Source organism: Cellulomonas sp. PhB143, assembly GCF_003752595.1.
Taxonomy (GTDB): domain Bacteria; phylum Actinomycetota; class Actinomycetes; order Actinomycetales; family Cellulomonadaceae; genus Paraoerskovia.
This window is the reverse complement of the sequence record NZ_RKIJ01000010.1, coordinates 341184-455415: the sequence shown is the minus strand read 5'-3', so window position 1 is coordinate 455415 and position 114232 is coordinate 341184. Positions and strand designations below refer to the sequence as shown.

The following is a 114232-nucleotide window of genomic DNA, read 5'->3' as shown; positions in this document are numbered from 1 at the left end:
CCCGGGCGACGTCGTCGGCGTCCATGCCGGCGTGCTCGGCGAGCCAGCGCACGTGCAGGTCCTGCTCCGCGTCCACCGCACCGAGCGCCGAGCGTGCGAAGAAGGCGCGCGCGCCCGGGTCGGGCGCCGCCGCCGACGCGCGCGAGAGGACCCGCGAGTACTGCTCGAGGTATGCGGCGTCCTGCGCGAGGTAGGACGCGAACGCGGCGGGCGCCAGGCTCCCGTCCCCCAGCGCCCGGACGAACGCGTTCTCCTCGATCGCGCTGCGCCACGGCGCGACGCGCTCCCACGCCTCCTCGCTGAAGGGTCGCGCCGGCACGAGCTCGTGCAGGTGGTCGACCGGGCCGCGCCCGGTCCCCACGGCGAGAGCGCCCCCCGCGCGCAGCGCGCCCGTGAGCCACTCCTTGGCCTCGCGCGCGGCGGGCTCCCACCCGTCGCGCTGGGGGCGCAGGGCCGCGAGCGCCGCGGACAGGGAGCACCCGGTGCCGTGCGTGTGCGGCGTCTCCACACGCTCCGCCTCGAGGAGCACGCACCCTCCTGCGGAGACGAGGGCGTCGGGGCTGGTCGTGCCCGCCAGGTGGCCGCCCTTCGCGAGCACCAGCGTGCCGGTCGTCGCCGCGAGCCGCGCCGCCTGGTCGAGCACCGCCTCCCAGGATCCGGCCTCGGTCTCGCCGAGCAGCACCGCGAGCTCGGGGACGTTCGGGGTGACCACCTCGGCCCGCCCCACGAGCGCGCGCACCGCGTCCTCCGCGCCGGCGTCCAGGAGCCGGTGCCCGCTCGTCGCCACCATCACCGGGTCGAGGACGACGAACGGCGGCCGGACCCGGTCGAGCCACCGCGCGATCGTGCGCGCCCCGGCAGCGTCGGCGACCATCCCGATCTTCACGGCGTCGACCGCCACGTCGTCCGACACCGCGTCGAGCTGCGCCGCGAGGACCTCCGGTCCCGGGACGTGCACGAGCCGGACGCCGTGCGTGTTCTGGGCGACCACCGCCGTCGTCACCGCCATCCCGTACGCGCCGTGGGCCGCGAACGACTTGAGGTCGGCCTGGATCCCGGCGCCCCCCGTCGGGTCGGTCCCCGCGACGGACAGCACGCGGGGGCGCGAGCCGGTCGCCCGGCGGACGCTCCGCGCCCCGTCCGCCGGGGAGGGGGCCATGACGGCAGGGACCGTCGGGGCAGGGGCAGCAGACGTCATGGCGACATCCCTTCGCTAGTACGAGCTAGATCAGGTTCGACGGGTCTCTTCTCAGCCCTCGCCGTGCGGCGGGGGCACCCCGTGTCGTTCCCGAGCATGCTAGTGCGCGGAGGTCGGCCGTACCCGTCAGGCCTGGTGGATCGCCTCGCCGGCGATCTCCAGGGACACCTTCTTGCCGACGAGGAACCCCCCGGTCTCCAGGAGCACGTTCCACACCAGGCCGTAGTCCTCGCGGTCGAACTGCCCGGTCGCGTGGAAGCCGAAGATGTCGCGGCCGTAGGGGTCGCGGCTCGCTCCCCCGAACTGCATCGTCAGGTCGATCGGGCGGGTCACGTCACGGATCGTCAGGAGGCCCGCGACCAGGAAGCGGCCCGACGGCGCCGCCGCGGCCTGCACCCGCTCCGCCGGGACCGTGGCCCGCTCGGGCGAGCGGTTGCGCAGCCGCGCCCACGCGAGGATCGAGTCCTGCTCGCCGCCCTGCCACGTGACGGACGTGCTGCGGAAGTCGAGCGTCGGGTACGTCTCGACGTCCAGGAAGTCGGCGCTGCGCAGGTGCACGTCGCGGTCGCCGTTCTGCGTCATGATGCTCGCCGCGTCGATGGACGCGGTGACCCGGGAGGCGAGCGGGTCCTCGGCGACCTCGATCGTCGCGCTCGCGCTCGTGAACTCGCCCCGGATCGGCGAGACCATCATGTGCTGGCCCACGAACCCCACGCGCCTGTGCGCCTCGTCGAGGGTGTAGGTGCCCGCGTCAGGAACGGTCAGGCCGTTCCACTGCCGGACCGGCCGTGTCGTCATGCGTCGCCCTCCGGCGTCTCTCGTCGACCCCCGCCGGCCTCGGGCCGACGATGGTCAGGTGTCCTGACGAGCATCTCGGACGTGCCGGTGAAGATTCAACTTCGTGGACGTGACGTTGGGTACAGCGCCCGCCCGCGCCGCGGTCAGCGCACGCGCGCGCTCCCCGGGAGGTCGGCCGGCATCGGGTCGTCCGGACCCCACCGGGTGACCCGCAGGCGGCGCACGTGGGGCCCCGCCGCGCCGGCGTCGGCCGCCGCGCGGAGCGCCGCGGGCGTGTCGTGCGTGACGCGCAGGAACGCGCCCGACCACGCGTCCAGCCGCCCCGAGGCGATCTCCCGGACCATCTCCACCACGGCGTCCACGGGGGTCCAGTCGGTACGGCCCGCGTGCAGCGGCATCGTGAGCGTCATGTCGGTCCGTACGCTGCCCGGCGAGACCTCGAAGGTGCGCAGGCCGCGGGCGAACCCGCTCCCGTGCAGGTTCGCGCCCAGGCGGGTCAGCGCGGTCTTGCTCGCGTTGTAGGCGCTCGACCCGCGCATCTCGTGCGAGCTCGCCCCGCTCGCGAGGTCGACGACCCGCCCCCCGCCCTGCGCGAGCATCCCGGGGACGACGGCGCGCAGCACCGTGAACGGACCGCGCAGGTTGGTCTCGACGACGGACCACCACTCGTCCGGGTCCGCCTCCCAGAGCGGGACCTCCGCGTCGATCCGCCCGGCGTTGTTCACGACCAGGTCGATCCCGCCGAGCGCGGCCCGTGCCTCGTCGAGCGCCGCGTCGACCTCCTCGGCACGGGTGACGTCGGCGACGACACCGACGACGCGTTCCCCCGGGCGCTCGGAGCGCAGCGCGCGCACGGCGGCGTCGACCCGGTCGCGGTCACGGCCGAGCGCCGCGACCGCGACACCGGAGGCGAGCAGCCCGGACGCCAGCGCTCGACCGATGCCGCGGGTCGCGCCGGTGACCAGCGCCACGCGCGAGGCCGGCACGGCGGCCCCGGCCGGTACAGCGGACCCGGCCGGCTCCGGCGGGACGTCCCGCGCCATCATGCGCGCAGCGTGGCGCCCGTGCGCTCGGCGGCTGCCGCGACCGCGGCGTCGCGCACCCGCACGACGTCCTCGGCCGTCAGGGTCCGGTCCGCACCACGCAGACGCAGCGCGAACGCGAGCGACTTCTTCCCCTCGCCCACCTGCTCGCCGGTGAACACGTCGAAGAGCCGCACGTCCTCGAGCAGGTCGCCGGCACCCGCGACGAGCGCGTCGCGCACGGACTGCGCCGGCACGTCCGCGTCGACCACGAGCGCGAGGTCCTCCTTGGCGTGCGGGAACGTGGAGACCTCGGAGGCCATGAACGCCTCGTCGGGCACCGCACCGAGCAGCACGTCGAGGTCGACCTCGAACGCGACCGACCGCGCAGGCAGGCCGAGGGTCTCGAGCACCTTGGGGTGCAGCTCTCCCGCGTGGCCGACGAGGGTCCCGTCGGCGAGGGACAGCCGGGCGCAGCGTCCGGGGTGCCACGGGGCGTGCTGCGCGTCCGCACGGACCACGACCTCGACGCCGACGCGGTCCGCGACGAGCCGGGCCGCGGCCAGCGCGTCACTCCAGTCGGCGCCCCTCCCGGGGCCCCACCAGCCGCGGGGCTCGCGCCGCCCGGTGGCCACGCCGGCGACGCGCCGGGGCTGGTCCGGGACCGCGGCGGCCAGCCGGGCGAGGTCGTCGTCCGACGGACGCTGCGCGCCCGGGAGCTGCGGCGCCGCGGGCGCCCCGGGGGCCGGGAGCGTGACCAGCCCGATCTCGAAGACCGCGACGTCCTCGGTGCCGCGGCCCACGTTGCGGCGCACGGTGTCGAGCACGGTCGTGAGCAGGTCGGTGCGCATCTCGGGGCGGTCGGCCGCGAGCGGGTTCGCGAGCCGCAGGGCGTGCCGCCGCACGTCGTCCGCGGGCAGCCCCAGCGCGTCGTGCTGGGCCGGGTCGACGAACGGGTAGGACAGCGTCTGGACGAACCCGGCCTCGGCGAGGCCGCGCGCCACCGAGCGGCGCAGCCGCTGCGCGCGCGTCAGACCGCGCCCGGCGGGGGCGGGCGGCAGGGTGGAGGGGATCGCGTCGTACCCGTCGAGGCGGGCGATCTCCTCGACGAGCTCGGCCGGCCCGGTCAGGTCGGGGCGCCACGACGGCGGCAGGACGCTGACCACGCCGATCGCCGGCGTGTCCGCCACCGTGCACCCGACGGTCTCGAGGAGCTCGCGCACGCGCGCCTCCGGGTACGCGACGCCGACGAGGCGCTCGGCCTCCCCGACGCGCAGGAGGATCGGCTCGGGCGCCGGCACGCGGTCCAGGTCGGAGACCGCATCGTCCGCCGTGCCCCCGCCCAGCTCCACGAGCAGGTCCACGACCCGCTGCGCGGCGACGCCGGGCAGGCGCGGGTCGACACCCCGCTCGAAGCGCTTCGCGGCCTCGCTGGGCAGCTTGTGCCGCCGCGCGGTGCGCGCGACGGTCACCGGGTCGAAGTGGGCGGCCTCCACGAGGACGTCCGTCGTGGTGGCCGTGACCTCGCTCGACGCGCCACCCATCACCCCGGCGAGGCCGAGGATCCGTGAGCCGTCCGCGGCGTCGGGCGCGTCGGGCGTGTCCGGCGAGTCGGTGATCAGCAGGTCCTCGGCGTCCAGGGTGCGGTCCACCCCGTCGAGCGTCGTCAGTCGCTCCCCCGGCCGGGCGCGGCGCACGACCACGGGCTCGGCCACGCGCGCCAGGTCGTAGGCGTGCAGGGGCTGGCCGAGGTCGAGCATCACGTAGTTGGTGACGTCGACGGTCAGCGACAGCGGCCGCATCCCGGCCTGCGTCAGCCGGCGCTGCATCCACGCCGGCGACGCAGCGGCCGGGTCGATCCCGCGCACCACGCGCGTGACGAAGCGGTCGCACCCGACGACGCCGCGCACCGGCGCGTCGTCGTGCACCGTCACCGGGAACCCGTCGGGCGTCGCGCCGGGGACGCGCACGCCGTCGGCAGGCTCGGCTCCCTCGGCCGCCGCCAGCCCGCGGTCGCTGAAGCGCGCGCCGGTCGAGTGCGCGTACTCGCGAGCGACCCCGCGGTAGGAGAAGCAGTACCCGCGGTCGGGGGTCACGTTGATCTCGAGCGTCTCGTCGCCGAGCCCCAGGAGCGCGACGGCGTCCTGGCCCGGGACGACGTCGTCCGCCTCGCCGGCAAGCAGGTCGCGGCCGAGCACGACGATGCCGTCGGACTCCTCGCCCAGGCCCAGCTCCGTCGTCGAGCAGATCATGCCGTCGGAGACGTGCCCGTACGTCTTGCGGGCCGCGATCGCGAAGGGCCCGGGCAGGACGGTCCCGGGCAGGGCGACGACGACGAGGTCACCGACGCCGAAGTTGTGTGCGCCGCAGACGATCCCCCGCGGGGTGCCGGGCGCCCCCGAGCCGTCGTCGGAGGGCAGGTTGTGCGCCCCGACGTCGACCTGGCACCAGTTGATCGTCTTTCCGTTCTTCTGCGGCTCGGCGACCAGCTCGAGCACGCGGCCCACCACGAGGGGGCCGGTGACCGCCGCGGCGTGCACCTGCTCCTCCTCGAGGCCCACGCGCACCAGGTCGGCCGCGAGCTGCTCGGCCGTCAGGCCCGCGGGCAGCTCGACGTGCTCGGCGAGCCAGTCCAGGACGACGTGCGGCATCAGATCCCCATTCCGAACTGGGTCGAGAAGCGGACGTCGCCCTCCACCATGTCGTGCATGTCGGCGATCCCGTGGCGCAGCATCAGCGTGCGCTCGATCCCCATGCCGAACGCGAAACCGGAATACTCGTCAGGGTCGATCCCCGCCGCCCGGAGCACGTTCGGGTTGACCATCCCGCAGCCGCCCCACTCGATCCAGCCCGCGCCGCCCTTCTTCTGCGGGAACCAGAGGTCCATCTCGGCGCTGGGCTCGGTGAACGGGAAGAAGCTCGGCCGCAGGCGCGTACGCGCCTGGTCGCCGAACATCGCCCGGGCGAAGTGGTCGAGCGTGCCCTTGAGGTGGGCCATCGTCAGTCCCTTGTCGACGGCGAGGCCCTCGACCTGGTGGAAGACCGGCGTGTGCGTCGCGTCGAGCTCGTCGGTGCGGAACACCTTCCCCGGGCACGCGACGTACACGGGCAGGTCTCGCTCCAGGAGCGTGCGCGCCTGCACGGGCGACGTGTGGGTGCGCAGGACCAGGCCCGCGAGCGCCTCCGCCTGTCCCGCACGGTCGCCCTCGACGAAGAACGTGTCCTGCATCTGCCGCGCCGGGTGGTCGGGCCCGAAGTTCAGGGCGTCGAAGTTGAACCACTCGGCCTCGACCTCGGGTCCCTCGGCGATCTCCCAGCCCATAGCGACGAAGAAGTCGCTGACCTGCTCCTGGAGCGTCTCGAGCGGGTGTCGCGCGCCCGCCGGCCGACGGTCGGTCGGCAGCGTCACGTCGACGGACTCCTCGACGAGCACCCGCTCGTCGCGGTCCGCCTCCAGCTCGACCTGCCGCGCGGCGACCGCCTTCGCCACCCGGCCCCGGCGCGGCCCGACGAGCCTCCCGGCGACCGCCTTGTCCGCGGGCTCGAGGCCGCCGATCTGCCGGTTGGCCAGTGCCAGCGGGCTCTTGTCGCCGGTGTGGGCGACCTTCGCGGCCCGGAGGTCGTCGAGGGTGGCTGCCGCGGCGAGCGCGGTGAGCGCCTGCTGGACCGCCGCGTCGAGCGCCGGCTCGTCGAGGGGCGACGGCGCCCCGGGCGTGGTGTCGGTGGACATGACTGCCTTCCAGACGGTTCGTGGGACGGCTCCGCCACGCGGTGCGTGCGGAGCCAGCGCCCAGTCTAGGGCGAAGGCCGCGGACTACGGTCGGCGCTGGGCGCGGCTCGAGGCGTACAGGCACACGGTCGCGGCGGTCGCCAGGTTCAGAGACTCTGCCAGACCCCGCACGGGGACGCGCACGACGGCGTCGGCCAGCGCGACGTCCTCCTCGCGCAGCCCCCACGCCTCGTTCCCGAACAGCCACGCGGTGGGCCGCGCCAGGTCCGGCAGCCCTCCCCGCCCGGCGCTGTGCTCGCGTGCGTCGGGGCCGGCGACGTCGAGCAGGTCGTCCAGGTCGTGCTCGCCGCGGCCGTCGGCGGCCAGCACGAGGAGCCCCGCGGCGCGCAGCCCGGCCACGGCCTCGGCGACCGCGACGCCCGTCACCACCGGGAGGTGGTAGAGCGACCCGGCGGTGGACCGGACGACCTTCGGGTTGTGCAGGTCGACGCTCTCGCCCGCGAGCACGACGCCGTCGGCGCCGGCCGCGTCCGAGGCGCGGACCACGGTGCCGGCGTTGCCGGGGTCGCGCACGGTCGCGAGCACGGCGACCAGCCGCGGCCCGGCGGCGAGCAGCGACGCGAGCCGGGCGCCGCCGGGCACCGCGACGGCGAGCACGCCCTGCGCGTCCGCGCTCATCGCGGCCAGGACGTCGTCGGACGCGACGTGGACGCGCAGGCGGGCCGCCCGCGCGGCGGTCACGATCTCGTCGTACCGCGCGTGCGTCCCGGGGGTCAGGTAGAGGTCGCGGACGTCACCGGGCGCGTGGCGCACCAGCTCCCGGACCGCCTGCGGACCCTCGACCAGGTACTGCCCGTGGCGCCGGCGCGCCGAACGCCCGGACAGTGCCCGGACCGCCCTCACCCGCTCGCTGCGCTCGTTGGTCAGCGTGGGTTCGGCAGGTCCGCCCGCCCGAGGGTCGGGCGTGGGGGGCACGGTCCGGGCGTCCGGTGTCGTCCGTGGTGCGGTCAGGCCGCGGCCCGGGGCGCGTTGACGTCCTCGGGCAGCGCCTTCTTCGCGACCGCGACGAGCGCGTTGAACGCGACGACGTCGTTGACGGCGAGGTCGGCGAGGACGCGGCGGTCGACCGTCACCTCGGCGGCCTTGAGGCCCTGGATCAGACGGTTGTACGTCAGGCCCTGGGCGCGCGACGCCGCGTTGATCCGCTGGATCCACAGCTTGCGGAAGTCTCCCTTGCGGGCCTTGCGGTCGCGGTAGGAGTAGACGAGGGAGTGGGTGACCTGCTCCTTCGCCTTCCGGTAGAGGCGCGAGCGCTGGCCGCGGTAGCCCGCCGCGCGCTCGAGGGTCGTACGACGCTTCTTCTGGGCGTTGACCGCCCGCTTCACGCGTGCCACGTGATGCTCCTTGCAGTAGTTCGGGTCAGGAAGTGGAGGCGACGGCGCTCACGACAGGGCGTGAGGCGCCGGACGGTCACTTGCCGAGAAGCTTCTTGATCTTCTTGGTGTCCGCGGGGGCGACGACGAGGTCCGCCGACAGGCGCCGCGTCTTCGAGCTCGGCTTGTGCTCGAGCAGGTGGCGCTTGCCGGCCTGCTCGCGCATGATCTTGCCGCTGCCGGTGACGCGGAAGCGCTTCTTGGCGCCCGAGTGGGTCTTGTTCTTCGGCATGGCTGCCGTCTCTCCTTGTGTCTGGCCGGTCCCGCGAGCGGGACCGGCGGTTCGGGCCGGGGCCGGTGGGCTCGGCCCGGTCGTCAGGTGGTCAGTTCGTCGTGCCCTTGGGGGCCGGACGGGGTGCCGGCCGCGCCGACGGCCGGGGGGCCGGGACGGGCTTGGGCCTCGCCGCGGGCCGGGGCGCCGCGGCAGGGGTGGGGGTCGACGTCGCAGGCGCGCCCGACGGTGCGGCGGCCTGCTCCGTGGCGCCGGGCGCCGCCGGACGGGACTCCGCCGGACGAGACGCTGCCGGCCGGGTCTCCGCCGGGCGCGACGACGCCGGGCGCGGAGCCGACGAGCGGGGCGCGGACGAGCGGGGCGCGGACGACCGTGCCGGTGCCGGACGCTCCGGCGCGGGGGCGGCGGCGCGCGGGGCGGGCCTCGGGACCGAGGTCTGCGCGGCCTCGACCTGGTCGGCGAACGACGGGGCCTCCACGGCCGGCTCCTCGACCTCGGGTGCCTCGTCCTCGACCTGCGCGGCACGCTCGGCGGCCTGGGCGGCACGGGCGGCCGCCTCCTTGTCGCGACGGGACCCGCGCACGACGCTGCTCGGGGCCTCCGGCTCCTCGGCGTCCTGCTTCTTGCGCTGCTCGCCCTTGGCCTCGGCCTTCTTCTTGACCGGGCCGAGCACCATGGTCATGTTGCGCCCGTCCTGCTTCGGCATGCTCTCGACGAACGCGAGCTCCTGGACGTCCTCGGCGAGGCGCTGCAGGAGACGCACGCCCATCTCCGGGCGCGACTGCTCGCGGCCACGGAACATGATCATGACCTTGACCTTGTCACCGGCCGTGAGGAAGCGGACGACGTGACCCTTCTTGGTCTCGTAGTCGTGCGGGTCGATCTTCAGCCGGAAACGGATCTCCTTGAGGATCGTGTTCGACTGGTTGCGCCGCGCCTCGCGCGCCTTCATGTCCGACTCGTACTTGAACTTGCCGTAGTCCATGAGCTTGCAGACGGGCGGGCGTGCGTCCGGGGCGACCTCGACGAGGTCGAGGTCGGCGTCCTGGGCAAGGCTCAGGGCCACCTCGGTGCGGACGACGCCGACCTGCTCCCCGCCGGGACCGATGAGTCGGACCTCGGGGACACGGATCCGATCGTTGATACGAGGCTCGCTGATGTGATGCTCCTAGGAAGTCGTCGGTGGACCACCAGGAACGAGAGAAGGCCCCCATCCCTGAGTGCAGATGGAGGCCCGACGACGTCGCGTCGTCGTGCATCGACGCGATGCACGACGCGGCGCGACCACCCGTGACGGGTGTCGCGCCGGTGACGGAACCCGGCCTCTGTCGCGGACGAACCGGCGGTCGAGACCTAGGTGGGACGGATCCACTTGCACACCCGAGCACATGCTCCTCGGGTTGGTCAGCATCAATTCTAGCACGGCCCGCCCGCGGGCCGGAGCGAGTGCCAGACCGGGGCGGGCCACGCCGTGCGGATGGAGTCGATCCGACGTTGGAACGATTCCAGAAACTGTGCTTGGGTGTCGGCATGGACACGACGACGCGGGCCGGGCAGGAGAGCGGGGCGGACGCGCTGCGCGCCCGGGGCCTGCGCGTCACGGCCGCCCGCCTCGCCGTCCTCGACGCCCTCGGCGCCGCCCCGCACGCCGACACCGACACCGTGGTCCGCGCCGTGCGCGCAGCCATCGGCAGCGTCTCGGTCCAGGCGGTGTACGACGTGCTGCGCGTGCTCGCCGACCACGGGCTCGTCCACCGCATCGAGCCGGCGGGCCACCCCGCCCGCTACGAGCTCCGCGTCGGCGACAACCACCACCACCTCGTGTGCCGCTCCTGCGGCGTCGTCCAGGACGTGGACTGCGCCGTCGGCGCCGCACCGTGCCTGGTCCCCCGGCTCGTCCCCGGCGACACCGACGGCTTCGTCGTCGACGAGGCGGAGGTCCTCTACTGGGGCCACTGCCGCGCGTGCGCGGCCCGCTGACGTCCGCCGCCGCCCCGACCCTCCCGACAGCCACACCGTCCGACAGCCCCGAACCGAAGGAGCACCATGACCACCCCTTTCACCACGACCAACGCCGGTGCGCCGGTCGCCTCCGACGCGCACGCGCAGAGCGTCGGCGCCGACGGCCCGATCGTCCTGCACGACCACTACCTCGTCGAGAAGCTCGCGCAGTTCAACCGTGAGCGCGTGCCGGAGCGGGTGGTGCACGCCAAGGGCGGCGGCGCCTTCGGCACCTTCACCGTCACCGGCGACGTGTCCGCGTACACGCGCGCCGCCGTCTTCCAGCCGGGGGCCGAGACCGAGATGCTCGCCCGCTTCTCCTCCGTCGCCGGCGAGCACGGCTCCCCCGACACGTGGCGCGACCCCCGCGGCTTCGCGCTGAAGTTCTACACGTCCGAGGGCAACTACGACCTCGTCGGGAACAACACGCCCGTCTTCTTCATCCGGGACGGCATCAAGTTCCCGGACTTCATCCGCTCCCAGAAGCGTCTGCCCGGCTCCAACCTGCGCGACAACGACATGCAGTGGGACTTCTGGACCCTCTCGCCCGAGTCGGCGCACCAGGTCACGTGGCTGATGGGCGACCGCGGGCTGCCCCGCTCGTGGCGGGAGATGAACGGGTACGGATCGCACACCTACCAGTGGATCAACGCCGCCGGGGAGCGGTTCTGGGTCAAGTACCACTTCCACTCCGAGCAGGGCGTGCACCACCTGACCGGCGACGAGGCGTCGCAGCTGGCCGGCTCGGACGCCGACCACCACATCCGCGACCTGCACGAGCACATCGAGGCCGGGAACCACCCGCGCTGGAAGCTGTCCGTCCAGGTCATGCCGTACGAGGACGCGAAGGGCTACCGGTTCAACCCGTTCGACCTGACGAAGGTCTGGCCGCACGCGGACTACCCGCTCGTCGAGGTCGGCACGATGGAGCTGAACCGCAATCCCGAGAACTACTTCGCCGAGATCGAGCAGGCGACGTTCGCGCCGTCGAACTTCGTCCCCGGGATCGCCACGAGCCCCGACAAGATGCTGCTGGCGCGCATCTTCTCGTACGCCGACGCGCACCGGTACCGGGTGGGCACGAACCACGCCCAGCTGCCCGTGAACGCGCCGCGGACGCAGGACGCCGGGCACTCGTACGCCAAGGACGGGAACATGCGCCTCGGGTTCGCCGCCGCGAGCACGCCCGTGTACGCACCGAACTCGCTCGGCGGCGCGCACGCCGACCCGGCGCGGGCGGCCGAGTCGGCCGGCTGGGAGGCGGACGGCGCGCTCGTCCGGGCAGCGGCGACGCTGCACGCGCAGGACGACGACTTCGGCCAGGCCGGGACGCTGTACCGCGACGTGTACGACGACGGCGAGAAGGCTCGCCTCCTCGAGCAGATCACGGGCCACGTCGGCGCGGTGCGCAGCGACGAGATCCGCGAGCGCGCGATCGCGTACTGGACGAACGTCGACGCCGACCTGGGCGCCAAGCTCCGCGCCGAGCTGGCCGGCGACGCGCCGCAGGAGGCCGGCGAGCCCGGCACCTCCGCCGAGCCGGCGCGCGTCTGACCCGAGCGGTACCGACGGCGGCGGCCCGCACCCTCGTGGTGCGGGCCGCCGCCGTCGTCCTCGGGGCGCTCGGCCACGCGCGGCTCTGGGATGATGGACGCATGACCGACGTGAACCAGAGCCAGGACACCCCGAGCAGCCACGGCGGCGGGGGCAGCGAGGGCGCTGCCGCCCGGGACATCGCCGACGTCGCCGCCGTCGAGGTGATCACCGCCGCCGCCGTCCACCTGATGAGCGCCGCGGCCGTCAAGTGCGGCCTCGCGGAGGACTCCGAGGCCGCCGGGCACCTGGACCTCGACGAGGCCCGCAAGCTCATCACCGCGCTCGCGGCCCTGGTCACGGCCAGCGCGCCCGACATCGGCAACCAGCACGCCCGCTCGCTGCGCGACGGTCTGCGCTCGCTGCAGCTGGCGTTCCGCGAGGCCTCGGCCGTCCCCGACGCGCCCGGCGAGGGCCCCGGCGAGAAGTTCACGGGCGCCGTCAGTTGACCGAGGCGCCGCTCCCCGACGGACCGCCGCCCGCGCCGCGGCCCGTCGAGGCTGCGGCGGGCGCCGGCGCGGTGCCCACCACCGTTCCTGCCTCCGCTCCCGAGCCCCCCGCCACGGCGGAGGGCGCCCGGACCGCCGGGCGGCCGCGGCGCGGTCGCCGCGCCGCCGTCGTCCTCGCCGCGCTGCTCGTGCTGACCGTCGCCGCCGGGACGTACCTGTACGTCGCGACCACCCGGTGGCAGGCGTCCAGCGAGGGCTGGGAGACGGACGCGCGCAGCCTGGGCCAGGACGTCTCCGGGCTGCGTGCCGACCTCGACGGCGCGACCGCCGAGCTCACGGCGACGCGGGAACAGCTCACGAAGGCCGAGGACCGGATCGACGAGCTCGCCGACGAGAAGGCCCAGCTCGGCGACGACAACGCCGCGTCCGCACAGGGCCTCGGCTACCAGCAGCGGGTCTCCGCAGCGGCCGGCAAGGTGGCGCTCGCGCTCGACCGCTGCGTCGACGGCCAGTCCCGCCTGATCGGCTACCTGGACGACCGCGCCTCCTACGACGCGAAGGACCTGGCGCGCTACTCGGACGACGTCGACGCGCTGTGCGACTCGGCCAAGAAGGCGAACGACCAGCTCCAGGACGCGCTGGACGGATGAGCACCGGACCGCACGCGCGCCGGGCACGTCCGGGCCGCCGCCCGCGTCGCCGCGCGGGCCTCGCGGGGCTGGCGACCGCCGTCGTGCTCGCCCTCGTCGCCGGCTGCGGGCCGGCGCCCGCCCTCCCGGACGCCGTCCCCTCCCCCGGGGACCTCGTCCCGTCGTTCGCGTCGCAGCGGCCGCCGGACGGGGCCCAGCACCTGGGCACCGGCGCGACCGAGACGGTGCGCCGCATGGCGGTGCGCATCCGCAACGTGCAGTGCGACGGCCTGTCGACCGGCTCGGGCTTCGCGCTCGACGCGCACACGCTGGTCACCAACAAGCACGTCGTGGAGGACTCCCGCAGCCTGCAGGTCGCGACCTCCGACGGGCGCGACGTCGCGGTCGCCTCGGCCTCGGTCGCCAAGGTCGCCGACCTGGCGGTGGTCCGCACGAGCGAGGCGCTCCCCTCGTCACCGACGCTGGCCGACGCCGACCCCGCCGAGGGCGACGACGTGACGGTCGTCGGCTACCCGGAGGGCGGCAAGCTCACCGTGACCCGCGGGACCGTCGTCGGGACCACGGACGACCCGCTGTACTCGACGCTCGGCAAGGTGCTCGTCACGGACGCGTCCGTCGAGCCCGGCTCCTCCGGGTCCGCGGCGCTCGACGACGACGGGCGAGTCATCGGGGTCGTCTACGCCAAGACGGACGACGGACGCAGCCTCCTCGTCCCGGTCTCGACGCTGCGCTCGCTGCTGGACGACACGGCGGCGTTCACGGCCGCCCCGTCCTGCGCGGGCTGACGGGCCGACCACCGGCCGACCACCAGCCGACCACTAGCGCTGCGTCCGGTGTGCTCGTAGCGTGTGCGACATGACGGAAGAGACGCGCACCTACACACCCGACCTCACGCGGCTCACGCAGGCCGCCGACGAATCGTTCTCGGTGCGTCGCGCGTTCGGCGACGCGTACGAGCACAACGGGACGGTGGTCGTCCCGGTCGCGAAGGTCTGGGGCGCGACCGGCACCGGCGCGGGCGGCGGCACCGGCAACGGCAACGGGGCCACGAGCGCCACCGGGACGGGCAACGGCCAGGGCCGCACCCCCCTGTCGTTCTCCCGCTCCGGCTCGGTGCGGGTCTCCGGCGGTGACGCGGCCGGCGGCGAGGGCGGCGATCCCTCGACCGGCACGGCGGGCTCCGACGGCGACACCCGTGGCGAGGCCTCCGGCGAGGCGCGCGGCGAGGCCTCCGGCGAGGCACGCGGCGAGGGCGGCGCCGGCGGCGGCGGGTTCGGCGTGCGCGTCAAGGCGCTCGGCGTCTACTCGATCGGTCCTTCCGGCGACGTGCGCTGGCAGCCGGCGCTCGACCTCAACCGTGTGGTCCTCGGCGGCCAGGCCGTCGCGGCCGTCGCCGCGCTCGCCCTGGGGTGGGCGGTCGGGCGGCGCCGGCGCTCCGCGCACTGACGGTGCGGGCTGCGGGTCAGTCCGCGCGACCGATCCGCAGCTCGAGCGAGTCCACCCGGGCGCCGACGACCGCGCTCTTGGCGAGCGCCGCGTTCACCTGGCTCAGCACCAGGTCGAGCCCGGCGCGGTCGAGGCCCGAGTGGATCGCGAGCACCACGGCCACCTCGGCCCGCCGCCCCGGCTCGGCGCGCACGGAGCCGACGTGGATGAGGCCGCCGACCGCCGCCTCGATCGCCGCGGAGACCTCCGGGTCGACGAGTCCGCCCTCGACCGCGGGCGACCAGGGCCGTCCCTGCCCGATCGCCCACACGGCCGGCCGCGGGACCAGGGCGGTGTGCGGCCCCGCGGGGTCCACCACGAGCAGCGCCCAGCTCTCGCTGACCGCGGACTGCGCGGCCCGCGCCGCCTCGACGGGCACGGGTCGCGCGTCCGCGCGCCACGCCGCCATCGAGGCCACCGACGTGAAGACCGGCAGCGCACGGCGACCGTCGGGCGACTCGAGGGCCACCACGCCGGAGGACGCCTCGCGGTCGACGGTCCCGTGCTCCCCCTCCTCGGTCACCTCGGCCTCCGCGAGGACCGGCACCAGCACGCGCGCGGGGGCCAGGGCTGCCACGACGTCCCGCATCGGGACCGAGCCCGCCGCGTACCCCTCGAGGGCCGCCGCCAGGGCCGGGTCGGCGGAGCCGTCGTCGCCCGCGAAGGAGGACGACGGGGGCAGCGCGCGGCCGCTCACGCGCGGCCCGCGACGTCGAGCGCCTGCGGCAGCGTGAACGCGCCGGCGTAGAGGGCCTTGCCGACGATCGCGCCCTCGATGCCCTCCGTGACCACGGCACGCAGCGCCGCGAGGTCCTCGAGGCTCGAGATGCCGCCGGAGGCGACGACGGGGGCGTCCGTCCGCGACGCGACGTCGCGCAGCAGCTCGACGTTCGGGCCGCGCAGCGTCCCGTCCTTGGTCACGTCCGTCACCACGTACCGCGGGCAGCCCGCCGCCTCGAGCCGGTCCAGCACCTCCCACAGGTCCCCGCCGTCCTGCGTCCAGCCGCGCGCCGCGAGGGTCGTCCCGCGCACGTCCAGGCCGACGGCGATCCGGTCACCGTGCTCGGCGATCGCCCGGGCCGTCCATGCCGGGTCCTCCAGGGCGGCGGTGCCGAGGTTCACCCGGCGGCACCCGGTCGCGAGCGCCCGCGCGAGGGACGCGTCGTCGCGGATCCCGCCGGACAGCTCGACGGCGACGTCCAGGCGCCCGACGACGTCCGCCAGCAGCTCGGCGTTCGACCCGCGCCCGAACGCCGCGTCGAGGTCGACGAGGTGGACCCACTCCGCCCCGCCGCTCTGCCAGTCGAGCGCCGCCTGCAGAGGGTCGCCGTAGGAGGTCTCGGAGCCGGCCTCGCCCTGGACGAGGCGCACGGCCTGCCCGTCGGCGACGTCGACGGCGGGCAGGAGGACGAGTCGATCGGTCATGGTGAGCCTTTCGTTCGGGAGGATCGGGGCCGCCGGCACGGGCGGGCACGGGCGGGCACGGGCGGGCACGGGCGGGCACGGACCAGGGGCTGCGCGCGACGGGCCGCGGTCTGCGGGATCAGAGGGTGCGGAGCCAGTTCTCGAGCAGGTGCGCGCCGGCGTCGCCCGACTTCTCGGGATGGAACTGCGTCGCGGAGAGCGGCCCGTTCTCCACGGCGGCGACGAAGCGCCCCCCGTGGTCGGACCACGTGATCTGCGGGGGGCGCAGCCGGGGGTCGGCGGGCGCCTGCTCGGCGAGCGGGAAGGACCGCGCGGCGTAGGAGTGCACGAAGTAGAAGCGCTCGTCCGGCACGCCGGCGAAGAGCGCGGAGCCGGCCGGCGGCTCCACCGTGTCCCAGCCCATGTGCGGCACCACCGGCGCCTCGAGACGGTCGACGACCCCCGACCACTGACCGAGCCCCTCGGTCTCGACCCCGTGCTCGACGCCCGAGCCGAACATCACCTGGAGGCCGACGCAGATCCCGAGGACCGGTCGGCCGCCGGCGAGCCGGCGCTCGACGACCTGGTCCCCGCGCACCGCGCGGAGCCCGGCCATGACCGCCGCGTACGCGCCGACCCCCGGGACGACGAGGCCGTCCGCGCGCTCGGCGGCCGCCCGGTCCGCGGTGAGCTCGACGCGCGCGCCGACCCGCTCGAGCGCACGCACCGCGGAACGCACGTTCCCGAAGCCGTAGTCGAGCACGACGACCGAGGCCGCGGTGGGTACCGTCACTTCTTGCGGGCCTTGCGCGCCGCGGCGGACAGCATCCGTGCCGCCTTGAAGCGCGAGATCGACGACGTCGCCACGGCGCCCTCGAGCGCGGAGGCCTGCGCCTCGCCGACGACGACGTCCTCGAGCGCCTCGGGGGCGCCCCCGAGGACCAGGCCGGGAGCGAGCTCGTCCTCCGGGAGGCCGTCCTGCCAGCGGCGCGCCGAGATCTGCTCGGCCCGCTTCTCGACGAGCACGAAGGGCACCCCCGCGACGAGGCGCGACAGCGCGGACACCGCCTCCTGCGGCGCGCCGCCGGCACGCACCTCCAGCACGACGAACGCTCCCACCTTCGTCGGCACGACGACGCCCGCGACCTTCGCCACCGCGCACACGGCCGCCAGCGGCTCCGCGCCGGCGATCTGTGTCATCACGACCGCCAGCTCCGGGTCGGCGTCCGGGCTGCCCGCCAGCTGCGACAGGTCGTCGGGCACCTGCAGGTCGTCCCCGTCCGCCTCGGCGTCCGGGTCCTCGGCGGCGGGCGCCGGTGACCCGGCTCCGGCCGAGGTCGTGGCCTCGCCGGCCTCTGCCGCCCCGGCGTTCTCCGCCGGCTGGGCGGCCTCGGCCGGTTCGGCCACCTCTGCCGGCTCTGTCCGCTCGCCGCCCTGTGCCGCGGGCTGGTCCAGCAGGCTCGACAGGTCGTCCGGTACGTCGAAGTCGACGCCGTCGAACGGGTCGTCGGGGCCGGGTCGGTCGGTGCTCACAGTGCTCCCTTGGTCGAGGGGACGCCGTCGACGCGCGGGTCCAGGGCGACGGCCGCGCGCAGCGCGCGGGCGAGCGCCTTGAACTGCGCCTCGACGACGTGGTGGGGGTCGCGCCCGGACAGCACCCGGACGTGCAGGCAGATCGCGGCGTGGTGCGCCACGGACTCGAGGACGTGCCGGGTCAGCGACCCCGTGAAGTGGCCGCCGATCAGGTGCAGCTCCTGGCCCGCCGGCTCGCCCGTGTGCACGAGGTAGGGCCGGCCGGAGATGTCGACCACGGCGTGCGCGAGGGCCTCGTCCAGCGGCACGAACGCGTCGCCGAACCGCGCGATCCCGGACTTGTCGCCCAGGGCCTCGCGCAGAGCCTGGCCGAGCACGATGGCCGTGTCCTCGACGGTGTGGTGCACGTCGATGTGCGTGTCCCCGCTCGCGCGGACGGTGAGGTCGATGAGCGAGTGCTTGCCGAGGGCGGTGAGCATGTGGTCGAAGAACGGCACGGTGGTCGAGACGTCCGTGCGTCCGGTCCCGTCGAGGTCGAGCTCGACCAGGACGCTCGACTCGGAGGTCGAGCGCTCGATCCGGGCCGTGCGCCGACCGGGCGTGGGCGTGCTGGTCACAGTCCTGCCACCTCCACGAGGGCGTCCTTGAACGCCACCATCTCCTGCGGCGTGCCGATCGACACCCGCAGCCATCCCTCCGGCCCGACGACGCGGATCAGCACGCCACGGTCCAGGAGCCCCTGCCACACCGCGCGGCGGTCCTCGAACCGGCCGAAGAGCACGAAGTTCGCGTCCGAGGGGGCCACCTCGAGCGGCGCCCCGCGATGGCGGCGCGCGCGCAGCCACGCGACCGTGGCGTCGCGCTCCGCCCGCAGCGCGTCGACCTGGGCGAGCAGCTCGCCCGAGTGCGCGAGCGCGGCGCGGGCGACGGCCTGGGTCACGGCCGACAGGTGGTACGGGAGGCGGACGACGCGCAGCGCGTCGACGAGCGCCGGGGCCGCCGCGAGATAGCCCACCCGGGCCCCCGCGAGCGCGAACGCCTTGGACATGGTCCGGCTCACCGCGAGGTTCGGGTAGCTCTCGAGCAGCTCGAGGGCCGACGGCGTCCCGGCCCGGCGGAACTCGCCGTAGGCCTCGTCCACCACGACCACGGCGGACGCGGTCCGGCCGTCCTCGAGCGGTACCGGCACCTCGAGCGCCGCCTCGCACACGGCCGCGACGGTCTCGGGGGTCAGCGCCGTCCCCGTCGGGTTGTTGGGGCTGGCGAGCAGCACGACCGACGGCGCCTGCTCGCGGACCGTCGCGGCGGCCGCCTCCGGGGAGAGCGTGAAGTCGTCGGCGCGCCGGCCGGTGACCCAGCGCGTCGAGGTGTCGCGGGCGTACTCGGGATACATCGAGTACGTGGGCGCGAAGGACAGCGCGGTGCGGCCGGGGCCGCCGAAGGCCTGCAGCAGGTGCAGCATGACCTCGTTGGACCCGTTCGCCGCCCAGAGCTGCTGCGGCGCCACGCGCACGCCGGACTCGGTCGCGAGGTAGTCCGCGAGGTCCTCGCGCAGCGCGAGGAAGTCGCGGTCGGGATACCGGTTGAGGCCCCGCGCCGCCGCGGCGACGTCCCGGGCGAGCGTCGCGACGACGGCCTCGCCGGGCGGATACGGGTTCTCGTTGACGTTGAGCAGCACCGGGACGTCGATCTGCGGGGCGCCGTACGGTTCGATGCCCGCGTGCTCGGGACGGACCGGGAGCACGCCTGGCCGCCGGAGCTGCGGACTGCTGGCGGAGGTCACGGCGCCAGTCTACGGAACGCGCAGGACCGGACCCCCGCCCGTCCGCGCAGCGGGCAGGAGGGGGACGGACCGACGGCGCTCAGGACAGGAGCACCTGTCCGTCCGAGACGGTCACCGGGACCTCCGGCAGCGGCTCGGGCGCCGGGCCGCTGACCACCGAGGCGTCGTCCAGCGCGTACACGGAGCTGTGGCAGGGGCACTTGAGGCGGTCGTCGTCCGGGAGGACGGTGCAGCCCTGGTGGGTGCACACCGCGCTGAAGGCGTGCACCTCGCCCGCCGTGGGCTGCGTCACCAGCATGGGCGCCCCGCCCGCCGCCTCGACCGACACGGCGCCGCCGACGGGGACGTCCGCCAGCGCCACGAGCGGCGCGGTCTCGCTCGCCTGCTTCAGCGCCCCGCCGCCCTCGCCGCCCCCGCTGCCGGAGCACGCCGCGAGCAGCAGCGCGCCCGCCCCCGCCCCCGTACCGACGAACAGCCCACGGCGCGTCGTCGCCAGGACCCGCGGGGCGGGGGCCGGGCACGTCGCGGGGGCGTGCGGCGGGCGGGCGGTGAGGTCGTCGGTCGTCATGCACCCATGAAACCCCGGCGGCCCGGCGTGGTCGAGCCCGCCGCACCGGACCCCGGGCGGGTCTGTCGGTGACGGACCCTACGATCGGGACATGGAGCCGACGTCCGACCGCCCGACCGCCACGCACTCCCCGGACGCACCGCACGCCCCGGACGCCCCGAACGCCCCGGACGCCCCGGACGCCCCGGACGCCCGAAGGAGCGACGCGCCCGCACCCGAGGCGCCGACCGAGGACGCACCGCTCGAGGAGCCCTGGCCCGAGGAGGACTGGCCCCAGGAGCCGCCGCCGGAGGACGGCCCGCCCGAGGACCTGCACCGCGCCGCCGCCCCGCCCGGCGCCGCGCGCCGCGGGACGCCCGCGCCGCTGCCCGACCTCCCTGCCCCGGCCCTGGTCGGCGCGGCGATCTCGACGGACGACCTGCGCGAGGACGCGGAGACCGCGCTGCGCGCGCTCGTCGGGCGCGAGGGCGTCTCGCTCCGCGAGGACCAGTGGACCGCGATCGAGGCGCTCGTCGCACGCCACCAGCGGGCGCTCGTGGTCGAGCGGACGGGCTGGGGCAAGTCGGCCGTGTACTTCGTGGCGACCGCGCTCCTCCGGGCGCGGGGCGCGGGACCGACCGTCATCGTCTCGCCGCTGCTCGCCCTCATGCGTGACCAGGTGGCCGCCGCGGCGCGTGCCGGGATCCGCGCGGTGACGATCAACTCGTCCAACACCACCGAGTGGGAGTCCGTGCACGCGGCGATCGCGGCGGGCGAGGTCGACGTCCTGCTCTGCTCCCCCGAGCGCCTGAACAACCCCGCCTTCCGGGACGAGGTCCTGCCCCGTCTCGCCGCGGACGCGGGTCTCGTCGTCGTCGACGAGGCGCACTGCATCTCGGACTGGGGGCACGACTTCCGGCCGGACTACCGCCGCATCCGCACGCTGCTCGCCGACCTTCCCGCAGGCATCCCGGTGCTCGCGACGACCGCGACCGCCAACGAGCGGGTGACCGCCGACGTGGCCGAGCAGCTCGGGGTCTCGGGCGGCGCGGCGACCGACGTCCTGGTGCTGCGGGGCGCGCTCGACCGCGCGTCCCTGCACCTGGCGGTGCTCGCCCTGCCGGACCAGCCCACCCGGATCGCATGGCTCTCCGAGACGCTGCAGGACGTGGACGGCTCGGGGATCGTCTACTGCCTGACCGTCTCGGCCGCCGAGCAGGTCGCCTCGCAGCTGCGCGGCGCGGGCCTCGCCGTCCAGGCGTACACGGGCCAGACCGACCCGGCCGAGCGCGAGCAGCTCGAGGCGGACCTGAAGGACAACCGGGTCAAGGCGCTCGTCGCGACCTCCGCCCTCGGCATGGGGTTCGACAAGCCGGACCTCGCGTTCGTCGTGCACCTGGGCGCGCCGTCGTCACCGATCGCGTACTACCAGCAGGTCGGGCGCGCGGGGCGCGGCGTCGACCAGGCCGTCGTCGTCCTCCTGCCGGGGCAGGAGGACCAGGCGATCTGGGACTGGTTCGGCTCGCAGGCCTTCCCCGCCGAGCAGCAGGTGCGCACGACCCTCGAGGCGATGGCCGACGGGCGCACGTGGTCGACGGCGGCGCTCGAGACCCAGGTCGACCTGCGTCGTTCCCGGCTCGAGTCGATGCTCAAGGTGCTCGACGTCGACGGCGCGGTACGGCGCGTCAAGGGCGGGTGGGTGTCCACGGGCGAGCCCTGGGTCTACGACGCCGACCGCTACGCGCGCGTGGCCGCGACCAGGGAGGCCGAGCAGCGCTCGATGCTCGACTACGTGGGGACGCAGGGCTGCCGCATGGCGTACCTGCGCGGGGTCCTCGACGACCCGGAGCTCGAGCCCGGCTGGCGGTGCGGCCGGTGCGACCGCTGCGGCGGCGTCGGGCTGCCCGGCGCGCCCGACCCGGAGGCCGTCGCCGCCGCGCGCGCGGACCTCGACCGCGTCGGGGTGGAGCTGGTCGCCCGCCGGCAGTGGCCCAGCGGGCTCGACTCGCTCGGGCTCGACCTGCGGGGCCGCATCCCGGCGGGCGAGCAGGCCGATCCGGGGCGCGCCGTCGCGCGGCTCGACGGGCTCGGCTGGTCGTCGGCGCTGCGCGCGCTTTTCGACGCGCGCGACGCCGACGGACGCCCCGTGGACGGTCAGACGCCGCTCCCCCTGCGCTCCGCGGCCGCCCGGACGCTCGACGAGTGGCCGGACCTGCGCGAGCCCTCCGCGGGCTCGGACGCCGGGGCGGCCGGCGGCGACGAGCCTGCCCAGGACCACGCCCAGGACCAGGGCACCGGCTCCCCGGTCGACGCCGACGACGCCGCCGCCGGGCCGCTGCGGGTCGCCGGGCTCGTCGCGGTGCGCTCCACCACGCGCCCGCAGCTCGTCGAGCACCTCGCGACGGGCCTCGCCCGCTACCTCGGCATCCCCGTCGTCGGCACGATCGGCCCGATCGCCGGCCGCGACGAGCCGGGCCGGCACGACGTCAACTCCGCGACCCGGCTCGCCGGCGTGGTGGGACGCCTCGGCCTGGAGCTCTCGGACGCCGCCGCCGCGGGGCTGCCCGGCCGGGCCGTGCTGCTCGTCGACGACTTCACCGACTCCGGGTGGACCCTCGCGGTCGCGTCGCGCCTGCTCCGGCAGGCGGGCGCGAGCGCCGTCCACCCGTTCGTGCTCGGCGTGCGCTGACCACCGCCCCGCGCGGCGCCCGCGCGCGGGGCGGCCCCTGCCGGTCAGATGAAGCGTGCCCGCACGGCTTCCCCGTGGGCGGGCAGGTCCTCGTCGTCGGCGACCGCGACGATGCGGTCGGCGACCTCCGCGAGCGCCTCGCGGTCGTACTCGATCACCTGGACCGCCTTGACGAACGCGTGCACGCCGAGGCCGCTGGCGAAGTGCGCGCAGCCCCCGGTGGGCAGGACGTGGTTGGAGCCCGCCATGTAGTCGCCGAGGGCGACCGGCGAGTACGGCCCCACGAAGATCGCGCCCGCGCTGCGGACCCGCTCGGCGAGCGCCGCGGCGTCGGCCGTCTGGATCTCCAGGTGCTCGGCACCGTAGGCGTCGACGACGGCCAGGCCCTGCTCGAGGTCGTCGACGAGGACGACGGCGGACTGCGCGCCGGCGAGCGACTGCTCGATCCGCGCGGTGTGGCGGGTCGCCGAGGCGAGGTCGTGCACGCGCGCCTCGACCGCGTTCGCCAGCTCCACCGACGGCGTGACGAGGACCGCGGCGGCGAGCGGGTCGTGCTCGGCCTGGCTGATCAGGTCGGAGGCGACGTGACCGGCGTCGGCGCCGCCGTCGGCGAGCACGGCGATCTCCGTCGGGCCCGCCTCGGCGTCGATGCCGACGACGCCGCGCACGAGGCGCTTCGCCGCCGCGACGTAGACGTTGCCCGGTCCCGTGACGACGTCGACGGGCTCGCACAGCACGTCACCGTCCTGGGGTTCCGTCCCGTCGGCGCCGTAGGCGAACATCGCGACCGCCTGCGCACCACCGACGGCGTACACCTCGTCGACGCCCAGCAGGGCGCACGCGGCGAGGATCGTCGGGTGCGGGAGCCCGTCGTGGTCCTTCTGCGGCGGCGACGCCACCGCGAGGCTCGGCACGCCGGCCTCCTGCGCGGCGACCACGTTCATGATCACCGAGGACGGGTAGACGGCCAGCCCGCCCGGCGCGTACAGCCCCACCCGCTCGACCGGGACCCACCGCTGGCGCACCTGGGCGCCCGGGGCGATCTGCACGGTGAAGTCCCGGGGACGCTGTGCGGCGTGTCCGAGGCGGACCCGGCGGATCGACTCCTCCAGGCCCGCGCGCACCGCGGGCGCGAGCGCGTCGAGCGCGTCGGCCAGCGACCGGGCCGGCACCCGCAGGTGCTCCGGGCGGACCCCGTCGAACCGCTCGGCGAGGTCCCGCAGCGCCGCGGCCCCGCGGCGGCGCACGTCGCCGAGGACCGGCGCCACCTGCGCGGCGGCGTGCTCGACGTCCAGCGCGGCCCGGGGCAGCTCGGCCACGAGCTCGCGGCGGGTCAGGGTACGGCCACGGAGATCGATGCGGGAGATCACGCCGCCATCCTAGGTCGCACCCCGGCCTGCGGCCCGGCTGGCCGGATGGCGAGAACGCGGTGGGAGGATGCGGTGTGGCTGCGCACGCGTACGACGTCGAGGTCCTCCACCTGGTCGTCTCCCCCGAGCACGCGTACTTCGGTCGACCGCGCGACGGCGCCGCCGACGTCCGGACCACCGACGCCGACGAGGCCCGCGTCGTGGCGGGCCGCGGCATCGTCGGCGACCGCTTCTACGGGAAGGCGGCCCACATGGACGCCGCGGTCACGCTCTTCGCCGCCGAGGCGCTCGAGGCCGTCGCCGCCGAGCTCGGTACCGGCGCCCTCGACCCGCTGCTGACCCGGCGCAACGTCGTCCTGCGCGGCGCGCAGCTCGCCCCGCTCCTCGGCCACGAGCTCACGCTCGTCGCGGGCGACGACCGGGTGGTGCTGCGCGCCGGGCGCCAGGCCGCGCCCTGCGCCTGGATGGACCGGGTGCTGGCCCCGGGCGCGCACGCCGCGATGCGCGGGCGCGGCGGTCTGCGGTGCATGCCGCTGAGCGACGGGGTCCTGCGGCGCGGACCTGCGGTGCTCCTCAGCCCCGTGGCGCTCGACCCGCGTCTCGCCGGCGTCCCGGCCCCGCGGCCGTTCCTCCCGTAGCGGGCACAATGGACCCATGAGCGAACCCGTCACGGTGGAGATCACCGACGTCATCCGCCTCGGCCAGCTGCTCAAGCTCGCGGACCTCGCGGAGTCCGGCGCCGAGGCGCGCGTGCTCGTCGCCGAGGGCGAGGTGAGCGTCAACGGCGAGGTCGAGACGCGACGCGGTCGTCAGCTCGTGCGCGGCGACGTCGTGACCGTCGCGACCCCGCAGGGCGAGCGGTCCGCCGTCATCGGCTGACGGCCGCTCCGCGGCTACTCCTTCATGTACGTCGAGCACATCACCCGGTCAGGGGTCAGGCGCAGCACGATCCGCTCCGGGTTGTCGGCGAGCGGCCGGTACCGCCGCCCGTAGCGCACGACGGCGTCGTCCACCTCGTCCTGGTCCGTCACGACCTCGACGGTCCCCTCGAGCGTGATCCAGCGCCCGCCGTCGACCTGGCACAGCGCGGCGCGGGGCCGCGGGCCGCCGGCGGGCGCGAGCCCCGCGTGGCGGGCCTTCGCCGACGCCCGGTTGGTGGTGACCCGGGCGACGCCCGCGTCGGGGTCCCAGGTGAACGCCACGGGCACCACGTGCGGCGACCCGTCGCCCCGCAGCGTGGTCAGCGTCGCGAGGTGCCGCTCGGTGACGAAGACCCGCTGCTCCGGGTTGAGGCGGATCACAGCCCGGCGCTCACCGGCTGACCCGCGCTCTGCAGGCAGGACGGACCGAGCAGCGCCTTCAGGTCGCCGTAGAGCGCCGGCGACTTCTCGACGCGCAGCCCGGCGTCGAGCCGGACCAGCGTGGAACGTCCGGGGCTCGACAGCTTGAGGTTGACCTCCGTGACGCCGGGGTGCGTCGCGAGGATCTCGCGCAGGCGCTCGACCAGCGGCGGCGTGCACCGCGCGGACGGGAGAGTGACGAGCACGGGCGACTCCGCGACGTCCGAGACGTCCGGCAGCGAGACCTCCATGGCCTGCAGCTGCATCGTGTCGTCGCGCCGGCGCACCCGGCCCCGCAGGACCACGACCTGGTCCTCCGCCAGCACCGTCGAGTAGGCGAGGTAGGTCTCGCCGAAGAACATGACCTCGACCGCGCCCTCGAGGTCCTCGATCGTCACCGCGGCCCAGGGGTTGCCGTTCTTGCTCATCTTGCGCTGCAGCGACGTGATCAGCCCGGCGACCGTGACCGTCGACCCGTCCGAACGCCCCTCGTCGACCATCAGCGCCGCGATGCCGGTGTCGGCGGCGCGGGTCAGCACGTGCTCGAGGCCCGACAGCGGATGGTCGGAGACGTACAGGCCGAGCATCTCGCGCTCGAACGCCAGGCGCTGCTTCTTGTCCCAGTCCGGGATCTGCGGGACCTCGACGCTGAAGCCCATCGCGTCCTCGCCGTCGCCGCCGAGGTCCGCGAACAGGTCGAACTGGCCCTCCGCCTCCTTGCGCTTGACCCCGATCACCGAGTCGACGGCCTGCTCGTGGACCACGAGCAGCGCGCGCCGGGTGTGCCCGAGCGAGTCGAACGCGCCGGCCTTGACCAGCGACTCGATCGTCCGCTTGTTGCACACCACGGCGGGAACCTTCTCGAGGAAGTCGGTGAACGACGTGAACTCCCCCTTGGCCTCGCGGGTCGCGACGATGGCGTCGACCACGTTGCGCCCGACGTTGCGCACCGCCGTCAGCCCGAAGCGGATGTCGGCGCCCACGGCCGTGAAGTTCGCGGCCGAGGAGTTCACGTCGGGCGGCAGGACGGTGATGTGCATCCGCCGGCACTCGTTGAGGTAGAGCGCCGACTTGTCCTTGTCGTCGCGCACGCTCGTCAGCAGCCCGGCCATGTACTCGGTCGGGTAGTTCGCCTTGAGGTAGGCCGTCCAGTAGGACACCAGCCCGTACCCCGCGGAGTGCGCCTTGTTGAAGGCGTACCCGGCGAACGGCACGAGCACGTCCCAGACCGCCTGGACCGCCTGGTCGGAGTAGCCGCGCTCGCGCATTCCCGCGCGGAACGGCACGAACTCCTTGTCCAGGACCTCCTTCTTCTTCTTGCCCATCGCGCGGCGCAGCAGGTCTGCCTGGCCGAGCGAGTAGCCCGCGAGGATCTGCGCGGCGCGCTGCACCTGCTCCTGGTAGACGATCAGGCCGTGGGTCTCGTCGAGGATCTCCGACAGCGGCTCGGCGAGCTCGGGGTGGATCGGCGAGACCTGCTGCAGGCCGTTCTTGCGCAGCGCGTAGTTCGTGTGCGAGTTCATGCCCATCGGGCCGGGGCGGTAGAGCGCGATGACGGCCGACACGTCGTCGAAGTTGTCCGGCCGCAGCTGGCGCAGCAGCGCCCGCATCGGTCCCCCGTCGAGCTGGAAGACGCCGAGGGTGTCGCCGCGCGACAGGAGCGCGTACGCCGCCGGGTCGTCCAGCGCGACGTGCTCGATCTCGACCGGCTCCTTGCCGTTCATGACGATGTTCTCGAGCGCGTCGTCCAGGATCGTGAGGTTGCGCAGCCCGAGGAAGTCCATCTTGATCAGCCCGAGACCCTCGCACGTGGGGTAGTCGAACTGGGTGATGATCGCGCCGTCCTGCGGGCGGCGCATGATCGGGATGACATCCATGAGCGGGGCGCTGGACATGATGAGCGCGCAGGCGTGCACGCCCCACTGCCGCTTGAGCCCCTCGATGCCCTGGGCGAGCTCGACCACGCGCTGCGCGTCCGGGTCCGCGGAGTGCATGGTGCGGAACTCCTCGGCCTCCGCGTACCGGGGGTCCTTCGGGTCGAAGATGCCCGAGAGCGTGATGTCCTTGCCCATCACCGCGGGCGGCATCGCCTTGGTGAGCTTCTCGCCCATCGCGAAGGGGAAGCCCAGCAGGCGTGAGGAGTCCTTGAGCGCCTGCTTCGCCTTGATCGTCCCGTAGGTCACGACCTGGGCGACCCGGTCGTCGCCGTACTTGTCGGTCACGTAGCGGATCACCTCACCGCGCCGGCGCTCGTCGAAGTCGACGTCGACGTCGGGCATCGAGACGCGCTCGGGGTTGAGGAACCGCTCGAAGATCAGGCCGTGCTCGAGCGGGTCGAGCTCGGTGATGCCCATGAGGTAGGAGGCCATCGACCCGGCCGCCGAGCCACGCCCGGGCCCGACGCGGATGCCCTGCTCCTTGGCCCAGTTGATGAAGTCCGCGACCACCAGGAAGTACCCGGGGAAACCCATCTGGACGATGATCTCCGTCTCGTACCGCGCCTGCTCGCGCGACGCCTCGGGCACGCCGTCCGGGTAGCGCCGGTGCAGGCCGGACTCGACCTCCTTGACGAACCAGCTCACCTCGTCCTCGCCGTCGGGCACCGGGAAGTTCGGCATGTAGTTCGCCGACGTGTCGAACGAGACCTCGCACTGCTCGGCGATGCGCAGCGTGCTGTCGCAGGCCTCGGGCAGCTCGGCGAAGAGGCGGCGCATCTCGGCGCCCGACTTCACGTAGTAGCCGTCGCCGTCGAACCGGAAGCGGTCGGGATCCGTGAGGGTCGACCCGGAGTTGATGCACAGCAGCGCCTCCTGGGAGGAGGCGTCCTCACGGGTGACGTAGTGCAGGTCGTTCGTCGCGACGAGGGGCGCGCCGATGGTCTGCGCGAGGCGGAGCAGGTCCTTCGTGACCCGGGTCTCGATGTCGAGGCCGTGGTCCATCAGCTCGACGTAGAAGTACTCCTTGCCGAAGATGTCCTGCAGCTCGCCCGCGACGCGCACCGCCTCGTCCCACTGGCCGAGGCGCAGCCGGGTCTGGATCTCGCCCGACGGGCAGCCGCTCGAGGCGATGAGCCCCTCCGCATAGGTGGACAGCAGCTCGCGGTCCATGCGGGGCCACTTGCCCATCTGGCCCTCGAGCGAGGCGAGCGAGCTGGCCCGGAAGAGGTTGTGCATCCCGGTGTCGTTGCGGGCCCACATCGTCATGTGCGTGTACGCGCCGCGGGCCGAGACGTCGTCGGACTCCTGGCCCTTCTCGCCGAACCTCACCCGGGTCTGGTCGAACCGGCTCGTTCCCGGCGTGATGTACGCCTCGACGCCGATGATCGGCTTGATCCCCGCGGCCTGCGCCTTCGACCAGAACTCGAAGGCACCGAAGACGTACCCGTGGTCCGTCGTGCCGATCGCCGTCTGGCCGAGCCGCGCGGTCTCCGCGAACAGGTCGTCCAGGCGGGCGGCGCCGTCGAGCATCGAGTACTCGGTGTGCACGTGCAGGTGGACGAAGTCGTCCGTGCCGGAGCTGGTGGAGGGCATGCGACGATCCTAAGCGCGGCCGCCGACACCCCCGGGGTCGCCACGGCCGTCAGGGACGCAGCGGCTCCTCGAGGTACCGGACCGCGTCCCGGTGCTCGATCCCCGCGTCGAGGTAGACCGGGCCGCCGACGGCGTAGCCCAGCCGCTCGTAGAAGCCCGCCGCGCCCACCTGGGCGCTGAGCTCGACCCGCACGACGCGCCGGTCGTCGGACGCCACCGCGTGCTCGGCCAGCGCGAGCGCCTCGAGCGCGCGCATCACGACGGACCCCGCGCCCGTGCCGCGCGCAGCGCGGGCCACCGCCACGCGGCCGATGTGCACGTCGCCCGGCGCGGCCGGGTCGGTCAGCAGCCGGCCCGTGCCGACGACGTCACCGCCGGCCTCGCGCACGAGCACGTGGGTCGTGGACGGCGCCGTGTCGAGCGCGTCGGTCTCCTCCTCGACCGGCACGCCCTGCTCGTGGACGAAGACCTCGATCCGCAGCGCGTAGGCCGCCGCCAGGCCCGCGTCGTCCGTGACCCGCTCGACGGTGAACCCGCCGGCGCCGCTCACGCGTAGGCCCCGCGGACCACGTCGAGCGCGTGCTCCAGGTCCTGGGGGTACGCGCTGGACACGTCCACCCGTCCGCCCGTCACCGGATGGTCGAACGCGAGGCGCACCGCGTGCAGCCACTGGCGCGTCAGCCCCACCCGTCGCGCGAGGGCCGGGTCGGCGCCGTAGGTCGCGTCCCCCACCAGCGGGTGGCGCAGGGCGGAGAAGTGGACCCGGATCTGGTGCGTGCGACCGGTCTCGAGGTGCACCTCGACGAGCGAGGCGGCCGGCAGCATCTCCAGCACCTCGTAGTGGGTGACCGACGGCTTGCCGTCCGCCGTGACCGCGAACCGCCAGTCGGAGCTCGGGTGCCGGCCGATGGGCGCGTCGATCGTGCCCGTCGTCGGTTCCGGGTGGCCCTGGACGAGCGCGTGGTACACCTTCTCGACCGTGCGTTCCTTGAAGGCGCGCTTGAGACCGGTGTACGCGAGCTCGCTCTTGGCGACGACCATCAGTCCGGAGGTCCCCGCGTCGAGCCGGTGCACGATGCCCTGCCGCTCGGCGGCGCCCGACGTCGAGATCCGGTATCCCGCGGCGGCCAGCGCGCCCACGACCGTGGGGCCGCTCCAGCCCGGCGACGGGTGCGCGGCGACGCCCACGGGCTTCATCACGACGACGAGGTCGTCGTCCTCGTGCTCGATCGTCATCCCGGGCACCGGCTCCGGCGCGGGGGCCGGCTCGGCGGCCGGGTCCGGCAGGTCCACCTCGAGCCAGCCGCCCGCCACGACGCGTTCGGACTTGCCCGCCGGGCGGCCGTCGACGACGACCCGCCCGTCCGCGGCGAGCTCCGCGGCGCGGGTCCGGGACAGCCCGAGCATCTTGGCCAGGGCCGCGTCGACCCGCTCCCCCGCGAGCCCGTCGGGCACGGGGAACGTGCGCGACGCCATCAGGCCGGACCGCCCGCCGCCGGGGCCTTCGGGCCCGCCGCCTCGTCCTCGTCGGCCGGCCGGCCGGCCGCGCGCGAGCCGTCCATCGACACCCCGCGCAGCGCGAGCCACACGACCAGCACCGCAGCGACCACGATCGCGATGTCCGCGACGTTCCCGACGAAGACGCCGTAGTCGATGAAGTCCACGACCTCGCCCCGCCCGACGCCGGGGTCGTTGGTGAGGCGGTCGATCAGGTTGCCGACGGCGCCGCCCAGCAGCAGCCCGAGGGCCACCGCCCACGTCGTGGAACCGATCCGTCGGAGCATCCGCACGAGGACGACGACGACCACGAGCACGACGACCGTGAGGATCCAGGTCATCCCGGTGCCGAAGGACAGAGCGGCGCCGGGGTTGTACACGAGGTACAGCCCGAGCAGGTCGCCGACCAGCGCGACGCGCGGCTCGCCCGTCAGGGCCGACTCGGCCCAGGCCTTCGTGAGCTGGTCGACCACGACAACGACGACGGCGAGCGCCACGGTCCAGACGAGCAGGGACGGGCGGCCGGCGCGGGACGTGCTCGGCGGGCGCCGTGCGGGCGCGGGATCGGTGGCAGGCATCGCGGCCAAGTCTGCCACGCGGGGGGCGAGGCCCCGGTCAGCGGCGCTCCTCGCGCTGCTTGGCCTCGACGGACAGCGTCGCTCGCGGGAACGCCTGCAGGCGCGCCTTGCCGATCGGCGCGCCGCTCGCCTCGCACGTGGCATAGGTGCCGTCCGCGATCCGCTCCAGCGCATGGTTCGTCTGGGCCAGGAGGTCGCGCACGTTGTTGACGAGCGTCAGCTCGTGCTCGCGCTCGAGAGCGCTCGACCCGGAGTCCGCCTGGTCGTCGCCGGAACCCTCGCCGGAGTCGCGCAGCAGCGCGGACAGCTCGCGGTCCGCGGTCTCCAGCTCCCGCTGCAGGCGGTCGCGCTCCTCCAGCAGGCCCCACGCCAGCTCGTCGATCTCACCGAGCGTCCACCGTTCCTCCGACTCGCGGACGGGGAACGAGCGCACGTCGCGCGAGAGGTTCGGGAACTCCTCTCGGACCCTTGCGCGTGCCGTGCTGCTGAGCCTGGCCATGCCGCCTCCTCGGTCGAGTGACGCGACAGTAGGTGCAACGGCCGGTGCGCACAACACACCACGCCGGAAGTCCGGCTGCGTGTCGCGCGCACCGGCCGTGGGTGCGTGCGCGAGGCTCGGTGACGAGCGGTCAGATCCCGGGCGGCAGGTCCCCGGACCGGTTCCCGGCGGGAACGTTGCCGCGGGGCGGCAGAGCGCTGCCCCGGTTGTCCAGGTCGCCGAGCAGGTTCTGCAGGTAGCTCTTGAGCCGCGTGCGGTAGTCGCGCTCGAACAGGCGCAGCTCGTCGATCTTGCGCTCGAGCAGCGAACGCTCCTGCTCCAGCTGGGACAGCGTCCGGTGCGAGGTCTCCTCGGCCTCGGACACGATCCGCGAGCCCTCCTCCTTGGCCTCGGAGATGAGCCGGTCGCTCTCCTCCTGACCGGAGCGCACGTAGTCGTCGTGCAGCTTCTGCGCCATCTGCAGCATGCCGGTCGCGGAGGCGGGCTCCTGGACGGCGGGCGCGGGAGCCGGTGCCGGCGCGGGGGCCGGGGTCGCCGGTGCGGCGGCCGGCTCGGGCTCGGGCTCCTTCTCCGCGGCGGGCGCGGGGGCGGAGGACGAGGCGGCGTCGGCCCGGCTCAGCTCGGCGACGCGGGACTCCGCGGCCGCCAGCTTGGACTTGAGGTCCTCGTTCTCCTCCTGCACCGCGCTGATCGTGTGGACGACCTCGTCGAGGAAGTCGTCGACCTCCTCGATGTCGTACCCTTCGCGGAACTTCGTCGCGGAGAACTTCTTCTTCAGAATGTCCTCGGCAGTCAGCAGTGCCATCGTCTCACCTCAATGCGTTGCGCTGTGGTCGGAAGATCTTGGGATCACCAGGGTCCAAACTAGCGGAGTTTCCGCGGCGCTCCCCCTCACGCCGCCCCGCCGGACGCCCCGTCGCCCGATAGGCCCGGGAGGTCGGATTTGCACCACCGCCGGTCCCTCGCCGTCGCGCCGCGTCCGCTGCCACCGTCAGGAGGCAAGGCCCCCGACGATCCGCTGCGCCACGATCACCAGGACGAACAGGACGATGAACGCCAGGTCCAGGCGGACCTGGCCGATGCTGAGCGGCGGGAGGACCTTGCGGATCGCGCGCAACGGCGGGTCCGTGACCGTGTAGACGCCCTCCGCGAGGACGAGCATCACACCGCGCGGCCGCCAGTCCCGGGCGAACACCTGGACCCAGTCGAAGATCAGACGGCCGATGAGGACGAGCCAGTACAGGAAGAGCAGGAAGCCGAGGACGGTCCAGACGATGTTCACGGGACAACTGTGCCAGACGCCGGAGCAGGGCCAGCCGTCAGCTCTGGTTGTAGAAGCCTGCCGGCGTGACCTTCTTCGGCGTGGCCTCCTCGCCTGTGACCTCGACGTTCTCGGGCGAGAGCAGGAACACCTTGTTCGTGACCCGCTCGATGGCCCCGTGCAGACCGAAGATCAGCCCTGCGGAGAAGTCCACCAGGCGCTTGGCGTCGGCGTCGTCCATGTCGGAGAGGTTCATGATCACCGGCGTGCCGCCGCGGAACGCCTCGCCGATGACCCGCGCGTCGTTGTAGGACCGCGGGTGCACCGTCGTGATGCGCCGCAGGTCGCTGCCTGCGCCCTGCGCCGAGCGCGAGTGCTCCACGGGCCGGTGCAGGGGCGTGACCTCTGCCGGGTAGTCCTGCGCCACGTCCGTCTCCGTCTCCTCGTACTCCTCGACGTACTCCTCCTGGTTCACCCGCTGGTCATCAGCGAGGCCCAGGTACAGCATGGCCTTTCGTACCGATCCCGCCATCGCCCGACTCCGTCCTTCGTCGTCCACCGTCCATCCGGTGCCACGACGCTAGCCCAGGCCGCGATCGGCCCGACCGTGCGACACGCCCGTGCCGTGGAACCCGGTCCGGCGCTCGGGCCCCTACCTGAGGGCGACGACGCCGGCGAACCGCCCCGTCGCCGACCCGGCGGCGCTCGCCCGGCGGTGCGAGAACCACGTCGGGTCCGTCCTGGTGCACGCCTCGACGCGCGTGACGCCGTGCACGCCGAGCGCGCCGAGACCGGCGACGACGCCGGCGGGCAGGTCGAGCGACGGCGTGCCCCACGAGGTCGTCGCCCAGGTGGCGGGAACGTCGGCCGCGACCTCGTCCCGCAGGGCCGCCGGCACCTCGTAGCACCGCCCGCACACCGCCGGGCCGACCGCCGCGCGCAGGTGCTGCCTGCGCGCGCCCGCCGCGAGCATGCCCTCCACCGCCGCGCCGAGGACGCCTGCCACGAGACCGGCGCGGCCGGCGTGCGCCGTCGCGACGACGCGGGCGACCGGGTCCGCCAGCAGCACCGGGACGCAGTCGGCGACCAGGACCCCGAGCGCGACCGACGGCGTCGCCGAGACCAGGGCGTCGCACGCGGGCTCGGGCGCTGCGGCCCCGCCGCCCGCCCACGGCTCCGCGTCCGCGCGGACCGCCACGGCCCCGTGCACCTGCCGACCGAACCGGGGCACGGCGCCCAGCCAGGCGGCGACCCGCGCCCGGTTCTCCGTGACGTCTGCCGGCGCGTCCCCGACGCCGCGGCCGAGGTTCAGCGCGTCCCACGGCGCCGCGGAGACCCCGCCGTCGCGCGTCGTGAAGCCCGCGCGGACGCCGGGTCCGAGATCGACGACGCGGACGGGCGGGGCGACCGCCCCGCCCGTCCGCGTCTCTGGCTCGTCGAGCACGTCTACTTGAGGAAGTCCGGGACGTCGAGCTCCTCGAGGCGACGAGCAGGCTGCTCGTCGAACATCCGGGGCACCTCGATCGACTCGGTGCCCGCCTCGGGGTGCGCCGCCCGCGGCTGGTCGGTCCCCTGGCCGGCGCCCACGGGGACGGCACGCGGGGGCGCGGCCGGAGACAGGCTCTCCGGGACGTCGTCGGGCTCGGACGCGACCGGGACGAGCGGGCGTGGCAGGGCGTGCGCGCCCGTCGCGGTCGAGACCTGCGGGACCGACTCGGTGCGCGGCGCGGCGACCTGCCCCAGCGCTCGGCCGTCCCTGCGCACCTGCGGCGTGCCGCCGTCGAACCCGGCCGCGATGACGGTGACCCGCACCTCGTCGCCGAGCGCGTCGTCGATCACCGCACCGAAGATGATGTTGGCCTCGGGGTGCGCGGCCTCGTGGACGAGGCGGGCGGCCTCGTTGATCTCGAACAGCCCGAGGTCCGACCCGCCCTGGATGCTCAGCAGCACGCCGTGCGCGCCGTCGATGCTGGCCTCCAGCAGCGGCGACGAGATCGCTCCCTCGGCGGCCTGGACGGAACGGTCCTCGCCCCGCGCGGAGCCGATACCCATGAGCGCGCTGCCTGCGCCCTGCATCACCGACTTGACGTCCGCGAAGTCGAGGTTGATCAGGCCGGGCGTGGTGATCAGGTCCGTGATGCCCTGCACGCCGGAGAGCAGGACCTGGTCGGCCGAGTGGAACGCGTCGAGCGCCGAGACGCTCTGGTCCGACATCGACAGCAGCCGGTCGTTCGGGATGACGATGAGCGTGTCGACCTCGTTGCGCAGGGCCTCGATGCCCGAGTCGGCCTGGTTCGAGCGGCGGCGCCCCTCGAAGGTGAACGGCCGGGTCACGACGCCGACCGTCAGCGCGCCGAGCGAGCGGGCGATGCGCGCGACGACCGGCGCGCCACCGGTGCCGGTGCCGCCACCCTCGCCCGCGGTGACGAAGACCATGTCGGCGCCCCGCAGGACGTCCTGGATCTCCTCCTCGTGGTCCTCGGCAGCCTTCTTGCCGACCTCGGGGTCGGCTCCGGCGCCGAGCCCTCGCGTGAGCTCGCGCCCGACGTCGAGCTTGACGTCGGCGTCCGACATCAGCAACGCCTGGGCGTCGGTGTTGATCGCGATGAACTCGACGCCCTTCAGGCCGACCTCGATCATGCGGTTGACGGCGTTCACGCCGCCGCCGCCGATGCCCACCACCTTGATGACTGCCAGGTAGTTCTGCGGAGTAGCCACGTCCATGCCTCTCGATCTCGTCGCCCTGAACCTTCACCCTCAACTAGAGGGTTATAGTTATGTCAGGTTCTGCCGTGAACGACGGTAGGTCCCGGGCTGCGCACGTTCAACGACCGCGCCCGCGTGTCGGGCCGCGAGTCCGATCACCGGGTGATGGGTGCGGCCGGCGCCGACACGTCGAACACCCGCACGCCGTCCGTGGACGGGTCCGCGCGGAGCACGTCGAGCACCCGCACCTTGAGGTCCACGTCCTGGTCGCTGCCCCACTCGATCGTCACGCCGTCCCGCATCGTCATCGTCACGGCGTCCTGGGTCTTCGCGCCGACCTGGCGGACGTCGTCGAGCATGGACGGCGGGATCGCGTCGAGCACCACGAGCACCGACCGGAGCGCACGCGTCGCCGCGGCGTCCGCGCCGCGCACCCCGCCCGCGCCCACCTCGAGCGGCACCGTGACCTCCGGGACGTCGCCCGGGCTCTTCGGCACCGTCGCCACCGTCGCACCGCCGGCGTCCAGCAGGACGACGTCGCCCCCGCTCGGCACCGCCGCCACCGGCACGCGGGGCCGCACGGTCACCTCCACGCCGCGAGGCCAGTCCCGCACCACCCGCGCGTCTGCCACCCCGCGGAGCTGGCGCACGTCCTCCCGCAGCCCCACCGTGTCGATCCGCGGCAGGGGGACGCCGACGTCCGCCCGCGCCAGGTCCACGACCTGGTCGGTGTCGACGTACCGACCCGCCCCGTCGCCGCCGGCGACCTGCACGGAGACCGCGTCGGCGTCCAGCGCCAGGAGCGGCGACCACAGCAGCGCCCAGACCACGGCGGCGACGAGCACGACGCCCCCCGCCCAGGCCGCGACGACGCGGGTGCGCCGCCGGCGCGCCATCGCGCGGCGCTCGGCGAGCCGCTCCTCGACGCCGTGCGAGACGACGGGCCGGCTCGCGGCGCGCGCCGCGCCCGGCCCCCCGGCGCGGCGGACGTCCGCAGACCGCTCGCCGACCGCCGGCGAGGCCGGCACGCGCCGCGCGGGCGGCGCCGGCGGCCCCGCCTGCGCACGCTCGGCGACCGCCCCGCGCTCCTGGTCCGGCGCGCGTTCGTCGCCCGCCGCGCGCGGCGGCGGCGCGCCCGGCGCTCGCGCCGGGGTCCGCGGGCGGGCGGGAGGACGCATCAGCCCTCCCGGTCCGCCCGCTCGAGGCGCGCGAGGATCCGTGGGCCGAGCTCGGTCACGTCGCCGGCCCCCACGGTGAGCACCAGGTCGCCGGGCCGTGCCGCGTCGGCCACCGCCGCGGCCGCCGCGAAGCGGTCCTCGACCGCGCGGGCCGTCCCCGGGTCCATGTGCTGGACGATCGTGCTCGCGTCCACGCCCGGGTCGGGCGCCTCGCGCGCGGCGTAGACGCCCGTCACCACGACCTGGTCCGCGAGCGCGAGCGCCCGGGCGAACTCCGGTCCGAAGGTTCGCGTGCGCGAGTACAGGTGCGGCTGGAACAGGACGACGACGCGCCCCTCGCCCGCGACGTCCCGCGCCGCGGTCAGCAGGGCGGCGACCTCCGTCGGGTGGTGCGCGTAGTCGTCCACGACGCGCACCCCGCCGGCCTCGCCGCGCGCCTCGAACCGCCGCCCGGTGCCCCGGAACTCTCCGACGGCGGCCACCGCGTCGTCGAGCCCCACGCCCAGGGCGAGCGCCGCGCCGACCGCGCCCGCCGCGTCGAGCAGGTTGTGCACGCCAGGGACGCGCAGCCGCAGCTGCGCCGAGACCGGCGTCCCGGCGGGGCCCCGCGACAGCGTCAGCCGCGCCCGCGCACGGGAGCCCTCCTCGACGCGGTCGAGCCGCAGGTCGTCCTCCGCGGACCGCCCGTAGGTCAGGACGGTGCCCCCGGTCGCGCGGTGCACGTGCGCGAGAGCGCGCGCGCCCTCGTCGTCGCCGCAGGCGACCAGCGTGCCCCCCGGGCGCACCCGCGCCGCGAAGTCCACGAACGCGCGCTCGAAGGCCTCGCGGCTGCCGTAGTGGTCGAGGTGGTCCGGCTCCACGTTCGTCACGACCGCCACGTCGGGCGCGTAGTTGAGGAAGGAGCCGTCGGACTCGTCGGCCTCGGCCACCAGCACGTCCCCGCTGCCGAGGTGCCCGCCCGCGACCGGGCCGTCGGGCGTGATGACGGTGCCGCCGATCGCGAAGGACGGGTCCAGGCCCACGCCCGCGAGGAGCGTCGCGAGCATCCCGGAGGTCGTGGTCTTGCCGTGGGCGCCCGCCACCGCGACGGACCGCCGTCCGCGCATGAGTGCCGCCAGCGCCTGCGAGCGGTGCAGGACGCGCAGCCCGCGCGCGTGCGCGGCGACGACCTCGGGGTTGTCCGCCCGCACCGCGCTCGAGACCACCAGCGTGTCGGCGCCCGCCACGTGGGCGCCGTCGTGCCCGACCCAGACGGTCACGCCGTCCGCCCGGAGCGCGTCCAGCGCCGGGCCGCCGCGCGCGTCGGAGCCCTGGACCGCGATCCCCTGGGCGGCGAGCAGCCGCGCCACGACCGACATCCCGGCACCGCCGACGCCGACCAGGTGCACGCGGCCGAGGTCCGCGAGCGCCACGTCGACGGCGCCCGCTCCACCGCCGCTCACGACCGCACCGCCGCGGCCTGTACCACCAGGTCCGCGACGCGGGCGGCGCCGTCCCGGACCCCGTGGGCCGCCGCCGCGCCGGCCATCCGCCGCAGCGCGGCGTCGTCCTCGAGCAGCGGGACGACGTGCGCCGAGACCCAGGCCGGACCGAGCGCCGCGTCGTCCACCAGCACCCCGCCGCCGGCGTCCACCAGCGGGGCGGCGTTGAGCCGTTGCTCGCCGTTGCCGACGGGCAGCGGCACGTAGACCGCCGGGACACCCAGCGCGGCGAGCTCGCAGACGGTGCCGGCACCCGCGCGGCACACGACCAGGTCGGCCACGGCGTACGCGAGATGCATCCCGTCCAGGTACTCCCGCACGACGTAGCGCTCCGCGCCCGGGCCGGCGCCGAGCGCGCCCTCGAGAGCCGCGCGCACGCCCTCGGCCTTGCCGCGGCCCGTCAGGTGCAGGACCTGGACGCCGCGCTCCGCCAGCTCCGCGGCGACGCCGGGGACGGCCTCGTTGAGCCTCTGCGCACCGAGGGAGCCCCCGGTCACGAGCAGCGTGCGCAGGCCGGGGTCGAGGCCCAGCTCCGCGGCCGCGGAGGCCCGCACGGCGGACGCGTCGGCCGACCGCTGTGCCACCAGCGTGGCGATCTCGTGCCGGAGCGGGAGCCCGGTCACGACCGCGTCGCGCAGCGGGGTGCCGGGAAAGGTGACGGCCACCCGCGCGGCCCACCGCGCGCCGAGCTTGTTCGCGAGGCCGGGCCGGGCGTTCTGCTCCTGGACGACGACGGGGATCCGACGGCGCCGCGCGGCGAGGTACGCCGGCGTCGAGACGTACCCGCCGAAGCCGACGACGACGTCGGCCCGGGCGGCGTCCATCGCCGCACCCGCGGCACGCACGGCCCGCACGAGACGACCCGGGAAGCGGAACCAGTCCGCACCGGGCCGGCGCGGCAGCGGGACGCGCGGCACGGTCACCAGCGGGTAGCCGCGCCGCGGGACGAGGTCCGCCTCGAGCCCCTCCGCGGTGCCCAGGACCGTGACGCTCACGCCCTGGTCCCGGGAGCGCAGCTCGTCCGCCACGGACAGGAGCGGGTTCACGTGCCCCGCGCTGCCCCCGCCGGCGAGCACCACCGAGGCTGCCCGGGTCGTCGTCTCTGCCACTGTCTCAGCTGCTCCTCTGGATCGTGCCGCGGGGGCCGTGGGCCCCGGCCGGACGGCGGCCGGCGGGCGGCCCGTCGGCGGATGGTCGGCGGCTCAGTCGCCGCGCCGCAACCGTACCTGCCGGGCGGCACCGGCCATGACGCTGAACGTCCTGCGCGCGACGCCCGGCCGCGCCGCGAGCGCCTCGCGGGTACCGGGCTCGTCCCGCGCGAACGAGACGACGACGCCGAGCGCCACCATCGTGGCGACCAGCGCCGACCCGCCGGCGGACATCAGGGGCAGCGGGACCCCGATCACGGGCAGGATCCCGATGACCACGCCGATGTTGAGCAGCGCCTGCCCGACGATCCAGCAGGCGATCGCGGCCGTGGTGATCTTCACGAACGGGTCGGGGTGACGCCGGATGATCCGCATCATGCCGAGCCCGAGGACGGCGTACAGCACCAGCACCACCAGCGTGCCGAGCAGGCCGAGCTCCTCGCCGAGCACCGAGAAGATGAAGTCGTTGTGCGCCGCCGGCAGGTAGCTCCACTTCTCGCGGCTCGAGCCGAGGCCGACGCCGAGCCACCCCCCGGTCCCGAGGCCCCAGGTCCCGTGCAGCGACTGGTAGCACGATCCCTCGGTGTCCGTGCACGGTCCGTACGCGGCGAGGATCCGGTCGGTCCGGTTGCCGTTGCCCCGGACGAAGAGCAGCAGCACCGCGAGCACCGCGGCACCGGCACCGGACGCGAGCAGGCGCCAGTCCACCCCCGCGACCCAGTAGGCCCCCGCGACGACCAGCATCAGCACCATCGACGTGCCCAGGTCGTTGCCGGACATCACCAGCCCGACGGCGACGAGCGCGCCCGGCAGGGACGGGACCAGCGCGTGCCGCCACTGCCCGAGCAGCCGGTGCTTGCGCCCGAGGACGGAGCCGAGCCAGACCGCGAGGGCCAGCTTGAGGATCTCTGACGGCTGGATCGTCACGGGTCCGTACCCGATCCACCCGGTGTTCCCGCCGGCCGCCAGGCCCAGCGGGGTGTGGATCGCCGCCTGCAGCACGAACGCGAGGAGCAGGAACCCCCACGCCCAGCGGCGGTAGAACCCGACCGGCAGGCGGCTCGCCAGGAGCAGGCCCACGAGACCGATCCCCGCGTAGATCAGCTGCGGCAGGAACTCGGCGTACGCGGACCCGTCGTGGACGATCGACGTCACCGACGAGCTGGAGAGGACCATCACGAGCCCCAGCAGCAGCAGGATCGAGGACGAGCCGATGACCAGGTAGTAGCTGGTGACCGCCCCGTCCCACGTCGCGCGCCAGCCGTGCGCGGTCGGGGTACGCCCAGGCGAGGTGGTCGTCGCCTGTGCCATGCGCTACTCCCGGGTGCGGCTGGTGCTCGTGCTCCGGTCGCCGGTCTGCGCCCGGGCCTGCGCCGCGAACACGTCCCCACGCTCGGCGTACGAGCGGAACTGGTCCATCGATGCGCCCGCCGGGGCGAGGAGCACGGTGTCCCCGCGCCGGGCGAGGGACCGTGCGGCCTCGACCGCGCGGCGCATCACCGACCCAGTGTCACCGGGATCGACCCGCACCACGGGGACCTCGGGCGCGTGTCGGGCGAGCGCGTCGGCGAGCGGCGCCGGGTCGACGCCGATCAGCACGACGGCCCGCAGCCGGTCCGCCGCGCCGCGCACCAGGTCGTCGAAGGCGGCGCCCTTGGCCAGTCCCCCGGCGACCCACACGACGCTCCCGGCGCCGAAGGCCACCAGCGACGCCGCCGCGGCGTGCGCGTTCGTCGCCTTGGAGTCGTCGACGTAGGTCACGCCGTCGGCCCGGGCGACGGTCTCGATCCGGTGCGCACCGGGGCGGTAGGAGCGCAGCCCGTCGCGCACCGCCTCGGCCGGCACGCCGTGCGCGCGCGCGAGCGCGGCCGCCGCGAGGGCGTTCGCGACCGCGTGCGGCGGGACCGTTCCGTCGGCCCCGGCGAACGCCACGAGGTCGTCGAGCGTCGCGAGCTCGTCCGCCCGGCCGTGCCGCGCGCGGGGGTCGGGCCCGTGGAAGGCGCGGTCCACCAGGACCCCGTCCACGACGCCGACCTGTCCCGGCCCGGGGACCCCGACGGTGAAGCCGATCGCACGCGCGCCGTCCTGCACCTCGGCCTCGCAGACGAGGTCCCGGGTCCGCGCGTCGGCGACCGCGTAGACGCAGGCGACGCGGGCACCCGCGTAGACGCGCCCCTTCGCCGCCGCGTAGGCGTCCAGCGAACCGTGCCAGTCCAGGTGGTCGGCGGCGATGTTCAGCACGGCGCCCGCCTCGACGGCCATGGTGGCGGTGAAGTGCAGCTGGAAGCTCGACAGCTCGACCGCCAGCACGTCGAGGGACGGGTCGAGCGCGGCCTCGACGACCGGGGTCCCCACGTTGCCCACGGCGGCCGTGCGCAGGCCCGCCGCGCGCAGGATCGACGCGAGCATCTCGACGGTCGTCGTCTTGCCGTTCGTCCCCGTCACCGCCAGCCACGGCGCGGGACCGGACCCGTCCTCGCGCGGGACGCGCAGCCGCCACGCGAGCTCGACCTCGCTCCAGACCGGCACGCCCCGCTGCCCAGCCTCGACGAGCAGCGGCGCGTCGGGCCGCCACCCCGGGCTGGCGACGACGAGGTCGACGGACGCCAGCGCTGCGGGCGCGAGGTCTGTCACGTCCGCGCCCGGCGCAGCACGGTCCACCGTGGTCACCGATCGCGCGCGCCCGCGCAGCGCGGCCGCCGCCGCGCGGCCGGAGACCCCGTACCCCGCCACCACGACGTGGGCGCGGGAGAGCTCGAGCGGCTCGTCGGCCACTAGCTCGCGACCCACTCGGCGTAGAAGATGCCGGTCCCCAGCGCCGCGAACATGCCACCGACGAGCCAGAACCGGATGACGATCGTCACCTCGCCCCACCCGGAGAGCTCGAAGTGGTGGTGCAGCGGCGCCATCTTGAACACGCGCCGGCCGGTCATCTTGAAGAAGCCGATCTGGATGACGTCCGAGAGCACGATGATCACGAAGAGCCCGCCGATGATCGCCGCGAGGATCTCGGTGCGGGAGAGGATCGAGATGCCCGCGAGCGCCCCGCCGAGGGCGAGCGAGCCGGTGTCGCCCATGAAGATCTTCGCGGGGCTGGCGTTCCACCACAGGAACCCGACGCACGAGCCCATGATCGCCCCGGCGACCAGCGCGAGGTCCTGCGGGTCGCGCACCTCGTAGCAGGCGGGTCCCGCGGTCGAGAGGTTCTGGCACCACTGGTTGGACTGCCACAGGCACACCAGCACGTAGGCCCCGAACACGACCAGCGAGATGCCTGTCGCCAACCCGTCCAGCCCGTCGGTGAGGTTGACGGCGTTCGACCAGGCGGTGATCAGGAAGTTCGCCCAGACCACGAAGAGGATCAGCCCGACCGTGGCCCCGGCGAACGCGAGGTCGACGTTGGTGTCCCGCAGGAACGAGATGCGCGTCGAGGCGGGCGTACGGAAGTTGTCGTTCGGGAACTGCAGCGCCAGCACGGCGAACGTGATGCCGACGAGCCCCTGCCCCAGGATCTTCGCCCGGGCCGACAGCCCCAGGCTGCGCTGCTTCATGATCTTCGTGAAGTCGTCGAGGAAGCCGACGACGCCGAGGCCCGACATGAGCAGCAGCACCAGGAGCGCCGAGACGCTCGGCAGCCTCCCGGACACGACGGCCGCGGCGGCGACGCCCACGAGCGTCGCCCCGATGATCACGACGCCACCCATCGTGGGCGTCCCACGCTTCGTGAAGTGCGCCGTCGGGCCGTCCTGGCGGACGAACTGCCCGTAGTTGCGGTGCACGAGGAACTTGATGAACAGCGGCGTGCCGAGCAGCGCCACCAGCAGCCCCACGAAGGAGGCCGCGAGGATCGCGATCACAGGGCGCCGCCCTGCGCCGCGGGGGCGACGAGCGCGTCGCCGACCTTCCAGAGGCCGGCGCCGTTCGAGGCCTTCACCAGCACGACGTCACCGGGGCGCAGCTCGTCCCGCAGCAGCGCGAGCGCGGTGTCCGTGTCGGCCACCGCGACGGTCTCGTCGCCCCACGAGCCCTCCTGGGTCGCGCCGTCGTGCAGACCGCCCGCCCCCGCGCCGACGGCGACGAGCAGCTTGACGTTCAGCCGCACGGCGAGCCGGCCGATCTCCTCGTGCGCGGCACGCGAGGTCTCGCCGAGCTCGCGCATCTCGCCGAGCACCGCGACGGAGCGACGGTCGCGGCCGGCCATCACCGCGAGAGCCTTGAGCGCCGCGCGCATCGAGTCGGGGTTGGCGTTGTACGAGTCGTCGATCACCGTCACGCCGTCCGGGCGCTCCACCACGTGCATGCGGTGCGGGCTCGCCGCGGCGGTACCGCTCAGGCGCGCCGCGACGTCGTCGAACGCGACGCCCAGCTCGAGCGCCGCGGCGGCGGCCGCGACCGCGTTGGTCACGTGGTGCTCCCCCACGAGCCCGAGGGTCACGGGCGCGCTCAGCGCGCTGCCGTCGTCGGCGAGGGCACGCAGGGTGAAGGATGCGTGCGATCCGCGGTCCATGACCACGTCCTGCGCGCGCACGTCGGCGGAGGGGATCGTGCCGAACGTCCGCACGGGCCCGGGCGCGAGGGCCCGCATGGCCGAGACCCGGACGTCGTCGGCGTTCAGCACCGCGGTGCCGCCCGCGGCCAGGCCGGAGACGAGCTCGCCCTTCGCGCGGGCGACCGCCTCGATCCCGCCGAACACTCCCAGGTGGGCGTGCCCGACGACGAGCACCACGGCGACGTCGGGCGGCGCGATCGAGGTGAGGTAGGTGAGGTTGCCGACCCGGTCGGCGCCCATCTCCAGCACGAGGAAGCGCGTGGCGTCGTCCGCCCGCAGGACGGTCAGGGGCAGACCGATCTCGTTGTTGAACGATCCCACGGGCACCACCGTCGGGCCCTGCGGGCCGACCAGCGCGCCGAGCAGGTCCTTGGTGGTGGTCTTGCCGACCGAGCCCGTCACGGCCACGACGCGGACGTCGTTCGCGGCACGCAGGCGCGCCAGGACGTCCTTGGCCAGCAGCCCGAGGGCCACGGCGACGTCGTCGACGACCACGCACGGCACGTCGAGCTCCCGCTCTGCGAGCACCAGCGACGCCCCGCGCCCGACGGCCGACGCGGCGAAGTCGTGCCCGTCGACGCGCTCCCCGGGCACGGCGACGAACAGCGAGCCCTCCTCGACGAGCCGGGAGTCGACGACGACCGAGCCGGACACCGTGACCCCGGTGCCGTCCGTGGGGGCGTGCTGGCCCAGGGCCAGGCGCCCGCCGGTCGCTGCGGCGACCTCGGCCGCAGACAGCTCGATCATCCCTCGTGCTCCTTCGTCTCTCGTCCGTCGTCCTGGGCTCCCCCGCGGGCGTCACGTGCCGCGAGGGCCGTGCGCACCTCCACGCGGTCGTCCAGCGGGTGGTCCACACCCGCGATCTCCTGCCAGACCTCGTGCCCGCGCCCCGCCACCAGCACCGTGTCGCCGGCGTCGGCCTCCAGGACGGCGCGCCGGATCGCCACGGCCCGCGGCGCCACCTCCTGCAGGTCCCCGGCCACCTGTGCCCCCGAGCCGTCCGCGGCGGCGAGCGCCGCCCTCGCCCCGGCCAGGACCTCGCGCCGGACCAGCGCCGGGTCCTCGCCGTGCGGGTCGTCGTCGGTGACGACGACGACGTCGGCGCCCTCGACGGCCACGGCACCCATCATCGGGCGCTTGCCCGTGTCGCGCTCGCCCGTCGCGCCGAAGACGACGACGAGGCGACCGGTCGTCGTCGGGCGCAGCGCGGCGAGCGCCTCGGCGAGCGCCTCCGTGTTGTGCGCGAAGTCGACCACCGTGCGCGGCGCCGAGGACAGCACCTCCATGCGGCCCGGCACGCTCGGCGACATGCCGTCCGCGCCGGCCAGGCCCTCGGCGAGGTCGCGCGGGTCCGTGCCCGCCTCGAGCACCATGACGAGGGCGAGCGCCGCGTTCGAGACGTTGAAGCCGCCCGGCAGCCGCGTCGCGGTGCGCAGCTCGCGACCGTCCCGGTGGCGGACCGTGAACGCCGTGCCGTCCGTCTCCTCGACGACGTCGGCGACCACCCAGTCCGCGGGCTCGCCGGGCTCCTGCCCGCCGCCCGCGACCCGTGTGCGCAGCGTGGCGACGGGAACGGTCGCGGCGCGGGCCATCCGCTCGCCCCACACGTCGTCGACCACGACGACCCCGCGGCGGGAGCGCTCCGGGGTGAAGAGCTGCGCCTTCGCCTCGAAGTAGCCCTGCAGGTCGCCGTGGAAGTCCAGGTGGTCCTGGCTGAGGTTGGTGAAGCCCGCGACGTCGAACACGACGCCGTCGACCCGGTGCAGCGCGAGCGCGTGGGAGGAGACCTCCATCGCCAGCGTCCGCACGTCGTCCTCGCGCATCGCAGCCAGGAGCGCCTGCAGGTCGGCCGCCTCGGGGGTCGTGAGCCGGCTCGGCAGCACCCGGTCGCCCGAGCGCATCTCGACCGTCCCGATCAGGCCCCCGCGGAAGCCCATCGAGCGCAGCGCGTGGTCGAGGAGGTACGTCGTCGTCGTCTTGCCGTTGGTCCCCGTGACCGCGAAGGTCGTCAGGTGGTGGGAGGGCGCGCCGTACACGGCCGACGCGATCGCGCCGAGCAGCGCCCGCGGGTCCTCGCACACGAGCACCGGGACACCCGGGTCCGTCAGGGACGCGAGCCCCGCCTCGTCGGTCAGGAGCGCCGCCGCGCCCCGTGCCACCGCGTCCGACGCGAAGCGCGCGCCGTGCACGTGCGCGCCGGGCAGCGCCACGAAGAGGTCGCCCCCGCTGACGGCACGGTTGTCCGAGACGACGGAGCGCACCTGCACGTCGCGGTCCCCCGCGGTACCGCGCAGATCGAGCTCGAACTGGGACGCGAGGTCTCGGACCGACCGACCCGGGTTGTCGACGGGTCTGATGCGTGCGATCGGGGAACTCACCTGCCAAAACCTACCCTGTGCCCGCGCCCGCCCAGGACGCTCATGCCCGTCCGCGAGGGCCGCGGATCACCACGTTGCCGGGATGGGGTCGTAGGGCTCCGTGCTCGGGCCGACGCCCGTGTGCTCCAGCGTGAAGCTCATCACGTCCTTGAAGACCGGGGCCGCGACGACCGCACCGTAGGGCGAGGTCTTGGGGTTCTTGAGGAAGACGCCGACGGCGTACCGGGGGTCGTCGGCCGGGGCGACGCCGATGAACGAGGACATGATCGCCGACAGCCGCCCGTCGTCGCCCTGCATCTGCGCCGTCCCGGTCTTCCCCGCCACGAGGTAGCCGGGGATCGCCGCCGTGCCGCCCGTGCCGTCGTCGCCCTCGACGACGCCCTCCATCATCCGCAGGACGGTGCCCGCGGTCTTCTCGGACACCACGCGCTCGCCCTTGCCGGGCTGCGCGGGCGTGTACGTGCCGTCGGGCGCCGTCGTGCCTGCCAGCAGGGTCGGCGTCATGCGCACGCCCCCGTTCGCGATGGTCGCGAACACGCTCGTCGCCTGCATCGCGTTCACCGAGACGCCCTGACCGAACATCACCGTGTACTGCATGCGGCCGTCCCACGAGTCCACCGGACGCAGCAGCCCCGCCGACTCCCCGGGCATGCCGAGGCCGGTCGGCGACCCGAACCCGAACTTGTGCAGGTAGTCGTAGCGCACCTGGCGCGGGAGGTCCTGGCCGGCCTTGACGGTGCCGGAGTTCGACGACTGGGCGAGGATGCCGGCGAGCGTCAGCCGCTCGACGTCGTGGTGGTGGGAGTCGTGGAACGTCTGCCCGTTCGGCGTCGTGTAGGCGTAGGGGACCTCGAAGCGGCTGTCCGCCTTCGCGATCCCGTTCTCCAGGATCGCGGCCATCGTCACGACCTTGCCCGTCGAGCCGGGGTCGAACACGTTGGAGACGACCCTGCTGCCCGCGGCGACGGCCGCGGTGCTGCGGTCGTTCGGGTCGCCCGTCCCGGAGTCCGCGAGCGCGACGAGGGCGCCCGTCCTGATGTCCTCGACCACGACCATCCCGTAGTCGGCGCCGTGCTTCTTGACCGCGGCGTCGAGCGAGTCCTGGGCCTTCCACTGCAGGTCGCTGACGAGGGTCAGCGAGACGTCGTCCCCCGGGCGCGCGTCGACCTTCTGCTCCTCGCCGGTCGGGATCTGCTGACCGCCCTTGCCGCGCTCGTAGGTGACCTTGCCGGGCGAGCCCGCGAGCAGGTCGTCGAACATCCGCTCCGCGCCGCCCTGGCCGGTCTGGCTGCCGTCCTCCTGCCCGGTGTACCCGACCACGTTGCCGCCGACGACGCCGGACGGGTAGTAGCGCTGGGACGTGAGCTCGGTGCCGACCACCGACCGGATGTTCAGGGCCGTGATCGCCCGCTGGACCTCGGGCACGACGCCGGTCTTGAGGACCTTGTGCCGGTTGGGGTGCTCGGGGTCGCCCGGGACGAGCTCCGCCGCGAGCTCGGGGGGGTCCATCCCGAGGACCGGGCCGAGCAGGCGGGCGACGGCGATCGCACCCTCGCCCTCGACGACGTGGCCGTCGACCTGGTGCCGCTCGTCGGGCCGGAAGTCGGCGATGAGCTCCTGGTCGGCGAACACGGTGTAGCGCTCGACGGACGTGGCGAGCACGGACCCGTCCGCGTCCGTGATGTCCCCGCGCTGCGCCGGCGTCTGGTTGGTGACGAGCCGCGACTCGAGCGCCTCCTGCGCGAGCGCCGGACCCTCGATGCCCTGCACGTAGACGAGGCGCGCGCCGAAGAGCAGCACGACGAGCGCGGCGAGCAGCGTGAGCCAGCGCTGGCGGCGCTCGGGCCGACCGGGCTCGCGCGGACCCTTGTCCGGGCGTCCGGCGGACGGCGGTCGTCCCGTGCCGCCCGCACCGCGCGGACGCCCCGGGGGCGTCCGCAGGGCGGGGGAGGTCCGGGTGGGGCGCGCGCGCACGCCCGTGGTGCCGACGCCGGGGGGCGTCACTTCTCCCCGCCGGGGTCGAGCACCGCCCCGTCGGCCAGGCGCAGCATCACCGGCTGGTCGGCCTCCTGCATGCCGAGGGCCCGGGCGCGCTCGGGCAGCGTCGCGCGGGCCTGCTCGAGCTGCGTCTGCAGCGTCTGCGTGTCCTGTGCCACGGTTCCCAGCTCCACCTTGTCCGACAGCATCCGGAACGAGCCGTTGGCCATGCTCGTGTTCAGGAGCAAAGCACACAGCAGCGCTCCGCCGAGGATCGACATGCACAGGACCACGAACGGGACGCGCGAGCGGGACGCGGCGGGGGCGCGCACGACCTCGAGCCGGGGGCCGGCCGGACGCGCGGGCGCCTGCCGGGGGTGGATCGTCGGGGCGGCGACCGCTGCTGCTGACCTGGCGCTCATGCTCTGCTCTCTCCTGCCGGACGACGTAGGTGCTCGGGGGTGGGCCGGGTCCGTTCGGCGGCGCGCAGGCGCACCGACCGTGACCGGGCGTTCAGGCCGACCTCGTCGTCGTCGGCCTCCTCCGCGCCACGCGTGACGAGGCGCAGGTAGGGGCTGTGGGTCTCGGGCTCGACGGGCAGCCCGGCGGGCGCGCTCGAGACGGCGCCGCGGGCGAGCTCGCGCTTGACGATCCGGTCCTCGAGCGAGTGGTAGGACTCGACGACGATGCGCCCGCCGACCGTCAGCGCCTCGACGGCGGCGGGCACCGCGCGACGCAGCACCTCGATCTCGCCGTTGACCTCGATGCGCAGCGCCTGGAACGTCCGCTTGGCGGGGTTGCCGCCCGTGCGACGGGTCGCCGCGGGGACGCAGGCCCGGACCAGGTCGACGAGCTCCGCGGACCGGGTCCAGGGCTGCGACGCACGCCGCGCGACGACGGCCCGGGCGATGCGCGGGGCGAACCGCTCCTCGCCGTACTCGCGCAGGATCCGGGCGAGGTCGCGCTCCGCGTAGGTGTTGAGCACGTCGGCGGCGGTGAGGCCCGAGGTCTGGTCCATGCGCATGTCCAGCGGCGCGTCCTGCGCGTACGAGAAGCCGCGGTCGGTCTCGTCGATCTGCAGGGACGAGACCCCCAGATCCATGAGGACTCCCTCGACGGCGTCGAGGCCCGCGTCCGCGACGACGTCGCCGATCTCGTCATAGACCGCCCGCACCGCGCGGAAGCGCTCCCCGAACGGCGCCAGCCGTGCCGTCGCCAGCCGGATCGCCTCCGGGTCGCGGTCGATGCCGACGACCCGGACCTCGGGCAGCTGCGCGAGAACGGCCTCGGTGTGGCCCCCCATGCCGAGCGTGCAGTCGACGAGCACCGATCCCGGCCGGGCGAGGGCGGGGGCCAGCAGGTCGACGCAGCGCTGGAGGAGGACCGGCCGGTGACGCTCCTGCGCGTCGGCGCGCTCGCCGTCGTGCTCGTCGCTCATCTCGCCTCCTCGGTTCGTCGGTGTCGGGTGCCGGTCGTCGGTGCCCGGACGACCAGGTCTCCCTCCGCGTCCTTCTGGCGCCGGGGAAGTGCGTCAGACGGGCGGGAGGAGGCCTCGTCGGCCGGACGGTCGGTCCGCCGCGGCGGGCCGTCACAGGGGCATGGGGGGAAGAACCTCCTCGGCGGTCTGCGCGTAGCTGGCCTCCTGCTCCGCGAGGTACGTCTCCCACGTCGCGAGGTCCCAGACCTCGACGCGCGTCCCGGCACCGATCACGGCGACCTCCCGGCCGAGCCCGGCGTACTCGCGCAGCACCGGCGGGATCGACACCCGCCCCTGCTTGTCCGGGATCTCGTCGCTCGCACCCGAGAGGAAGACGCGCAGGTAGTCCCGCGCCTGCTTGCTCGCGACGGGCGCCTGACGGATCTGCTCGTACATCCGCCGGAACTCGTCCATCGGGAGGAGGAAGAGGCAGCGCTCCTGCCCCCGGGTCATGACGAGACCAGGGGCGAGCTGGCTGCGGAACTTCGCGGGGAGGATGAGCCGGCCCTTCTCGTCGAGGCGGGGGGTGAACGTGCCGAGGAGGAGGCTCGGGGCGCCCGAGAACGTGTCGCTCATGTCGCAGACCGCCCCTCCCCCTCCGGTTACCTCCACTTTACTCCACCGACCTCCACCTTGCGCGCCGAATAGCCGCCACGGCGCCTTCCCTGACCCTGTCGTCGCAGGTCAGCCCGGTGGAGCGCGGTGGAGGCATTCACCCGTCCCCGGCGCGCCGACAGGGTGCTCGCCGGGTCGGCGACCGCTGCGCGACCGGCGCGTGGCGGCGTGCGGGGGCGTGCAGGGGCGACGCGGGTGCGCGTGGAGGAAAGTGGGTGTGACGAGGCACACGGGCCGCAAGGCGTCCACTAGGCTGCTTCGCGTGACCGACGACACGCTGGAGGCGCCCGTGCTCGAGCACACCGTGGTCGAGGACGCGCCCGTCGACCTCACCGAGCTCGTCGAGGTGATGTCCCGCGTGCGCGCGGCGATCGGCTCGGCCATGACCGGGCGGCCCGAGCTCGTCACGATCACGCTCGCCGTCCTGCTGGCGGAGGGCCACCTGCTGATCGAGGACGTGCCCGGCGTCGGCAAGACGACGCTCGCCAAGTCGCTCGCACGGACGATCGACGGCAGGATCGGCCGCATCCAGTTCACTCCCGACCTCCTGCCGGGCGACCTCACCGGGGTCAGCATCTACCGCGCGCAGACCCACGAGTTCGAGTTCCGGCCGGGGCCGGTGTTCGCGAACGTGGTCATCGGCGACGAGATCAACCGCGCCTCGCCCAAGACGCAGTCCGCGCTGCTCGAGTGCATGGAGGAGGGGCAGGCGACCGTCGACGGGACGACGTACCCGATGGAGGCGCCGTTCCTCGTCGTCGCGACGCAGAACCCCGTCGAGATGGAGGGCACCTACCCGCTGCCCGAGGCGCAGCGCGACCGCTTCATGGCCCGCGCCACCATCGGCTACCCGGATCCGGCCGACGAGGTCTCGATGCTCGACCGGCGCGACGACGGCGACCCGGCCGACGCGATCCTTCCCGTGACCGACGTGGCGACGATCCGGCGCTGCACCGCCGCCGTGCGTCGTGTCCACGCGTCGCCGTCCCTCAAGCGCTACGTCGTGGCGCTGGTCGGCGCGACCCGGGAACACCCCGGGGTGACGCTGGGCGCCTCCCCGCGCTCGTCCCTGCAGCTGCTGCGGGCGGCCCGCGCCGTGGCGGCGCTGGACGGTCGCACCCACGTGCTGCCCGACGACGTCCAGCTGCTCGCGGAGCCCGTGCTCGCCCACCGGCTGGTCCTGTCGACCGAGTCACGCCTCACGGGACGACCGGCGACCGACGTCGTCGCCGAGATCGTGCGCGACACCCCGGTCGAGCCCGCAGGCGGGCGTTCCTGACGTGCCGAGCCGGCAGGCCCCGCCCGCCCGCCCGCGCCTCGCGCGCACCCGGCCCACGGCCCGCGGCTGGGTGCTCGCCGCAGCCGGCGCGGCGCTCGTGGTCGTCGGCCTGGTCCTCTCGCTGAGCGACGTCCTCGCGCTCGGCGCGGCGGCCCTCGTGCTGGTCGCCGGTGCGGGCGTACGCCTGGCGACACGCCGCCTCGACCGCGGGCGGCACGCCCTCACCGTGCGGCGGACGCTCGCGCCCGCGCCGGTCGTGCGCGGGCGCACCACGACCGCGACGCTCGTGCTCGGCGGCACCGGCCGGTCGCCGGCCGGAGACGCCGGGCTCGCGCGGCTGCAGGTCAGCGAGCAGGCGAGCCGGGAGGTCTGCGGCGACGAGCCCCTGCGCGCCCGGGTCGCCCGTTCCGAGGGACGCATGACCGTCCGCTACGCGGTCCGGCCGCAGGCCCGCGGCCGCTGGGCGCTCGGCCCGGTGATCGTCACCCGCACCGACGTGTTCGGGGTGGCGCGCGCGCAGCAGCGCCTCGGCGCGACCACCGAGGTGACGGTCTGGCCGGCCACCGTCCCGCTCACCGTGCCGCGCTCCGGGACGCCGACCGGCAGCGAGCACGTCGTGGCCGGGACCGCGGCCGCGTCGTCCGAGGACACGCTGGTGCGCGAGTACGTCGTCGGGGACGACCCGCGCCGGGTGCACTGGAGCAGCGTGGCGCGCCACGGCAGGCTGATGGTGCGCGCCGAGGAGAGCGCGGGCCTGCCGAGCGCGACCGTCCTGGTGGACCGCGCCCTCCTGCTCCCGGGCGCGGGGACCACCGACGCCGGGGAGTGGGCCGTCGACCTGGCCGCGTCGGTCGCCCTCGCGCTGCACCGAGCGGGCTACCGGACCCGGCTGCTCGGGACCTCGGACGGCGCGCCGGCAGCGGGCTACTCGACGCCGCGCACGACGACCGGCGCAGCGCACATCCTCGACGCCGCCACCGACCTCACCACCCCGGCCTCCCTGGACCACGCCCGGACGGAGCTGGTCGCCACCGCGGCGGCGCTGCGCCACGACACGCGCAGGGACGAGCTGGTCGTCGCGGTCCTCGCCCCGCCGAGCGCCCGCGCGACCTCGGAGCTGGCGGTCCTGGGCACCGCGACGCAGCGCGCCGTCGTGGTGGACGGCGCGGGGAGCGACGGCGGGGCGGGCACGGACGCGTCCGACGAGCCGCTCGCTGCGCTGCGCTCGGTCGGGTGGACCGTCGCGCGGGTACGGGCGGGCACGCCGATCGCCCTGGCGTGGGCGGCGGCTTCTGCCGGTCTGCACGAGCGCGGGGCGAGCGCATGACCGCCCCGGCGCGGTGGCGGACCGTGCTCTCGACCCTGGTCCTCCTGGTGGGGACGGTCGCATCCGTGCGCACCCTCGAGACCGTCGTGGCGCCCGGGCCGTGGACGGGTCTGGCGACGCTGCTGGTCGCCGTCACGGCGCTGGCCGTGTGCGCCGCGCGGCTGCTCCAGGACGCGCTGCGGGCGGGGCGCCGGTCCCTGCCGTCGTCGATCGTGCCGACCCTCGCCGGGCTCGTCGTCGCCACGTGGTCCGTCCTCGCCCGGTTCGGCTCACCGACCGGGTCCTTCGACCCGGTGGTCGGTACGTCGAGCGTCGGGCGCGTCCTCTCGCGGATCGGGACAGCACGCCGGCTCGCGTCCGAGGAGGTCGCCCCGATCGACCCGTCGCTGCCCGTGGTCCTCGCGGTCGCGGCCGCCGGGGTCGCCGCGTTCCTGGTCGCCGACCTGGTCAGCGCGGTCCTGCGCCTGCCCGCCGCTGCCGCCGTGCCGCTCGTCGCGCTGTGGAGCCCGTCGCTCGTCATCGAGGGCACGGTGCCCGGCGGGGCGTTCGCCGTCACGATCCTGTGCCTCGTGATCCTCCTCGCGCTCGATCCCCCGGTCGCGGCACGGCCGCTCGCCGTCGACGCGCGCGTCACCGTGGCGCACGCCGCCGCGGGAGCGGCGCGCGTGGTCACCGGGGGCGTCGCCGTCGCCGCCGTCGCGCTGCTCGTCGCGGCGGGAGCGGGCGGGTGGGGCGCCGGGCTGCTCCCCGGCTGGAAGGACCTCTTCGCGACGCAGGGCAGCAGCGTCCAGCTCTCCGACGACCTGGACCTGCTGCAGAATCTCGGCCCGCGCTCGGACGACGTCGTCCTGCGCTACACGACTCCCGAGGAGCTCGGCTCACCCCTGCGCGTCTACACCGCCACCGCGTTCGACGGGAGCCACTGGTCGCGGGGCACGGCGGCCGCCGGCTCGGCGTTCGCGGACGACGACGTGCTGTGGCCCGAGCGCGCCCCGCGGACCGACGACACCACGATCGACGTCCGGCTGGAGAGCTACCGCGACGCGCTGCTGCCGATCACGACCGAGCCGCGCCGGGTCGTCATCGACGACACGTGGAGGTACAGCCCGGACCGGGACCAGGTCGAGCGGGACCGGCCCAACCCCGAGGGGTACGAGTACACGCTCGTCGAGAGCAGCCGCGACCTCACCCCGGACGGCCTGCGCGCCTCCGACGGCGACGACGTCGACGACTCCGCCTACCTCGACGTGCCGACGACCCCGCACGCCGCCGACACCGCAGCGCTCGCGCAGGATCTGACCCGCGACTCGTCGAACCGCTACGACTCGGCCCTCGCCCTGCAGACCTACCTCCGGGACACCAGCCGGTTCACCTACTCCACGGACCTGCCCACGCTGGACTCCGAGGACGCCGTCTGGACGTTCCTGCAGGACCGCACCGGTTACTGCGTGCAGTTCGCGACCGCCATGACCGTGATGGCCCGCGACGTGGGGATCCCGGCGCGGCTCGCCGTCGGGTTCCTGCCCGGCGACCGCACCGTCGGGACGTCCACCTACGAGGTCACCGGCACGAAGTCGCACGCCTGGCCGGAGCTGTACTTCCCCGGCACGGGCTGGGTGCGGTTCGAGCCGACGCCGAGCGTGCAGACCGGGCCCGCGCCGGCCTACGCCGACCCGCTCCTGCAGGGGTCCGACTCCGGCGACGACGCGCCCGCGACCGCGGCGAGCACTGCACCGCGGGACGAGCGACCGAGCCCTCCGCCGACGGCCGCCACGAGCTCGTCGAGCGCTGCGGCCACGGTCGGCGGCTCCTCGACCTCCGGCGCGCCGCGGATCCTCGTCGGTGCCGGCCTCCTGGCTGTCGCGGTCCTTGCCGCCCTGGGGGCGGCGCTCGTCGTGCGGCGTCGGCGAGGTCTCCGGCCCGAGGAGGACGAGGTGGAGGCGGCCTGGGCGTCGCTGCGCAGCAGGCTCGACCGGTCGGGACTCGGGTGGCCGGACTCGCTCACGCCCCGACAGGTCCCGGACGCCGTCGTGGCGGCGGTCACCGGTCGCCGGGCCGGTCCGGTCGAGGGGGCGCCCGGCGGACCCTCGACGGACGAGGACGACGTGACGATGGACGAGGCGACGATGGACGACGCGACGCTGCGCGAGCTGTCGGGGACGCTGTCCCGGGTCGCCGCGATCGTCGAGGACCGGCGCTACGCGAAGAGCCCGGAGCCGGTCGACGTGCCGGGCCTCATGGAGCTCGTGGACCGCGCGGTGGCGACCGCCCGGTCAGCCGTCAGCGGCCGTCCGAGCCGCGACGGCGCTCCCAGCGCTCCTCGAGGCGGTTGAAGAACCCGCCGCCCGAGGACGGCGCGGACTCCCGGGTCCTGGGTTCGCCCCGGCCGGGGACCTGGCCCGCGGAGCCACCCCGGCGGCGAGGACGAGCGAGAGCGAAGGCGACGCCCGCGAACATGATGGCGAAGCCGACGACGCCGATCGCGATCCCGATCCCGTCGCCGACGGTCACGCCGACCACGAGGAGCAGGAGACCGCCGACCACGCCGCACCCCGCGACGAGCCACCGCAGCGCTGACCGGCGCTCGGCAGTCTGGAGCGTCGTGGCCAGCCGCGGATCGTCCGAGGTCAGCGCACGTTCCATCTGCTCCAGTACTCGCTGCTCGTACTCAGAGAGAGGCATGAAGACCCCCGGTCGTCGCCAGTCGTCGTTGAACTCCTAGGATAGGCCGTCCGGTGACGTGGTGGTAGTCGAACGCCGGGCGTTCGCGCCCAGCGCGATCGCGGTCGCACCGAACCTCCGCCGCACCTCGTCGACCGCCGACTCCGCGTGCCTGCGCGCGTCCGTCCCGCCGGACGTCGCCGCCTCCAGCGTGGGCTGGACCGCCGCCTGCGCGCGGGGCACGAGCCCCTCCGCGCGGACCCCGACCAGCCGCAGCGCCAGGCCCCCGAGGTCCACCCCCGCCACGAGCTCTCGCGCGACCCCGTAGACCTCGGCGGCCACGTCGCTCGGCACCGCGAGCGTCCGGGCGCGGGTCACGGTGCGGAAGTCGCTCGTACGGACCTTGACGGACACCGTCCTGGCGAGCAGCCCGTGCTCGCGGAGCCGCCCGGCGCAGCGGTCCGCGAGCGCGAGGAGCTCCGCGCCGATCGCGCCCGGGTCGCGCAGGTCGTGGGCGAACGTGCGCTCCGCGCCGATCGAGCGCTCGGCCCGGGTCGTGCGCACCGGGCGCGGGTCGCGCCCGTGCGCCAGGTCGTGCAGGTGCGCCCCGTGCACGGGTCCCACCGCCGCCTGCACGACGCGGACGTCCTCGTCCGCGAGCTGCGCGACCGTGGTGATCCCCCAGCGGGCCAGAGCCTCCCGGGTCCGCTCCCCGACTCCCCCGAGCGCACCGACGGGCAGGGTGCGCAGGAAGGCGACCTCCTGGGCCCTCGGCACGAGCATCGTCCCGTCCGGCTTCGCGTGCGTGGAGGCGAGCTTCGCGACCAGCATCGAGCCCGCGATGCCCACCGAGCACGTGATCGCGTGGGTGGCCTCGACCTCGGCCCGCAGCCGGCGCGCGATCTCCGACGGCGGACCGATGCGCCGACGGGCTCCCGAGACGTCGCAGAAGGCCTCGTCGACGCTCACCTGCTCCACGAGCGGCGTGACCGCGCGGAGCATGCCCATCACCGACTCCGAGACGGCCTGGTAGGCCGCCCGGTCCGGAGGGACGACCACGGCCTGCGGGCAGAGCCGCAGGGCCCGCGTCATGGGCATCGCCGACTGCACCCCGAAGGCCCGCGCCTCGTACGACGCGGCGAGCACCACGCCCCGCCCGGCGCCGCCGACGACGACGCACCGGCCCCGCAGCTCCGGTCGGCGCGCGACCTCGACGGAGGCGAAGAAGGCGTCGAGGTCGACGTGCAGGATCGAGCACCCCGACTCCTCGTCGCCCCAGTCGCGCCGTGCCTCGGCCGAGCGCGGGCCACGGCTCACGAGGCGATCAGCCGCAGCGGATAGCGGACGAACCGCGCGTCCGGGTCGATCACCATGGCGACCTCGTCACGGAAGTCCTCCGCGCACGCGAGCAGCTCGTCGGCCCGCGCCGAGTCGACCGCGTCGAACCGCCCCGCGTCGATCGCCGAGCGGGTCGAGGCGCCGCGCGCGAAGTAGACCGACCAGGTCCCGAGCGCCGGCTCGACGGCGGCGAGCATGTCCCAGACCGTGCGCGTCCCCGACCGCCGCGCCGGCCGCCCCCGCATCGCGACGATCGCCGACGCTGCCCGCAGCGCGCCCAGGTGCGCGTGCACGAACCGCTCCCCGGCGGTGCCTGCCTGCGACGCCTCGACCAGCTCGGCGTCCGCACGGGCAAGGATCCGGGCCACCTCACGCGACATCGGTACCCGGACCGTGTCGTCCCGCTGCTGCTCCGCCATGTCGCTCCTCCAGGTCTCAGCACCATTGTCGAACACCTGTTCGACCCGTGTCAACGGACGGGTCTCCACCGGCGTCTACCGTGTGCCCATGGCCAGACGCTCCCGATCGACGAGGCCCGCCCACCCTCCGGCACGGGGACAACGAAACACCGCGCCTCCGACACTGCCTGCGGACGACGTCGCGACGTCGTCGGGCACCGTGCGGCTCGAGCGGGACCCGGACCGCCCCTCGGGGGTCACGGTCCTGGTCAACGGGGTGCCGAGCTCCTACGTCGACCTCGAGGACCCCGGCCTGCTGACGTTCGAGTACATGCAGCAGATGGCCGCCGTGATCGCGGCGACGGGCCGCGGGAGCGAGCCGCTGGCGGTCGTGCACCTCGGCGCCGCGGGGTGCACGCTCGCGCGATGGGTCGAGCACACCCGGCCGGGCTCGCGCCAGATCGGGGTCGACATCGACGCCCGCCTGCTCGAGCTGGCCCGGGAGTGGTTCGCGCTGCCGCGCTCCCCGCGGCTGCGCCTGCGCGCCGCCGACGCACGCGAGGCCGTCGCCGGCCTGCGCGACGCGAGCACCGACGTCCTGGTCCGCGACGTCTTCGCCGGAGACCGGACGCCGGAGCACGTGACCACCGTCGAGTTCGTCCAGGACGTCTTGCGCGTGCTGCGCCCGGGCGGCGTCTACCTGGCGAACTGCGCGGACCGGCCCCCGCTCGCCCGGCTGCGCGCGGAGCTCGCGACGGCCCTCGAGGCGGTCCGCGGCTCCGTCGCCTCCGCCGGCACCCGGCCGGAGCCCTCCGACCGGCGGGTGCGCAGCCATGTCGGCGTGGTCGCCGAGCCGGCGCTGCTGCGCTCGCGGCGGTACGGGAACTTCGTCCTCGTGGTCGTCGCGCCGGGCGGCGACGGGCTGGACCTGGACTCGGCCCCCCTGCAGCGCGCCCTGCGCACGCTCCCCGTCCCCGCACGGATCGTCCTCGGCGCGGACCTCACCGCCCTCGCCGCGTCGGCCGCCCCGCTGCGCGACCCCGTCATCGACCCGGACGGCGCTCCGGACGCGGCGTGAGCGCGCACAGCACGAGGGCCGCACCGAGCGGTGCGGCCCTCGTCCCGGGACCCCGTGGGGTTCCTGAGGTCAGAGCGGACGGACCTGCTCTGCCTGGGGGCCCTTCGGGCCCTGGGTGATCTCGAACTCGACGCGCTGCGCCTCGTCGAGCGTGCGGTAACCCTGCGTGTCGATCGCGGAGTAGTGCACGAAGACGTCGTCACCGCCGCCGTCCTGCGCGATGAAGCCGAAGCCCTTCTCGGCGTTGAACCACTTCACTGAACCCTGCGCCATGCTGTCCTCTGTCCTTCTGCCCGTCCCCGGACCTCTGGGAGCGGACACCTCGCCCGCCCTGGCGTCGCGACACCGTCGCGACGACGCCAGTGTGGCGCACGCAGGGAGCACCTGCCAGGCCTGCGGGCTACGAGATCATCACGATCCGCGCTGCGCGACCCTCACTGCTGGTCGTGCTGGCGCAGGTAGCGCTCGAACTCCGCCCCGAGCTCCTCCGCGGTCGGTATCGGCGCCTCCTGCGCGAGCAGGCTGTCGCGCCCGACGGACCGTGCGAAGGCGTCGAACTGCTCCTCGAGCGCGTGCACCACGGCGGCGACCTCCTCGGAGTCCGCCACCTGCCGCTCGACCTCCTCGGTCGCCTCGCGGGCGGCCTCCTCCAGGGGTGCCGCGGCGAGGTCGAGGCCGGTGGTCCGCTCCAGGCGCTCGACCGCCGCGACGGCCGCCGGCGGGTACGGGGACTGCGCGAGGTAGTGCGGCACGTGGATCGCGAACCCGAGGGCGTCATGACCCCTCTGCCCGAGCCGGAGCTCGAGCAGCGCCGCCGCGCTCGCCGGGACCTTGACCGTGCCGAACCAGGCGGGCACGTCCCCGACGAGCGCCGCCGTCGTCGCGTGGGCCGTCACCGTCGCCGGGCGCGTGTGCGGCACACCCATCGGGACGCCGTGCACCGTCGCGGTGAGCGATACCCCGAACCGCTCGACGAGGCCCGACACGGCGGCGGCGAAGCGCTCCCACTGCAGGTCCGGCTCGAAGCCGTGCAGGACGAGGAACCCGGTCCCCTCGGCGTCGCGCACGTGGTCGATGGCCAGGACGGGCTCGTCGTAGTCGCTCCACCGGTTGACGTCGAAGGTCATCGTGGAGCGCTTGGACCGGTAGTCGAGGAGCTCGTCGACGTCGAACGTCACGAGGCGGGTCCACGAGAGCTCGCTGCGCAGGTGGTCGACCACGAGCTCACCGACGCTGCCCGCGTCCACGAAGCCGCGCAGCGCGTGCACGAGCACCGGGCCGACCGCACCGTCAGGCGCCTGCGAGAGGTCGCCGAGCTGCGTCGACACCGCCTCCTCGTCGACCGTGTAGATCTCTCGCGGATCCCGCACCGGGCTCTTCCCTCCGTCGTCCTGCCCGCACCGCGGGCCTCGTCGCGGCCCTCGTCCGGGCCGGCGCTCCTCGTGCGTGCCAACGCCGGACCGCACGGATTGCTTCCCGGCCGGCACCCGCCGTCGGCCCTCGCCGCCCTCACCGTCCGGGCAGGCGCACCACCGAGACGAAGAAGTCGTCGATCTGACGGACGACGTCGATGAACCGGTCGAAGTCGACCGGCTTCGTGACGTAGGCGTTCGCGTGCAGCGCGTAGCTGCGCACGACGTCCTCCTCCGCCTCCGACGTCGTCAGCACGACCACGGGGATCTGCCGCAGCACGGGGTCCTGCTTGAGCTCGGCGAGCACCTCGCGACCGTCCATGCGGGGGAGGTTGAGGTCGAGCAGGATCAGGTCCGGGACCGGGGCGTCGGCGTGCTCGCCGGTGCGGCGCAGGAACTCCATGGCGCTGACGCCGTCGGAGACCACGGAGAGCCGGTTGGTGACCTTGTGCTCCTCGAAGGCCTCGCGGGTCATCAGGACGTCGCCCGGGTCGTCCTCCACCAGCAGGACGTCGATCCCCGCGTGCACGCTGCTCATCCGAGCCTCCACCTCCCCGACCCGCGACGCTCGCGGCGCCGCCGAGCCTAGTCGACGCGGTCGCTGCGCTCCCCCTGCGGCGCCGCCGTCCCGCCGCCGCCCGCGGCGACGTAGCGGTGCGCGAGGGTCCAGCGCACCACGGTGCCGCGCACGGGCGCGGGCTCGATCCAGATGCGCCCGCCGTGGTACTCGACGATCCGCTTGCACAGGGCAAGGCCGATCCCCGTCCCGCCGTAGACGTCCTTCGGGTGCAGCCGCTGGAAGATGACGAACACGCGGTCGGCGTACTGGCTGTCGATCCCGATCCCGTCGTCCTGGCACGACAGCTCCCAGTGGGTGCCGTCGGAGCGCACGCCGACGTGCACGTGCGGGGCCCGCTCCGGGTCGCGGAACTTCACCGCGTTCCCGACGACGTTGACGAACAGCTGGGTGAGCAGCGCCCGTTCCCCGTGCACCACGGGCAGCGGGTCGTGCGTCACCTGGGCGCCGGCCTCCTCGAGCCGGTCCGCGAGCGACGCGAGCGCGTCGGCCAGGCACTCCTCGAGGTCCACGTCCTCCTGCGTCGTCCCGCTGCGGCCGACCCGCGAGAAGCCGAGCAGGTCCTGGATGAGGCGCTGCATCCGCTTGGCGCCGTCGACGGCGAAGCCGATGTACTGGTCGGCACGCTCGTCGAGCTCCCCGCCGTAGCGCTTCTGGAGCAGCTGGGTGAAGCTCGCCACCTTGCGCAGCGGCTCCTGCAGGTCGTGGGAGGCGACGTACGCGAACTGCTCGAGGTCACGGTTCGAGCGCTCGAGCTCTGCGGCCTGCTGCTCGAGCGCGCGGTGGGACGCCTCCACCTCGTCCTTGGACGCCCGGGTGGCCTCCGCCTGGCGGACCAGCTCCTCGCGCAGGCGCTCGACGTCGAGGGACAGCGCGGCGACCTCGCCGGTGCCCGTCTCGGCGACGGGCACCGAGTGGTCCCCCGCCGTGGCGCGACGCACGTCCGCGGCCAGCTCCCGCACGGGGCGGGTGACCGTGCGGTCGATGGTGCGCCACAGCCACCACGCCACCCCGACGCACAGCACGGCGAGCACCGCGACGGCGGCGACCAGCGCCGAGCGCCACGCCCGGGCGTGGTCCAGCGCCGTCCGCCACTGGTCGTCGAGCGCCCGCGCGTAGTCGTCCGTCGCGTTCTTCGCCACCACGTACAGGTCGTGCCCGTGCTCCTGGTCCGTCGCGGGGACGACGTCGCCGGCCTGGACCTGCGCCGCGACCACCTCGACGTACTCGTCGACCCAGCGCTCGACGTCCTGCTCGGCGGTCTCGCGACGGGCGTCGACCTCGGGCGGCACGGACGGTCCCGACGCGTCACCCTCGGGGAAGACCGAGGTCTCCCAGCCGCGCAGCAGCGAGTCGAGGAGCTCGTAGGTGTCCTCGTCGCCCGTGCGCACGTAGCCGGCCAGGAGGCGCTGGGCGTCGTCGAGGGTCCGGCCGACGGACGCGGCCTCCGACGTCGCGTCGAAGTACTCGGTGGTCTGCGCGGCCTGGTCGCCGACGAGGGAGACGACCGCGTAGCCGGCGAGGCCCACCACGAGCAGGAGGGCGACGCTGGCGGCGACGAAGGTTCGCCGGAGCTCGTCGCGCACCGAGCGGGACCGAGCAGTCATCGCTCCCACGCCTCGGAGTCAGCCAGCGTCGCGCCGCGCTCGCCGGGGACGGGGGCGTCCGACTCCCCGACCAGCAGGATCGCGGCGTCGTCGTCCAGCGGCCCCCCGTGCAGGGTGCGCACCTGGCGCAGCACCCGCTCCACGAGCCCGGGCCCGCCCTCCTGGCGGGCCTGGGTCACGACCCGGCGCAGCCCGGGTGCCCCGACGCGCTCGTGCGCGGGGCGCGGAGCGTCCTCGGGGGCTCCCGCCGCGACGACGGGGCGGCGACCGACCGTCGCCTCCACGAGCCCGTCGGTGTAGAGCAGCAGCGACCAGGGGGCGCCCAGGGTGACGGTCACCGCCGACCATCCGCCGTCGACCGGCACCCCGATCGCCCGTCCGCGGGACGAGGCGTCGACCTCCGTGCAGCCGTCGGGGCCGAGCAGCAGGGGCGCCAGGTGGCCGGCGAGGTAGACCTCCGCGGTCTGCCGGCGCGGGTGGACGACGACCTGGCACAGCGTGGCGAAGACCTCCGGGCGGGGGCGCTCGAGGAGCAGCACCCGCTCGACGTCGGCGATGATCCGCGCCGGCGGCGTCCCGGTCACGACGAGGGTCCGCCAGGCGGTGCGCAGCGTCGCCCCCAGGGCGGCCTCGTCCGGGCCGTGCCCCGCGACGTCTCCGATCACGCACACCACGGTGCCGTCGTCGAGCTCGACGGCGTCGTAGAAGTCGCCGCCGAGCAGCCCGTTGCCGCCCGGCAGGTAGCCGACGACGACGGAGAGCGACTCGTCGTGCACCAGCGGCCGCGGCAGCAGCGCCCGCTCGAGCCGCGCGGTCTCCGCGGCCCGCAGCTGACTGCGGTCCAGCTCGCGCTGCTGCGCCGCCGCGCGGCGGCGCTGCACGGCGTAGCGCACCGAGCGGGCGAGCAGCTCCGGGCCGACGTCGGACTTGACCAGGTAGTCGTCGGCGCCGGCGGCGACCGCCCGGACGCCGTCGTCCGCGTCCGTCCTGCCGGTCAGGACGACGAGGGCCGGCGGTGCGGGCGCGTCGCGCAGCCGCTCCACGCCGGACAGGCCCACCGAGTCGGGGAGCCCGAGGTCGAGCAGCACGCAGTGCACGTCCGTGGTGCGCAGGGCCTCGACCGCTTCGTCGAGCGTCACGGCGCGGACCAGGTCGACCTGTACGTTCGCGTCCGCGAGGTGCTCCTCGACCAGCAGCGCGTCGCCGTCGTCGTCCTCGACCAGCAGGACCGTCAGCCGCTCGCTCGCCTCGACGACGTCGGGGCGCGGGGCGCCGGGCGCGCGCGGGACCGGGCCGGCCCCCCGGGCTCCGCGCACGTCGCCTCCCTCGTCGTCCTGCAAGCTCCGCACGATCCTAGCGGTGCGGCGCTCGTCGCCGTCGGGCCCGCGGCAGGGCCATAATGGACGGCCGCACGGCCGCACGGCCGGGCGGGGTCGGCCATCGCCGACCGCAGGCAGGGCCGGCGGCGACGTCGGCCGACGCACGGACGAGGACACGACGAGTGGCGAGCAGGCAGCACGAGCTGGAGTCCGAGCAGGCCGTCGTCGACGCGCTGTACGAGCGGCTCGACGAGCTGCGCGTCCGCTCGCGCGCACGCCTGGCGGACGTCCGGCGGGCCGGACCGTCCGGCTCCCCCCAGAACCGCAGCGAGCGCGACGCGTTCGCGACGCTCTACGAGGACCGCCTCGCCCAGCTCGAGGCCGTCGAGGACCGGCTCGCGTTCGGCCGGCTCGACCTCGCCGACGGCGAGCAGCGGTACGTCGGGCGCATCGGGCTGACGGACGACGACCACGCGTCCGTGCTGACCGACTGGCGCGCGCCCGCCGCGCAGGCCTTCTACCGGGCGACCGCCGTGCGGCCCGACGGCGTGGCGCGCCGCCGGCACCTCGTCACCCGCGGTCGGTCGGTGACCGGCGTCGAGGACGAGGTGCTCGACCTCGACGCGGCGGTCGACGCCGGCGCGGCGTCCGGCCTCACCGGAGAGGGCGCGCTCCTCGCCTCCCTCGCGACCGGCCGCACCGGCCGGATGGGCGACATCGTCGCCACCATCCAGGCCGAGCAGGACGCGATCATCCGCTCCGCCCTGGACGGGGCGCTCGTCGTGCAGGGCGGGCCGGGCACCGGCAAGACGGCGGTCGCGCTGCACCGCGCGGCCTACCTGCTCTACGCCCACCGGCGGATCCTGGAGCGCTCCGGCGTGCTGCTCGTCGGTCCCAGCCGGTCCTTCCTGCGCTACATCGACCAGGTCCTGCCCTCGCTCGGGGAGACCGGCGTGGTCTCGACGACGGTCGCGGACCTGCTGCCCGACCTCTCCGCGCGCGGCAGCGACACGTCCGAGGCCGAACGGGTGAAGGGGCTCGCGCTGATGGCCCGCGTGGTGCGCCGCGCGGTCCGCCTGCGCGAGCGGGTCCCCGCGGCCGACGTGGCGGTGCGTCTCGACGGCCGCGACCTGACGATCCGCCGGCGCGACGTGCGCGACGCGATCGCCAGGGCGCGCCGCGCGCGTCGCCCGCACAACCTCGCCCGCGCCGTCTTCGTCCGCGACATGCTGGGCAGGCTCGCGGACCAGTACGGCACCACGCTGGGCGAGCGGCTCGTGGACCAGGACCGTGCGGAGGTGATCGACGACCTCCGCCGGGTGCGCGAGGTCCGGGTCGCGCTCAACCTCGCCTGGCTGCCCATGTCGCCGCGCTGGCTCGTCGAGGACCTGCTCGCGAAGCCGGAGCGCCTGGCGACGCTCGCGCCGGAGCTCTCGGCGGGCGAGCGTGCGGCGATCGTGCGCCCCAAGGGGTCGGCGTGGACACCGGCCGACGTCCCGCTGCTCGACGAGGCGGCCGAGCTCCTCGGCGAGGACGACCAGGTCGCCACCGCGGAGGCGCGCGCCGCCGAGCGGGAGCACACCGCCTCCGTCGAGTACGCCCGCCAGGTGCTCGAGTCGACCGGAGCGGGTGGCGGCCTGGTCGACGCGCGCGCCCTCGCGGACCGTTTCGCCGGGTCGGGCCCCCGCCTGACCACCGCCGAGCGCGCGGCGCAGGACCGCACCTGGACCTTCGGCCACGTCGTGGTCGACGAGGCGCAGGAGCTGTCGGCGATGGCCTGGCGGATGCTTGCGCGTCGTTGTCCCACCCGCTCGTTCACCATCGTCGGGGACGTCGCCCAGACGTCCTCCCGGGCGGGCGCACGCTCGTGGTCCGCGATGCTCGGTCCGGTGCTCGGCGCGGCGGTGCGCACCGCCGAGCTGACGGTCAACTACCGGACACCGGCGAGCGTGGCGGACGCGGCGCAGGCCGTCGCCCGCGCGGCCTGCCTGCCCGTCTCGACCCTGACCTCCGCGCGGGAGGTCCCGGACGCGCTGGAGGTCGTGCGCGTCGCGGGCGCGGGACGGGGCGGCCTCGAGCTGGCGGTCGTCGAGCACGTCGCCGCGCTCGCGGCGCAGACCGCGTCTGCCGACGGGGCCGGGCGGGTCGCCGTCGTCGCCCACCGCGACGACGCCGCGGCCCTCGCCACGGCGGTCCGCGACGCGCTCCCCCGCCTGCTGGGCGCCGCGGAGGCCGCGCGCCTGGCGGGTCAGCCGCCCGCGGACGCCCAGGTCGTGGTCCTCGACCCCGGCAGCGTCAAGGGCCTGGAGTTCGACGACGTCGTCCTGGTCGAGCCCGCCCGGGTCCTCGACGGTCCGGGCGGCGCCTCCGACCTCTACGTCGCCATGACCCGGCCGACCCGGCGGCTGGTCGTCGTGCACGCCCAGGAGCTGCCGGACGGGCTGACGGGCGGCGCCTGAGCGCCACCGGCGCACGGCGTCCGCAGGTCAAGACCGGTTTGTCTCACCGCGACGCCGGGCGCACGATGGTGCCGTGCCCAGAGCCCTCCTCCTCGAGAACCTCCACCCCGCCGCGACCGAGATCCTGACGGCCGCCGGGATCGAGGTCACCAACCACACCGGCGCCATGGACGAGGACGAGCTCGTGTCCGCGCTCCGCGGCGTCGAGATCCTCGGCATCCGCTCCAAGACCAACGTCACGGAGCGCGTGCTCGCTCAGGCGGACGACCTCGTCTCGGTCGGCGCGTTCTGCATCGGGACGAACCAGATCGACCTGGCCGCAGCCGCGCGGCGGGGCGTCGCCACCTTCAACGCGCCGTTCTCCAACACCCGCTCGGTCGTCGAGATCGCGATCGCGGACATGATCGCCCTGACCCGCCGCCAGCCCGAGTTCAACCGCTCGATGCACGACGGGGTCTGGAACAAGTCGGCCACGGGAGCCCACGAGATCCGCGGACGCACGCTCGGGATCGTCGGCTACGGCAACATCGGCACCCAGCTCTCCGTCCTCGCGGAGAACCTCGGCATGTCGGTCGTGTTCTACGACACCGCCGAGAAGCTCGCGCTCGGCAACGCCCGCCGGCTCGCCAGCCTCGACGAGCTGCTGGACGTCGCGGACATCGTCACGCTGCACGTCGACGGCCGCGGCGGCAACGCCGGGCTCTTCGGGGCCGAGCAGATCGCGCGCATGAAGCCGGGCGCCGTGTTCCTCAACCTCTCCCGCGGGTTCGTGGTCGACGTCCCCGCGCTGCGCACCGCGCTCGAGTCCGGCCACCTCGCCGGAGCCGCGATCGACGTGTTCCCGACCGAGCCGAAGAAGCGCGGCGACGCGTTCGAGTCGGAGCTGCGCGGGCTCGCGAACGTCATCCTGACCCCCCACACCGGAGGTTCGACCGAGGAGGCCCAGGAGGCCATCGGGCACTTCGTGGCCAACAAGCTCAAGGACTACCTGGGCACCGGGTCGACGACGCTCAGCGTGAACGTGCCCAACATCGCCCTCGAGCGGACCAGCGGCGTGCGACGCCTCGCGCACCTGCACCGCAACACGCCCGGCGTGCTCGCCGCGGTCAACGCGACGCTCGCCGAGCACGGCACCAACATCGAGGGCCAGCTCCTCGCCACCCGCGGCGATCTCGGCTACGTGGTGACCGACGTCGGCACGGACCTCGAGCCGGCCGTCGTCGACGCGCTGCGGGCGATGGACCAGACCGTCCGCGTCCGCGTCCTCGACTGAGACCAGCCGGCGCGAGCCGGAGCACGCACGCCAGGGGCGGGAGCCGGACCCGAAGGTCCCGCTCCCGCCCCTGGCGTCCGTCGCGGGGCGCCACCCCGCCGGCACGGCTATCCCGACTTGCGCCGGAAGGTCTTCTGCACCGGCCCCGCCGTCTCCGAGCCGTGCACGGAGCCCGTGTTGCGCTCCGCGTCGGCCGTCAGGTGCTCCGAGGACGCCTTCTTGCGGTCCAGGGCCTCGCGAAACTTCGCCTTGGTCCCGTCGCTCGGCGTGGTGGGCGTACGGTCCGTCGAGCTCGTGCTGTCGCTCATCGCTTCTCCTTCACGTGCGCGTGTCGTTGCGCGGCGGTCCGGCCCCGTGCCGGGGCCCACCGTCGTCCGTCCAGGCTCCCCGAGACCGGCGCCCGCCGCCACACGGCGCGCCGGTCCCCGCCGCGCGGGCGGCCTCAGTCCTCGGCACCCGGTGCGCCGGCTCCGCCCGCGGGCGCCGGCCCGCCGGCGATCGCTCCCGGACCTGCGAGGTCGGTGCGCCCGGCGCGCGCCGCCTGCTCCGCGTGCTCGGCGCGCAACGAGTGGATCGCTGCCTCGAAGTCCTCGAGCGACTCGAACGCCTGGTACACGCTGGCGAACCGGAGGTAGGCGACCTCGTCGAGCTCCCGGAGCGGGCCGAGGGTCGCCAGGCCGATCTCGTAGGCGTCGATCTCGGCCTGCCCCGAGCTGCGGATGGACTCCTCCACACGCTGGGCGAGGATCGCGAGGTCGTCCTCGTTGACGGGCCGGCCCTGGCAGGCCTTGCGTGCCCCGCCGACGACCTTGTCACGGCTGAACGGCTCGGTAGCGCCGGAGCGCTTGACGACCGCGAGGCTCGCGGACTCGATCGTCGAGAACCGCCGGTTGCACTGCGGGCACTGGCGCCGTCGGCGGATGGACGCCCCGTCGTCGGACGTGCGCGAGTCGACGACCCGGGAGTCGGGGTGACGGCAGAACGGGCAGTGCATCCCTGGGGGCTCCTCCGTGCGACGGTGCGCTCGTGCGCCGCGGGGCCGGAAGCCACGCGGCGCGCAGCGGGGTCGAACATATGCGCCGGAACCGCGTCGTTGCAACACCGACACGCACGCTCTCGGGCTCAGCGCACCGTGCCACCGACGGGGAGCAGGAGGCTGCGGCCGGCCTCGATCGTGGCGCCCGGCAGAGCGTTGATCTCCTGGATCTGCGCGACCACGTCCCGTCGGTCGTCGCCCGACGCCGCGACGCGGCCAGCGAGCTCCCAGAGGGTCTCCCCCGGCGCCACGGTCACCCGCTGCACCTGGACGGGTGCGCTCGGGCCGTCGGCGAACGCCACGGTCCCGACCGTGCCGAGAGCCAGCGCGACGAGGACCGCCACCAGCAGGGCAAGGACGGCACGACCTCGGCGCGTGAGCACCAGACGCGTCGGTACCTCGGCGGCCACCGGCCGCGCCCGGACAGCGTGCGCCGCCGCCTCCCGCTGCACCGGCTCGTCCCTGCGCCACTGCGGCACGTCCACCGAGATGACTGCCATGAGTGTCCCGCCTCCCTCGACCGCGCGGTGCGGACCCCGCGGTGCGTCGTACGTCCCCGCTCGTCGAACACGTGTTCGTCGAACGCCTGTACGATGTCTACCACGCCGGTCCGACACGCGTCGACCCCACGTCGAACAGGTGTTTGATCCGGGGATGCTTCTGGCCTAGGGTGAGGGCGCCGGAGGAGACGTCCGGACACCGCCCGCAGCCGTGTCCGCGCCGCTCCCCCGACCGCGCACCGCACCCGGGCAACCAAGGAGACGACGATGGTTCGCAGTACGGCCGACACGGACGGGCTGGCTGACGTCCACGAGCTCCGGCCCGCCAGCCCGCGCGACGCTCTCTCCCCGCGCCAGCGCCTGGTGCTCGAGACGATCCGCGCCTCGCTGGAGTCGCGCGGATACCCGCCGAGCATGCGCGAGATCGGCGAGTCCGTGGGCCTGACGAGCCCGTCCAGCGTCAAGCACCAGCTCACCGCGCTCGAGCGCAAGGGGTACCTGCGCCGCGACCCCCACCGGCCCCGAGCCATGGAGATCGTCCAGGCCGACGACTCACGGGCGGTCGGCGCCGCGGCCCCCGCGCCGGAGGCGGGACCGCTCGACCCGCTCGAGCACCCCGCGCCCTCCTACGTCCCCGTCGTCGGACGCATCGCGGCCGGCGGTCCGATCCTCGCGGACCAGGTGGTCGAGGACGTCTTCCCGCTCCCGCGCCAGCTCGTCGGGGACGGCGAGCTCTTCCTGCTCAAGGTGGTCGGCGACTCGATGCTCGACGCCGCGATCTGCGACGGCGACTGGGTCGTGGTGCGCCGACAGCCGGTCGCCGAGAACGGCGAGATCGTCGCGGCCATGATCGACGGCGACGCGACGGTCAAGGTGCTCCAGCGCCGCGAGGGTCACGTCTGGCTGATGCCCCGTAACCCCGCCTACTCGCCCATCCCCGGCGACGAGGCCGAGGTCATGGGACGGGTGGTCACGGTCCTGCGCAGCCTGTAGCGACGGCGCGTGGCGCTCAGAGCCCGAGGCGGCGCGCCGCCTCCCGCATCGCCGTCGCCGAGCGCTTGAGCCCGTCGTACTCGTCGTTCGACAGGGGTACGTCGATCCGCACGTCGCAGCCCCGGCGGTCGACGAGGGACGGCACCGAGAGGCAGACGTCGTCGATCCCGTAGAAGCCCTCGAGCAGCGTCGAGACCGGCAGGACCCTTCCCTCGTCGCCCAGGATCGCCTCCGCGATGCGGGACCCCGCGAGCCCTATCGCGTAGTTCGTCGCGCCCTTGCCCTCGATGATCGTGTAGGCCGAGCGCACCACGTCCTGGGCGATCGCGTCCCGCGTCGCAGCGTCGAAGGACGGGCGCCCGGGCAGACCCCGCCAGTCCAGCAGCGGCACCCCCCCGATCGAGGCGCTGCTCCACAGCGGGATCTCCGAGTCCCCGTGCTCCCCGGCGATGTACGCGTGCACGTTCTGCACCGCCACGCCGCAGTGCTCCGCCACGAGGTGCCGCAGACGCGAGGAGTCGAGCACCGTCCCCGAGCCGAAGAGCTGGTTCGGCGGGAGCCCGGAGATCTTAAGCGCCGCGTAGGTGACGATGTCCACGGGGTTCGTGACCATGACGTAGACGGCGTTCGGCGCCACCTCGACGAGACCGGGGAGGATCGAGCGGACGAGCCCGATCGTCGCCTCCGCGAGGTCGAGCCGGGACTGCCCGGGCTTCTGCTTCGCGCCCGCGGTGAACACCACGACGTCCGCCCCGGCACAGACCTGGACGTCGTCCGATCCCTCGACCGACGCTCGCGGTGTGAACTCGAGCCCGTGCCGCAGGTCGAGCACCTCCGCGTCGACCTTCTTGCGGTTGATGTCCAGCAGCGCGACGTTCCGCGCGGCACCGCGCATCAGCGCCGCGTAGGCCATCGTCGAGCCGACGGCCCCCGCCCCGACGATGGCCAGCTTCGTCGTCCGTGGTCTCACGCTGCCTCCGGTGCGGTCGTCTCGGTCAGTCCTCGCTCAGCCTAGGACGCGCAGCCGCTCGAGGGCGGCGATGACGGTGGCGCGGTCGCTCGTCGGCCAGAACCCGGGCATGGAGCCCCGCAGGAACGACCCGTACCGGGCCGTCGCGAGGCGCGGGTCGAGGACCGCGACCACACCGCGGTCCTCCTGCGACCGGATCAGGCGCCCGGCCCCCTGGGCGAGCAGCAGCGCCGCGTGGGCGGCCGAGACCTGCATGAAGCCATTGCCGCCCGACTGCTCGACCGCGCGGGCGCGGGCGGAGCGCACCGGGTCGTCGGGCCGGGGGAACGGGATCCGGTCGATAAGGACGAGCTGGCAGGTGGGGCCCGGGACGTCGACTCCCTGCCACAACGAGAGCGTGCCGAACAGGCACGTGGCGGGGTCCGCGGCGAACTGCGCCACGAGCGTCGCGAGCTGGTCCTCCCCCTGGCACAGCACCGGGACGTCGAGCCGCTCGCGCATCGCCTCGGCCGCCGCCACCGCGGCCCGGCGGGAGGAGAAGAGCCCGAGCGTGCGCCCCCCGGCGGCCCGCACCAGGTCCGCGATCTCGTCGAGCTGGTGCTCGGTCGCCGCGTCCCGCCCGGGCGTGGGCAGGTGCTTTGCGACGTACAGGATCCCCTGGCCGGCGTAGTCGAAGGGGCTGCCGACGTCGATCCCCTCCCACGCGTCGTCGGACCCTCCGAGGCCCAGCGTCCGGGCCACGGGCTCGAACGAGCCCCCGAGCGCGAGCGTCGCGGACGTGAAGACCCCGCTGCGCTCCCCGAGCAGGTTCTCGCGGATCAGGCCGTGCACCGCGAGCGGCGCGGCGTGCAGCCGCGTCGTGCTGTCCTCGCCCCAGCCGGCGGCCGGATGGGTGCACCACAGGACGTCGTGCCCCGTCGGGTCGGCCGCCATGCGCTCGGCGATCTCCATCAGCGCGAGCACGGCGGCCTGGGCCATCTTCAGGCCCGGCTCGACCGACGAGCCCTGCGACGTGTCCGGCTTGAGCGCGCTCACCAGGTGGCGCGCCGCGTCCCGGACGGCCGCGACCGCGACCCGCGCCGTGTCCGGGAGCCCCTCGGGGAACCGCTCGGGCGGCAGGCCCGCGAGGACGGTGCCGAGCAGCCGCGACGCCGCGTCGAGGTCGTCCGTGACGGTGGCCCCGTGGCGCCGGGCGAGCCGGGCTGCATGCTCCACCGCCGGTACCGAGAGGTCCACGGTGGCGGCCGCCGTCACCCGGTCGCTGAGCTCGTGCGCCTCGTCGACGACGACGACCGCGTGCTCGGGCAGGACGCCGGGCGAGCCGGAGGCGGCGATGCCGAGCATCGCGTGGTTGGTCACGACGACGTCCGCCTCGCGGGCGAGCGCGCGGGCCGCCTCGGGGAAGCAGCCGTCGAGCATCGGGCACCGCTGGCCGAGGCACTCGAGCGCGGTCACCGAGAGCTGTCGCCAGGCCTTGTCGGACACGCCAGGGACGAGGTCGTCACGGTCGCCGGTCGCCGTCTCCTCGGCCCAGGCGCGCGCGCGCACCACCTGCGCGCCGAGCCCCGCGTCGTCGGGTCGTCGGCTGCTGCCGGCGCTGGGGTGCTCGGCCGCGCCGGCGTGCTCGGCGCCGGGCATGTCGAACAGCGTGGCATCGTCCTGCGGGTAGCCCCCCGCGACCTTGTGCTGGCACAGGTAGTTGTGCCAGCCCTTGAGCAGGGCCACCTGCGGGGGCCGGGGAAGGAGACCCGCCAGGGCGTCCACGACGAGCGGGAGGTCGCGGGTGATCACCTGGCGCTGCAGCGCCAGCGTCGCCGTCGACACCACGACGCGCTCGTCCTCCGTCACCGCGTGCCGCACGGCGGGCACGAGGTACCCCAGCGACTTGCCGGTGCCCGTGCCGGCCTGCACCAGCAGGTGCTCGCCCGAGCCGACCGCCGCCGCGACCGCCTCGGCCATCTCCTGCTGGCCTGCGCGCGGGCGCCCGCCGAGCGACGCGACGGCCGCCGAGAGCAGCTCCTGGACCCCGGTCCCCTCCCCGGTCGGGGCGCCGGCGTCGTCCACGTCGGCACCGTCCGAGTCGCCCTGGGCCTGCCGAGTCATCGTCCGATCCTACGGTCGCGCGGGGGCGCCGCGGGACGCGCGGGCGGGCCTGTGGACCGCCGTCCTCCTCAGACCGCGAGCGGGTCCGCGCCGTGCCCGCGAGGGAACCCCGCGAGCTCGGCGCCCAGGGCCTCGTCCACCCGCGCCCGCAGGTGCGTGCCCGTCGGGGTGTGCTCCTCGCAGGAGATCTCGCCCGACTCGTGCACCCGGTGCACCAGGTCGCCCCGGTCGTAGGGGACGACGACGTCGACCTCCACCGCCGGACGGGGCAGCTCCGCCTCGACGAGCTCGAGAAGCTGGTCGATGCCCTGACGGGTGTGCGCGGAGACGAGGATGGTCCGCCGCTCCCGGAGCCGGACCCGCGCCACGACCTCCGGGTCGGCGACGTCGGCCTTGTTGAGGACGATCACCTCCGGCACGTCCGACGCGCCCGGGACGTCGGCGAGCACCTCGCGCACCGCGGCGATCTGCCCCTCGGGGTCAGGGTGGGAGGCGTCCACGACGTGCAGCAGCAGGTCCGCCTCGCCGACCTCCTCCAGCGTCGAGCGGAACGCCTCGACCAGCTGGTGCGGCAGGTGGCGCACGAACCCGACGGTGTCGGCGAGCGTGTAGACCCGTCCGTCCTCGGTCTGCGCGCGGCGGATCGTCGGGTCGAGGGTCGCGAAGAGCGCGTTCTCGACGAGCACCCCCGCGTTCGTCAGCGCGTTGAGCAGCGACGACTTGCCCGCGTTGGTATAGCCCGCGATCGCGACCGACGGGATCGCGCCGCGACGCCGGGAGGAGCGCTTGGTCTCGCGGGCCGGCGCCATGGCGGCGATCTCCCGGCGCAGCTTCGCCATCCGCGTGCGGATACGGCGTCGGTCGAGCTCGATCTTCGTCTCGCCCGGCCCGCGCGAGCCCATGCCGGCCCCGGCCCCGCCGACCTGGCCGCCCGCCTGGCGGGACATGGACTCGCCCCACCCGCGCAGCCTCGGGAGCATGTACTCCATCTGCGCCAGCTCGACCTGCGCCTTGCCCTCTCGCGACTTCGCGTGCTGGGCGAAGATGTCGAGGATCAGGGCCGTGCGGTCGATGACCTTGACCTTGACGATGTCCTCGAGCGCCCGGCGCTGGGACGGTGCCAGCTCGCTGTCCACGACGACGGTGTCGGCGCCCGTCGCCGCGACGATCTCCGCGAGCTGGGCTGCCTTGCCGGAGCCCAGGAACGTGCCCGGGTCGGGCTTCTGGCGCCGCTGCAGCAGGCCGTCGAGCACCTGCGACCCCGCGGTCTCCGCGAGCGCGGCGAGCTCGCGGAGCGAGACCTCCGCCTCGTCCGCGCTGCCGTACCAGAGGCCGACGAGGACGACGCGCTCGAGCCGCAGCTGGCGGTACTCGACCTCGGTGACGTCCTCGAGCTCCGTGGACAGGCCGGCCACCCGCCGCAGCGCCGCACGCTCGACCAGGTCGAGCTGCTCGCCGTCCGACGTCGTGTGCACGGTCGCCCCCTCGGAGCGCGCCGTGCCGGCCCGGGCCAGGACGCGTGCCACGACGTCGCCGGCCACGTCCCGCTCCTCGGGGGACTCGTCGTCCGCGCGGTGCCAACCGGGGGACGTGCCGTTCGCCGGGCTCTGCGTCATGGGTGCCTCTCGTCTCAGGGGTGGTGCTCGATGAACAAGCCTGGCACGCCGAGAAGTCCCGCGACAGCGAAATTGCGCCCGGTGCGGCGGTGATCGCTCAGGGCGCAAGACCCGCAGGCCCGGCTCGCATAGGATCGTCCGTCGTGGACGAGCCCCCCGCAGAGCCCCAGCACTACTTCACCGCCCAGCCCGCGGCGCCCGAGGAACGTCGGCGCATCACGGTCCGCCTCGCCGGTCGGGAGCTGGACGTCGAGGTGGCCTCGGGGATCTTCTCGCCCGGTCGCCTGGATCTCGGCACGCAGGTGCTGCTGCGGAGCGTCCCGCCGCTGCCGGACGGCCCCCGGGCGGACGGGACGGCCCGCCAGCTCCTCGACCTCGGCTGCGGCTGGGGTCCCGTCGCCCTCACCCAGGCGGCGCAGCGTCCGGAGGCGGACGTGTGGGCCCTCGACGTCAACGAGCGCGCCCTCGACCTGACCCGCCGCAACGCCGTGGCCGCGGGCGCCCCGCGGCTCCGCGCGGCACGCCCGGACGACGTCCCCGACGACGTGCGCTTCGACGCGATCTGGTCCAACCCGCCGATCCGCGTGGGCAAGGCCGCGCTGCACGCGATGCTCGAGCGCTGGCTGCCCCGGCTGACGCCCGACGGCGCCGCCCACCTCGTCGTCCAGCGCAACCTCGGCGCGGACTCGCTGCAGGCCTGGGCCGACGACCGCCTCGAGGGCCTGACGACGGCCCGGGCCGCGAGCGCCAAGGGTTTCCGCGTGCTCGAGGTCCGCCGGGACGGCTGAGGCGTCAGCCGGTCAGGGCCACCCGGTCCAGGGCCCCGCTGAACACCAGGCGCGCGGGGCCCGCCAGCTCGACGTGGCCGTCCGCCAGGACGCGCACGCGCACCACCCCGCCCGGGACCTCGACCTGCCAGACGTCCGGGGCCCCGGCCCCCGCCCAGGCGCGGACGGCGAGCGCCGCCGCGCAGGCGCCCGTCCCGCACGACCGGGTCTCCCCCACGCCGCGCTCGTGCACCCGCATCCGCACCCGCCCGACGACGGTCCCGTCCGCCTGGACGGACTCCCCGAGGGGGACGACCACCTCGACGTTCGTCCCGTGCGGCGGCGCCGGGTCGACGCGCGGCGCGTGCCCGAGGTCGAGCGCGTCGAGCTCCGCCTCCTCGCCCAGCGCGACGACCGTGTGCGGGTTGCCGAGGTCCACGCTCAGCGCGGCCCGGGCGACGTCGGAGCCGGGCAGGACGACGGTCGCGTCGGCTCCCTCGACCTCCGCGCCGGCGCCGCCGGGGAACGACCAGGCGCCCATGTCGACGGCGTACCACCCGTGCGCGTCGCGGGTCACGGTGCGCAGCCCGGCCCGCGTCGCGACGTGCCACGCGCCGTCGGCCACGTCCACGAGACCGAGGTGCTCGGCGAAGGCCGCGAACACGCGCACGCCGTTCCCGCACATCTCGGCGACCGAGCCGTCGCCGTTGCGGTAGTCCATGAACCAGGTCGCCGCGGGTTCCCGGGCGAGCACCGCGCGGCCCTCCTCGAGCGCGCTGCTCGGCACGAGCCGGATGACGCCGTCGGCCCCCACACCGCCACGCCGGTCGGCGAGCGCCCGGACCAGCTCCGGCGTGAGCTCCACCTCGTCCGCGCGGTCGTCGATCAGCACGAAGTCGTTCTGCGTGCCGTGGCCCTTGACGAACTCGAGCAGGCCGGCGGCGGTGGAGACGGCACCCGTGGCGGGCCCGGGATCGGTGCGGGGGGAGCTCATGGGCTCAGCGTGTCACGACCCGAGCGGCCGGCGCACGCCGCCGTCGTGCGCGCCGCGCGGCTCGACGAGCCGTCCGGCGTCGGCCGCGGCGACGAGGGTGAGCGCGTCGGCGACCAGCTCCTCCGAGCGGGCGTCGAGCCAGTGCACCCGCGGGTCCCGACCGAACCACCCCATCTGCTTGCGCGCGAGGCGCCGCGTCCCCGCCACGACTCGCGAGCGCGCCTCGTCCTCGTCCCACCGCCCGGCCAGCATCTCGAGGACCTCCGCGTAGCCGACCGCCCGCGAGGCCGTACGCCCGAGCGAGTCCCGCAGCCCGCGGACCTCCTCGACGAGACCGGCGTCCCACATCGCCGCGACGCGGCCCTCGACCCGCGCGTCGAGCGCGTCGCGGTCGCAGTCGAGCCCGATCTGGACCGCGGGCGCCACGTACTCCTGGCGCGGCAGGTTCGCCGTGTACGGCCGCCCGGTGAGAGCGACCACCTCCAGCGCGCGCACGACGCGGCGCACGTTCCGCGGGCCTATCGACGCCGCCGCCTCGGGGTCGACGGCGGCGAGCTCCGCGTGCAGCACGCGCGCGCCCTCGGTCTCTGCGCGCGACTCGAGCTCCGCGCGCACGCGCGGGTCGGTGCCCGGGAAGTCCATCCGGTCGAGCAGCGCCCGCACGTACAGCCCCGACCCGCCCACGACGACGGCGCGGCGCCCCGACGCCGCCAGCTCCGCGCACTGCGCGCGCGCGTCGCGCTGGTAGTCGGCGACGGACGCGTCCTGCGCCGGGTCGAGGACGTCGAGCAACCGGTGCGGCACGCCCCGGCGCGCGGGGACAGGCACCTTGGCGGTCCCCACGTCCATGCCGCGGTAGAGCTGGAAGGCGTCCGCGTTGACCACCTCGCCGCCGAGCGCGAGCGCCAGCTCGATGCCCAGGTCCGACTTTCCCGTCGCCGTGGGGCCGACGACCGCGACGATCACGCGGCCACCACCGGGAACGACGCGCTCGCGACCTCGTAGTCCGCGCCGCCCGGTCCGGGACCGGAGAACAGGACCTCGCCCCGTACGTCGACCCCCGCCTGCGCGGCCAGGTGCCGGGCGGCGTCGTCCACCCCGACCACGAGCGTCCCGGGGACCGCGCAGGTCGTGGACCACGAGGTCTCCGGAGGCACGGCGCCGGCCGGGACGGCGGCCTCGTCGGGGCGGCCGCGCACGACCTCCACGACGTCGACGGGCCCGCGCCACCCCGCCGCCGCGAGCGCGAGGAGCGCCACCGACGCCGCGACGCCGGCGGGATCTCCTGCGCCGTCGTCCGCCCCGGACGGCGGCACCGCCCACCCGAGCCGCGAGGGTTCGAGACCCGCCTGGGCGAGGTCGGGGCGCAGCGCGCCGCGACGGGGACGGGGGCCGGGTGCCACGACCACGACGCGGTCCGTCCCGTTCTCCGAGGAACCCGCCGGGGCCAGCGCCAGCGCGAGCGCGTCGAGAACGGCGCGACGCGCCTCGGGCAGCACGTCCGCGCGGCCCGCGGCCCCCGGCACGAGCAGGGCGGTCCCGGGGATCTCGACGAGTCGGACGGTCACGGGACAACGCTACCGGGCGCCCCCGGGGCGCGAGGTCGGCCGCGCTCGCCCGTCACCGGGTGCGCGCGGCGTCGGCGGGTACGCTGACGGGGTGAGGTTCTTCGGAGCACGCCGCCGCCTGCCGGGCGTCCCTCGCGAAACCGACGAGGAGCAGCTCCCGTCCGCGGTCGAGGAGGTCCTCGTCCGCGAGATCGCGTCGGCCCTGGCCCAGTCCCCGGACGACGACGCGGGCGGCCCCGCGCTGGCGCCGCCCGCGCCGCTGCGCCCCGACCGGCTCGTCGACTGGGCCCACGACTGCGGGCTGCCGTGGTTCGTCGATGCCGACGGCGACCTCGGCTGGACGTGGGACCGACGCCGCTGGGCGGTCACGTCGGCCGGCGCCGACGGCGAGATCCTCGAGATGGTCGCCGAGTGGAACCGGATCGTGTCGATCGAACGGCTCGAGCAGGTCCTCGAGCTGTGCAACGAGTGGAACGCCTCGCGCATCTGGCCCACCGCGTACGCCCAGGTCGACGACGTCGGGCAGGTGCACCTGCTCGCCAAGACCGCCGTCGACCTGGAGCACGGCGTCGACGACGAGCAGCTCGACCAGCTCCTGCGCTGCGGGCTGCACACGGCCGCGTCGTTCTTCGACACGCTCGACGAGGCCTTTCCCGACCCGGCGGCGGGCGCGCCGTGACCCGCCCGGGCGCGGGCTGGGTCACGCGCGTGCGCCGGGCCGCGCGAGGTCGCGGCGCCGGGCGGGCCGAGCCCCCGGAGCGGCCCACCCCCCTGACCACCGAGCGCGTCGCCGCCGAGCTGGCGCGGCGCGGGTACCACTTCCGGACGTCTCCCGGCCAGATCACGGGAACGTGGGACGGGCACCGCGTCTGGTTCCGGCTCCTGGGCGACGAGAACGAGATCCTGCAGGTCCGCGGTCGCTGGGGGGACGACCTTCCCGCCGAGCGCCGGACCGTGCTGCTGCGGGCCGTCAACGACTGGAACCGCGACCGTCGCTGGCCCCGGGCGCACGTGGAGGAGTCCGACGACCGCCTGACGGTCTGGGCGGAGGTCTCCGTCGACTACGAGCAGGGCGCCACGAGCCTCCAGCTGGAGCAGACCGTCACGTGCGGGCTCGCCTCGTCGATCGCGTTCTTCGAGTCGGTCGACGGCCTGGTGGCCCTGGGCTGATCCCGGCCGGGCCGGTGGGGTCTGCGCGGCGCACCGGTCAGCGCGCCGGTCAGGGGCAGGTCAGGGGCAGGTCAGGGGCGCAGCGCCGGCAGCCCGAGCCCGACCGGCCCCCGGCCGCTCGACGCGGTGGGGTGCGTGTGCTCCGCCTCCCCGCGGGCGCGGCGCGCCCAGGCGTCCCCCGCCCTCGTGCGTCGCACGGCGTACGGACCCCCCGCGAGGGCCGAGTCCGCGAGCAGGTGGTACGGCGCCGAGGCCGTGACCGCGACGGTGACGAGGTCGCCCGGGCGGGGGACGTCGTCGGGCACGCTCGCGGCGGCGCGCGCAGGCACGGCGTCCGGTCCGGCGAGCAGGTCGGCGACGGCGGGCGGCACCGCCAGGTGCACGAGCCGGTTGTCCGGGGCGCGTCCCGTCAGGCGGTGGCTCTCGCCGTCCTTGCGGCCCGCGCCGTCGGTGACGAGGACCTCGACGGTCCGTCCGACCTGACGGGCGGACTCGGCGCTCGAGACGCGGTCCTGCAGCGCGAGCAGCCGCTCGAACCGCTCCTGGACGACCTCCTTGGGGACCTGGTCCCCGAGGTCGGCGGCGGGCGTGCCCGGCCGCGGGGAGTACTGGAAGGTGAACGCGGAGGAGAAGCGCGACGCCTCGACCACGCGGAGCGTCTGCTCGAAGTCCTCCTCCGTCTCACCGGGGAAGCCCACGATCAGGTCCGTGGTGATCGCCGCGTCGGGCATCGCCGCGCGCACCCGGTCGAGGATGCCGAGGAAACGGTCCGAGCGGTAGGAGCGGCGCATCGCCCGCAGCACACGGTCCGAGCCGGACTGCAGCGGCATGTGCAGCTGAGGCATCACGTTGTCCGTCTCGGCCATCGCGGCGATCACGTCGTCCGTGAACGATGCCGGGTGCGGCGACGTGAACCGCACGCGCTCGAGCCCCTCGACCCGTCCGCACGCCCGCAGGAGCTTCGCGAAGGCGCCACGGTCGCCGAACTCGACCCCGTAGGAGTTGACGTTCTGCCCGAGCAGCGTCACCTCGACCGCACCCTGGGCGACCAGGGCCTCGATCTCCGCCAGGACCTGCCCCGGACGGCGGTCGCGCTCCTTGCCGCGCAGGTGCGGCACGATGCAGAAGGTGCAGGTGTTGTTGCAGCCGACGCTGATCGACACCCAGCCGGCGTAGACCGACTCGCGGCGCGTGGGCAGCGTCGACGGGAAGACCTGCAGGGACTCCGCGATCTCGACCTGCGCGGCCTCGTTGTGCCGCGCGCGCTCCAGCAGCACCGGCAGGGCGTCCAGGTTGTGGGTGCCGAAGACGACGTCGACCCACGGGGCCCGCTCGACGATCGCGCCGCGGTCCTTCTGCGCCAGGCAGCCGCCCACGGCGATCTGCATGCCGGGCCGGTCCGCCTTGATCGACGCGAGCCGGCCGAGGTTGCCGTAGAGCTTGGTGGCCGCGTTCTCGCGCACCGCGCACGTGTTGACGACGACGACGTCGGCGCGCTGGGCCGCCTCGTCCTCCGGGTCGGCACGGCGATAGCCGGCGGCCTCGAGCATGCCTGCCATGTGCTCGGAGTCGTGGACGTTCATCTGGCAGCCGAGGGTCTTGACGAGGTACGTGCGGCTCGCGGAGGCGGGGGCGGGGGCGGTCGTGGACATCACCGACCAGGATACGGCGGTCGCGCCGGGTCGTTGCCGGACCGTTACCCCGGCCTGGGTGCGCCCGTCACAAAACACCCATAGGTTCGGCACATGGCCGACGCATCCCCGCCCCGCCCGTCCCCGGACGGCCCGGAGGCCCCGCGCCAGGTCGCCGGCGCGGCGCTCGTCTCGCTGCGCGACGTGCAGAAGCACTTCGGCGACCTGCACGTCCTGCGCGACATCGACCTGACCGTCGACCACGGCGAGGTGCTCGTCGTCATCGGGCCCTCGGGGTCCGGGAAGTCCACCCTGTGCCGGGCGATCAACCGGCTCGAGACCATCGACTCCGGGACGATCGAGGTCGACGGGGAGCCGCTGCCCGAGGAGGGCAGGGCGCTCGCCCGGCTGCGCTCGGACGTGGGGATGGTCTTCCAGTCGTTCAACCTCTTCGCGCACAAGACCGTGCTCGACAACGTCACGCTCGGGCCGATCAAGGTGCGCGGGCTCTCGCGGTCCGCCGCCCGCGCGGAGGCGATGGGCCTGCTCGAGCGCGTCGGCGTCGCGAACCAGGCCGGCAAGCTCCCCGCCCAGCTCTCCGGCGGCCAGCAGCAGCGCGTCGCCATCGCCCGGGCGCTGGCCATGCACCCCAAGGTGATGCTGTTCGACGAGCCGACGTCGGCGCTGGACCCCGAGATGATCAACGAGGTCCTCGACGTCATGGTCCAGCTCGCCAAGGAAGGCATGACGATGATCGTGGTGACCCACGAGATGGGCTTCGCGCGCCGCGCCGCCGACCGGGTCGTCTTCATGGCCGACGGCCAGATCGTCGAGGAGGCGAGCCCGGAGGAGTTCTTCACGAACCCCCGCAGCGACCGCGCGAAGGACTTCCTCTCCAAGATCCTCACGCACTGAGAGCACCCGGGCTCGAGGCCCGACCCCGGGACCTCGGACCAGCACTCCCGCACCCGGGACCGACGAAGGGAACGACATGCGAGCACGACGAACAGCGGTACTCGCGGGCCTCGCGGCCTGCGCGATCGCGCTCACCGCCTGCAGCAGCGACTCCGACGACGGCGGTGACGGCGGCAGCACCGCCGGCAGCGGCGGCGGTGACACGATCACCATCGGGATCAAGTACGACCAGCCCGGGCTCGGGTTCAAGGACGGCGACAAGTACTCCGGGTTCGACGTCGACGTCGCGACCTACGTGGCGAAGGACCTCGGCTACGACGCCGACCAGATCGAGTGGAAGGAGGCGCCCTCCGCCCAGCGCGAGACGCTCCTGAGCACCGGCCAGGTCGACATGATCTTCGCGACCTACTCCATCACCGACGAGCGCAAGAAGACGGTCTCCTTCGCCGGCCCCTACTTCGTCGCCGGGCAGGACCTCCTCGTCGCCGAGGACGACAGCGACATCACCGGGCCCGAGTCCCTCAACGGGAAGAACCTCTGCTCGGTCTCCGGCTCGACCTCCGCGCAGCGGATCAAGGACGAGCTGGCCTCGAAGGTCAACCTCCTCGAGCAGCCGGGGTACGCCGAGTGCGTGACCGCCCTCTCCTCCGGCCAGGTCGACGCCGTCACGACGGACGACATCATCCTCGCCGGGCTCGCGGCCCAGCCGGGCAACCAGGGCAAGGTCAAGGTGGTCGGCAACCCGTTCTCGACCGAGCGCTACGGCGTCGGCATCCCCAAGGACAGCGACCAGTGCGAGGCGATCAACACCTCGCTGAAGAAGATGTTCGACGACGGCTCGTGGGACACCTTCATCAAGGACAACACCGAGGGCACCGGGTACACGCCCAACGCCGACGAGAACCCGCCGGCGCTCGACGACTGCGCCTGACCGCGGCCGGGGCGAGGAGCCTCGCGCTCCTCGCCCCCGCACGGCCTGACCCCGGTCGCTCCCCCTCGACCGGCACCCGACACCACCGGAAAGGCGTCCCTCGGTGAGCGACTTCCTCTCACAGTTCGGCGAGCTCTTCGCGAGCTACGACGTGCTGGGTGCGTTCTGGGTCAACATCCAGCTGACGTTCTGGGCGGGCCTGATCGCCCTCGTCGTCGGGTGCGTCCTGGCACTCTTCCGCATCTCCCCCGTCCCGAGCCTGGCCTGGGTCGGGACCGCGTACGTGACCGTGTTCCGCAACACGCCGCTGACGATCATCATGGTCTTCATGACCCTCGGCGTGTGGGGCCAGCTGAAGATCCAGGTGTCGGACGACTTCCCCACGAACTTCTTCTGGCTCGCCGTCATCGGCCTGGCGATCTACCACGCCGCGTTCGTCTGCGAGTCGATCCGCAGCGGCGTCAACACGGTGCCCCTCGGCCAGGCCGAGGCCGCGCGCGCGATCGGCCTCTCGTTCCTGCCCGCCGCGCGGATGGTCATCCTGCCGCAGGCGTTCCGGGGCGCGATCGCTCCCCTCGGCAACACCCTGATCGCGCTCATCAAGAACTCCACCGTCGCCGCTGCGGCGGGCGTCGCGACCGAGACGTCGACGCTCCTGAAGAACATGATCGAGTTCAACTCGAGCCTGATCTACGCGATCTTCCTCACCTTCGCCGTGGGGTACGTGATCCTCGTGATCCCCGTCGGCCTCCTGACCACCACCCTGTCCCGACGACTGGCGGTACGCCGATGAGCTCGCAGACCCGGACCGTCCTGTTCGACGCCCCAGGACCGGTGGCGCGCCGGCGCATCCGCTGGGGCAACCTCGTCGCGGCGATCGTCGTCCTCGCGCTCGCTGCGGTCGTGCTCCTGCGGCTGCAGCAGCAAGGACAGCTCGAGGCCGAGAAGTGGACGTCGATCTTCACCGCGGACGCGTGGACGAACTTCTACCTGCCCGGCCTGCTCTCGACGCTGCGCGCCGCAGCTGTCGCCGTGGTCGGAGCGGTCGTCTTCGGGCTGGTCTTCGGGATGGGGCGCCTGTCGCACATGGGCGCGGTCCGCGTGGTCAGCACGATCGTCGTCGAGTTCTTCCGGGCCGTGCCCGTGCTCCTGATGATGATCTTCTTCTGGCTCCTCTTCGCCCAGAAGGACCTCCCCGACCCGAGCTTCTGGGCGGTGGTGCTCTCGCTGATCCTCTACAACGGCTCCGTGGTCGCGGAGCTCGTCCGCTCCGGCGTGCACGGCCTTCCGTCCGGTCAGCGGGAGGCGGCCCTCGCGATCGGCCTCACCCGCGACCAGTCGCTGCGCAGCATCGAGGTGCCTCAGGCCCTGGTCGCGATGCTCCCGGCCCTCGTCTCGCAGCTCGTGGTGGTGCTCAAGGACTCCGCGCTGGGCGCGATCATCCTCTACCCGGAGCTGCTGCAGCAGGCCCGGCTCTTCGGGTCGGGGAACAGCAACATCCTGCAGTCGCTCACGGTCGCGGCCGTCATGTTCATCCTCATCAACTACTCGCTCACCAAGGCGGCGGAGGCGCTCGGCGGGCGCCTGCGCGGCAGGACCGCCGGGTCGACCGGCGTCCAGGGCGCGGGGCTGGAGAACGGCGCCGGCGCCGGCGCCACGCTCCAGGCGGGCACGGACGAGCACGACCAGCAGGGCCTGCTCGGGCCCCGACAGGGCTGAGCCACCGTCACCAAGACGTCGCTGCCGGCCCCGGTCCGGGCCCTGTGGCTAGGCGTAGCGCGCGCCGCCGGACCCCTCGCCGCCGGCCTCGAACCCGGACGTCTCGCTGCCCGACGTCTCGTCCTCGAGGGCCTCGGCGTCGAGCGCCGCGCGGACCAGCTCGAAGGCCAGGGAAGGCCCGTACCCCTTGCGCGCGAGCGCGGCGACCGTCCGGCGTACGCGAACGTCGCGATCCAGCCCGCGGGTGCGGGCGAGGCGTCGGCTGACCAGCTCCCGCGCCGCGTCGGCCTCGTCGTCGTCGTCTACCTGCGCAAGGGCCCCCCGTGCCGTCTCCTCGTCGATGCCCTTGCGCCGCAGCTCCTGGGCGAGCGCCCGGCGCGAGAGACCGCGCTCCGAGTGGCGCGTGCGGACGAGCATCTCGGCGAGCTGGCGGTCGTCGACGAGCCCGACCTCGACGAGCCGCTCCAGCAGCGGCTCGATCACCGCCTCGGGATATCCCTTGCGCGCGAGCGCCTCCGTGAGCTGACCCCGGCTCCGCGGCGCCGCCGTCAGGGAGCGGAGCACGTGCTCGCGCGCCTTCTCCGTCGCGGCCTCGTGGTCGAGCTCGCCGTCGGCGATGCGCTCCGCGATCGTCGGACGCCGCCGCCCGCCCGGCCCCGGAGCTTCCTCGTCCTCCGGGGCCGGGCGGGCGCCGCCCGCCGCGCCGTGTCGCCGCTGCGAGACCACGTCGGTCAGAAGTCGACCTTCGCGGGCTTCGCGGCACGGCCCTTCGCGCGCGCCGCCGCCGGTCCGGCGGCGCCGGCCGTCACGGACGACGGCGCCGTGGCTCCGTCGATGCTCACCGGCGGGATCCCGTCCGTGACCTCGCCCGCGGGGGCGTCGAGCGTCGCGCCGACGCCCAGCTTCTCCTTGATGCGCTTCTCGAGCTCGTTGGCGAGGTCCGGGTTGTCCCGCAGGAAGGCGCGGGAGTTCTCCTTGCCCTGACCGAGCTGGTCCCCGCCGTACGTGAACCAGGATCCCGACTTGCGTACGAAGCCGTGCTCGACGCCCATGTCGATCAGGCCGCCCTCGCGGGAGATGCCCACCCCGTAGAGGATGTCGAACTCCGCCTGCTTGAAGGGCGGCGCCATCTTGTTCTTGACGACCTTGACGCGCGTCCTGTTCCCGACCGCGTCGGTGCCCTCCTTGAGCGTCTCGATCCGCCGGATGTCCATGCGCACCGAGGCGTAGAACTTCAGCGCCTTGCCACCGGTCGTGGTCTCGGGAGAGCCGAAGAACACGCCGATCTTCTCGCGCAGCTGGTTGATGAAGATCGCCGTGGTCCCGGAGGAGTTCAGCGCGCCGGTGATCTTGCGCAGCGCCTGCGACATGAGGCGCGCCTGCAGGCCCACGTGGCTGTCGCCCATCTCTCCCTCGATCTCGGCCTTCGGCACGAGCGCCGCGACGGAGTCGATCACGATGACGTCGAGCGCGCCGGAGCGGATCAGCATGTCCATGATCTCGAGGGCCTGCTCGCCGGTGTCCGGCTGGGAGACCAGCAGGGCGTCGGTGTCGACCCCGAGCTTCTTCGCGTAGTCAGGGTCGAGGGCGTGCTCCGCGTCGATGAACGCCGCGATGCCGCCGGCGCGCTGCGCGCTCGCGACGGCATGCAGCGCGACGGTCGTCTTGCCGCTCGACTCCGGGCCGTAGATCTCGACCACACGTCCGCGCGGGAGCCCCCCGATGCCGAGCGCCACGTCGAGCGCGATCGAGCCGGTGGGGATCACGTCGACCGGCGCGCGGCCCTCGTCGCCCAGCCGCATGACCGAGCCCTTGCCGAAGCTGCGGTCGATCTGGGCGAGCGCTGCCTCGAGCGCCTTCTCGCGGTCTGCAGGTGCAGGCATGTCGGTCACCTTCGTCTCGTGGCACGAGTCGTGCCGTTGCGTCTGCTGCGTCTTCGGTCTCGCCGGTCAGGTGTCGCGCAGCCCGTGTGCGCTGCGCAGCCTGTGCCGTCGGTACGTGCCCGACGCTACGACGGGCCACCGACACCCGGGGCGTGCGTACGGTCCACGGTGGACGGCGGCCTCGGTACGTCGTCCTGTGGACCACTCTAGCCGAACACGTGTTCGACCGGCGCGACACGCCGTGCACGGCGCGTCGGTCAGGCGACCGGCACGGTCCACGAACCGCCGACCGGCAGCACGACCGGCCGGCATCCCGGGGCGCGCGCGGCCGTCTCCACCCCGAAGGCGAGGCCCGCGGCGTCCATCCATCCCGGCGGCAGCCACCGGCCGCCCGGGGCGTGCAGCGTCCCCCAGTGCACCGGCACCGCCGCGCGGGCGCCCGCCTCGGAGCAGACCTGGGCCGCCTCGCGCGGGCCGAGGTGCCCTCCGGACAGGCGTGGGCCCCAGCCCCCCACCGGCACGAGCGCCACGTCGACGGGCGCGCCGGCCAGCCCGGCCGTCTCGCGCATCGCCGCGTACGCCTCGGTGTCGCCCAGCGCCCAGACCACGCACGTCCGGCCGCCCCACCGCACCCGGACCAGGTGCCCGTTCGCCGCGTTCGGGCGGTGCGGCATCGGCCTGTCCCCGTGCACCGCGGGCACGAGCCGGACGTCCACCCCCGGTGCCACCTCGAACCACTCGTCGTCGCCCAGCCCGCGGCCCTCGATCCCCCGCCCACGGAGCCACCGGGCGGTCTCCGGCGCGGTCAGGACCGGCACCGGTCCGAGCATGCGCAACGAGGCCGGCTCGGCGTGGTCGTGGTGCGCGTGCGAGAGCAGCACGGCGTCGCTGCCCCGCCAGACGTCCGCCGGGATCCCGCCACGGCGCCGCAGGAGCCCCGCGTGCCGGCGCAGCAGGGGGTCGGTCACGAGCCGGGTCGCCCGCGCGCCGGTCCGGACGTCGAGCACGACGGTCGAGTGCCCGAGCCACGTGAGCCGGACCTCGAGCCCGTCGTGACCGCCCTCGCCGCCCGCCCCGCCGCCCGCTGCGCCGTCGGCGGGGGCGGCGGCCGGGGTACCGGGGCTCACGGCCGCAGCCCCAGCTCGCGCGACCACGCGACGAGCCGCTCGTGGACGGACTCGGCGCCGACGAGCATGCGCCGGCCGTCCACCTCCTCGCGCAGGCCGTCCGGGACCTCGAACCCCGTCGGGCGCACGAGAAGAGCTTCGCCCTGGGCCCCGCCGAGCCCGCCGTGCGAGCCCACGAGGCCCTCGAAGGCGTGCACCAGGCCGGCCTCGTCGACGCTCGAGACCACGATCAGGTCGCCCGTCGACGTCATGCGTGCCGCGCGGAGCAGGTCCGGCGCGGCCCGGGTCCCGTACGGCTCGAGCGGGTCGTCGCCCTCCACGTCCCCCGTGACGAGGTCCCGGCGGCCTGCGCGCCCGTACGCGACGACGTCGGGCCCCTCGTCCCCCGTCTCGACGCGTCGGGGAGGCTCCAGGCACACCACCACGCCGACGGCGGGGTGGGCGAGGAGGCCCGGCAGGAGCCGCGGCCAGCGGGCACGGACCTCGTCGCCGCGCAGGCGCACGGGCGATCGGGGAAACCACACGAGGCCGAGGTTCCCGGACCCGACGACGGCGACCTCCGGCAGGTCCGGCGCGTCCTGCGCGTCCTGCGCGTCCGGCACCATCGGCAGGTCCCGCGCGTCCTGCGCGTCCTGCGCGTCCGGCACCATCGGCAGGTCCCGCGCGACCGGGGCGCCCTGGTCCGGGGGCGGCGGCACCGGCGGGACCGGCCGGGCGGCCGCAGCGACGACCGCCGGCGCGGGGACCCGCGCGCGCGGGTCCCGGTGGCGGCGCTCGCGGTGGTCCCCGGACGGGCCGACGGCCATCCGCGGCTCCGGCGAGCGGGAGAGCGCGTTGAGCGCGGCGTTCACCGCACCCCAGTCCTCGTCGTCGGACGCCGCCCGCGCGTGGACGTCGTGGTCCGGCTCGCCCATCAGCAACTCGACCTCCTCGCGGAACGACCGTCCCGCGACCTCCGCGAAGACCTCGCCGAGCGACTGCCCGTGGTCGGAGAGCACCACGATCTCGTAGCGCCGCGGCGCCACCTCGGCCACCCGGGACAGCAGCCCGACCACGCGGTCGAGCCCCTCGAGCGCACGCAGCGACTCCGGCCGCACCGGACCGGCGTGGTGGGCGATCTCGTCGTAGTCGACCAGGTCGACGAAGACGGTCGGCACGCCGCGCAGGAGCTCGCCCGCGACGAGCGAGACGTTCAGGTCGCGCAGCACGACGTTGGACACGCCGCGCAGCACCGGGAACCAGCCGAGGCGCCCGACCCGCGGGCGGACGCCGCGGACCGCCTGCTGCCAGCCCTGGTAGACCTCCTTGAGCGTCTCGGCCACCGTGCCCACGAGGGCGCGGGCCAGCACGAACGGGCTCGAGAAGAAGTGCACGAACATCCGGCCCGGGCCGAGGCCGCCGCGCCCGCCGGCACGGCTCATCACCAGCAGGCTCGTCGTCGCGTCGCCCGAGAACATCGTCGAGACCGCCGTGCCGCCGTGCGCGAGCAGCCCGTCGCCGTCCGACAGCATCTCCTCGACCGCCGCCGCGTCGGCCGGCCGGTTGGTCACGACGAGCCGGCCCGTCACCCGGTCCCACCAGCGGAACGCGGGCACGGCGTCGCTCGTGCCGTGCAGGAGGCCGGCCTGGCTGGCCGGCGTGGTGCACGGCACCCGCGCCCACCACGACTCGACGCTGTGCCCACCGCCGCGGACCCAGGCCGCGAGGGTGGGGACGAGGCCCGCCTGCACGGCGAGGTCGAAGGTCGGGCGGGACACCCCGTCGAGCTGGACGACCAGCAGGCCGTTCTCGGTCCGGGCGGCCTGCTCGTCCTCCGGACCGGCACCCGCGCGCGCCCGGGCGCGGCGGTCGGTGCGCCGTGCCCTGCGCAGGACGTCCGAGACCACGTACTCGGGGTCGTTGGAACCGAACAGCCACTGGCCGGTGGCCATCACCACGGATGCGACGAGCAGCACGGCGAGCGCGTCGAACGGCGGCCCCGGGTCGATCCCGGGGAGCAGGACCAGCGCCCCGACGGACACGGCGAGCTGGACGAGGATGCCGAGCGCGATGGCACCGACGGCGCCGATCCGCGCCCCGGCCAGCCGCAGCGGCGGGCGGACGACCGCGTCCCCGACCGCCACCGCGAGCGCCACCAGGAGGACGGGCCCGGGACCCGTGGCACCGGCGCCGGGCACGAGCCACAGGGCCAGCCCGAGGCCCAGCGCCGTCGCGACCAGGGACCACAGGGCGCCCGTCAGGTCCCGGACCCCGGGCAGCGCCGTCCGACTCATGCCGTCATGATGCCGCAGAGCCGCGGCGCGGCGGCGCAGGCCGCCGGTGGTCGTGTCCCCACCGGCGCTCCTCCGGGACGTCCATCGCGTCGCACAGCGCGTGCCACACGACACGGGGCTCGACGCCGTCCTCGATCGCCTGCGCCGCCGTACGGCTCTCCAGGGCGTCGAGGGCCTGGTCGTCGGCGAGGACCCGGCCGTAGGCCTCGCCGAAGACCTCGTCGACGAGCTGCCAGAACTCCCGGTATCGCATGGGCCCACTGTCCCACGCCCGGGGCACGCGGCCGAGGGCCGTGCCGGGCCGCGAGCCCCGCGGCCTGCGGATGTCGGTGGGCGACGCGAGGATGGCCGCGTGACCGAACCCGTCCTCGACCTCTTCGCGGAACCGACCCGGGCATGGTTCGCCGGGGCGTTCGAGGCGCCGACCGCGGCGCAGGTCGGTGCGTGGGAGGCGATCCACAGCGGCGACCACGCCCTCGTCGTCGCACCGACCGGCTCCGGCAAGACCCTCGCGGCGTTCCTCGCCGCGCTCGACAGGCTCACGCGCGAGCCCGTGCCCCAGGAGCGCACGGAGCGCTGCCGCGTGCTGTACGTCTCGCCGCTCAAGGCGCTGGCCGCCGACGTGGAGCGCAACCTGCGGGCGCCCCTGGCGGGGATCCGTCAGGCCGCGGCGCGGCTCGGCCGCGCCGTCCCGGAGGTCGCCGTCGCCTCGCGCACCGGGGACACGCCCGCCGCGGAGCGCCGCGCGTTCGCCGTACGACCGCCCGACGTGCTGATCACCACGCCCGAGTCGCTGTTCCTCGTCCTGACCTCGGGAGCACGGGCGGGGCTCGCCGGCGTGCGCACCGTCATCGTGGACGAGATCCATGCCGTCGCCGGCACCAAGCGTGGCGCGCACCTGGCCGTGTCCCTCGAACGTCTGGACGCGATGCTCGCCCGTCCTGCCCAGCGGATCGGGCTCTCGGCGACCGTGCGGCCCGTGGAGGAGGTCGCCCGGTTCCTCTCCGGCGACCGCAGCCCGCAGGACGGCGGCCGCCCGACGGTGATCGTCCGTCCGCCCTCGCAGAAGGAGGTCTCCGTCGAGATCGCCGTGCCGGTCCCGGACCTCGACGACCTGTCGACCGCCCCGGTCGCGGGGCCCGTGCCCGGCGGCGGGCCACCCGCCGGCGGTGCCCCGCCGGTCGACGACGCCCCCCGACCGGACCCGGCGAGGTCGGCATCGGTGTGGCCGCACGTCGAGGAGCGGGTGGTCGACCTCGTCGCCGGCCACCGATCGACCCTCGTGTTCGCCAACTCGCGCCGGTCCGCCGAGCGGCTGACCGCCCGGATGAACGAGATCTGGGCCGAGCGCCGGGGCGAGGACGTGCCGGCGCGCGGAACGCTGCACGCCGCGAGCGTCCAGGCGCAGTCCGGCGCCGCCGCGGGCTCGGACGCCGTCCTCGCCCGTGCGCACCACGGGTCGATGAGCCGTGCGGAACGGACCCGCACGGAGACCGAGCTCAAGGCCGGCAGGCTGCCCGCCGTCGTCGCGACGTCGTCGCTCGAGCTGGGCATCGACATGGGAGCGATCGACCTCGTCGTCCAGGTGGGCGCCCCGCCGTCGGTCGCCAGCGCCATGCAGCGCATCGGCCGTGCGGGCCACCAGGTCGGTGCGGTCTCCCGCGGCGTGGTCCTGCCGCTGTTCCGCGGCGACCTGGTCCCGGCCGCGGTCATCGCCGGGCGGATGCGCGAGGGCCGCATCGAACGGTTGCGCGTGCCGGCGAACCCGCTCGACGTCCTCGCCCAGCAGGTCGTCGCCATGGTCGCCCAGGAGGACTGGACGATCGACGACCTGGCTGCGGTCGTCCGGCGGGCCGCGCCGTACTCGGCCCTGGGCGACGCCTCGTTGCGCGCGGTGCTCGACATGCTCGCGGGCCGCTACCCGAGCGAGGACTTCGGCGAGCTGCGCCCCCGCATCGTCTGGGACCGGACGACGGACGTGCTCACGGCGCGCCCCGGGGCGCTGCGGCTGGCCGTGACCAGCGGTGGCACCATCCCGGACCGCGGGCAGTACGGCGTCTTTCTCGCCGGTGCGCCCGGCGGCTCCGGGGGACCGGACGGGATCGACGGGGCAGACCCCCAGGGAACGGTCGTTCCCGGAACGGCGAGCGGCGAGCGGTCCACGATGGACGGGCCCCGGGGCGGTCGCCGGGTCGGCGAACTCGACGAGGAGATGGTCTACGAGTCGCGCGTCGGGGACACCTTCACCCTCGGCTCGAGCACCTGGCGCATCGACGAGATCACGCCGGACCGCGTGCTCGTGACCCCGGCGCCCGGGGTGCCCGGCCGCCTCCCCTTCTGGAAGGGTGACTCCCCCGGCCGGCCGGCCGAGCTGGGCGCCGCCGTGGGCCGATGGGTCCGCGAGACGGTCGACCTCCTGCCCCCGGAGCCCGCCGGCGGGGAGCGCGGGGCGCTCGCGTCGGAGGAGCCGCTGGCACGGCGCCTCGGCGACGCCGGGCTCGACGCCTGGGCGAGCGACAACCTCGCCGCGTACCTGCGCGGGCAGCGCGCGGCGACGGGTGCGGTGCCGGACGACCGGACGATCGTCGTCGAACGCTTCCACGACGAGCTCGGTGACTGGCGCGTCGTCGTCCACACCCCCTGGGGCGCCCGGGTGCACGCTCCGTGGGCGCTCGTGCTGGCGGGACGGCTGCGCGAGAAGCACGGCGTCGACGTCGCCGCCATGCACTCCGACGACGGCATCGTGCTCCGGCTGCCCGACACCGGCGGCTGGGACGCCGGCGGGGAGCCCGCCGCCCCGGGCGCGGCCGGACCGGCGCTCGACCTCGAGGATCTGCTCGTGGACCCGGAGGACGTCCTCGACGCCGTGCGCGCGGAGCTCGGCGGGTCGGTGATGTTCGCCGCGCGGTTCCGCGAGGCGGCCGCACGGGCGCTGCTCCTGCCACGGCGCCGGCCCGACCGGCGCCAGCCGCTGTGGCAGCAGCGCCAGCGCTCCGCTCAGCTGCTCTCGGTCGCCGCGCAGTACCCCGAGTTCCCCATCGTCCTCGAGGCCGCGCGCGAGTGCCTCCAGGACGAGTTCGACGTCGATGCGCTGCGCGCCCTCATGGCCGACGTCGCCGCCCGGCGCGTGCGTGTCGTGGAGGTCGAGACCACGACGCCGTCGCCCTTCGCGCAGTCCCTGCTGTTCGGCTACACCGCCCAGTTCCTGTACGACGGCGACGCTCCCCTGGCCGAGCGGCGCGCCGCCGCGCTCACGCTCGACCCGACGCTGCTCGCCGAGCTCCTGGGCACCGCCGACGGCGCGTCCCAGCTCGCCGACCTCCTCGACCCGGCCGCGATCGAGCGCACCGAGTCCGAGATCGGCCTGCTGGCGCCGGACCGCCACGCCCGGCACGCCGAGGACCTCGTCGACGTGCTGCGCCGCGTCGGCCCGCTCGGCCGCACCGCGATCGAGGACCGCACCCGGTCGGGCTCGCGCGCCGACGTCGACGCGTGGCTGGATGAGCTGGTCGCGCGCCGCCGGGTCGTGCGGGTGCGGCTCGCGGGGGTGGAGGGCGACCCGGAGCGGTGGGCGGCCGTCGAGGACGCGGGGCGGCTGCGCGACGGCCTCGGTGCTGCCCTGCCGACGGGGATACCCGAGGCCTTCACCGAACCGGTCCCCGACCCGCTCGGGGACCTGGTCCGCCGGCACGCCCGCACGCACGGCCCGTTCCCGGCCGCGGACGTCGCGCGCCGCTTCGGCCTCGGGGCCGCGGTGGTCACCGAGGTGCTGCGCCGGCTGGAGGCCACCGGCGCGCTCGTGTGCGGGCGGCTGCGGCCCGAGTCGATCGGCGGCGTCGGCGAGGAGTGGTGCGACGCCGAGGTGCTCCGTGTCCTGCGGCGCCGGTCGCTGGCGGCGCTACGGGCCGAGGTCGAGCCCGTCGACCAGGAGGCCCTCGGGATGTTCGCGCCGCGCTGGCACGGCGTCGGCGCGCTGCGCGGTACCGACGGCGTGCTCCGGGTCGTGGAGCAGCTCGCCGGCCTGCCGCTGCCGGCGTCGGCGCTCGAGTCGCTGGTGATCCCCGCCCGCGTCGTGGACTACGAGCCTCGCATGCTCGACGAGCTGACCACCGCGGGCGAGGTCCTGTGGGCCGGCCACGCCCCGATCGCGGGCCGGGGCGGCGACGGGCTCGTCAGCCTGCACCTCGCCGACGGTGCGGCCCTGACCCTCCCGCCGCTCCTGCCCTCGGGGCACGGTGCGGCGGCCGCCGGGCCGGACGCACCGCGGGACGTCCTGCCCGACGGGGGGACGACGGACCTGCGCGAGCGACTCGCCGACCTCCTGGCCGGCTCCGGCGGCTTCTTCCTCCAGCCGCTCGCCGACGCCGCTGGCGCGTCCCCGCAGGAGACGCTGTCCGCGCTCTGGGACCTGGTGTGGGCCGGGCGCGTGACGAACGACGGTCTCGGACCGTTGCGCGAACGCCTCGGCACGGCGTCGACCCACCGGACGACGCCGCGCGCCGCGGCTCGCCCGGCACGGCGCGGTCGCTTCGCCTCGCTGGCGCCGCTGCCGGCACGCGCCCCGACGGTCCGCGCCGGCGGGGGGCGCTGGTCGGCACTGCCAGAACGCGAGACGGACCCGACCCGGCGCACCGCGGCGCTCGCCCGCGTGCTCCTGGACCGGCACGGGATCCTCACGCGGGGTTCCACCCACGCCGAGGGCGTCACCGAGTACTTCCGCGGCGTCTATCGCGCGCTGCGCGAGCTGGAGCAGTCAGGAGGCGTCCGGCGCGGCTACTTCGTCGAGCACCTCGGGGCGTCCCAGTTCGCCCTCCCCGGCGCCGTCGACGAGCTGCGCTCCGTGGCGGGCGACAGGGAGCGCGGGACCGGTCGACGTCTCCGCGCGCTGCTGCTCGCTGCCACCGACCCCGCGTCGCCGTACGGGGCTGCCCTCCCGTGGCCGACCGCCGGCGGGGCAGCGGCGCACCGGCCCGGGCGCAAGGCCGGCGCCCTCGTGGTCCTCGTCGACGGCACGCTGACGTTCTACCTCGAGCGTGGCGGCCGGTCGCTGCTGACCTTCACGGACGACGGGGCGCGCCTGCGCGCCGCGGCGCACGCGCTGGCCGACGCGGTGCGGGACGGTCGGGCCGCGGCGTCGGTCGTCGCCCGGGTGGACGGCGCGGACGCGCTCTCCGCCGCGGGGACCGGTCCCGCGGAGGGCTCCGGGCCCGCCGCGGCGCTGGTCACCGCGGGCTTCGTCCGCACGCCGCGCGGCCTGCGCGCGCGGCGCGGGTCCGGGTGAGGCCCGGCGCGGACCGGGACGCGCGGAGGGCGCACCGCCGTGGCGGTGCGCCCTCCGTGGTGCGGCTGCGCTGGTGCGGTGCGGCTGCGCTCGCGCAGCCACGGTCGGTCAGCCGACGGGCTGCAGACCTTCCGCCGCCGGCCTCGCGCGCGTCTCGAGCGCGAGGCGCTGCTCGAGGTCGTCGGCGGTGAAGCTCGCGGGGATCGTGTCGGGGATCGTCAGACCCTCGGCGACGGCGACCCGGTCGCTGACCTCGCGCAGCACCGACGACATCGGCACCGTGAGCGCGTCGCAGATCGATGCGAGCAGCTCCGACGACGCCTCCTTCTGTCCGCGCTCGACCTCGCTCAGGTACCCGAGCGACACGCGTGCGTCGGACGACACCTCGCGAAGGGTTCGGCCCTGGCGTTGGCGCGCGTCGCGCAGCACGTCACCGATCTCTCGACGGAGAACGATCATCTGGCGCTCCCTTCCCGTGTCCTTCGCCGTCCCGCCCCGCGTGGGCGCGTGGGGGTCGACGACGTTCGTTGCTGCTCGTGCACCGGCTCGTGCCGGTGCTCCCGGACCTCGACGGGTCCGGTTCCTACCGTACCCCGCGCCACCCACGCTCGGGCGTGCTGCGGGCTGATCGGAGCGACCTGCTGGTCGTGAGACGTTCACGACGGTGCCAACGCCCCCGGCCCCCGGCTTGTTCCCGGGCCGCAGGAGTCGAGCAACGCCACCAGCGCGTCCGTCACGGCGGCACCGCGCACCGCCGCGCGGTCGCCCGGGTGCTCGGCACGACGCACCAGCGGGGTGCCCGCGACCGCCCCGCGAGCCGGGCCCGGCACGGCGTGCACGGCCACGTACACCGTCCCGACGGCGGCCCCGTCCTGCGGCTCGGGGCCGGCGACCCCCGTGGTCGCGACGCCGATGTCGGCACCGAGCACCTCGCACGCGCCGCGCGCCATGGCCAGCGCGACGTCTGGGTCCACGGCCCCGCGGGCCGCGAGCAGCGCCGCGTCGACCCCCAGCACGGACGCCTTGACCTCGGTGGCGTACGCGACCACCCCGCCCCGCAGGACGTCCGACGCGCCGGGCACGTCGACGAGGGTCGAGGCCAGCAGGCCGCCCGTCAGCGACTCGGCGGTGCCGAGGGTGAGCCCGCGCTCCCGCAGCACGGACAGCACCGCCGCGGCGAGCTCGCCGGGGGCGGGCGGCCCGCTCGGCACCGTCGGCCCGCTCGGCACCGTCGACCCGCTCAGTGCGCGGTGCGGTCGTCGGGCACGGGGTAGCCCACGGCGCGCCGCCGCGCCGCGCGCCGTCCGCGGAGCGAGAGCCGCCACCCCTGCACCGCGTACTCGACGCCGGTCGCGAGGGTGACCAGGAGGGCCGCGCCCATCGCGCACCAGGCCAGGACGGTGATCCATGTGGGCAGGGCTGCCAGCGGGAGCAGGAACAGGGTGATCGCGGCGGTCTGGAGCACCGTCTTGAGCTTGCCGCCGCGGGAGGCGGGCATGACCGCGTAGCGCAGGACGGCGAAGCGCATCGCCGTGATCCCGAGCTCACGGACCAGGATGAGGAGGGTCACCCACCACCACAGGTCGCCCAGCACCGAGAGCAGCACCAGCGCGGTGCCGACGAGCAGCTTGTCGGCGATGGGGTCGAGGAGCTTGCCGAGGTCGGTCACGATCCCCGAGCGGCGCGCGAGCCAGCCGTCGAGGCGGTCCGTGGCCGCCGCGAGCAGGAAGATCGCCGCGGCGACCCAGCGCCACGTCGTGTCGTCGCCCCCGTGCACGAGCAGCGCCCACGCGAAGAACGGGACCATCGCGATACGGACGGTCGTCACGGCGTTCGCCGCGTTCCACTGCTCTCTGAGGGAGTTCACCGCTCCAGCCTAGGGCGTCGGGGCACCCGCCACGAGCAGCCGGCCCGTGCTGCGCAGGCCCGGGGGCGGGCACCGGCACGGGCGCTCAGACGTCGACCGGTGCGTCCTCGTCCTGGTCGTAGGCGGCCGGCGCGGGGTCCCCGCGCAGCAGCGCCAGGGTGCCCGGCAGGTCGTCGGGCTGCACCAGGACCTCGCGCGCCTTGGAGCCCTCCGACGGCCCGACGATGTCCCGCGACTCCAGCAGGTCCATCAGCCGCCCGGCCTTGGCGAACCCCACGCGCAGCTTGCGCTGCAGCATCGACGTCGACCCGAACTGGCTCGTCACGACGAGCTCCGCCGCCTGCAGGAGCAGCTCGAGGTCGTCACCGATGTCCTCGTCCACCTGCTTCTTCGCGGCGACCTGCGCCACGTCTTCCCGGTAGACGGGCTTGAGCTGGGCCTTGACGTGCTCGACGACGCTGTGCACCTCGCGCTCCGTGATCCACGCCCCCTGCACGCGCATCGGCTTCGCCGCGCCCATCGGGAGGAACAGGGCGTCGCCCTGGCCGATGAGCTTCTCCGCGCCGGGCTGGTCCAGGACCACCCGGGAGTCCGCGAGCGACGACGTCGCGAACGCCAGCCGCGAGGGGACGTTCGCCTTGATCAGCCCGGTGACGACGTCGACGGACGGCCGCTGGGTCGCGAGGACGAGATGGATGCCCGCGGCCCGGGCGAGCTGCGTGATGCGCTGGATCGAGGCCTCGACGTCGCGCGGCGCGACCATCATCAGGTCGGCGAGCTCGTCGACCACCACGAGCAGGTACGGGTAGGGCGCGATCTTGCGCTCCGACCCAGGCAGCGGCTGGACCTTCCCCGCGCGTACCGCCAGGTTGAAGTCGTCGATGTGCTTGTACCCGAACATCGCGAGGTCGTCGTAGCGGGCGTCCATCTCCCGCACGACCCACTCGAGCGCCTCGGCCGCCTTCTTGGGGCTCGTGATGATCGGGGTGATCAGGTGCGGGATGCCCTCGTAGATCGTCAGCTCGACCCGCTTCGGGTCCACGAGCACGAGCCGGACCTGCTCCGGCGTCGAGCGCATGAGGATCGAGGTGATCATGGCGTTGATGAATCCCGACTTGCCCGCACCGGTGGCTCCCGCGACCAGCAGGTGGGGCATCTTCGCCAGGTTCGCGACGACGTAGCCGCCCTCGACGTCCTTGCCGACGCCGATGACGAGGGGGTGCTCGGTGCGCCGCGCGGCGGAGGAGCGCAGGACGTCGCCGAGCACCACCGTCTCGCGGTCGGTGTTGGGGATCTCGATGCCGATCGCCGACTTGCCCGGGATGGGCGAGAGGATGCGCACGTCCGCGCTCGCCACCGCGTAGGCGATGTTCTTCGAGAGCGAGGTGATCCGCTCGACCTTGACGGCGGGGCCCACCTCGACCTCGTACCGCGTCACGGTCGGGCCGCGGGTGAAGCCGCTCACCCGGGCGTCGATCCCGAACTGAGTGAAGACCCGCGTCAGCGACTCGACGACCCGGTCGTTGGCGGCCGAGCGCGCCTTGTGCGGCGCGCCCTTGACGAGGGAGTCCTCGTTCGGCAGGAGGTAGACGACGTCGCCCTCCAGCATGCCCTGCACACCGGGCGGGACGGGGCTGTGCTCGGGCGGTCCGCCGCCGGGACCCACGAGAGCCTCGCTCGTCGCCGCGGCTGCGGCGACGGAGTCGACGGCGATCGCCTGGGTCACGTCGTCCGGACCGGCGTGCGGGGCTCCGGCCCCGCCCTCGATCGCCGCGTCGTCCGAATGGCCGGCTCGGCCGGGGGCCGGGTCGCCGTCGGGGCCGTCGACGTCGAACGGTTCACGGTCCACGGTCGCCGCGGTCTCGAACGCCTCGTCGCCGGAGAACGCGCCCGGCCAGTCGACGTCCGCGGGCTCGCCCGCGCGCTCCGCCTCCTGCTCGGCCGTCGTCCGACGCGCACGACGCCGCCCGCGACGTCCGGTCGGGACGGTCGGGTCCGTGCCGTCGTGCCGGGAGACGCCCTCGGCGAGCTCCAGGTCGGCGTCCCGCGGGTCCTGCTCCTCGGGCGCGAGGTGCTGCCCGGTGAGCCGCCGGTAGAGCGCGCCGAGGCGGGCGGGGATCGCGTTGACCGGCGTCGCGGTGACGACGAGCAGCCCGAAGAACCCGACGAGCAGCAGGATCGGCACCGCGAACCACGCCGTCAGGCCCGCGACCAGCGGCGCGGCGACGAGGAACCCGACGATCCCTCCCGCGTCCTGGACCGCGCCGAACCCGTCGCTCGGGGCAGGCACGTCGGCGGAGACGGCGACGAGCCCGCACACCGAGACGACGAGGAACGCCGTCCCGATGGCCACCCGCGAGTTGGACTGGGCACGCTCCGGATGACGCATGATGCGCACAGCCATCCATACGAGCAGGACCGGCACGGCGACGCCGACCACGCCGAACGTCCCGGCGACGACCGCGTGCACGCCCTCGCCGAAGGTCCCGGCGACGCCCCACCACTCGCGGGCCGCGACGACCACCGCGAGCCCGAGCAGGAAGAACGCGAGACCGTCGCGCCGGTGGGCGGGGTCGAGGTCCTTCGCGCCCTGACCGAGCGCACGCGTGGTGCCCCCGACGGCGTGCGCGGTGCCGAGCCAGACGCCGGAGACGAGACGGACGGGCCAGGGCCTGCGGCGCTCCGGCGCGCGGCCCGCGCCCTTGCCCGTGGCGCCGCCCTTCGCCGGCGTCCGCGGGCCCGAGGTCCGCCCGCGCGAGCCGGAGGACTTCGTCGCGGCGGACGCGGCACGCTGCTTCGCCGGGGCGGCGGCGCCGCCCGAGCGGGTCGTGGCCGCGCGCGGGGCGGCACGGCGTGCGGGGCCCGCAGCCCGTGCGCCGGACCCGGTGCGGGGACGCGCGGGCTGCGAGCTCGACGAGGACGACGTGCGGGAGGCCATAGTGCCCTCACCGTACCGGCGGGGACCCGACCGGTGGCGCAGCCGCGCCGCGGGCGCGGTTGCCGGGCCGTCCGGGGTCGGGCACCGTCGGGCCATGAGCAGCCTCCCCCGCCACGGCGCGTCCCGCGGTCGCACCCTGGCCGAGGTCGCGCCCGGGGTGCACGTGGCTCGGGCGGAGATCTGGTCGAGCCTGACGACGGTGGTGGTGTCCGACGACGGCACGTGCCTGGTCGTGGACCCGGGCATCACGGTCGAGGAGGTCTCCGCGCTCGCGGACGAGGTCTCGCACCGGGGCTGGACCGTGACCGCAGGGTTCGCCACCCACCCCCACTGGGACCACGTGCTCTGGCACGCCGGGTTCGGCGACGCACCCCGGTGGGCGACCCCGACGGCGTGCCTGGACCTCGAGACCCGGCGCGCGGAGGCCTTCGCCAAGGCCGAGGCGGCGGCGCCGGGCCACGAGGCCCGGACGTTCGGCGTGCTCGCGCCGCTGGCCCCCGGCGAACGGGTCCCCGGCGGCGCCCGGGCCGTCGTCGTCGAGCAGGCCGCGCACGCGCCCGGGCACGCGGCGCTGGTGCTCGCCGTGGCACGCACGATGCTGGCGGGCGACATGCTCTCCGACCGCGAGGTGCCGCTGCTGGACCTGGCGTCGCCGGACCCGTGGGGCGACTACGTCCGCGGCCTCGACACCCTCGAGGAGGCCGCCGGCCGCCACGACGTGACGTGCCTGGTCCCGGGGCACGGCACCCCCGCGCGGGGCGCGGCGGCGGTGCGCGCGCGGTTCGCGGCGGACCGGCGGTACCTGGACGCGCTCGCGCGGGCCGCGGAGGTGCCCGCCGGCACGCGCGAGGCCAGGGACCTCGAGCCCACGGACCCGCGGCTCGCCGACCCGTGGGTGGCGGGCGAGCACGAGGCTCAGCTCGCCCGCCTCCGCGGGTCCTGACCGGCCGGCGGCCCGGATCAGGCCTCGACGACCACCGGGACGATCATCGGGCGCCGGCGCAGGCGCCCGGAGACCCAGCGTCCGACGACGCGGCGCATGATCTGCTGGAGCCGGTGCGTGTCGGTGGCGCCGCCCGCGATCGCGTCCTCGAGCGCCTGGACGACCTGCGGCCGGATCTCGTCGAACACCGAGTCGTCCTCCGCGAAGCCCCGCGCGAGGATCTGCGGGCCCGCGATGACCTTGCCGGTCGCGGAGTCCACGACGGCGAAGATCGAGACGAAGCCCTCCTCGCCGAGGATGACGCGGTCCTTGAGCTCGGCGTCGGTGATCTCCCCGACGCTGGACCCGTCGACGTAGACGTACCCGCACGGCACGGCCCCGACGACCGAGGCGCGACCGTCCACCAGGTCCACGACGACGCCGTCCTCGGCGAGGACCACGCGGTCCGCGGGGACCCCGGTCTTGACCGCGAGCGCCGCGTTCGCCACGAGGTGGCGGACCTCGCCGTGCACGGGCATGACGTTGCGCGGACGGATGATGTTGTAGCAGTAGACCAGCTCGCCGGCGCTCGCGTGCCCGGAGACGTGGACCTTGGCGTTGCCGCCGTGCACGACGCGCGCGCCGAGGCGGGTGAGCCCGTTGATGATGCGGAAGACGGCGTTCTCGTTGCCCGGGATGAGCGACGACGCGAGGATCACGGTGTCACCGAGCTCCACCTGGACCTTGTGGTCGCCGTTCGCCATGCGGCTCAGTGCGGCCATCGGCTCGCCCTGGGAGCCGGTGCACATCAGCACCACCCGGTCGTCGGGCAGCGAGTCGACCTTCTTCAGGTCGATGAGGACGCCGTCGGGCACCTTGAGGTAGCCGAGCTCGGCGGCGATGCCCATATTGCGGATCATCGATCGCCCGACGAGCGCGACCCGGCGCCCGTGGTTCGCCGCGGCGTCGAGCACCTGCTGCACGCGGTGCACGTGCGAGGAGAACGACGCGACGATGATGCGCTTGTCGCTCTGCCCGAAGGTCACGTCGAGGACGGGGCCGATCTCCACCTCGGGCGTGACGAACCCGGGCACCTCCGCGTTCGTGGAGTCGACCATGAACAGGTCGACGCCCTTCTCGCCGAGCCGCGCGAACGAGCGCAGGTCGGTGATGCGCCCGTCGAGCGGGAGCTGGTCCATCTTGAAGTCGCCGGTGTGCAGCACGGTGCCGGCCGCCGTCGTGACGGCGACGGCGAGGGCGTCGGGGATGGAGTGGTTGACCGCGACGAACTCGCAGCCGAACACGCCGAGCTGGGCGCTCTCGCCCTCGGCCACCACGCGGGTCACCGGACGGATCCGGTGCTCCTTCAGCTTGGCCTCGACGAACGCCAGCGTCAGGCGCGAGCCGACGACGGGGATGTCCTGGCGCATGCGCAGCAGGTACGGCACGCCGCCGATGTGGTCCTCGTGGCCGTGCGTGAGGACGATGGCCTCGATGTCGCCGAGGCGGTCGGCGATGTACTCGAAGTCCGGCAGGATCAGGTCGACGCCGGGCTGGCTGTCCTCGGGGAAGAGGACGCCGCAGTCGATGACGAGCAGCCGGCCGGCGTGCTCGAGCACCGCCATGTTGCGGCCGACCTCGCCGAGGCCGCCGAGGGCGACGATCCGCAGCCCGCCCTCGGGCAGCGCGGGTGGTAGTGACAGTTCGGGGTGAGGGTGACTCACGGGGCCTCCTGGCCTGGGTGTGGTCGCGCGCTGCGAGCCTCTAGCGAGAGGCCTGGAGCGTGCGCTCTGGGTCGAGGACGCCCGCGGCGACCAGCGCGTCGTGCACGCTGGCCGTCTCGGCGTCGCTCGCAGGAACGTTGGGCAGGCGCATCGCGCGGCTCGGCACGACGCCGAGGGCCTGCATGGCGGCCTTCGCCATCACCGCCTGGGCGCCGGCACCGTTGAACGCGTGCGTGACGGGCAGCGCGGCGCGCTGGATGCGCAGCGCCTCGGCGTGGTCGCCGGCGTCCCACGCGGCGGTGAGCGCCGCGTACCGCGACGAGAGCGCGTGCGTCGCGACGCCGACGACGCCGCAGGCGCCCTGGGCGAGCATCGCGAGGTAGAGCGAGTCGTCGCCGCAGTACCAGGCGAGGCCGGTGCGCTGCGTCAGCTCGGCGACGGCGGCGACGTCGCCCGTCGCGTCCTTGCTCGCGACGACCTTCTCGTGCGCCGCGAGGCGGTCGTAGGTCTCCGGGGCGATGCGCAGCGCGGTGCGCCCGGGGACGTCGTACAGCATGACGGGCAGGTCAGCCGCGTCGGCGACGGATGCCACGTGGCGGTACAGGCCCTCCTGGGTCGGGCGCGAGTAGTAGGGCGTGACGACGAGCAGCCCGTCCGCGCCGGCCGCCGCGGCCTGCTCCCCCATGCGCACGGCGTGCTCGGTGTCGTTCGAGCAGGCGCCCGCGACCACGTGCGCGCGGTCCCCGACGGCGTCCACGACGGCGCGCACCAGCTCCGCCTTCTCCGGCGCGTGCGTCGCGGGCGACTCACCCGTGGTCCCGTTGAGCACCAGCCCGTCGTTGCCCTGCTCGACCAGCCAGGTCGCCAGGCGCACCGCGGCGTCCAGGTCGACGGCGCCGGCCTCGGTCATCGGCGTGATCATCGCCGTCAGGACGGCGCCGAAGGGGCGCGCCGGGGATGCGGGGAGTGCCATGGGACCAAACTACCGTGCGTAGGCTGGGCCGGTGCCCGACAGTCCCATCGACGGCCCCGCCGAGAGTCTTCCGGACACCGCCGGCCGGGCCGCGCCGCAGGTGCGCGCCGCCGTCCGGCAGGCGCTGTCCGTCTCGGTCGCCACGGGGCTGTACGGCGTGTCGTTCGGCGCCCTGGCGGTCGTGGCCGGGCTGTCGGTGGCGCAGGCCGCCGTCCTGAGCCTGGTCATGTTCTCGGGCGGCTCGCAGTTCGCGCTCGCGGGCGTGGTCGGCGCGGGCGGCGCACCGCTGTCCGCGATCCTCACCGCCACGTTCCTCGGCGTGCGCAACGGGCTGTACGGCGTGCGCCTCGGCCCCCTGCTCGTCCTGCACGGGTGGCGGCGCGTCCTGGCGGCGCACCTGACCATCGACGAGTCGACCGCGGTGGCCGTCGCGCAGCCGACGCGTGCCGCCGCGCGGGCGGGGTTCTGGTGGACCGGCGCCGGCGTCTTCGTGGCCTGGAACGTCATGGTCCTCCTCGGCGCGCTCGCCGGTGACCTGCTGGGCGACCCGCGCGCGTGGGGTCTGGACGCGGCCGCGGCCGCGGCGTTCCTCGGCCTGCTGTGGCCGCGGCTCGCCACGCGCGAGGTGCGGCTCGTCGTCGTCGTCGCGGTCGTCGTCTCCGCGGCGCTCGTCCCCGTCGCGCCCGCGGGCGTGCCGGTGCTCGCCGCGGCGGCCGCGACCGTCCTCGCCGCCCAGCTCGGTCCGCTCCGCGCGCGAGGGCGTGCCGCGTGAGCCCGGCCGCCCTGTGGGTCACCGTGCTCGTGGCGTCCGCCCTGTGCCTCGGCGTCAAGCTCGCCGGCCACCTCGTCCCCGCGCACCGGATGGCGTCCCCGCGGGTCGCCCGGACGGCGGACCTCGTCACCGCGGCGCTGCTGGCCGCCCTCGTCGTCGTCCAGGCCGTCGGCGGCGACCGGGAGATCGTCCTGGACGCGCGCCTGCCGGCGCTCGCTGTGGCGGCCGTCGCGCTGGCGCTGCGCGCCCCGTTCGTCGTGGTCGTCGTGCTGGCAGCGGCGACCGCCGCGGCGCTGCGGGCGCTCGGCGCGGCCTGAGGGAGGGGCAGCCGGCAAGGGCGGGTAGGGTCCGCGGCATGGCCCTCTTCAGCGAGACCGCGGACGTCTCGGTCCGGCCCGCGGTCGCGGCGGACGACGCGGCGATCACTCGCGTCCAGGTCGCGGCGTGGCGCGCGACGCACGCGCAGACGCTCGGGGACGAGGTGGTCGACCTGCTCGACGTCGAGCGGATGCGCGCGAGCTGGCACGAGGCGATCACGCGTCCGCCCGGCCGCGGCTTCGGCGTCCTGGTCGCGTGCGACCGCGCCGAGGTGGTGGGCTTCGCCGCCGTCACGCCGGGACAGCTGCTCTCGCTGGAGGTCGTCCCCGGTCACCGGCGCGGCGGGCACGGCTCGCGCCTGCTGTCCGCGGCCGTCGACCGGCTGCGCCAGGACGGGGCCGACGACGTCGCGACCTGGGTGCTCGACGGGGACGACGCCCGCGAGCAGTTCCTCTCGGGCGCGGGCCTCGGGCCGGACGGGACGCAGCGCACCCTCGCGGCCGGTCCGCGCGAGGTCGTCGAGCGCCGCTGGAGCGCCGCGATCTAGCTCCGGCGCGAGGACCGGAACAGCCCCGCGGCCCTGCGCAGCGCGGAGCGCGCCCGCTTGCGGTCCCCCGAGGCGTCGTAGGCGAACGCCAGGCGGTACCACGCGTCCCAGTCGTCCGGCCGGGCCTCCACGGCCTCGCGGTACGGTCCGAACGCCGCGTCCGCGGCCGAGCGGTCGATCCGCCCGCCCGGCGAGCGCGGCAGGTCGTCCACGGGCAGGGCCCCGGCGGCGGCGAGCGTGTCGGCCATCCGCTGGACGCGGGCGGCGAGCACGAACTCCGCCGCGATCAGCCCGATCACCACGAGCGGGAGCACGAGGACCGCGAGCCCCAGCGCGACCCCGACCCACTCCCCCGTCGCGATCAGCGCGACGCCGGCGCGGGCGATCTGCCAGACGTACAGCGCCAGCAGCGCCGTGACGAGGAGGGCGCCGACCAGCCCCCGCCTCATCCGAGGTCCATGACGTTCTCGAGCCCGACGGTCAGGCCGGGTCGCGCGCCGACCTCGCGGATCCCGAGCAGCACGCCGGGCATGAAGGAGACGCGGTCGAAGGAGTCCTGGCGGATCACGAGCTGCTCGCCCTCGTTGCCGAGGAGGATCTCCTCGTGCGCCACGAGGCCGCGCAGCCGTACCGCGTGCACCCGGACGCCGTCGACGTCCGCGCCGCGCGCCTCGTGGCCCGACTCGGTCGCGTCCGGGGAGGGGCCGAGGCCCGCGTCCGCGCGCGCCCGCGCGATCGCCGCGGCGGTGTGGGCCGCGGTCCCGCTCGGCGCGTCGCGCTTGTCCGGGTGGTGCAGCTCGATCACCTCGGCCGACTCGAAGTAGCGGGCGGCCTTCGCGGCGAACGTCATCGCGAGCACGGCCGACAGCCCGAAGTTGGGGGCGATCAGCACGCCCACGGCCGGTCCGGCACCCGAGGCCGCGCGCTGCGCGAGGTGGTCGCGCACCCGCGCGCGGCTCTCGTCGGTCCATCCCGTCGTGCCGACGACGACGTGCACCCCGGCGTCGATCATGGCGTGGACGTTGGCCTCGGTCACGGCCGGTACCGTGAAGTCGACGGCGACGTCGGCACCGGCCTCCGCCACCGCAGCCAGGTCGCCGTCCGCGTCGAGACGCGCCACGAGCTCGAGGCCGGGCGCACCGTCCACGGCGTCGCAGACGGTGCGCCCCATCCTTCCCGCGGCGCCGAGGACGGCGACCCTGACGACGGTGCGGGGGGGCTCGGTGGTCTGCGCGTTCACGCCGACCACCCTATCGGCCGGGTGCCCGCGCTCAGTCCCCGAAGGGACCCACGCGGACGACGGAGCGGGGCCGCGACGCGAGGTCCGCCGCCAGCTCGCGGACCTCCTCGGCCGTGACGGCCCGGATCCGCTCGATGGAGTCCTCGAGGCTCAGCAGCGTGCCGTGCACGAGCTCGGCACGGCCCAGGCGGTTCATCCGCGCGCCCGAGTCCTCGAGGCCCAGCACCATGCCGCCCGTGTGCTGGCCGACGCACCGCGCGAGCTCCGCCGCGGTGATCCCGTCCTGGGCGAGCCGGTCGAGCTCCTCGCCCAGGAGGGCCGTGACCTCGTCGATGCGCGCCGGCGTGCAGCCGGCGTAGAGGCCGAAGGTCCCGGTCTCGCCGTACCCCGACGCGAACGAGTACGTCGAGTACGCCAGGCCCCGTCGCTCGCGGATCTCCTGGAAGAGCCGCGAGCTCATGGAGCCGCCGAGGACGCCGTTGAGCACGGACAGCGCGAAGCGCCGCTCGTCGACCGCCGAGAGCCCCGTGCTCCCGACGATCACGTTGGCCTGCTCGACGGCGCGGTGCACGGTCAGCTCGACCGCCGCCCCGTCGTGCCCGTCGTGCGAGGACGACCGGCGGGGCGCCGGGACACGAGGCTCCTCGAGGTCCCAGCCGCCCGCGGCCAGCGCACCCGAGACCTGAGCGCACAGGGCGTCATGGTCGACCCCGCCGGCTGCCGCCACCACGAGGTCCTGCGGCCGGTAGTGCTCGCGGTAGTGCTCGTGCACCGCGTCGCGCGGGACCGCGCGGATTGTCTCGGGCGTCCCGCCGATGGGGCGCCCGAGCGGGGTGTCGCCGAGCACCGCGGTCGAGAACTGCTCGTGCACGACGTCGCCCGGGTCGTCGTCGTTCATGGCGATCTCCTCGAGGATCACGCCACGCTCGGTCTCGAGCTCGTCCGGGTCGAGGGTCGCGGAGGTGACCATGTCCGCGAGGACGTCGACCGCCATCGGCAGGTCGGCGTCGAGCACCCGGGCGTAGTAGCAGGTGTGCTCCTTGCCCGTCGCGGCGTTGGCCTCGCCGCCGACGGCGTCGAACGCCTCGGCGATGTCCATCGCCGAGCGCGTCGGGGTGCCCTTGAAGAGGAGGTGCTCGAGGAAGTGCGTCGAGCCGAAGTGTCCGCCGGCCTCGTCGCGGGAGCCGACGCCGACCCACGCGCCGACCGTCGCCGAGCGCAAGCCCGGCATCGCCTCGGTCAGGACACGAACACCGCCGGGCAGGACGCTGCGACGGATCGTCGCACCGTCCTGCCCGGCGGTCAGCTCGCTGCCGGGGTCACCGGCAGCGACGAGAGGGAGGTCCCAGGGCACCTCAGGCGTCGGACCCGGCGGGGGTCTCGGCCGTCTCGTCCTCGTCCACGACCGCGTGCAGCGAGAGCTTGCCGCGCGGGTCGACCTCGCCGATCTCGACCTGGACCTTCTGGCCGATGGACAGCACGTCCTCGACGTTCTCCACGCGCTTGCCGCCGACGAGCTTGCGGATCTGGCTGATGTGCAGCAGACCGTCCTTGCCCGGGGACAGGGAGATGAACGCGCCGAACGACGTCGTCTTGACGACGGTGCCGACGAAGCGCTCGCCGACCTCGGGGACGTGCGGGTTCGCGATCGCGTTGATCGCGGCACGTGCGGCCTCGGCCGACGGACCGTCGGTCGCGCCGATGTAGACGGTGCCGTCGTCCTCGATCGAGATGTCGGCGCCCGTCTCCTCCTGGATCTGGTTGATCATCTTGCCCTTCGGGCCGATGACCTCGCCGATCTTGTCCACGGGGACCTTGACGGCGATGACGCGAGGAGCGTTGGGGCTCATCTCGTCGGGCACGTCGATGGCCTCGGCGAGGACGTCGAGGATCGTCAGGCGGGCGTCGCGGGCCTGGGTCAGCGCGCCGCCGAGCACCGAGGCGGGGATGCCGTCGAGCTTGGTGTCGAGCTGGATGGCCGTGACGAACTCGCTCGTGCCGGCGACCTTGAAGTCCATGTCGCCGAACGCGTCCTCGGCACCCAGGATGTCGGTCAGCGCCGCGTAGCGGGTCTGGCCGTCGACCGTGTCGGAGACGAGGCCCATCGCGATGCCGGCGACCGGGGCGCGCAGCGGCACACCGGCGTTGAGCAGCGACAGGGTCGAGGCGCACACGGAGCCCATCGAGGTCGAGCCGTTGGACCCGAGGGCCTCGGAGACCTGACGGATCGCGTAGGGGAACTCCTCGCGCGACGGCAGGACCGGGACCAGCGCGCGCTCGGCGAGCGCCCCGTGGCCGATCTCGCGGCGCTTCGGGCTGCCGACGCGGCCCGTCTCGCCCGTCGAGTAGGGCGGGAAGTTGTAGTTGTGCATGTAGCGCTTGCGCGTGACCGGCCCGAGCGAGTCGATCTGCTGCTCCATGCGGAGCATGTTCAGGGTCGTGACGCCGAGGATCTGCGTCTCGCCACGCTCGAACAGCGCGGAGCCGTGCACGCGCGGCAGGACCTCGACCTCAGCACCCAGGGTGCGGATGTCGGTCAGGCCACGGCCGTCGATGCGGAAGCCGTCCGAGAGGATGCGCTGGCGGATGAGCTTCTTCTGCACGGCGCGGTACGCGGCGGACAGCTCCTTCTCGCGGCCCTCGAACTGCGCGGCGAGCGACTCGAGGACGTCGGACTTGATCGCGTCGATGCGCGACTCACGGTCCTGCTTGTCGGCGACCGAGAGCGCCTCGCCGAGCGGCGCGGTGGCGGCGGCCTCGACGGCGGCGTACGTGTCGTCCTCGTAGTCCGGGAAGAGCGGGAGCTCCTTGACCGGGCGGGTGGCCCGCGCGGCGAGGTCGCTCTGCGCCTCGCAGAGCTGGCGGATGAACGGCTTCGCGGCCTCGATGCCCTCGGCCACGACGGCCTCGGTCGGGGCGGCGACGCCCTCGTCCTTGATGAGGGACCAGGCGTTGTCCGTCGCCTCGGCCTCGATCATCGCGATCGCGACGTCCGGGTTGCCCTGCGCGTCGGTGACGATGCGGCCGGAGACGACCATGTCGAAGACGGCGCGCTCCTTGTCGCTGTACTTGGGGAACGCGACCCACTGGCCGTCGATCAGCGCGATGCGCACCGCGCCGGCGGGGCCGGAGAACGGCAGGCCCGACAGCTGCGTCGAGAGCGACGCCGCGTTGATGGCGAGCGTGTCGTACGCGTCGTCCGGGTGCGCGGCGAGGACGGTCACGACGACCTGGACCTCGTTGCGGACGCCCTTGACGAACAGCGGGCGCAGCGGGCGGTCGATGAGCCGGCAGGCCAGGATCGCCTCGGTCGAGGGGCGGCCCTCGCGGCGGAAGAACGAGCCGGGGATACGGCCCGCGGCGTACATGCGCTCCTCGACGTCCACCGTGAGCGGGAAGAAGTCGAAGTGGTCCTTGGGGTGCTTGCCGACCGTGGTGGCCGACAGGAGCATCGTCTCGCCGTCGAGGTAGGCGACCGCCGAGCCGGCGGCCTGCTGGGCGAGGCGGCCCGTCTCGAAGCGGACGGTGCGGGTGCCGAAGCGGCCGTTGTCGATCTCGGCCTCGGCGAACTGGATCTCGGGACCCTCCATGGGTGCCCTCCTGTCTGTTCGTCGCGCCCAGCGACCGCTCGTCGGTCTTCGATCGAGGTCCACGGCGTCCTGCAGGCCCCGCACGAGGGCGGGACGAGGGTCCGTGAGCCACTACCGAGGACCGGGCGACGGTCTCCGCGGGCGCGATGGGTGGGTGGTTCGGTGGTGCTGGCTGCTCACCGCGGGTGCGGCGGCACCATCACACCAGACCAGCCCGGCCCCTGCAGGGACCGGGCTGGAGGTGTCGTGTCAGCGACGCAGACCGAGGCGCTCGATGAGGCTGCGGTAGCGGTTGATGTCGACCTTCTGCAGGTAGCCGAGGAGGCGACGGCGCTGGCCGACCAGGAGGAGCAGACCACGACGGCTGTGGTGGTCGTGCTTGTGCTCCTTGAGGTGCTCGGTCAGGTCCTTGATGCGCTGCGAGAGCATCGCGATCTGGACCTCGGGCGAACCGGTGTCGCCCTCGCTGGTCGCGTACTCGGTCATGATGCGCTGCTTGGTGGCAGAATCGAGCGGCACGGCTCTCCTTCGTGGTGATCGTTGCGCGGCGCGCCAGGGCTTGGTCCCCTGGGCTCTTCGGCTGGCCTTGCGGCTCCCGCGGCCGTTCTGACGGCGCCACCAGTCTAGCAGGCGGGGGCCGCGGGTCCCGGGGTGCCCGGGGAGGGGCGGGTCACAGCCCGGACGGGGACCTCACAGCCCGGACGGGGACGTCACAGCCCGGACGGGGACGTCACAGCGGAGTCGTGCGCCGCACGGTGGTCGCGACCGCGAGCCCGACGCCGGCCAGCAGCACCTGGACGACGACGACCGTGGGCGTCGGCACCCCGACGAGCAGAGCCACCGCCCAGGGGACCGAGCACAGGGCAGCGAGATCCGGGCCCTGCGCGAACGCCGCGGACGCGCCCGCGGGCAGCGCCCCGCCGGGCGTCGCCAGGAGCGGCCCCGACCAGTCCGGCGGCCTGCGGTACGCGTTGCGCACGGCGGCCGCGCCGAACGTGACGGAACCGGCGAGCGCCAGCACCGACCATCCGGCGTCGCCCGAGGAGAGCGACAGCGGGACGCCGACGGCGAGCGTCACGGTCAGCGCGGTCAGGGCAGGCACGACGGCACGGGCCGCGCGCGTGGCTCGCGCCGAGAGCGGGACCAGGCGGTCGAGCCCCGGGTGCTGTTCGGCCGAGCGTGCCCCGTGGGCACCGACGACGGCCGCGCGGTAGCCGACGGCGACGAGCAGGACGAGCAGGCCGAAGCCCGAGCGGAGCCCGGGGACCTGCTGCGCGACCACGACGAGCGCGGAGAGCCCGACGACCTGGGTCCACGCGGACGTCGACCGCACGAGCAGGAGGAGGTCCGCGGACACGAGCGCTGCCACCGGACCGCGCACGAGGGAGAAGGCGCGCGGTCGGCGCGGCGTGCGCAGGCGCGAGACGCCCTGCAGCGCCTGCCCGACGGTCCGCAGGTCCAACGAGAGCATGCCCGCCCCGGCCTGGTCCGCGACCGCGGACCGCGAGCGCAGGGCCGTCACGCCGAGCCGGTCGAGACGGGCGGCCCAGAGACCGGCGAGCACGAGGGCCGCGAGCGCGAGGGCTCCGACGAGCGGGACGGGAACCCCGGACGTGCCGCCGGTGCTCACCCCCGCCGCCACGAGCACCACCCCCGCCACGGGGACCGCGGCGACCGCGACGTCGCTCGCGCGCGCCAGCGCGCCCACGAGCGCCCCGTGCGGCTGCGCGAGACCGGCGACCGCGACCACCGCCAGCCCGGACGCCGCCCCGAGCGCCGCGTGCGGGGCGACGGCCCCCCAGGGCGCGCCGGAGACCACCGCGACGAGCGCGAGGCCGACCGCCCCTAGCGCTGGGCCGATCAGCAGCGCCTGCAGGAGGCTCGGCGCGACAAGGCCACGCCGGTCGACGGGTGTCGGCACCCACCACCGCACGCCGCCCGCGCTGACGCCGACCGGGCCGAGGCGTACGGCCGTCCCCAGCCCGGCCGCGACCAGCGCCAGCGAGACGAGCATCCCCACCGTGGCGGGCGCCAGGGTCGGGGCGCCCTCGAGCGACGGCGCCCGGACCGCGTCGCGCACCGCGTTCGCGATCCCGACGGCGAGGCCCGCGCTGATCAGCAGAGAGGTCACCAGGTACCCGACGTCGGTCGCCACCTGCACGAGGCCGCCGCCCGCGCGCGACGCGAGGACGGCCTGGGTCAGGCGGCGCAGCTCGCGCCCGGTGAACGCCTCGTCCGGGTCGGGCGCCGGGCGACGCAGGGGCGGCGGGGGGTCCGGCAGCTCCACGCTCAGCGCTCCTCGTCCAGGAACCTGCCGGCCGACGCGGTGTCGAGCAGGCGGCACCCCGCGTCGGCGACGACGAGCCCGCGGGCGCCGGTCGCGACCAGCAGCGCCGGGTCGTGCGTGGCCATCACCACGGCTCCGCCGGCGGCTGCCTCCGCGACGAGCAGGCGACCGAGCTCGGCCCGCATCCGGGTATCGAGACGCTGCTCGGGCTCGTCCAGCAGCAGGAGCTCGCGGGGGCGGACGAACGCCGAGGCGAGCAGGAACCGTCGGCGCTGCCCGGAGGAGAGCTCCGAGGGGCTCGCCCCGGCCAGCTCCTCGAGGCCGAACCGGGCCATCACCTCGTCGGTGAGCCCGCCGGCGTCCGGGACGGAGTGCCCGCGCGCGGTCAGGACGAGGTGCTCGCGCACGGTGAGCCCCGGGAAGTACGCGTCGTCGTCCAGGACCCCGGCGACGCGGGCGCGGAACGCGGGCTCCCGCTCGTCGACGGCGCGCCCGAACGCCCGGACCGCGCCGGAGACCGGCGCGAGCACGCCGAGGAGCGCGCGCAGCAGCGTCGACTTGCCGCTGCCGTTCGGCCCGATCACCGCGACGATCTCCCCCGGCGCGACGCGCAGGTCGACCGGGGCGCAGACGGGGACGTCGCCGTACCCGACGGCGAGCCGTCTCGCCTCCAGCACCGGCGCCGCGGCCGGCCCGCTCACCGCAGGGCCGGCTGGTCCGGTGCGCCCTCGCCCGCGGGCGGCAGGAGGATGTCCCGGGCCCGGTCCACGTCGTCGTGCATCTGGGTCACGAGCGCGTCGACGCCCTCGAAGCGCACCGTGGGGCGCAGGCGGCGGACCAGGTCGACGGCGACGCGCTCGTCGTACAGGTCGAGGTCGCTGCGGTCCAGCACGTAGGCCTCGACGCGGCGCTCGGCGCCGTCGAACGTAGGGTTGGTCCCCACGGACACCGCGGCGGGCAGCACGCCGTCCATGCTTCCCGGGTCCGCCTCGAGCAGGTCGGGCCGCACGAGCCAGCCGGCGTAGACGCCGTCGGCCGGGACCATGCCGACGACGTCGCCGAGGTTGGCGGTGGGGAACCCGAGCTCGCGGCCGCGCGCGTCGCCGTGCACCACCGTCCCGCGCACGCGGTGGTGGCGGCCCAGCACCTGGGCGGCCCGCTCGACGTCGCCCGTCCCGAGCAGCTCGCGCACGTAGGTCGACGACCACCGGTCGTGCGGCGCACCGTCCGCCTCGTCGGGCCCGGTCCCGACGTCGTCGACCGTGACGACGTCGAAGCCGTGCGCCCGGCCGAGGTCGACCATCGTCTGCAGCGTTCCCGCGTTGTCGCGGCCGAAGCGGACGTCGTGCCCGACGACGACCGTCCGCGCCCCGAGGCCTCGCGCGAGGCAGGAGACCACGAACTCCTCCGGCGTCTGGCGGGCGAGCTCGAGGGTGTACTCCAGCACGAGCACGGCGTCGAGGCCCGTCTCCTCCAGCAGGACCGTCCGGTCCGCGAGACCGGTGAGCAGCTCAGGGGCCTGGTCCGGGCGGTGCACCTGGGCCGGGTGGGGGTGGAACGTCACGGCGACGGCCTCGGCTCCCGCCCCGTGCGCGAGGTCCACGATGCGCCGCAGGACCGCGGCGTGCCCGCGGTGCACGCCGTCGAAGTTGCCGATCGTCACGACGGACGGACCGAAGCCCTCCGGGACCTGGTCAAGGTCGGTCCACAGGTGCACCCGCGCGCTCCTCGCATGTCGGCGAGACACCCGGTCCGGGTGCCGACGGTCAAGGATAGTCGCGCGCGCCGGCGGCCCCGCGACCTCAGCCCGGCAGCACGCCCGCCGCGTGCTCCAGGTACGTCTCGACGTCGAAGTCGTCGAGCGTCGCCCGCTGCAGCTGGAAGCCCTGCCCGAGCACGAGCACGACCGGCGCGAGCCGCGCGGCGGCGGTCCCCGCGCCGTCCGGCGCGAGGTCCGGGCGGGACTCGTACCAGGGGGTCAGCGCACGGGTCAGGATCTCGCGCAGCGACGCCGCCACGCGCTGGACCACGGCGCGGATCTCCGGGTCCACCGTCGCCTCCGCCCACAGCTGCACGAGCAGCCGACCGACGTCGACCCCGCGCACCGGGCCGACGGTCAGCGCCCGGAGCACCTCGAGGGGACCGGGGGCCGGCACCCCGGCCGACGTCCGGACGACGTCGGCCAGGTTCTGCGAGAGCGCCTTCTCCGCGACCGCGGCGAAGAGGTCGTGCTTGCCCTCGTAGTGGGAGTAGATCGCCCCCGCCGACAGCCCCGCCTCGCTGACCACGTCGGCGATCGAGGTGTGCTGGTAGCCCTTGTCGACGAACGCCCGCAGCGCCGCCTGGCGGATCTGCTCGCGCCTGGACTCGCGGTGCTCCTCGCTGACCCGTGGCATGTGTCGTTCCTCTCGCTCGCGCCGCCGACGGTTGACATCATGACACCTGGGGGCACACGATTCCTATCGAAAACGAACGTTCATTTTTTTGCCGCGTTCGACGCGGCACCACCCTTCCGGAGAGACCATGACACCCGTCGAGCCCGCGCCGACCGAGCACGCACCCGTCCACCTCGCTGCGCACGCCCCGGAGGCAGCGCAGGCCCCGGACCACGTCCCCCCGCCGCACACGCCGTACCGGCGCGTCGTCGCGTCCGGCCTCGCGATCGCCGCCGCCGTGTGCCTCGTCGTGCTGGCCTTCTCGTGGCCGTCGGTGACCTCG

107 protein-coding genes and 1 riboswitch (2 of these 108 only partly in view) are annotated in these 114232 nt (G+C 74.9%); of the genes, 29 read left to right on the top strand and 78 right to left on the bottom strand.

The genetic code is table 11. From position 1 onward, the window contains the following. From thiD to infC, 9 genes are all read right to left on the bottom strand, one after another. Window positions 1-1198 carry the 5' portion of a bifunctional hydroxymethylpyrimidine kinase/phosphomethylpyrimidine kinase gene (thiD, locus tag EDF32_RS06210; protein ID WP_123307611.1) on the bottom strand. It extends 395 nt beyond the left edge of the window, so 1198 of the gene's 1593 nt are visible here — the first part of the coding sequence; its start codon is at window positions 1196-1198; its stop codon lies beyond the left edge, outside the window. After that, a riboswitch (TPP riboswitch) is annotated at window positions 1189-1290 on the bottom strand. It overlaps the preceding gene by 10 nt. 34 nt (window positions 1291-1324) lie before the next feature. Next, window positions 1325-1996, bottom strand: a complete 672-nt coding sequence (locus tag EDF32_RS06205) for a YceI family protein (RefSeq protein WP_123307610.1) — start codon at window positions 1994-1996, stop codon at window positions 1325-1327. Between the two features lie 143 nt (window positions 1997-2139). Beyond that, complete coding sequence (locus EDF32_RS06200) at window positions 2140-3042, bottom strand: SDR family oxidoreductase (RefSeq protein WP_233565741.1); 903 nt, start codon at window positions 3040-3042, stop codon at window positions 2140-2142. Next, window positions 3039-5669: a phenylalanine--tRNA ligase subunit beta gene (gene pheT, locus EDF32_RS06195; protein WP_123307608.1), complete on the bottom strand. Its 2631-nt coding sequence runs from the start codon at window positions 5667-5669 to the stop codon at window positions 3039-3041. The genes EDF32_RS06200 and pheT overlap by 4 nt, the downstream gene beginning before the upstream one ends. Then, on the bottom strand, window positions 5669-6748 hold the full coding sequence (gene pheS / locus EDF32_RS06190; protein WP_123307607.1) for a phenylalanine--tRNA ligase subunit alpha: 1080 nt from the start codon (window positions 6746-6748) through the stop codon (window positions 5669-5671). Before pheS ends, pheT begins: the two co-directional genes overlap by 1 nt. 84 nt (window positions 6749-6832) lie before the next feature. Next, the gene (locus tag EDF32_RS06185) at window positions 6833-7723 is read right to left on the bottom strand and encodes an RNA methyltransferase (RefSeq protein WP_233565740.1); all 891 of its coding nucleotides are present in this window, start codon (window positions 7721-7723) and stop codon (window positions 6833-6835) included. A 32-nt stretch (window positions 7724-7755) separates the two neighbouring features. Continuing rightward, window positions 7756-8142, bottom strand: a complete 387-nt coding sequence (gene rplT, locus EDF32_RS06180) for a 50S ribosomal protein L20 (RefSeq protein WP_123307606.1) — start codon at window positions 8140-8142, stop codon at window positions 7756-7758. 76 nt (window positions 8143-8218) lie between these two features. Further along, a complete protein-coding gene (gene rpmI, locus EDF32_RS06175; protein ID WP_123307605.1) occupies window positions 8219-8413 on the bottom strand; it encodes a 50S ribosomal protein L35 in 195 nt (64 codons plus the stop codon). Between the two features lie 91 nt (window positions 8414-8504). Beyond that, entirely contained in the window at window positions 8505-9545 is a 1041-nt protein-coding gene (gene infC / locus EDF32_RS06170) for a translation initiation factor IF-3 (protein ID WP_233565760.1), read from the bottom strand. A gap of 398 nt (window positions 9546-9943) precedes the next feature. Between infC and EDF32_RS06165 the strand changes: the two genes are divergently transcribed. The 6 genes from EDF32_RS06165 (at window position 9944) to EDF32_RS06140 (ending at window position 14552) form a co-directional block, all read left to right on the top strand. Beyond that, entirely contained in the window at window positions 9944-10393 is a 450-nt protein-coding gene (locus tag EDF32_RS06165; protein WP_123307603.1) for a Fur family transcriptional regulator, read from the top strand. A 66-nt stretch (window positions 10394-10459) separates the two neighbouring features. Further along, window positions 10460-11968, top strand: coding sequence for a catalase (locus EDF32_RS06160; RefSeq protein WP_123307602.1), 1509 nt, complete (start codon window positions 10460-10462; stop codon window positions 11966-11968). A 101-nt stretch (window positions 11969-12069) separates the two neighbouring features. Further along, on the top strand, window positions 12070-12456 hold the full coding sequence (locus tag EDF32_RS06155) for a DUF1844 domain-containing protein (protein WP_233565739.1): 387 nt from the start codon (window positions 12070-12072) through the stop codon (window positions 12454-12456). Then, window positions 12453-13106: a hypothetical protein gene (locus EDF32_RS06150; protein WP_233565738.1), complete on the top strand. Its 654-nt coding sequence runs from the start codon at window positions 12453-12455 to the stop codon at window positions 13104-13106. The genes EDF32_RS06155 and EDF32_RS06150 overlap by 4 nt, the downstream gene beginning before the upstream one ends. Continuing rightward, on the top strand, window positions 13103-13891 hold the full coding sequence (locus EDF32_RS06145) for a S1C family serine protease (protein WP_123307601.1): 789 nt from the start codon (window positions 13103-13105) through the stop codon (window positions 13889-13891). Before EDF32_RS06150 ends, EDF32_RS06145 begins: the two co-directional genes overlap by 4 nt. Window positions 13892-13961: 70 nt before the next feature. Beyond that, window positions 13962-14552, top strand: coding sequence for a hypothetical protein (locus tag EDF32_RS06140; protein WP_123307600.1), 591 nt, complete (start codon window positions 13962-13964; stop codon window positions 14550-14552). A 16-nt stretch (window positions 14553-14568) separates the two neighbouring features. Here the strand turns inward: EDF32_RS06140 and EDF32_RS06135 are convergent, their stop codons facing one another. The 7 genes from EDF32_RS06135 to EDF32_RS06105 form a co-directional block, all read right to left on the bottom strand. Next, window positions 14569-15288 carry an SseB family protein gene (locus tag EDF32_RS06135; RefSeq protein ID WP_123307599.1) on the bottom strand — a complete coding sequence of 240 codons (720 nt, stop codon included), beginning with the start codon at window positions 15286-15288 and terminating at the stop codon, window positions 14569-14571. Further along, the gene (priA, locus tag EDF32_RS06130; protein WP_123307598.1) at window positions 15285-16016 is read right to left on the bottom strand and encodes a bifunctional 1-(5-phosphoribosyl)-5-((5-phosphoribosylamino)methylideneamino)imidazole-4-carboxamide isomerase/phosphoribosylanthranilate isomerase PriA; all 732 of its coding nucleotides are present in this window, start codon (window positions 16014-16016) and stop codon (window positions 15285-15287) included. Before priA ends, EDF32_RS06135 begins: the two co-directional genes overlap by 4 nt. A gap of 118 nt (window positions 16017-16134) precedes the next feature. Then, window positions 16135-16788 (bottom strand): imidazole glycerol phosphate synthase subunit HisH, encoded by a 654-nt coding sequence (hisH, locus tag EDF32_RS06125; protein ID WP_123307597.1) that lies wholly within the window; start codon window positions 16786-16788, stop codon window positions 16135-16137. Continuing rightward, on the bottom strand, window positions 16785-17528 hold the full coding sequence (locus EDF32_RS14850) for a hypothetical protein (RefSeq protein ID WP_233565737.1): 744 nt from the start codon (window positions 17526-17528) through the stop codon (window positions 16785-16787). Before EDF32_RS14850 ends, hisH begins: the two co-directional genes overlap by 4 nt. Continuing rightward, on the bottom strand, window positions 17525-18145 hold the full coding sequence (gene hisB, locus EDF32_RS06115) for an imidazoleglycerol-phosphate dehydratase HisB (RefSeq protein ID WP_233565736.1): 621 nt from the start codon (window positions 18143-18145) through the stop codon (window positions 17525-17527). Before hisB ends, EDF32_RS14850 begins: the two co-directional genes overlap by 4 nt. After that, on the bottom strand, window positions 18142-19311 hold the full coding sequence (locus tag EDF32_RS06110; protein WP_123307595.1) for a histidinol-phosphate transaminase: 1170 nt from the start codon (window positions 19309-19311) through the stop codon (window positions 18142-18144). Before EDF32_RS06110 ends, hisB begins: the two co-directional genes overlap by 4 nt. 79 nt (window positions 19312-19390) lie before the next feature. Continuing rightward, complete coding sequence (locus EDF32_RS06105) at window positions 19391-19879, bottom strand: Rieske (2Fe-2S) protein (protein ID WP_123307594.1); 489 nt, start codon at window positions 19877-19879, stop codon at window positions 19391-19393. A 91-nt stretch (window positions 19880-19970) separates the two neighbouring features. On the opposite strand from EDF32_RS06105, the gene EDF32_RS06100 reads away from it, so the two are divergent. Continuing rightward, the gene (locus EDF32_RS06100; RefSeq protein WP_199734829.1) at window positions 19971-22547 is read left to right on the top strand and encodes a RecQ family ATP-dependent DNA helicase; all 2577 of its coding nucleotides are present in this window, start codon (window positions 19971-19973) and stop codon (window positions 22545-22547) included. A gap of 44 nt (window positions 22548-22591) precedes the next feature. Here the strand turns inward: EDF32_RS06100 and hisD are convergent, their stop codons facing one another. Continuing rightward, window positions 22592-23917: a histidinol dehydrogenase gene (gene hisD, locus EDF32_RS06095; RefSeq protein ID WP_123307593.1), complete on the bottom strand. Its 1326-nt coding sequence runs from the start codon at window positions 23915-23917 to the stop codon at window positions 22592-22594. A 74-nt stretch (window positions 23918-23991) separates the two neighbouring features. Between hisD and EDF32_RS06090 the strand changes: the two genes are divergently transcribed. Both EDF32_RS06090 and EDF32_RS06085 read left to right on the top strand, forming a co-directional pair. Beyond that, a complete protein-coding gene (locus EDF32_RS06090) occupies window positions 23992-24555 on the top strand; it encodes an MOSC domain-containing protein (protein ID WP_123307592.1) in 564 nt (187 codons plus the stop codon). A gap of 16 nt (window positions 24556-24571) precedes the next feature. Further along, window positions 24572-24796, top strand: a complete 225-nt coding sequence (locus EDF32_RS06085) for an RNA-binding S4 domain-containing protein (RefSeq protein ID WP_123307591.1) — start codon at window positions 24572-24574, stop codon at window positions 24794-24796. A gap of 14 nt (window positions 24797-24810) precedes the next feature. On the opposite strand, the gene EDF32_RS06080 is transcribed toward EDF32_RS06085, so the two are convergent. From EDF32_RS06080 to mraZ, 23 genes are all read right to left on the bottom strand, one after another. Beyond that, window positions 24811-25218 carry a pyridoxamine 5'-phosphate oxidase family protein gene (locus EDF32_RS06080; protein WP_123307590.1) on the bottom strand — a complete coding sequence of 136 codons (408 nt, stop codon included), beginning with the start codon at window positions 25216-25218 and terminating at the stop codon, window positions 24811-24813. Then, window positions 25215-28787: a DNA polymerase III subunit alpha gene (gene dnaE / locus EDF32_RS06075; protein ID WP_123307589.1), complete on the bottom strand. Its 3573-nt coding sequence runs from the start codon at window positions 28785-28787 to the stop codon at window positions 25215-25217. Before dnaE ends, EDF32_RS06080 begins: the two co-directional genes overlap by 4 nt. A 49-nt stretch (window positions 28788-28836) precedes the next feature. Beyond that, window positions 28837-29337 carry a GNAT family N-acetyltransferase gene (locus tag EDF32_RS06070; protein ID WP_123307588.1) on the bottom strand — a complete coding sequence of 167 codons (501 nt, stop codon included), beginning with the start codon at window positions 29335-29337 and terminating at the stop codon, window positions 28837-28839. Continuing rightward, on the bottom strand, window positions 29334-30263 hold the full coding sequence (locus EDF32_RS06065; RefSeq protein WP_123307587.1) for an RluA family pseudouridine synthase: 930 nt from the start codon (window positions 30261-30263) through the stop codon (window positions 29334-29336). The genes EDF32_RS06070 and EDF32_RS06065 overlap by 4 nt, the downstream gene beginning before the upstream one ends. Then, on the bottom strand, window positions 30263-30862 hold the full coding sequence (gene lspA, locus EDF32_RS06060; protein WP_123307691.1) for a signal peptidase II: 600 nt from the start codon (window positions 30860-30862) through the stop codon (window positions 30263-30265). Before lspA ends, EDF32_RS06065 begins: the two co-directional genes overlap by 1 nt. A 37-nt stretch (window positions 30863-30899) precedes the next feature. After that, window positions 30900-31361, bottom strand: coding sequence for a TraR/DksA C4-type zinc finger protein (locus EDF32_RS06055; RefSeq protein ID WP_123307586.1), 462 nt, complete (start codon window positions 31359-31361; stop codon window positions 30900-30902). 130 nt (window positions 31362-31491) lie between these two features. Beyond that, complete coding sequence (locus EDF32_RS06050) at window positions 31492-32166, bottom strand: DivIVA domain-containing protein (RefSeq protein WP_123307585.1); 675 nt, start codon at window positions 32164-32166, stop codon at window positions 31492-31494. A gap of 186 nt (window positions 32167-32352) precedes the next feature. Continuing rightward, complete coding sequence (locus EDF32_RS06045; RefSeq protein WP_123307584.1) at window positions 32353-32643, bottom strand: YggT family protein; 291 nt, start codon at window positions 32641-32643, stop codon at window positions 32353-32355. Window positions 32644-32680: 37 nt separating this feature from the next. Further along, complete coding sequence (locus EDF32_RS06040; RefSeq protein WP_123307583.1) at window positions 32681-33154, bottom strand: cell division protein SepF; 474 nt, start codon at window positions 33152-33154, stop codon at window positions 32681-32683. A 120-nt stretch (window positions 33155-33274) separates the two neighbouring features. After that, the gene (locus tag EDF32_RS06035; protein WP_123307582.1) at window positions 33275-34066 is read right to left on the bottom strand and encodes a polyphenol oxidase family protein; all 792 of its coding nucleotides are present in this window, start codon (window positions 34064-34066) and stop codon (window positions 33275-33277) included. 2 nt (window positions 34067-34068) lie between these two features. Beyond that, window positions 34069-35340 carry a cell division protein FtsZ gene (gene ftsZ / locus EDF32_RS06030; protein WP_123307690.1) on the bottom strand — a complete coding sequence of 424 codons (1272 nt, stop codon included), beginning with the start codon at window positions 35338-35340 and terminating at the stop codon, window positions 34069-34071. 143 nt (window positions 35341-35483) lie between these two features. Next, complete coding sequence (locus EDF32_RS06025; RefSeq protein ID WP_123307581.1) at window positions 35484-36506, bottom strand: cell division protein FtsQ/DivIB; 1023 nt, start codon at window positions 36504-36506, stop codon at window positions 35484-35486. After that, window positions 36506-37864: a UDP-N-acetylmuramate--L-alanine ligase gene (gene murC / locus EDF32_RS06020; RefSeq protein WP_233565759.1), complete on the bottom strand. Its 1359-nt coding sequence runs from the start codon at window positions 37862-37864 to the stop codon at window positions 36506-36508. The genes EDF32_RS06025 and murC overlap by 1 nt, the downstream gene beginning before the upstream one ends. Window positions 37865-37944: 80 nt before the next feature. Then, on the bottom strand, window positions 37945-39096 hold the full coding sequence (gene murG / locus EDF32_RS06015) for an undecaprenyldiphospho-muramoylpentapeptide beta-N-acetylglucosaminyltransferase (RefSeq protein WP_233565735.1): 1152 nt from the start codon (window positions 39094-39096) through the stop codon (window positions 37945-37947). Between the two features lie 93 nt (window positions 39097-39189). Then, window positions 39190-40446, bottom strand: a complete 1257-nt coding sequence (locus tag EDF32_RS06010; protein ID WP_123307579.1) for an FtsW/RodA/SpoVE family cell cycle protein — start codon at window positions 40444-40446, stop codon at window positions 39190-39192. Window positions 40447-40449: 3 nt separating this feature from the next. Beyond that, window positions 40450-41925: a UDP-N-acetylmuramoyl-L-alanine--D-glutamate ligase gene (murD, locus tag EDF32_RS06005; protein ID WP_199734828.1), complete on the bottom strand. Its 1476-nt coding sequence runs from the start codon at window positions 41923-41925 to the stop codon at window positions 40450-40452. Further along, window positions 41910-42992, bottom strand: a complete 1083-nt coding sequence (gene mraY, locus EDF32_RS06000) for a phospho-N-acetylmuramoyl-pentapeptide-transferase (protein ID WP_123307577.1) — start codon at window positions 42990-42992, stop codon at window positions 41910-41912. Before mraY ends, murD begins: the two co-directional genes overlap by 16 nt. Further along, on the bottom strand, window positions 42989-44431 hold the full coding sequence (murF, locus tag EDF32_RS05995; RefSeq protein ID WP_123307576.1) for a UDP-N-acetylmuramoyl-tripeptide--D-alanyl-D-alanine ligase: 1443 nt from the start codon (window positions 44429-44431) through the stop codon (window positions 42989-42991). Before murF ends, mraY begins: the two co-directional genes overlap by 4 nt. Next, window positions 44428-46062: a UDP-N-acetylmuramoyl-L-alanyl-D-glutamate--2,6-diaminopimelate ligase gene (locus EDF32_RS05990; RefSeq protein WP_123307575.1), complete on the bottom strand. Its 1635-nt coding sequence runs from the start codon at window positions 46060-46062 to the stop codon at window positions 44428-44430. The genes murF and EDF32_RS05990 overlap by 4 nt, the downstream gene beginning before the upstream one ends. Before the next feature lie 66 nt (window positions 46063-46128). Continuing rightward, window positions 46129-48066, bottom strand: a complete 1938-nt coding sequence (locus EDF32_RS05985) for a penicillin-binding protein 2 (RefSeq protein ID WP_233565734.1) — start codon at window positions 48064-48066, stop codon at window positions 46129-46131. After that, on the bottom strand, window positions 48063-48461 hold the full coding sequence (locus tag EDF32_RS14845) for a hypothetical protein (protein WP_233565733.1): 399 nt from the start codon (window positions 48459-48461) through the stop codon (window positions 48063-48065). Before EDF32_RS14845 ends, EDF32_RS05985 begins: the two co-directional genes overlap by 4 nt. Continuing rightward, a complete protein-coding gene (gene rsmH, locus EDF32_RS05980) occupies window positions 48458-49477 on the bottom strand; it encodes a 16S rRNA (cytosine(1402)-N(4))-methyltransferase RsmH (protein ID WP_123307573.1) in 1020 nt (339 codons plus the stop codon). Before rsmH ends, EDF32_RS14845 begins: the two co-directional genes overlap by 4 nt. A 150-nt stretch (window positions 49478-49627) precedes the next feature. After that, a complete protein-coding gene (mraZ, locus tag EDF32_RS05975) occupies window positions 49628-50092 on the bottom strand; it encodes a division/cell wall cluster transcriptional repressor MraZ (protein ID WP_123307572.1) in 465 nt (154 codons plus the stop codon). Between the two features lie 388 nt (window positions 50093-50480). On the opposite strand from mraZ, the gene EDF32_RS05970 reads away from it, so the two are divergent. Genes EDF32_RS05970 through EDF32_RS14550 form a run of 3 tightly spaced genes read left to right on the top strand, consistent with a single transcriptional unit; the run spans window position 50481 to window position 55070 of the window. Beyond that, entirely contained in the window at window positions 50481-51410 is a 930-nt protein-coding gene (locus EDF32_RS05970) for a MoxR family ATPase (RefSeq protein ID WP_123307688.1), read from the top strand. 1 nt (window position 51411) lies between these two features. Beyond that, the gene (locus tag EDF32_RS05965; protein WP_123307571.1) at window positions 51412-52737 is read left to right on the top strand and encodes a DUF58 domain-containing protein; all 1326 of its coding nucleotides are present in this window, start codon (window positions 51412-51414) and stop codon (window positions 52735-52737) included. Then, window positions 52734-55070, top strand: coding sequence for a DUF3488 and transglutaminase-like domain-containing protein (locus EDF32_RS14550; protein WP_158614060.1), 2337 nt, complete (start codon window positions 52734-52736; stop codon window positions 55068-55070). Before EDF32_RS05965 ends, EDF32_RS14550 begins: the two co-directional genes overlap by 4 nt. On the opposite strand, the gene EDF32_RS05950 is transcribed toward EDF32_RS14550, so the two are convergent. The 3 genes from EDF32_RS05950 to EDF32_RS05940 are packed head-to-tail and all read right to left on the bottom strand — an operon-like array spanning window position 55018 to window position 57155. Further along, complete coding sequence (locus tag EDF32_RS05950) at window positions 55018-55419, bottom strand: DUF3040 domain-containing protein (protein WP_123307569.1); 402 nt, start codon at window positions 55417-55419, stop codon at window positions 55018-55020. The genes EDF32_RS14550 and EDF32_RS05950 overlap by 53 nt on opposite strands. Window positions 55420-55455: 36 nt before the next feature. Beyond that, the gene (dinB, locus tag EDF32_RS05945) at window positions 55456-56715 is read right to left on the bottom strand and encodes a DNA polymerase IV (RefSeq protein ID WP_123307568.1); all 1260 of its coding nucleotides are present in this window, start codon (window positions 56713-56715) and stop codon (window positions 55456-55458) included. Further along, on the bottom strand, window positions 56712-57155 hold the full coding sequence (locus tag EDF32_RS05940; RefSeq protein WP_123307567.1) for an SAV_6107 family HEPN domain-containing protein: 444 nt from the start codon (window positions 57153-57155) through the stop codon (window positions 56712-56714). Before EDF32_RS05940 ends, dinB begins: the two co-directional genes overlap by 4 nt. Before the next feature lie 199 nt (window positions 57156-57354). Between EDF32_RS05940 and EDF32_RS05935 the strand changes: the two genes are divergently transcribed. After that, the gene (locus EDF32_RS05935) at window positions 57355-58212 is read left to right on the top strand and encodes a spermidine synthase (RefSeq protein ID WP_370449924.1); all 858 of its coding nucleotides are present in this window, start codon (window positions 57355-57357) and stop codon (window positions 58210-58212) included. A 69-nt stretch (window positions 58213-58281) separates the two neighbouring features. On the opposite strand, the gene EDF32_RS05930 is transcribed toward EDF32_RS05935, so the two are convergent. The 5 genes from EDF32_RS05930 to EDF32_RS05910 all read right to left on the bottom strand — a co-directional run bounded on the left by EDF32_RS05930 (window position 58282) and on the right by EDF32_RS05910 (window position 63148). After that, window positions 58282-58485 carry a cold-shock protein gene (locus tag EDF32_RS05930; protein WP_123307565.1) on the bottom strand — a complete coding sequence of 68 codons (204 nt, stop codon included), beginning with the start codon at window positions 58483-58485 and terminating at the stop codon, window positions 58282-58284. A gap of 161 nt (window positions 58486-58646) precedes the next feature. After that, window positions 58647-59582 carry a PAC2 family protein gene (locus EDF32_RS05925; RefSeq protein WP_123307564.1) on the bottom strand — a complete coding sequence of 312 codons (936 nt, stop codon included), beginning with the start codon at window positions 59580-59582 and terminating at the stop codon, window positions 58647-58649. A gap of 139 nt (window positions 59583-59721) precedes the next feature. Further along, complete coding sequence (locus EDF32_RS05920; protein ID WP_123307563.1) at window positions 59722-60162, bottom strand: response regulator; 441 nt, start codon at window positions 60160-60162, stop codon at window positions 59722-59724. A gap of 47 nt (window positions 60163-60209) precedes the next feature. Beyond that, window positions 60210-61808 carry an ATP-binding protein gene (locus tag EDF32_RS05915; protein ID WP_199734827.1) on the bottom strand — a complete coding sequence of 533 codons (1599 nt, stop codon included), beginning with the start codon at window positions 61806-61808 and terminating at the stop codon, window positions 60210-60212. Then, entirely contained in the window at window positions 61805-63148 is a 1344-nt protein-coding gene (locus EDF32_RS05910; protein ID WP_233565732.1) for a PP2C family protein-serine/threonine phosphatase, read from the bottom strand. Before EDF32_RS05910 ends, EDF32_RS05915 begins: the two co-directional genes overlap by 4 nt. 161 nt (window positions 63149-63309) lie before the next feature. Between EDF32_RS05910 and EDF32_RS05905 the strand changes: the two genes are divergently transcribed. Continuing rightward, complete coding sequence (locus tag EDF32_RS05905) at window positions 63310-65586, top strand: AAA family ATPase (RefSeq protein WP_233565731.1); 2277 nt, start codon at window positions 63310-63312, stop codon at window positions 65584-65586. Window positions 65587-65659: 73 nt separating this feature from the next. Continuing rightward, window positions 65660-66859, top strand: coding sequence for a phosphoglycerate dehydrogenase (serA, locus tag EDF32_RS05900; RefSeq protein WP_123307561.1), 1200 nt, complete (start codon window positions 65660-65662; stop codon window positions 66857-66859). Between the two features lie 107 nt (window positions 66860-66966). Here serA and EDF32_RS05895 read toward each other — a convergent pair whose 3' ends face one another. From EDF32_RS05895 to EDF32_RS05885, 3 genes are all read right to left on the bottom strand, one after another. Next, window positions 66967-67167 carry a DUF5302 domain-containing protein gene (locus EDF32_RS05895; RefSeq protein ID WP_123307560.1) on the bottom strand — a complete coding sequence of 67 codons (201 nt, stop codon included), beginning with the start codon at window positions 67165-67167 and terminating at the stop codon, window positions 66967-66969. A gap of 134 nt (window positions 67168-67301) precedes the next feature. Further along, complete coding sequence (gene nrdR, locus EDF32_RS05890; RefSeq protein ID WP_123307559.1) at window positions 67302-67853, bottom strand: transcriptional regulator NrdR; 552 nt, start codon at window positions 67851-67853, stop codon at window positions 67302-67304. 128 nt (window positions 67854-67981) lie between these two features. Then, window positions 67982-68395, bottom strand: coding sequence for a LysM peptidoglycan-binding domain-containing protein (locus EDF32_RS05885; protein ID WP_123307558.1), 414 nt, complete (start codon window positions 68393-68395; stop codon window positions 67982-67984). A gap of 267 nt (window positions 68396-68662) precedes the next feature. Between EDF32_RS05885 and lexA the strand changes: the two genes are divergently transcribed. Further along, window positions 68663-69388, top strand: coding sequence for a transcriptional repressor LexA (gene lexA / locus EDF32_RS05880; protein ID WP_123307557.1), 726 nt, complete (start codon window positions 68663-68665; stop codon window positions 69386-69388). A gap of 16 nt (window positions 69389-69404) precedes the next feature. On the opposite strand, the gene EDF32_RS05875 is transcribed toward lexA, so the two are convergent. The 3 genes from EDF32_RS05875 to hflX all read right to left on the bottom strand — a co-directional run bounded on the left by EDF32_RS05875 (window position 69405) and on the right by hflX (window position 74077). Then, window positions 69405-70358 carry an L-lactate dehydrogenase gene (locus tag EDF32_RS05875; protein WP_123307556.1) on the bottom strand — a complete coding sequence of 318 codons (954 nt, stop codon included), beginning with the start codon at window positions 70356-70358 and terminating at the stop codon, window positions 69405-69407. Window positions 70359-70394: 36 nt separating this feature from the next. Next, on the bottom strand, window positions 70395-72461 hold the full coding sequence (locus EDF32_RS05870) for an ATP-dependent DNA helicase (protein ID WP_123307555.1): 2067 nt from the start codon (window positions 72459-72461) through the stop codon (window positions 70395-70397). A 68-nt stretch (window positions 72462-72529) separates the two neighbouring features. Further along, the gene (hflX, locus tag EDF32_RS05865; RefSeq protein WP_123307554.1) at window positions 72530-74077 is read right to left on the bottom strand and encodes a GTPase HflX; all 1548 of its coding nucleotides are present in this window, start codon (window positions 74075-74077) and stop codon (window positions 72530-72532) included. A 143-nt stretch (window positions 74078-74220) separates the two neighbouring features. Between hflX and EDF32_RS05860 the strand changes: the two genes are divergently transcribed. Then, complete coding sequence (locus tag EDF32_RS05860; RefSeq protein WP_123307553.1) at window positions 74221-74865, top strand: class I SAM-dependent methyltransferase; 645 nt, start codon at window positions 74221-74223, stop codon at window positions 74863-74865. A gap of 4 nt (window positions 74866-74869) precedes the next feature. Here the strand turns inward: EDF32_RS05860 and dapF are convergent, their stop codons facing one another. The 3 genes from dapF to EDF32_RS05845 are packed head-to-tail and all read right to left on the bottom strand — an operon-like array spanning window position 74870 to window position 77406. Continuing rightward, a complete protein-coding gene (gene dapF, locus EDF32_RS05855; RefSeq protein WP_123307552.1) occupies window positions 74870-75838 on the bottom strand; it encodes a diaminopimelate epimerase in 969 nt (322 codons plus the stop codon). A 12-nt stretch (window positions 75839-75850) separates the two neighbouring features. After that, entirely contained in the window at window positions 75851-76804 is a 954-nt protein-coding gene (gene miaA, locus EDF32_RS05850) for a tRNA (adenosine(37)-N6)-dimethylallyltransferase MiaA (RefSeq protein WP_123307551.1), read from the bottom strand. Then, window positions 76801-77406, bottom strand: a complete 606-nt coding sequence (locus EDF32_RS05845; RefSeq protein ID WP_123307550.1) for a hypothetical protein — start codon at window positions 77404-77406, stop codon at window positions 76801-76803. The genes miaA and EDF32_RS05845 overlap by 4 nt, the downstream gene beginning before the upstream one ends. Before the next feature lie 91 nt (window positions 77407-77497). On the opposite strand from EDF32_RS05845, the gene EDF32_RS05840 reads away from it, so the two are divergent. Next, window positions 77498-78085, top strand: coding sequence for a YbjN domain-containing protein (locus tag EDF32_RS05840; protein ID WP_233565730.1), 588 nt, complete (start codon window positions 77498-77500; stop codon window positions 78083-78085). Further along, window positions 78082-78576, top strand: coding sequence for a YbjN domain-containing protein (locus tag EDF32_RS05835; protein ID WP_158614059.1), 495 nt, complete (start codon window positions 78082-78084; stop codon window positions 78574-78576). Before EDF32_RS05840 ends, EDF32_RS05835 begins: the two co-directional genes overlap by 4 nt. Before the next feature lie 71 nt (window positions 78577-78647). On the opposite strand, the gene miaB is transcribed toward EDF32_RS05835, so the two are convergent. Continuing rightward, window positions 78648-80228: a tRNA (N6-isopentenyl adenosine(37)-C2)-methylthiotransferase MiaB gene (gene miaB, locus EDF32_RS05830; RefSeq protein ID WP_123307548.1), complete on the bottom strand. Its 1581-nt coding sequence runs from the start codon at window positions 80226-80228 to the stop codon at window positions 78648-78650. A gap of 93 nt (window positions 80229-80321) precedes the next feature. On the opposite strand from miaB, the gene EDF32_RS05825 reads away from it, so the two are divergent. The 4 genes from EDF32_RS05825 to EDF32_RS05810 all read left to right on the top strand — a co-directional run bounded on the left by EDF32_RS05825 (window position 80322) and on the right by EDF32_RS05810 (window position 83772). Further along, window positions 80322-81122, top strand: coding sequence for an amino acid ABC transporter ATP-binding protein (locus EDF32_RS05825; RefSeq protein ID WP_123307547.1), 801 nt, complete (start codon window positions 80322-80324; stop codon window positions 81120-81122). A gap of 76 nt (window positions 81123-81198) precedes the next feature. Then, window positions 81199-82053, top strand: coding sequence for a glutamate ABC transporter substrate-binding protein (locus EDF32_RS05820; protein WP_123307546.1), 855 nt, complete (start codon window positions 81199-81201; stop codon window positions 82051-82053). Window positions 82054-82156: 103 nt separating this feature from the next. Then, window positions 82157-82846 carry an amino acid ABC transporter permease gene (locus EDF32_RS05815; protein WP_123307545.1) on the top strand — a complete coding sequence of 230 codons (690 nt, stop codon included), beginning with the start codon at window positions 82157-82159 and terminating at the stop codon, window positions 82844-82846. After that, a complete protein-coding gene (locus tag EDF32_RS05810) occupies window positions 82843-83772 on the top strand; it encodes an amino acid ABC transporter permease (RefSeq protein WP_123307544.1) in 930 nt (309 codons plus the stop codon). Before EDF32_RS05815 ends, EDF32_RS05810 begins: the two co-directional genes overlap by 4 nt. A 48-nt stretch (window positions 83773-83820) precedes the next feature. Here EDF32_RS05810 and EDF32_RS05805 read toward each other — a convergent pair whose 3' ends face one another. From EDF32_RS05805 to EDF32_RS05785, 5 genes are all read right to left on the bottom strand, one after another. Further along, window positions 83821-84498 (bottom strand): regulatory protein RecX, encoded by a 678-nt coding sequence (locus EDF32_RS05805; RefSeq protein ID WP_199734826.1) that lies wholly within the window; start codon window positions 84496-84498, stop codon window positions 83821-83823. Between the two features lie 5 nt (window positions 84499-84503). Further along, window positions 84504-85655, bottom strand: a complete 1152-nt coding sequence (gene recA, locus EDF32_RS05800; RefSeq protein ID WP_123307684.1) for a recombinase RecA — start codon at window positions 85653-85655, stop codon at window positions 84504-84506. Window positions 85656-85912: 257 nt separating this feature from the next. Further along, window positions 85913-86782 (bottom strand): MBL fold metallo-hydrolase, encoded by an 870-nt coding sequence (locus EDF32_RS05795; RefSeq protein ID WP_123307683.1) that lies wholly within the window; start codon window positions 86780-86782, stop codon window positions 85913-85915. Then, complete coding sequence (locus EDF32_RS14840) at window positions 86779-89055, bottom strand: alkaline phosphatase family protein (RefSeq protein ID WP_233565729.1); 2277 nt, start codon at window positions 89053-89055, stop codon at window positions 86779-86781. The genes EDF32_RS05795 and EDF32_RS14840 overlap by 4 nt, the downstream gene beginning before the upstream one ends. 4 nt (window positions 89056-89059) lie before the next feature. After that, complete coding sequence (locus EDF32_RS05785) at window positions 89060-89308, bottom strand: DUF3046 domain-containing protein (RefSeq protein WP_123307542.1); 249 nt, start codon at window positions 89306-89308, stop codon at window positions 89060-89062. A 99-nt stretch (window positions 89309-89407) separates the two neighbouring features. Between EDF32_RS05785 and EDF32_RS05780 the strand changes: the two genes are divergently transcribed. Further along, the gene (locus EDF32_RS05780; protein ID WP_123307541.1) at window positions 89408-94336 is read left to right on the top strand and encodes a DEAD/DEAH box helicase; all 4929 of its coding nucleotides are present in this window, start codon (window positions 89408-89410) and stop codon (window positions 94334-94336) included. 108 nt (window positions 94337-94444) lie between these two features. Here the strand turns inward: EDF32_RS05780 and EDF32_RS05775 are convergent, their stop codons facing one another. From EDF32_RS05775 to EDF32_RS05760, 4 genes are all read right to left on the bottom strand, one after another. Beyond that, window positions 94445-94795 carry a helix-turn-helix domain-containing protein gene (locus EDF32_RS05775; protein WP_233565728.1) on the bottom strand — a complete coding sequence of 117 codons (351 nt, stop codon included), beginning with the start codon at window positions 94793-94795 and terminating at the stop codon, window positions 94445-94447. Between the two features lie 197 nt (window positions 94796-94992). Next, the gene (locus tag EDF32_RS05770; RefSeq protein ID WP_233565727.1) at window positions 94993-95565 is read right to left on the bottom strand and encodes a CinA family protein; all 573 of its coding nucleotides are present in this window, start codon (window positions 95563-95565) and stop codon (window positions 94993-94995) included. 11 nt (window positions 95566-95576) lie between these two features. Continuing rightward, window positions 95577-96203, bottom strand: a complete 627-nt coding sequence (pgsA, locus tag EDF32_RS05765; RefSeq protein WP_255414245.1) for a CDP-diacylglycerol--glycerol-3-phosphate 3-phosphatidyltransferase — start codon at window positions 96201-96203, stop codon at window positions 95577-95579. An 85-nt stretch (window positions 96204-96288) separates the two neighbouring features. After that, a complete protein-coding gene (locus tag EDF32_RS05760) occupies window positions 96289-99141 on the bottom strand; it encodes a DNA translocase FtsK (RefSeq protein WP_123307540.1) in 2853 nt (950 codons plus the stop codon). Window positions 99142-99235: 94 nt separating this feature from the next. Between EDF32_RS05760 and EDF32_RS05755 the strand changes: the two genes are divergently transcribed. Next, window positions 99236-100084 carry an MBL fold metallo-hydrolase gene (locus tag EDF32_RS05755; protein ID WP_123307539.1) on the top strand — a complete coding sequence of 283 codons (849 nt, stop codon included), beginning with the start codon at window positions 99236-99238 and terminating at the stop codon, window positions 100082-100084. A 17-nt stretch (window positions 100085-100101) separates the two neighbouring features. Here EDF32_RS05755 and EDF32_RS05750 read toward each other — a convergent pair whose 3' ends face one another. Together EDF32_RS05750 and dapA are read right to left on the bottom strand one after the other, a co-directional pair. Continuing rightward, window positions 100102-101787, bottom strand: coding sequence for a ribonuclease J (locus EDF32_RS05750; RefSeq protein WP_123307538.1), 1686 nt, complete (start codon window positions 101785-101787; stop codon window positions 100102-100104). A gap of 40 nt (window positions 101788-101827) precedes the next feature. Continuing rightward, window positions 101828-102760: a 4-hydroxy-tetrahydrodipicolinate synthase gene (dapA, locus tag EDF32_RS05745; protein ID WP_123307537.1), complete on the bottom strand. Its 933-nt coding sequence runs from the start codon at window positions 102758-102760 to the stop codon at window positions 101828-101830. A 31-nt stretch (window positions 102761-102791) separates the two neighbouring features. Between dapA and EDF32_RS05740 the strand changes: the two genes are divergently transcribed. From EDF32_RS05740 to EDF32_RS05730, 3 genes are read left to right on the top strand one after another with little or no spacing between them, the layout of a single operon-like run. Next, complete coding sequence (locus tag EDF32_RS05740) at window positions 102792-103532, top strand: AzlC family ABC transporter permease (RefSeq protein WP_370449922.1); 741 nt, start codon at window positions 102792-102794, stop codon at window positions 103530-103532. Continuing rightward, a complete protein-coding gene (locus EDF32_RS05735) occupies window positions 103529-103849 on the top strand; it encodes an AzlD domain-containing protein (RefSeq protein ID WP_123307536.1) in 321 nt (106 codons plus the stop codon). The genes EDF32_RS05740 and EDF32_RS05735 overlap by 4 nt, the downstream gene beginning before the upstream one ends. A 38-nt stretch (window positions 103850-103887) precedes the next feature. After that, the gene (locus tag EDF32_RS05730; RefSeq protein ID WP_123307535.1) at window positions 103888-104397 is read left to right on the top strand and encodes a GNAT family N-acetyltransferase; all 510 of its coding nucleotides are present in this window, start codon (window positions 103888-103890) and stop codon (window positions 104395-104397) included. On the opposite strand, the gene EDF32_RS05725 is transcribed toward EDF32_RS05730, so the two are convergent. From EDF32_RS05725 to EDF32_RS05685, 9 genes are all read right to left on the bottom strand, one after another. After that, complete coding sequence (locus EDF32_RS05725; RefSeq protein WP_123307534.1) at window positions 104394-104846, bottom strand: tetratricopeptide repeat protein; 453 nt, start codon at window positions 104844-104846, stop codon at window positions 104394-104396. The two genes, EDF32_RS05730 and EDF32_RS05725, sit on opposite strands and share 4 nt — an antisense overlap. Further along, complete coding sequence (gene dapB / locus EDF32_RS05720; RefSeq protein ID WP_255414244.1) at window positions 104843-105637, bottom strand: 4-hydroxy-tetrahydrodipicolinate reductase; 795 nt, start codon at window positions 105635-105637, stop codon at window positions 104843-104845. The genes EDF32_RS05725 and dapB overlap by 4 nt, the downstream gene beginning before the upstream one ends. 31 nt (window positions 105638-105668) lie before the next feature. Continuing rightward, window positions 105669-106991: a pitrilysin family protein gene (locus EDF32_RS05715; RefSeq protein ID WP_123307533.1), complete on the bottom strand. Its 1323-nt coding sequence runs from the start codon at window positions 106989-106991 to the stop codon at window positions 105669-105671. A gap of 1 nt (window position 106992) precedes the next feature. Then, on the bottom strand, window positions 106993-109227 hold the full coding sequence (locus EDF32_RS05710; RefSeq protein WP_123307532.1) for a polyribonucleotide nucleotidyltransferase: 2235 nt from the start codon (window positions 109225-109227) through the stop codon (window positions 106993-106995). A 249-nt stretch (window positions 109228-109476) separates the two neighbouring features. Further along, window positions 109477-109746: a 30S ribosomal protein S15 gene (gene rpsO, locus EDF32_RS05705; RefSeq protein WP_123307531.1), complete on the bottom strand. Its 270-nt coding sequence runs from the start codon at window positions 109744-109746 to the stop codon at window positions 109477-109479. A 211-nt stretch (window positions 109747-109957) separates the two neighbouring features. Continuing rightward, window positions 109958-111514, bottom strand: coding sequence for a DUF6297 family protein (locus EDF32_RS05700; RefSeq protein WP_123307530.1), 1557 nt, complete (start codon window positions 111512-111514; stop codon window positions 109958-109960). A 2-nt stretch (window positions 111515-111516) separates the two neighbouring features. Beyond that, on the bottom strand, window positions 111517-112215 hold the full coding sequence (locus tag EDF32_RS05695) for an ABC transporter ATP-binding protein (RefSeq protein WP_123307529.1): 699 nt from the start codon (window positions 112213-112215) through the stop codon (window positions 111517-111519). Further along, the gene (locus EDF32_RS05690) at window positions 112212-113231 is read right to left on the bottom strand and encodes a bifunctional riboflavin kinase/FAD synthetase (RefSeq protein ID WP_123307528.1); all 1020 of its coding nucleotides are present in this window, start codon (window positions 113229-113231) and stop codon (window positions 112212-112214) included. The genes EDF32_RS05695 and EDF32_RS05690 overlap by 4 nt, the downstream gene beginning before the upstream one ends. A gap of 85 nt (window positions 113232-113316) precedes the next feature. Next, window positions 113317-113910, bottom strand: coding sequence for a TetR/AcrR family transcriptional regulator (locus EDF32_RS05685; protein WP_123307527.1), 594 nt, complete (start codon window positions 113908-113910; stop codon window positions 113317-113319). Between the two features lie 127 nt (window positions 113911-114037). Here EDF32_RS05685 and EDF32_RS05680 point away from each other — a divergent pair, with 127 nt between their 5' ends. Beyond that, window positions 114038-114232: the 5' end (the start) of a hypothetical protein gene (locus EDF32_RS05680; protein ID WP_123307526.1), read on the top strand. The gene runs 876 nt beyond the window's last position; only the first 195 of its 1071 coding nucleotides appear in the window; it begins with the start codon at window positions 114038-114040; its stop codon lies off the right edge, out of view.

Coding starts and splice junctions, on each gene's coding strand:
- EDF32_RS06205 (WP_123307610.1), bottom strand. CDS start 1,996: ATGACGACACGGCCGGTCCGGCAGTGGAACGGCCTGACCGTTCCTGAC.
- EDF32_RS06200 (WP_233565741.1), bottom strand. CDS start 3,042: ATGATGGCGCGGGACGTCCCGCCGGAGCCGGCCGGGTCCGCTGTACCG.
- pheT (WP_123307608.1), bottom strand. CDS start 5,669: ATGCCGCACGTCGTCCTGGACTGGCTCGCCGAGCACGTCGAGCTGCCC.
- pheS (WP_123307607.1), bottom strand. CDS start 6,748: ATGTCCACCGACACCACGCCCGGGGCGCCGTCGCCCCTCGACGAGCCG.
- rpmI (WP_123307605.1), bottom strand. CDS start 8,413: ATGCCGAAGAACAAGACCCACTCGGGCGCCAAGAAGCGCTTCCGCGTC.
- EDF32_RS06165 (WP_123307603.1), top strand. CDS start 9,944: ATGGACACGACGACGCGGGCCGGGCAGGAGAGCGGGGCGGACGCGCTG.
- EDF32_RS06160 (WP_123307602.1), top strand. CDS start 10,460: ATGACCACCCCTTTCACCACGACCAACGCCGGTGCGCCGGTCGCCTCC.
- EDF32_RS06155 (WP_233565739.1), top strand. CDS start 12,070: ATGACCGACGTGAACCAGAGCCAGGACACCCCGAGCAGCCACGGCGGC.
- EDF32_RS06145 (WP_123307601.1), top strand. CDS start 13,103: ATGAGCACCGGACCGCACGCGCGCCGGGCACGTCCGGGCCGCCGCCCG.
- EDF32_RS06140 (WP_123307600.1), top strand. CDS start 13,962: ATGACGGAAGAGACGCGCACCTACACACCCGACCTCACGCGGCTCACG.
- priA (WP_123307598.1), bottom strand. CDS start 16,016: ATGACCGATCGACTCGTCCTCCTGCCCGCCGTCGACGTCGCCGACGGG.
- EDF32_RS06105 (WP_123307594.1), bottom strand. CDS start 19,879: ATGACGACCGACGACCTCACCGCCCGCCCGCCGCACGCCCCCGCGACG.
- EDF32_RS06100 (WP_199734829.1), top strand. CDS start 19,971: ATGGAGCCGACGTCCGACCGCCCGACCGCCACGCACTCCCCGGACGCA.
- EDF32_RS06085 (WP_123307591.1), top strand. CDS start 24,572: ATGAGCGAACCCGTCACGGTGGAGATCACCGACGTCATCCGCCTCGGC.
- dnaE (WP_123307589.1), bottom strand. CDS start 28,787: ATGCCCTCCACCAGCTCCGGCACGGACGACTTCGTCCACCTGCACGTG.
- EDF32_RS06065 (WP_123307587.1), bottom strand. CDS start 30,263: ATGGCGTCGCGCACGTTCCCCGTGCCCGACGGGCTCGCGGGGGAGCGG.
- lspA (WP_123307691.1), bottom strand. CDS start 30,862: ATGCCTGCCACCGATCCCGCGCCCGCACGGCGCCCGCCGAGCACGTCC.
- EDF32_RS06055 (WP_123307586.1), bottom strand. CDS start 31,361: ATGGCCAGGCTCAGCAGCACGGCACGCGCAAGGGTCCGAGAGGAGTTC.
- EDF32_RS06050 (WP_123307585.1), bottom strand. CDS start 32,166: ATGGCACTGCTGACTGCCGAGGACATTCTGAAGAAGAAGTTCTCCGCG.
- EDF32_RS06040 (WP_123307583.1), bottom strand. CDS start 33,154: ATGGCGGGATCGGTACGAAAGGCCATGCTGTACCTGGGCCTCGCTGAT.
- EDF32_RS06025 (WP_123307581.1), bottom strand. CDS start 36,506: ATGCGTCCTCCCGCCCGCCCGCGGACCCCGGCGCGAGCGCCGGGCGCG.
- murC (WP_233565759.1), bottom strand. CDS start 37,864: ATGTCGGTCGTGGCGCGGCTGCTCGCCGCCCAGGGGATCGCGGTCCAG.
- EDF32_RS06010 (WP_123307579.1), bottom strand. CDS start 40,446: ATGGCACAGGCGACGACCACCTCGCCTGGGCGTACCCCGACCGCGCAC.
- murF (WP_123307576.1), bottom strand. CDS start 44,431: ATGATCGAGCTGTCTGCGGCCGAGGTCGCCGCAGCGACCGGCGGGCGC.
- EDF32_RS14845 (WP_233565733.1), bottom strand. CDS start 48,461: ATGAGCGCCAGGTCAGCAGCAGCGGTCGCCGCCCCGACGATCCACCCC.
- rsmH (WP_123307573.1), bottom strand. CDS start 49,477: ATGAGCGACGAGCACGACGGCGAGCGCGCCGACGCGCAGGAGCGTCAC.
- mraZ (WP_123307572.1), bottom strand. CDS start 50,092: ATGAGCGACACGTTCTCGGGCGCCCCGAGCCTCCTCCTCGGCACGTTC.
- EDF32_RS05970 (WP_123307688.1), top strand. CDS start 50,481: ATGTCCCGCGTGCGCGCGGCGATCGGCTCGGCCATGACCGGGCGGCCC.
- EDF32_RS14550 (WP_158614060.1), top strand. CDS start 52,734: ATGACCGCCCCGGCGCGGTGGCGGACCGTGCTCTCGACCCTGGTCCTC.
- EDF32_RS05950 (WP_123307569.1), bottom strand. CDS start 55,419: ATGCCTCTCTCTGAGTACGAGCAGCGAGTACTGGAGCAGATGGAACGT.
- EDF32_RS05940 (WP_123307567.1), bottom strand. CDS start 57,155: ATGGCGGAGCAGCAGCGGGACGACACGGTCCGGGTACCGATGTCGCGT.
- EDF32_RS05930 (WP_123307565.1), bottom strand. CDS start 58,485: ATGGCGCAGGGTTCAGTGAAGTGGTTCAACGCCGAGAAGGGCTTCGGC.
- EDF32_RS05920 (WP_123307563.1), bottom strand. CDS start 60,162: ATGAGCAGCGTGCACGCGGGGATCGACGTCCTGCTGGTGGAGGACGAC.
- EDF32_RS05915 (WP_199734827.1), bottom strand. CDS start 61,808: ATGACTGCTCGGTCCCGCTCGGTGCGCGACGAGCTCCGGCGAACCTTC.
- EDF32_RS05895 (WP_123307560.1), bottom strand. CDS start 67,167: ATGAGCGACAGCACGAGCTCGACGGACCGTACGCCCACCACGCCGAGC.
- nrdR (WP_123307559.1), bottom strand. CDS start 67,853: ATGCACTGCCCGTTCTGCCGTCACCCCGACTCCCGGGTCGTCGACTCG.
- EDF32_RS05885 (WP_123307558.1), bottom strand. CDS start 68,395: ATGGCAGTCATCTCGGTGGACGTGCCGCAGTGGCGCAGGGACGAGCCG.
- lexA (WP_123307557.1), top strand. CDS start 68,663: ATGGTTCGCAGTACGGCCGACACGGACGGGCTGGCTGACGTCCACGAG.
- EDF32_RS05870 (WP_123307555.1), bottom strand. CDS start 72,461: ATGACTCGGCAGGCCCAGGGCGACTCGGACGGTGCCGACGTGGACGAC.
- hflX (WP_123307554.1), bottom strand. CDS start 74,077: ATGACGCAGAGCCCGGCGAACGGCACGTCCCCCGGTTGGCACCGCGCG.
- dapF (WP_123307552.1), bottom strand. CDS start 75,838: ATGAGCTCCCCCCGCACCGATCCCGGGCCCGCCACGGGTGCCGTCTCC.
- miaB (WP_123307548.1), bottom strand. CDS start 80,228: ATGTCCACGACCGCCCCCGCCCCCGCCTCCGCGAGCCGCACGTACCTC.
- EDF32_RS05825 (WP_123307547.1), top strand. CDS start 80,322: ATGGCCGACGCATCCCCGCCCCGCCCGTCCCCGGACGGCCCGGAGGCC.
- EDF32_RS05820 (WP_123307546.1), top strand. CDS start 81,199: ATGCGAGCACGACGAACAGCGGTACTCGCGGGCCTCGCGGCCTGCGCG.
- EDF32_RS05810 (WP_123307544.1), top strand. CDS start 82,843: ATGAGCTCGCAGACCCGGACCGTCCTGTTCGACGCCCCAGGACCGGTG.
- recA (WP_123307684.1), bottom strand. CDS start 85,655: ATGCCTGCACCTGCAGACCGCGAGAAGGCGCTCGAGGCAGCGCTCGCC.
- EDF32_RS14840 (WP_233565729.1), bottom strand. CDS start 89,055: ATGAGTCGGACGGCGCTGCCCGGGGTCCGGGACCTGACGGGCGCCCTG.
- EDF32_RS05785 (WP_123307542.1), bottom strand. CDS start 89,308: ATGCGATACCGGGAGTTCTGGCAGCTCGTCGACGAGGTCTTCGGCGAG.
- EDF32_RS05775 (WP_233565728.1), bottom strand. CDS start 94,795: ATGATCGTTCTCCGTCGAGAGATCGGTGACGTGCTGCGCGACGCGCGC.
- EDF32_RS05760 (WP_123307540.1), bottom strand. CDS start 99,141: ATGGCCTCCCGCACGTCGTCCTCGTCGAGCTCGCAGCCCGCGCGTCCC.
- EDF32_RS05755 (WP_123307539.1), top strand. CDS start 99,236: ATGAGCAGCCTCCCCCGCCACGGCGCGTCCCGCGGTCGCACCCTGGCC.
- dapA (WP_123307537.1), bottom strand. CDS start 102,760: ATGGCACTCCCCGCATCCCCGGCGCGCCCCTTCGGCGCCGTCCTGACG.
- EDF32_RS05730 (WP_123307535.1), top strand. CDS start 103,888: ATGGCCCTCTTCAGCGAGACCGCGGACGTCTCGGTCCGGCCCGCGGTC.
- EDF32_RS05725 (WP_123307534.1), bottom strand. CDS start 104,846: ATGAGGCGGGGGCTGGTCGGCGCCCTCCTCGTCACGGCGCTGCTGGCG.
- EDF32_RS05710 (WP_123307532.1), bottom strand. CDS start 109,227: ATGGAGGGTCCCGAGATCCAGTTCGCCGAGGCCGAGATCGACAACGGC.
- EDF32_RS05685 (WP_123307527.1), bottom strand. CDS start 113,910: ATGCCACGGGTCAGCGAGGAGCACCGCGAGTCCAGGCGCGAGCAGATC.